General features: G+C 64.6%; 102 protein-coding genes, 2 tRNA genes, 2 rRNA genes and 6 pseudogenes (2 of these 112 cut by a window edge). 41 read left to right on the top strand and 71 right to left on the bottom strand.

Features of this window, described 5'->3' with window-relative positions; all coding sequences use genetic code 11:
• Positions 1-131, top strand: the 3' end of a protein-coding gene (locus GDI_RS00890) for a winged helix-turn-helix transcriptional regulator (RefSeq protein ID WP_012222424.1). 280 nt of this gene lie to the left of the window's left edge; 131 of the gene's 411 nt are visible here — the last part of the coding sequence; its start codon lies off the left edge, out of view; it ends in the stop codon at positions 129-131.
• A 134-nt stretch (positions 132-265) separates the two neighbouring features.
• Here the strand turns inward: GDI_RS00890 and GDI_RS00885 are convergent.
• Positions 266-340 (bottom strand) — tRNA-Gly (locus tag GDI_RS00885).
• A 198-nt stretch (positions 341-538) separates the two neighbouring features.
• On the opposite strand from GDI_RS00885, the gene GDI_RS00880 reads away from it, so the two are divergent.
• The 3 genes from GDI_RS00880 to GDI_RS00870 all read left to right on the top strand — a co-directional run bounded on the left by GDI_RS00880 (position 539) and on the right by GDI_RS00870 (position 2,512).
• Positions 539-1,555 carry a thioredoxin family protein gene (locus GDI_RS00880; RefSeq protein WP_012554220.1) on the top strand — a complete coding sequence of 339 codons (1,017 nt, stop codon included), beginning with the start codon at positions 539-541 and terminating at the stop codon, positions 1,553-1,555.
• Positions 1,556-1,619: 64 nt separating this feature from the next.
• Positions 1,620-2,294, top strand: a complete 675-nt coding sequence (locus tag GDI_RS00875; protein WP_012222422.1) for an LON peptidase substrate-binding domain-containing protein — start codon at positions 1,620-1,622, stop codon at positions 2,292-2,294.
• Positions 2,295-2,320: 26 nt separating this feature from the next.
• Positions 2,321-2,512, top strand: coding sequence for a Trm112 family protein (locus GDI_RS00870; protein ID WP_012222421.1), 192 nt, complete (start codon positions 2,321-2,323; stop codon positions 2,510-2,512).
• Positions 2,513-2,527: 15 nt separating this feature from the next.
• Here GDI_RS00870 and panC read toward each other — a convergent pair whose 3' ends face one another.
• On the bottom strand, positions 2,528-3,451 hold the full coding sequence (panC, locus tag GDI_RS00865; protein ID WP_012554218.1) for a pantoate--beta-alanine ligase: 924 nt from the start codon (positions 3,449-3,451) through the stop codon (positions 2,528-2,530).
• A gap of 84 nt (positions 3,452-3,535) precedes the next feature.
• Here panC and GDI_RS00860 point away from each other — a divergent pair, with 84 nt between their 5' ends.
• Positions 3,536-3,760, top strand: a complete 225-nt coding sequence (locus GDI_RS00860; protein WP_012222419.1) for a hypothetical protein — start codon at positions 3,536-3,538, stop codon at positions 3,758-3,760.
• A gap of 55 nt (positions 3,761-3,815) precedes the next feature.
• Here GDI_RS00860 and GDI_RS00855 read toward each other — a convergent pair whose 3' ends face one another.
• From GDI_RS00855 to GDI_RS00840, 4 genes are all read right to left on the bottom strand, one after another.
• Entirely contained in the window at positions 3,816-4,718 is a 903-nt protein-coding gene (locus GDI_RS00855; RefSeq protein ID WP_012222418.1) for a transglutaminase family protein, read from the bottom strand.
• Positions 4,715-7,282, bottom strand: coding sequence for a circularly permuted type 2 ATP-grasp protein (locus tag GDI_RS00850; protein WP_231854177.1), 2,568 nt, complete (start codon positions 7,280-7,282; stop codon positions 4,715-4,717). The genes GDI_RS00855 and GDI_RS00850 overlap by 4 nt, the downstream gene beginning before the upstream one ends.
• 90 nt (positions 7,283-7,372) lie before the next feature.
• On the bottom strand, positions 7,373-8,464 hold the full coding sequence (locus GDI_RS00845) for a zinc-binding metallopeptidase family protein (protein WP_012222416.1): 1,092 nt from the start codon (positions 8,462-8,464) through the stop codon (positions 7,373-7,375).
• 116 nt (positions 8,465-8,580) lie between these two features.
• Entirely contained in the window at positions 8,581-12,018 is a 3,438-nt protein-coding gene (locus GDI_RS00840; RefSeq protein ID WP_012222415.1) for a transglutaminase family protein, read from the bottom strand.
• A 246-nt stretch (positions 12,019-12,264) separates the two neighbouring features.
• Here GDI_RS00840 and GDI_RS00835 point away from each other — a divergent pair, with 246 nt between their 5' ends.
• Both GDI_RS00835 and GDI_RS00830 read left to right on the top strand, forming a co-directional pair.
• Entirely contained in the window at positions 12,265-13,737 is a 1,473-nt protein-coding gene (locus GDI_RS00835; protein ID WP_012222414.1) for a circularly permuted type 2 ATP-grasp protein, read from the top strand.
• Entirely contained in the window at positions 13,734-14,771 is a 1,038-nt protein-coding gene (locus tag GDI_RS00830; RefSeq protein ID WP_408735205.1) for an alpha-E domain-containing protein, read from the top strand. Before GDI_RS00835 ends, GDI_RS00830 begins: the two co-directional genes overlap by 4 nt.
• A 39-nt stretch (positions 14,772-14,810) precedes the next feature.
• Here GDI_RS00830 and GDI_RS00825 read toward each other — a convergent pair whose 3' ends face one another.
• A complete protein-coding gene (locus GDI_RS00825) occupies positions 14,811-15,701 on the bottom strand; it encodes a LysR family transcriptional regulator (RefSeq protein ID WP_041249233.1) in 891 nt (296 codons plus the stop codon).
• Between the two features lie 96 nt (positions 15,702-15,797).
• Between GDI_RS00825 and GDI_RS00820 the strand changes: the two genes are divergently transcribed.
• Positions 15,798-17,474, top strand: coding sequence for an alpha-keto acid decarboxylase family protein (locus GDI_RS00820; RefSeq protein ID WP_012222411.1), 1,677 nt, complete (start codon positions 15,798-15,800; stop codon positions 17,472-17,474).
• Positions 17,475-17,498: 24 nt separating this feature from the next.
• Here the strand turns inward: GDI_RS00820 and GDI_RS00815 are convergent, their stop codons facing one another.
• Positions 17,499-17,822 carry a hypothetical protein gene (locus tag GDI_RS00815; RefSeq protein ID WP_041249232.1) on the bottom strand — a complete coding sequence of 108 codons (324 nt, stop codon included), beginning with the start codon at positions 17,820-17,822 and terminating at the stop codon, positions 17,499-17,501.
• Between the two features lie 133 nt (positions 17,823-17,955).
• On the opposite strand from GDI_RS00815, the gene ku (GDI_RS00810) reads away from it, so the two are divergent.
• The gene (ku, locus tag GDI_RS00810; protein WP_012222409.1) at positions 17,956-18,762 is read left to right on the top strand and encodes a non-homologous end joining protein Ku; all 807 of its coding nucleotides are present in this window, start codon (positions 17,956-17,958) and stop codon (positions 18,760-18,762) included.
• A gap of 11 nt (positions 18,763-18,773) precedes the next feature.
• On the opposite strand, the gene ligD is transcribed toward ku (GDI_RS00810), so the two are convergent.
• From ligD to GDI_RS00795, 3 genes are all read right to left on the bottom strand, one after another.
• The gene (gene ligD, locus GDI_RS00805; protein WP_012222408.1) at positions 18,774-21,344 is read right to left on the bottom strand and encodes a DNA ligase D; all 2,571 of its coding nucleotides are present in this window, start codon (positions 21,342-21,344) and stop codon (positions 18,774-18,776) included.
• Between the two features lie 3 nt (positions 21,345-21,347).
• Entirely contained in the window at positions 21,348-22,211 is an 864-nt protein-coding gene (gene ku, locus GDI_RS00800; RefSeq protein ID WP_012222407.1) for a non-homologous end joining protein Ku, read from the bottom strand.
• Between the two features lie 68 nt (positions 22,212-22,279).
• Positions 22,280-22,912, bottom strand: coding sequence for an NTP transferase domain-containing protein (locus GDI_RS00795; RefSeq protein ID WP_012222406.1), 633 nt, complete (start codon positions 22,910-22,912; stop codon positions 22,280-22,282).
• 112 nt (positions 22,913-23,024) lie between these two features.
• Here GDI_RS00795 and mobB point away from each other — a divergent pair, with 112 nt between their 5' ends.
• A complete protein-coding gene (mobB, locus tag GDI_RS00790; protein ID WP_012222405.1) occupies positions 23,025-23,558 on the top strand; it encodes a molybdopterin-guanine dinucleotide biosynthesis protein B in 534 nt (177 codons plus the stop codon).
• On the top strand, positions 23,555-24,967 hold the full coding sequence (gene cysG, locus GDI_RS00785; protein ID WP_012222404.1) for a siroheme synthase CysG: 1,413 nt from the start codon (positions 23,555-23,557) through the stop codon (positions 24,965-24,967). The genes mobB and cysG overlap by 4 nt, the downstream gene beginning before the upstream one ends.
• A 20-nt stretch (positions 24,968-24,987) precedes the next feature.
• Here the strand turns inward: cysG and hpxZ are convergent, their stop codons facing one another.
• Positions 24,988-25,374 (bottom strand): oxalurate catabolism protein HpxZ, encoded by a 387-nt coding sequence (gene hpxZ / locus GDI_RS00780; RefSeq protein ID WP_012222403.1) that lies wholly within the window; start codon positions 25,372-25,374, stop codon positions 24,988-24,990.
• A 263-nt stretch (positions 25,375-25,637) separates the two neighbouring features.
• On the opposite strand from hpxZ, the gene GDI_RS00775 reads away from it, so the two are divergent.
• The gene (locus tag GDI_RS00775; RefSeq protein WP_012222402.1) at positions 25,638-26,810 is read left to right on the top strand and encodes a GGDEF domain-containing protein; all 1,173 of its coding nucleotides are present in this window, start codon (positions 25,638-25,640) and stop codon (positions 26,808-26,810) included.
• A 24-nt stretch (positions 26,811-26,834) separates the two neighbouring features.
• Here the strand turns inward: GDI_RS00775 and hflX are convergent, their stop codons facing one another.
• Positions 26,835-28,187, bottom strand: coding sequence for a GTPase HflX (gene hflX / locus GDI_RS00770; protein ID WP_197535943.1), 1,353 nt, complete (start codon positions 28,185-28,187; stop codon positions 26,835-26,837).
• 73 nt (positions 28,188-28,260) lie between these two features.
• Between hflX and GDI_RS00765 the strand changes: the two genes are divergently transcribed.
• The 6 genes from GDI_RS00765 to glgP all read left to right on the top strand — a co-directional run bounded on the left by GDI_RS00765 (position 28,261) and on the right by glgP (position 33,116).
• On the top strand, positions 28,261-28,476 hold the full coding sequence (locus GDI_RS00765) for a hypothetical protein (RefSeq protein WP_012222400.1): 216 nt from the start codon (positions 28,261-28,263) through the stop codon (positions 28,474-28,476).
• On the top strand, positions 28,473-29,126 hold the full coding sequence (locus GDI_RS00760) for a helix-turn-helix transcriptional regulator (protein ID WP_012222399.1): 654 nt from the start codon (positions 28,473-28,475) through the stop codon (positions 29,124-29,126). Before GDI_RS00765 ends, GDI_RS00760 begins: the two co-directional genes overlap by 4 nt.
• A gap of 54 nt (positions 29,127-29,180) precedes the next feature.
• Positions 29,181-30,164, top strand: coding sequence for an acrylyl-CoA reductase (NADPH) (gene acuI, locus GDI_RS00755; protein ID WP_012222398.1), 984 nt, complete (start codon positions 29,181-29,183; stop codon positions 30,162-30,164).
• Between the two features lie 99 nt (positions 30,165-30,263).
• A complete protein-coding gene (locus GDI_RS00750) occupies positions 30,264-31,340 on the top strand; it encodes a hypothetical protein (RefSeq protein ID WP_012222397.1) in 1,077 nt (358 codons plus the stop codon).
• A gap of 63 nt (positions 31,341-31,403) precedes the next feature.
• Positions 31,404-31,706 carry a hypothetical protein gene (locus GDI_RS20130; protein WP_197535942.1) on the top strand — a complete coding sequence of 101 codons (303 nt, stop codon included), beginning with the start codon at positions 31,404-31,406 and terminating at the stop codon, positions 31,704-31,706.
• A gap of 24 nt (positions 31,707-31,730) precedes the next feature.
• Positions 31,731-33,116, top strand: coding sequence for an alpha-glucan family phosphorylase (gene glgP, locus GDI_RS00745; protein WP_197535941.1), 1,386 nt, complete (start codon positions 31,731-31,733; stop codon positions 33,114-33,116).
• Positions 33,117-33,121: 5 nt separating this feature from the next.
• Here the strand turns inward: glgP and GDI_RS00740 are convergent, their stop codons facing one another.
• The 8 genes and pseudogenes from GDI_RS00740 to GDI_RS00720 form a co-directional block, all read right to left on the bottom strand.
• The gene (locus GDI_RS00740) at positions 33,122-33,793 is read right to left on the bottom strand and encodes a TetR/AcrR family transcriptional regulator (RefSeq protein ID WP_012222396.1); all 672 of its coding nucleotides are present in this window, start codon (positions 33,791-33,793) and stop codon (positions 33,122-33,124) included.
• Between the two features lie 57 nt (positions 33,794-33,850).
• A pseudogene (locus GDI_RS00735) lies at positions 33,851-35,047 on the bottom strand (IS256-like element ISGdi8 family transposase).
• A gap of 149 nt (positions 35,048-35,196) precedes the next feature.
• A protein-coding gene (locus GDI_RS00730; protein WP_157864127.1) for an IS3-like element ISGdi11 family transposase occupies positions 35,197-36,314 on the bottom strand; the annotation gives its coding sequence in 2 pieces (ribosomal slippage) (positions 35,197-36,062 and positions 36,062-36,314; 1,119 coding nt in all).
• 618 nt (positions 36,315-36,932) lie between these two features.
• The gene (locus tag GDI_RS19570; RefSeq protein WP_012222395.1) at positions 36,933-37,496 is read right to left on the bottom strand and encodes a hypothetical protein; all 564 of its coding nucleotides are present in this window, start codon (positions 37,494-37,496) and stop codon (positions 36,933-36,935) included.
• On the bottom strand, positions 37,496-37,837 hold the full coding sequence (locus tag GDI_RS18765) for an STAS-like domain-containing protein (RefSeq protein ID WP_012222394.1): 342 nt from the start codon (positions 37,835-37,837) through the stop codon (positions 37,496-37,498). Before GDI_RS18765 ends, GDI_RS19570 begins: the two co-directional genes overlap by 1 nt.
• Positions 37,837-39,039, bottom strand: coding sequence for a hypothetical protein (locus GDI_RS19565; RefSeq protein ID WP_012222393.1), 1,203 nt, complete (start codon positions 39,037-39,039; stop codon positions 37,837-37,839). Before GDI_RS19565 ends, GDI_RS18765 begins: the two co-directional genes overlap by 1 nt.
• A 64-nt stretch (positions 39,040-39,103) precedes the next feature.
• Positions 39,104-39,457: a hypothetical protein gene (locus GDI_RS19560; RefSeq protein WP_157870980.1), complete on the bottom strand. Its 354-nt coding sequence runs from the start codon at positions 39,455-39,457 to the stop codon at positions 39,104-39,106.
• A gap of 503 nt (positions 39,458-39,960) precedes the next feature.
• Positions 39,961-40,629, bottom strand: a complete 669-nt coding sequence (locus GDI_RS00720; RefSeq protein WP_012222390.1) for an alpha/beta hydrolase — start codon at positions 40,627-40,629, stop codon at positions 39,961-39,963.
• A 91-nt stretch (positions 40,630-40,720) separates the two neighbouring features.
• On the opposite strand from GDI_RS00720, the gene GDI_RS00715 reads away from it, so the two are divergent.
• Positions 40,721-41,443, top strand: a complete 723-nt coding sequence (locus GDI_RS00715; RefSeq protein ID WP_012222389.1) for a DsbA family oxidoreductase — start codon at positions 40,721-40,723, stop codon at positions 41,441-41,443.
• Between the two features lie 27 nt (positions 41,444-41,470).
• Here the strand turns inward: GDI_RS00715 and GDI_RS00710 are convergent, their stop codons facing one another.
• Positions 41,471-41,833, bottom strand: coding sequence for an ArsR/SmtB family transcription factor (locus GDI_RS00710; RefSeq protein ID WP_012222388.1), 363 nt, complete (start codon positions 41,831-41,833; stop codon positions 41,471-41,473).
• Between the two features lie 154 nt (positions 41,834-41,987).
• Here GDI_RS00710 and GDI_RS00705 point away from each other — a divergent pair, with 154 nt between their 5' ends.
• The 4 genes and pseudogenes from GDI_RS00705 to GDI_RS20160 all read left to right on the top strand — a co-directional run.
• Positions 41,988-43,508: an efflux transporter outer membrane subunit gene (locus GDI_RS00705; RefSeq protein WP_012222387.1), complete on the top strand. Its 1,521-nt coding sequence runs from the start codon at positions 41,988-41,990 to the stop codon at positions 43,506-43,508.
• A gap of 94 nt (positions 43,509-43,602) precedes the next feature.
• Entirely contained in the window at positions 43,603-44,673 is a 1,071-nt protein-coding gene (locus tag GDI_RS00700) for an efflux RND transporter periplasmic adaptor subunit (RefSeq protein ID WP_041249231.1), read from the top strand.
• Positions 44,670-47,735, top strand: a complete 3,066-nt coding sequence (locus GDI_RS00695) for an efflux RND transporter permease subunit (RefSeq protein WP_012222385.1) — start codon at positions 44,670-44,672, stop codon at positions 47,733-47,735. The genes GDI_RS00700 and GDI_RS00695 overlap by 4 nt, the downstream gene beginning before the upstream one ends.
• A 6-nt stretch (positions 47,736-47,741) precedes the next feature.
• Positions 47,742-47,840 (top strand): annotated as a pseudogene (locus tag GDI_RS20160) (LysR family transcriptional regulator); the annotation flags it as partial.
• 22 nt (positions 47,841-47,862) lie between these two features.
• On the opposite strand, the gene GDI_RS00690 reads toward GDI_RS20160, so the two are convergent.
• A protein-coding gene (locus GDI_RS00690) for an IS3-like element ISGdi11 family transposase (protein WP_157864127.1) occupies positions 47,863-48,980 on the bottom strand; the annotation gives its coding sequence in 2 pieces (ribosomal slippage) (positions 47,863-48,728 and positions 48,728-48,980; 1,119 coding nt in all).
• Positions 48,981-49,011: 31 nt separating this feature from the next.
• On the opposite strand from GDI_RS00690, the gene GDI_RS00680 reads away from it, so the two are divergent.
• Positions 49,012-49,860, top strand: coding sequence for a LysR family transcriptional regulator (locus GDI_RS00680; RefSeq protein ID WP_231854176.1), 849 nt, complete (start codon positions 49,012-49,014; stop codon positions 49,858-49,860).
• Positions 49,861-49,862: 2 nt separating this feature from the next.
• Here the strand turns inward: GDI_RS00680 and GDI_RS00675 are convergent, their stop codons facing one another.
• From GDI_RS00675 to GDI_RS00620, 12 genes are all read right to left on the bottom strand, one after another.
• On the bottom strand, positions 49,863-50,096 hold the full coding sequence (locus GDI_RS00675; protein ID WP_041249229.1) for a DUF2274 domain-containing protein: 234 nt from the start codon (positions 50,094-50,096) through the stop codon (positions 49,863-49,865).
• Complete coding sequence (locus GDI_RS00670) at positions 50,093-51,268, bottom strand: TrbI/VirB10 family protein (protein ID WP_012222381.1); 1,176 nt, start codon at positions 51,266-51,268, stop codon at positions 50,093-50,095. Before GDI_RS00670 ends, GDI_RS00675 begins: the two co-directional genes overlap by 4 nt.
• Entirely contained in the window at positions 51,265-52,266 is a 1,002-nt protein-coding gene (gene trbG, locus GDI_RS00665) for a P-type conjugative transfer protein TrbG (protein ID WP_012222380.1), read from the bottom strand. Before trbG ends, GDI_RS00670 begins: the two co-directional genes overlap by 4 nt.
• Positions 52,263-52,946 (bottom strand): conjugal transfer protein TrbF, encoded by a 684-nt coding sequence (gene trbF / locus GDI_RS00660; protein WP_012222379.1) that lies wholly within the window; start codon positions 52,944-52,946, stop codon positions 52,263-52,265. The genes trbG and trbF overlap by 4 nt, the downstream gene beginning before the upstream one ends.
• Positions 52,946-54,367 (bottom strand): P-type conjugative transfer protein TrbL, encoded by a 1,422-nt coding sequence (gene trbL, locus GDI_RS00655; RefSeq protein WP_012222378.1) that lies wholly within the window; start codon positions 54,365-54,367, stop codon positions 52,946-52,948. The genes trbF and trbL overlap by 1 nt, the downstream gene beginning before the upstream one ends.
• A gap of 5 nt (positions 54,368-54,372) precedes the next feature.
• Complete coding sequence (gene trbJ, locus GDI_RS00650; RefSeq protein ID WP_157870979.1) at positions 54,373-55,098, bottom strand: P-type conjugative transfer protein TrbJ; 726 nt, start codon at positions 55,096-55,098, stop codon at positions 54,373-54,375.
• Between the two features lie 8 nt (positions 55,099-55,106).
• Entirely contained in the window at positions 55,107-57,548 is a 2,442-nt protein-coding gene (gene trbE, locus GDI_RS00645; RefSeq protein ID WP_012222376.1) for a conjugal transfer protein TrbE, read from the bottom strand.
• A gap of 13 nt (positions 57,549-57,561) precedes the next feature.
• Complete coding sequence (locus GDI_RS00640; protein ID WP_012222375.1) at positions 57,562-57,837, bottom strand: VirB3 family type IV secretion system protein; 276 nt, start codon at positions 57,835-57,837, stop codon at positions 57,562-57,564.
• Positions 57,837-58,145 carry a TrbC/VirB2 family protein gene (locus tag GDI_RS00635; protein ID WP_041249227.1) on the bottom strand — a complete coding sequence of 103 codons (309 nt, stop codon included), beginning with the start codon at positions 58,143-58,145 and terminating at the stop codon, positions 57,837-57,839. Before GDI_RS00635 ends, GDI_RS00640 begins: the two co-directional genes overlap by 1 nt.
• A gap of 56 nt (positions 58,146-58,201) precedes the next feature.
• Positions 58,202-59,206, bottom strand: coding sequence for a P-type conjugative transfer ATPase TrbB (gene trbB, locus GDI_RS00630; RefSeq protein WP_012222373.1), 1,005 nt, complete (start codon positions 59,204-59,206; stop codon positions 58,202-58,204).
• Between the two features lie 147 nt (positions 59,207-59,353).
• A complete protein-coding gene (locus tag GDI_RS00625) occupies positions 59,354-59,785 on the bottom strand; it encodes a ribbon-helix-helix protein, CopG family (RefSeq protein ID WP_012222372.1) in 432 nt (143 codons plus the stop codon).
• Between the two features lie 7 nt (positions 59,786-59,792).
• A complete protein-coding gene (locus tag GDI_RS00620; RefSeq protein WP_041249226.1) occupies positions 59,793-61,793 on the bottom strand; it encodes a conjugal transfer protein TraG in 2,001 nt (666 codons plus the stop codon).
• A 172-nt stretch (positions 61,794-61,965) separates the two neighbouring features.
• On the opposite strand from GDI_RS00620, the gene GDI_RS00615 reads away from it, so the two are divergent.
• Together GDI_RS00615 and GDI_RS00610 are read left to right on the top strand one after the other, a co-directional pair.
• Positions 61,966-62,235, top strand: coding sequence for a type II toxin-antitoxin system CcdA family antitoxin (locus GDI_RS00615; RefSeq protein WP_041249225.1), 270 nt, complete (start codon positions 61,966-61,968; stop codon positions 62,233-62,235).
• Between the two features lie 4 nt (positions 62,236-62,239).
• Positions 62,240-62,551, top strand: a complete 312-nt coding sequence (locus tag GDI_RS00610) for a CcdB family protein (RefSeq protein WP_041249224.1) — start codon at positions 62,240-62,242, stop codon at positions 62,549-62,551.
• A 159-nt stretch (positions 62,552-62,710) separates the two neighbouring features.
• Here GDI_RS00610 and GDI_RS00605 read toward each other — a convergent pair whose 3' ends face one another.
• Complete coding sequence (locus tag GDI_RS00605) at positions 62,711-63,844, bottom strand: SAVED domain-containing protein (protein ID WP_012222369.1); 1,134 nt, start codon at positions 63,842-63,844, stop codon at positions 62,711-62,713.
• 107 nt (positions 63,845-63,951) lie between these two features.
• Here GDI_RS00605 and GDI_RS00600 point away from each other — a divergent pair, with 107 nt between their 5' ends.
• The 3 genes from GDI_RS00600 to GDI_RS00590 are packed head-to-tail and all read left to right on the top strand — an operon-like array spanning position 63,952 to position 67,326.
• Positions 63,952-65,172 carry a nucleotidyltransferase domain-containing protein gene (locus GDI_RS00600; RefSeq protein ID WP_041249223.1) on the top strand — a complete coding sequence of 407 codons (1,221 nt, stop codon included), beginning with the start codon at positions 63,952-63,954 and terminating at the stop codon, positions 65,170-65,172.
• Positions 65,169-66,893 carry a ThiF family adenylyltransferase gene (locus GDI_RS00595; protein WP_012222367.1) on the top strand — a complete coding sequence of 575 codons (1,725 nt, stop codon included), beginning with the start codon at positions 65,169-65,171 and terminating at the stop codon, positions 66,891-66,893. The genes GDI_RS00600 and GDI_RS00595 overlap by 4 nt, the downstream gene beginning before the upstream one ends.
• Positions 66,868-67,326, top strand: a complete 459-nt coding sequence (locus tag GDI_RS00590) for a Mov34/MPN/PAD-1 family protein (RefSeq protein ID WP_012222366.1) — start codon at positions 66,868-66,870, stop codon at positions 67,324-67,326. The genes GDI_RS00595 and GDI_RS00590 overlap by 26 nt, the downstream gene beginning before the upstream one ends.
• A gap of 265 nt (positions 67,327-67,591) precedes the next feature.
• Here GDI_RS00590 and GDI_RS00585 read toward each other — a convergent pair whose 3' ends face one another.
• The 6 genes and pseudogenes from GDI_RS00585 to GDI_RS00565 all read right to left on the bottom strand — a co-directional run.
• Positions 67,592-71,050, bottom strand: coding sequence for an ATP-binding protein (locus GDI_RS00585; RefSeq protein WP_012222365.1), 3,459 nt, complete (start codon positions 71,048-71,050; stop codon positions 67,592-67,594).
• The gene (locus GDI_RS00580; protein ID WP_012222364.1) at positions 71,051-72,298 is read right to left on the bottom strand and encodes a metallophosphoesterase family protein; all 1,248 of its coding nucleotides are present in this window, start codon (positions 72,296-72,298) and stop codon (positions 71,051-71,053) included.
• 230 nt (positions 72,299-72,528) lie between these two features.
• Positions 72,529-74,826, bottom strand: a complete 2,298-nt coding sequence (locus GDI_RS00575) for an ATP-binding protein (protein ID WP_012222363.1) — start codon at positions 74,824-74,826, stop codon at positions 72,529-72,531.
• A 474-nt stretch (positions 74,827-75,300) separates the two neighbouring features.
• Positions 75,301-76,482 carry a hypothetical protein gene (locus GDI_RS19555; RefSeq protein WP_157870978.1) on the bottom strand — a complete coding sequence of 394 codons (1,182 nt, stop codon included), beginning with the start codon at positions 76,480-76,482 and terminating at the stop codon, positions 75,301-75,303.
• A 289-nt stretch (positions 76,483-76,771) separates the two neighbouring features.
• Positions 76,772-78,269, bottom strand: a pseudogene (locus GDI_RS00570) (relaxase/mobilization nuclease domain-containing protein); the annotation flags it as partial.
• Positions 78,221-78,592 (bottom strand): annotated as a pseudogene (locus GDI_RS00565) (transposase); the annotation flags it as partial. The pseudogenes GDI_RS00565 and GDI_RS00570, both read right to left, overlap by 49 nt.
• 45 nt (positions 78,593-78,637) lie before the next feature.
• Here GDI_RS00565 and GDI_RS18760 point away from each other — a divergent pair.
• Positions 78,638-79,140, top strand: a pseudogene (locus GDI_RS18760) (IS701-like element ISGdi12 family transposase); the annotation flags it as partial.
• Here GDI_RS18760 and GDI_RS00560 read toward each other — a convergent pair.
• From GDI_RS00560 to GDI_RS00500, 13 genes and pseudogenes are all read right to left on the bottom strand, one after another.
• A pseudogene (locus GDI_RS00560) lies at positions 79,124-79,719 on the bottom strand (IS110 family transposase); the annotation flags it as partial. The pseudogenes GDI_RS18760 and GDI_RS00560 overlap by 17 nt on opposite strands.
• A 191-nt stretch (positions 79,720-79,910) precedes the next feature.
• A complete protein-coding gene (locus tag GDI_RS00555; RefSeq protein WP_012222357.1) occupies positions 79,911-80,612 on the bottom strand; it encodes a lytic transglycosylase domain-containing protein in 702 nt (233 codons plus the stop codon).
• Complete coding sequence (locus tag GDI_RS00550; protein ID WP_012222356.1) at positions 80,599-80,937, bottom strand: DUF736 domain-containing protein; 339 nt, start codon at positions 80,935-80,937, stop codon at positions 80,599-80,601. Before GDI_RS00550 ends, GDI_RS00555 begins: the two co-directional genes overlap by 14 nt.
• Position 80,938: 1 nt before the next feature.
• A complete protein-coding gene (locus GDI_RS00545; protein WP_012222355.1) occupies positions 80,939-81,481 on the bottom strand; it encodes a S26 family signal peptidase in 543 nt (180 codons plus the stop codon).
• Positions 81,478-81,942 (bottom strand): DUF2840 domain-containing protein, encoded by a 465-nt coding sequence (locus GDI_RS00540; protein WP_012222354.1) that lies wholly within the window; start codon positions 81,940-81,942, stop codon positions 81,478-81,480. The genes GDI_RS00545 and GDI_RS00540 overlap by 4 nt, the downstream gene beginning before the upstream one ends.
• Complete coding sequence (locus GDI_RS00535; RefSeq protein WP_041249222.1) at positions 81,939-82,181, bottom strand: ribbon-helix-helix protein; 243 nt, start codon at positions 82,179-82,181, stop codon at positions 81,939-81,941. Before GDI_RS00535 ends, GDI_RS00540 begins: the two co-directional genes overlap by 4 nt.
• Positions 82,178-82,921, bottom strand: coding sequence for a DNA-methyltransferase (locus tag GDI_RS00530; RefSeq protein ID WP_012222353.1), 744 nt, complete (start codon positions 82,919-82,921; stop codon positions 82,178-82,180). The genes GDI_RS00535 and GDI_RS00530 overlap by 4 nt, the downstream gene beginning before the upstream one ends.
• Positions 82,918-83,556: a ParA family partition ATPase gene (gene parA, locus GDI_RS00525; RefSeq protein ID WP_041249221.1), complete on the bottom strand. Its 639-nt coding sequence runs from the start codon at positions 83,554-83,556 to the stop codon at positions 82,918-82,920. Before parA ends, GDI_RS00530 begins: the two co-directional genes overlap by 4 nt.
• Positions 83,553-84,617: a replication initiator protein A gene (locus GDI_RS00520; RefSeq protein WP_012222351.1), complete on the bottom strand. Its 1,065-nt coding sequence runs from the start codon at positions 84,615-84,617 to the stop codon at positions 83,553-83,555. The genes parA and GDI_RS00520 overlap by 4 nt, the downstream gene beginning before the upstream one ends.
• Entirely contained in the window at positions 84,617-84,910 is a 294-nt protein-coding gene (locus GDI_RS00515; protein ID WP_012222350.1) for a helix-turn-helix transcriptional regulator, read from the bottom strand. The genes GDI_RS00520 and GDI_RS00515 overlap by 1 nt, the downstream gene beginning before the upstream one ends.
• Positions 84,911-85,079: 169 nt before the next feature.
• Positions 85,080-88,244, bottom strand: a complete 3,165-nt coding sequence (locus tag GDI_RS00510) for an error-prone DNA polymerase (RefSeq protein WP_012222349.1) — start codon at positions 88,242-88,244, stop codon at positions 85,080-85,082.
• Positions 88,241-89,764 carry a Y-family DNA polymerase gene (locus tag GDI_RS00505; protein ID WP_081482841.1) on the bottom strand — a complete coding sequence of 508 codons (1,524 nt, stop codon included), beginning with the start codon at positions 89,762-89,764 and terminating at the stop codon, positions 88,241-88,243. Before GDI_RS00505 ends, GDI_RS00510 begins: the two co-directional genes overlap by 4 nt.
• A complete protein-coding gene (locus GDI_RS00500) occupies positions 89,679-90,440 on the bottom strand; it encodes an ImuA family protein (RefSeq protein WP_012222347.1) in 762 nt (253 codons plus the stop codon). Before GDI_RS00500 ends, GDI_RS00505 begins: the two co-directional genes overlap by 86 nt.
• Positions 90,441-90,830: 390 nt before the next feature.
• Here GDI_RS00500 and GDI_RS00495 point away from each other — a divergent pair, with 390 nt between their 5' ends.
• Positions 90,831-91,241: a hypothetical protein gene (locus tag GDI_RS00495; protein WP_012222345.1), complete on the top strand. Its 411-nt coding sequence runs from the start codon at positions 90,831-90,833 to the stop codon at positions 91,239-91,241.
• A gap of 36 nt (positions 91,242-91,277) precedes the next feature.
• Complete coding sequence (locus tag GDI_RS00490; RefSeq protein ID WP_012222344.1) at positions 91,278-91,937, top strand: SOS response-associated peptidase; 660 nt, start codon at positions 91,278-91,280, stop codon at positions 91,935-91,937.
• 10 nt (positions 91,938-91,947) lie between these two features.
• Here the strand turns inward: GDI_RS00490 and GDI_RS00485 are convergent, their stop codons facing one another.
• From GDI_RS00485 to GDI_RS00465, 7 genes are all read right to left on the bottom strand, one after another.
• Positions 91,948-92,463 (bottom strand): DUF2285 domain-containing protein, encoded by a 516-nt coding sequence (locus GDI_RS00485; RefSeq protein WP_231854174.1) that lies wholly within the window; start codon positions 92,461-92,463, stop codon positions 91,948-91,950.
• Entirely contained in the window at positions 92,414-92,713 is a 300-nt protein-coding gene (locus tag GDI_RS20155; RefSeq protein WP_231854173.1) for a transcriptional regulator domain-containing protein, read from the bottom strand. The genes GDI_RS00485 and GDI_RS20155 overlap by 50 nt, the downstream gene beginning before the upstream one ends.
• Before the next feature lie 132 nt (positions 92,714-92,845).
• Positions 92,846-93,124 carry a DNA -binding domain-containing protein gene (locus GDI_RS00480; RefSeq protein ID WP_012222341.1) on the bottom strand — a complete coding sequence of 93 codons (279 nt, stop codon included), beginning with the start codon at positions 93,122-93,124 and terminating at the stop codon, positions 92,846-92,848.
• Between the two features lie 11 nt (positions 93,125-93,135).
• A complete protein-coding gene (locus GDI_RS00475) occupies positions 93,136-93,363 on the bottom strand; it encodes an XRE family transcriptional regulator (protein ID WP_456303739.1) in 228 nt (75 codons plus the stop codon).
• A gap of 214 nt (positions 93,364-93,577) precedes the next feature.
• On the bottom strand, positions 93,578-93,730 hold the full coding sequence (locus GDI_RS20020) for a hypothetical protein (RefSeq protein WP_173363360.1): 153 nt from the start codon (positions 93,728-93,730) through the stop codon (positions 93,578-93,580).
• Positions 93,731-94,071: 341 nt separating this feature from the next.
• Complete coding sequence (locus tag GDI_RS00470) at positions 94,072-94,398, bottom strand: DUF736 domain-containing protein (protein ID WP_041249219.1); 327 nt, start codon at positions 94,396-94,398, stop codon at positions 94,072-94,074.
• 602 nt (positions 94,399-95,000) lie between these two features.
• Positions 95,001-95,441, bottom strand: coding sequence for a hypothetical protein (locus tag GDI_RS00465; protein ID WP_041249218.1), 441 nt, complete (start codon positions 95,439-95,441; stop codon positions 95,001-95,003).
• A gap of 164 nt (positions 95,442-95,605) precedes the next feature.
• On the opposite strand from GDI_RS00465, the gene GDI_RS00460 reads away from it, so the two are divergent.
• Positions 95,606-95,815, top strand: coding sequence for a hypothetical protein (locus GDI_RS00460; RefSeq protein WP_012222335.1), 210 nt, complete (start codon positions 95,606-95,608; stop codon positions 95,813-95,815).
• Between the two features lie 9 nt (positions 95,816-95,824).
• On the opposite strand, the gene GDI_RS00455 is transcribed toward GDI_RS00460, so the two are convergent.
• The 4 genes from GDI_RS00455 to GDI_RS00440 all read right to left on the bottom strand — a co-directional run bounded on the left by GDI_RS00455 (position 95,825) and on the right by GDI_RS00440 (position 99,834).
• Positions 95,825-96,751 carry a DUF2493 domain-containing protein gene (locus tag GDI_RS00455; RefSeq protein ID WP_012222334.1) on the bottom strand — a complete coding sequence of 309 codons (927 nt, stop codon included), beginning with the start codon at positions 96,749-96,751 and terminating at the stop codon, positions 95,825-95,827.
• Positions 96,752-97,073: 322 nt separating this feature from the next.
• The gene (locus GDI_RS00450; RefSeq protein ID WP_012222333.1) at positions 97,074-98,120 is read right to left on the bottom strand and encodes a DUF7146 domain-containing protein; all 1,047 of its coding nucleotides are present in this window, start codon (positions 98,118-98,120) and stop codon (positions 97,074-97,076) included.
• Positions 98,120-98,548: a hypothetical protein gene (locus GDI_RS00445; protein ID WP_012222332.1), complete on the bottom strand. Its 429-nt coding sequence runs from the start codon at positions 98,546-98,548 to the stop codon at positions 98,120-98,122. The genes GDI_RS00450 and GDI_RS00445 overlap by 1 nt, the downstream gene beginning before the upstream one ends.
• Positions 98,549-98,631: 83 nt before the next feature.
• Positions 98,632-99,834 (bottom strand): hypothetical protein, encoded by a 1,203-nt coding sequence (locus tag GDI_RS00440; RefSeq protein WP_012222331.1) that lies wholly within the window; start codon positions 99,832-99,834, stop codon positions 98,632-98,634.
• A 292-nt stretch (positions 99,835-100,126) separates the two neighbouring features.
• Here GDI_RS00440 and GDI_RS00435 point away from each other — a divergent pair, with 292 nt between their 5' ends.
• A complete protein-coding gene (locus GDI_RS00435; RefSeq protein WP_012222330.1) occupies positions 100,127-100,810 on the top strand; it encodes a type 1 glutamine amidotransferase domain-containing protein in 684 nt (227 codons plus the stop codon).
• On the opposite strand, the gene GDI_RS00430 is transcribed toward GDI_RS00435, so the two are convergent.
• The gene (locus tag GDI_RS00430; RefSeq protein WP_012222329.1) at positions 100,796-101,329 is read right to left on the bottom strand and encodes a MerR family transcriptional regulator; all 534 of its coding nucleotides are present in this window, start codon (positions 101,327-101,329) and stop codon (positions 100,796-100,798) included. The two genes, GDI_RS00435 and GDI_RS00430, sit on opposite strands and share 15 nt — an antisense overlap.
• A gap of 100 nt (positions 101,330-101,429) precedes the next feature.
• Between GDI_RS00430 and GDI_RS00425 the strand changes: the two genes are divergently transcribed.
• From GDI_RS00425 to GDI_RS00405, 5 genes are all read left to right on the top strand, one after another.
• Positions 101,430-102,737, top strand: a complete 1,308-nt coding sequence (locus tag GDI_RS00425) for an NADH:flavin oxidoreductase/NADH oxidase family protein (RefSeq protein WP_012222328.1) — start codon at positions 101,430-101,432, stop codon at positions 102,735-102,737.
• A gap of 5 nt (positions 102,738-102,742) precedes the next feature.
• The gene (locus tag GDI_RS00420) at positions 102,743-103,648 is read left to right on the top strand and encodes an acetoacetate decarboxylase family protein (protein WP_012222327.1); all 906 of its coding nucleotides are present in this window, start codon (positions 102,743-102,745) and stop codon (positions 103,646-103,648) included.
• A 52-nt stretch (positions 103,649-103,700) separates the two neighbouring features.
• Positions 103,701-104,537 carry an alpha/beta fold hydrolase gene (locus tag GDI_RS00415; RefSeq protein ID WP_012222326.1) on the top strand — a complete coding sequence of 279 codons (837 nt, stop codon included), beginning with the start codon at positions 103,701-103,703 and terminating at the stop codon, positions 104,535-104,537.
• Between the two features lie 79 nt (positions 104,538-104,616).
• Positions 104,617-106,050 (top strand): coniferyl aldehyde dehydrogenase, encoded by a 1,434-nt coding sequence (locus GDI_RS00410; RefSeq protein ID WP_012222325.1) that lies wholly within the window; start codon positions 104,617-104,619, stop codon positions 106,048-106,050.
• 55 nt (positions 106,051-106,105) lie between these two features.
• A complete protein-coding gene (locus GDI_RS00405; RefSeq protein ID WP_012222324.1) occupies positions 106,106-107,575 on the top strand; it encodes a catalase in 1,470 nt (489 codons plus the stop codon).
• A 197-nt stretch (positions 107,576-107,772) separates the two neighbouring features.
• Here the strand turns inward: GDI_RS00405 and GDI_RS00400 are convergent, their stop codons facing one another.
• Positions 107,773-109,830: a ParB/RepB/Spo0J family partition protein gene (locus GDI_RS00400; protein WP_041249216.1), complete on the bottom strand. Its 2,058-nt coding sequence runs from the start codon at positions 109,828-109,830 to the stop codon at positions 107,773-107,775.
• 392 nt (positions 109,831-110,222) lie between these two features.
• Here GDI_RS00400 and GDI_RS00395 point away from each other — a divergent pair, with 392 nt between their 5' ends.
• The gene (locus tag GDI_RS00395) at positions 110,223-110,417 is read left to right on the top strand and encodes a hypothetical protein (RefSeq protein WP_041249215.1); all 195 of its coding nucleotides are present in this window, start codon (positions 110,223-110,225) and stop codon (positions 110,415-110,417) included.
• Between the two features lie 12 nt (positions 110,418-110,429).
• Positions 110,430-112,088, top strand: a complete 1,659-nt coding sequence (locus tag GDI_RS18740) for a recombinase family protein (protein ID WP_081482913.1) — start codon at positions 110,430-110,432, stop codon at positions 112,086-112,088.
• Here GDI_RS18740 and GDI_RS00375 read toward each other — a convergent pair.
• The 3 genes from GDI_RS00375 to GDI_RS00365 all read right to left on the bottom strand — a co-directional run.
• Positions 112,045-112,121 (bottom strand) — tRNA-Met (locus GDI_RS00375). The two genes, GDI_RS18740 and GDI_RS00375, sit on opposite strands and share 44 nt — an antisense overlap.
• Positions 112,122-112,159: 38 nt before the next feature.
• Positions 112,160-112,275 (bottom strand): 5S ribosomal RNA (rrf, locus tag GDI_RS00370).
• Positions 112,276-112,388: 113 nt separating this feature from the next.
• Positions 112,389-113,506 (bottom strand): 23S ribosomal RNA (locus GDI_RS00365); it runs 1,623 nt beyond the window's last position.

Here is a 113,506-nt window from a genome sequence, read left to right as displayed (position 1 = left end):
TTGAGCCCGTCATCATGGCGCTGAAAAGCTGGGGCGATGCGCATACCAGCTTCGATCCTGCTTCGGCAGATCGTGCCACTGGCGGGACAGGGGCAGGACCACCGGATAGCTGGCCCGCGTGCCGTTCCTGAGCAGATGATCCGCACGCAGAAAATGAGGGGCTGTGCGCGCGGGAGCGTGCCGGCCTGGTGTCGGCCAGGCCCCAATACGACGAAAGCCGCCTTGCGGCGGCTTCCCGTAACCGACTGACTTTCCATAGAAAATCTGGAGCGGGCGATGGGATTCGAACCCACGACCCCAACCTTGGCAAGGTTGTGCTCTACCCCTGAGCTACGCCCGCACCGTGTCGGTGGAGGGGGGTGTAAGGGAAAGCGAACTGCCTGACAAGGGGGGAAATTCATCTTTTGCGTTTTTTGCGCGTGGGGGGTGCTGCGGCTTGTGGGACAGGCGGGGGATGACAATGTTAGGTCTTGGTTTCATACGGCGCCGGGCCGCGGGTCGGCGGCTGGAACAAGACAAACAGGCAGGATCGGGTTCTATGGATTACATCATCGGTCAGTCCCGCGGCGGCCAGCGCGCTACCGGCGGCCTGGTGGACGAGGCAGGCGTTCCCGCCGCGCCGTCGGGGATGGCCGGAGCGCCGGCCGGGCCCGGCGGGAATGGTGCGATGATCGTCGACGGCACCCAGGACACCTTCATGCAGGATGTCCTGGAGGCCAGCCGTACCCTGCCGGTCCTGGTCGATTTCTGGGCCACCTGGTGCGGGCCGTGCCGCCAGTTGACCCCGGTGCTGGAAAAGATCGTCCGGTCGGCCGGCGGCCGCGTGAAGCTGGTCAAGATCGATGTCGACGCCAACCGGGCCCTGGCCCAGCAACTGACCCAGGTCGGGCTGCCGCTGCAGTCCATCCCGCTGGTGGCCGCCTTCTGGCAGGGGCAGATCCTGGACCTGTTCCAGGGCGCGCAGCCGGAAAGCGAGATCAAGCGCTTCGTCGAAGGACTGCTGAAGGCCGCGGGCGGCGGCAGCATGCCGGCGGCGGACCTGATCGTCGCGGCCCGCGCGGCGCTGGAGGCCGGCAGCGCCGAGGAAGCGGCCGGCCTGTATGCCCAGACCCTGGAGATCGAACCCGAAAACGCCGCCGCCTGGGGCGGCCTGGTGCGGGCGCTGATCGTGATGGGGGACGAGGACGCCGCCGAGGCCGCACTGGCCGACGTGCCGGCCAGGATTGCCGACCATGCCGAGATCACCGGCGCCCGCGCCGCGCTGGACCTGAAGCGCGAGGGCCGCAAGGCCGCCGAGGCATCCGAAGGGCTGCGCCGGCGGCTGGCCGCGAATCCGGCGGACCACGAGGCCCGCTACGAACTGGCCGCCGCCCTGAACGCGGCCGGCCACCGGCAGGAAGCCGCCGACGAACTGCTGACCATCATGCGCCAGGACCGTGCCTGGAACGACGATGCGGCGCGGCTGCAATTGATCCGGCTGTTCGAGTCCTGGGGCCATGACGACCCGGCGACCCTGCAGGCCCGGCGGCGTATGTCCGCGCTGCTGTTTTCATGATGCGGGGGGCGGCACGGCATTGAGCGGCGACGATATTCCGCGCGCCGTGCCGCGCCCGCACGACATGACGCTGGCGGACCTGCCGCCCGAACTGGGATTGTTCCCGCTGCGCGATACGGTGCTGCTGCCCCGGGCCAAGCTGCCGCTGAATATCTTCGAACCGCGCTATATCGCCCTGGTCGAGGACGCGATGGCCGGGTCGCGCCTGATCGGCATGATCCAGCCCCGCCGCGATGCGATGGACGAGGATGACGGCGACGAGATGCAGCCGGCGCCGCTGCCCGCCCTGTACGATATCGGGTGCGCCGGGCGCATCACGTCGATGACCGAGCGGTCGGACGGCACCTATGCCGTGACGCTGCTGGGAATGGTGCGATTCCGGCTGTTGCGCGAAACCGGGCTGCATCGGGGATACCGCCGGGCGCGGATCGACGCGTCATCCTTCGCCAGCGACCTGACCGATGGCGAGGACCCGTTCTATGACCGGCCCCGCATGATCACGGCGCTGCGCCGCTATTGCCGCCGGCGGGGCTTCGGCGCCCGCTGGAGCGTGATCGAGCAGATGGACGACGAAGCCCTGCTGATCACCCTGCCGATGATCTGCCCCTTCCCGGCGGCCGAAAAGCAGGCGCTGCTGGAATCCGGGTCGCTGAACGACAGGGCCCGAACGTTGCAGACCCTGCTGGACCTGGCTGGACATGAGCCCGAGGAGGGTGCATCTGACCACCCGCCGTCGTAAGGATGGCAGGAGAGAGGACCGATCCGATGACCGAAACCGCCCAAGCCCCCCTGGACCCCCGCCTGCTGTCCGTCCTGGTCTGCCCCGTCACCAAGGGGCCGCTGATCTATGACCGCGAGGCCGGCGAGCTGATCAGCCGCCAGGCCGGCCTGGCCTTCCCGATCCGCGACGGGATTCCCATCATGCTGCCGGACGAAGCCCGCCCGCTGGACGTGTAGGAAGACGAATTGGGGTCAAGGGGTCCCCAACCCCTTGCCGGCCCGGGCCGGGCCCGGCTCTTCTTCCCCAGCTACCGGCACGTTGTCGATCAGGCGGACCGTGCCCAGCCGGCCGGCCACCAGCAGGCGCGCCGGCTGGTCGTCGCGCTGCGCCATGGGGGCCAGGTCGGAATCGCGCCGCAATTCCAGATACTCGATTTCGGCGAAGCCGGCATCCAGCAGGCGCGTCCGCGTCGCCGCCAGCACCGGTCCCACGGGACGGCCGGCGGCGATGTCCCGCGCGGCGTCGCCCAGGGCCCGCGGCAGGGCGCGGGCGCGATCGCGTTCGCCGGGGGCGGTCAGGCGGCGATTGCGCGACGACATGGCCAGCCCGTCATCCTCGCGCCGGGTCGGGCAGGCCACCAGGCGGATCGGGATGTCGAGGTCGGCGGCCATGCGGCGCACGACATGGACCTGCTGGAAATCCTTCTCGCCGAAAAAGGCGGCGTCGGCCTGGCTTTGCAGGAACAGCTTGCACACCACCGTGGCCACCCCGTCGAAATGGCCGGGACGGTGGGCGCCGCACAGCCCTTCGGATACGCCGGCCACCGAGATCGTGGTCGAAAAGCCGGGCGGATACATCTCGGCCACCGTGGGGGCGTAGAGGATATGCGTGCCGGCGTCGGCCAGCAGGCGCGAATCCTCGTCCAGGGTCTGGGGGTAGCTGTCCAGGTCGGCCGGATTGTCGAATTGCGTGGGGTTGACGAAGATCGAGACGATCACCCGGTCCATTTCCTGCTGGGCCGCCCGCACCAGGCTGAGGTGCCCGTCATGCAGCGCGCCCATCGTGGGCACCAGCCCGACCGTCAGCCCGTCCTGCTTCCAGGCGCGCACGACGTGCCGCAGGTCGGCGACGGTATGGAGGATGCGCATCGGTTCCGGCGTAAGGGTCTTCAGCATTCTGTCCTGCCGCTTCCTGTGACCTGACGGGTTACGACCGGTTATATCGGCCCGTTTCCCCGGCAAGGAAAGCCCCTGCCCCGTATGGGACGCCGGATCTTCCGCGCGGGGCGGATTTCCTGCTATGAACGCCGCCTGTCCAGGCGGGAGGCATCGTTGTTCCAGACTATTCGGCTTTTAGGCTTGGCTGCCCTGCTTCTGTCGGTCGCTGCCTGCGGCGGCGGGGGCAGGAAGAAACACCCGATGACCCAGAAGGAAGTCTGGCAGAGCATGGGCTTCGAGTCCGGCCTGCAGAAATCCAGCCCCTGACCGAATCGGTTTCCCAAGGCCCCCGGCCTGTGGCGGGACGTGGGGCGAAGCCCCGTCAGCCGCCGGCCAGGTCATCCGGCCATTCGTCGGCCGGAACCAGGTCCACGCCCACCGTCAGCACGTCGTTGCCGCCCCCCAGGATCAGCCCGTGCACCGGGCTGATGTCGGCATAGTCGCGCCCCCAGCCCAGGACGACATGTTCGTCCCGCACCACGATTCCGTTCGTCGGGTCCAGCCCGACCCAGCCATGGTCCGGCCCCAGCCAGGCCGCGACCCAGGCATGGGACTGGTCGGCGCCCAGCCGCCGCTTCTGGCCCGGCGGGGGGCGCGTGCGGATATAGCCGGACATGTAGCGGGCCGGCACGCCGATCCAGCGCAGGGCGCTGACCATCAGGTGGGTGAAGTCCTGGCAGACACCCTCGCGCCGGGTGAGGGTCTGTTCGATCGGGGTCGAGAGGGTGGTGACACCGGCGCGAAAGCGGAATTCGGTATAGATCCGCCGGTTGAGCTCCAGCAGCGCCGCCAGGACCGGCCGGCCGGGCGTGAACGACAGGGCCGCGTAATCCCCCGCCGCGCGGTTGGCCGCGCACATCGGGCTGTCGAACAGGAATTCGGCCACGTCCCAAACCGGATCGCCGCCGCCACGGGCGATGGCGACCAGGTCCTCCCATGCCGGGGTCGCGCCGTCCGGCGGCGGCGGGGCGAAGGAGACGTCGACTTCGGAATCCGCCAGGACGTCGAACGTGCGGTGCGGGGCCTCGTGATACAGCCAGGCGATGCGGTTGCCGAAGTAATCCAGGCCGTCCACCCGCCGGGCCGGGGCCGGCGTGACGTCCAGCCGGGTCCAGCACACCACCTGCCCCGGCAGGTCGCGCGGCGTGACATGCACGATGTGGGCGGCGAGGTCGACCGGGCTGCCATAGGCGTAGCGGGTCAGGTGGCGGACGCGGTAGATCATGATTCGTCCATCGTCCCGTCCATCGCGCCGGAACGGTCCGCGCCGCGCAGGCCGCCCACCGCGCGCGGGGGGGGCAGCACGACGAAATAGCGCCGGGCGATCTGCCGGCCCAGGCTGCGCAGCGTATCATGGATATCCTGAATCCGGTCGGGCAGCGCCGCCGCCGCGACGTCCTGCTGCGGGGATGCCAGCATGTCCGCGACCAGGGCGCGCAGCCGGTCCATGACCGCCCGCGCCGTTCCGGCCAGGCCCCCGTCCGCGCCGCCAGCGTCCCCGCCGCCCCCTTCCAGGTCGGCCAGGGACTCGGTGATCATCGCCATCTGGCAGGCGACGCCGCGGGGATTGCCCTCGTCCAGCAGCAGCAGGTCCAGCACCGGGGCGGGCTGCAGCACCGCGAAATAGCGCGAGCGATAGGTGATGGCGCAATCGCTGAGTTCCAGCATCAGCCGCAGCGCGCCCTCCATCCGGCCCCGCTGGTCGACGTCCTTCTGCCGCAGGACCAGCGCGACCGAGGTCAGGATCGCGCCAGCCCGTTCCACCCGGCGCCCCAGGTCGAGGAACTGGCGCCCGCCGCTGCGGACCATGTTTTCCGCCGTCAGCCCGGATATCGTCGCGCCATAGCGCAGCAGGCTGTCGGTGACGCGGCCGATCCGTTCCAGCGTGCGGCCCGGGTCGCCGGGCACGCGCGCGTCCTGCATCTGGATGCGCAGGGTGTCGGTCCCCTCGATGATGGTGTCGAAGGTTTCGGCCGTCAGGCGGTCGCGCAGGCCGCCGGCGACCCGCGCGATTTCGGACAGCAGGCGCTGCAGCAGGCCGGAATCGAACGTGACCGCCGACAGCGCGCGCACCAGGGTCGCGAACCCGGCCCCCACCGTGACGTCGCCCTGCAGCAGGCCGACGCGGCGGGCGAGGTGCAGCACGGTTTCCAGTTCCGCGCGGTCGCGGGGCGACCCGTCGACCCGGCCGACGCGGCGGGTCACCACACGCAGTACGCGGCCGGCGTCCTCCAGTTGCTCCAGGTAGCGGCCCAGCCAGAAGAAATCGTCGGCGGCGCGGCTGGGCAGGTCGCCCTGCCCCCGCCGGATGGCCAGGATGGGGGTGCGGATGGCGGCGGTACCGACCAGGTCGGCCGTGTCCTCGACCATGACCCAGACATCCTTGGTGACGACGTGGCCGTCGCGGGGGCGGTGCATCGGACTGCCCGGCGGGGTCTCGGCGTCGGGCAGCAGGCGGGCCAGCCCGCCCGGCACGACCTGCCAGTCCGTCCCGTCAAACAGGGCGAACAGCCGCAGGACGATCGACGCGGGTTCGATCCCGCCCGGCTGGACCGAGGGCGCGAGCGACGGCGCCACGGCCTTGACCGCCACGAAGCGGTCCGGCCGGTCGCGCAGGGCGGCGATCATGTCGCCTCCCGCGCGGTCCAGGCGGCGGATCGGCGCCATCGGGTCGGTCGCGTCGCGCAGCCACCAGGCCGACCGGTCGCCGGACAGCAGGCTGTCGACGCCGCCGGGCGCCGCCGGCCAGACCGTCCGTACATCCGCCAGCTTCAGGTCCTGGCCCAGCAGGGTCCGGGCCAGGGACGGCAGGAACGCGGCCAGGCCCGGGGCCTCGACCACGCCTGCGGCGGGGTGGTTGACCAGATGGACCGCCCCGCCGCGCGCCGCGTCCAGCAGGCCCGCGATTCCAGGCGTGGAGCCGCCTTCCAGTTCCAGCGGATCGACCGTCCAGCCATCCTGGCGCAGCAGCAGCACGTCCACCCGCCGCAGGCCGCGCACGGTCTTCAGCCACAGGGCGCCGTCGCGCACCGCCAGGTCGCCGGCTTCGGCCAGTGCGCAGCCCAGTTCGCGCGCCAGGATGACGTGTTCCGCCCACAGCATGCCGCGCGGGCGGGGGGTCAGCAGCACCAGGCCGGGATTACGGTCCGGCAGGTCCGCCAGCCGTTGCAGGCTGTCCTGCCATGCGTCGAAGAACGGGGACAGGGACCGGACCTGACGCCCCGAAAACAGTTCGGGCAGCATGCGGATCATCTGCCGCCGGTTTTCCAGCGCCTGGCCGACCCCGTTGGCGCGCGCCACCCGGTCGGCCACCACGCGCCAGGCCCCGTCCGGCCCGCGGATCAGGTCCGCCGAATAGAAGGTCATGAAGGGTGCGGCACGCCCCCCGGGATGCGTGCCGGGGTGCGCGCCGGGACCATGCCCCTGCCCCATGCGCAGGAAGCCCGGCGCGGGATAGACCAGAGACGGCGGCAGCACCCCGTCGGCCAGCAGGGTGCGCGGGCCGTACAGGTCGCGCAGCACCGCCTCCAGCAGGCCGGCGCGCTGGACCAGGCCATCGGCCAGGCCGGCGAATTCCTGCGCCGTCAGCAGCAGCGGGATCGGGTCGCAGCCGCCGGGGTGGCCGGCGGTGGCGGCCCCCGTCTGGTCGTGCAGGGCGCGCGCCATCAGCCTGCCCCGTTCGAGCAGTTCGCGATGGCCGAGGTCGCTGATCATGCTGAGCAGGCCGCGCCAATGGGGCCGGACGCCGCCACGGCCGTCCACCATCTCGTCCACAGGGATCTGCGCCATGTCCATGATGCAGGATGTATGGGCGAAGGACGGTCAACAGTAAACGGCTTTGCGCCGGCCGGGCGCGGCCGCCCCGGTGGGACGCGCGATTCAGGCGGTGCGGGCGCCGTGGACCAGGGCGTGGATGAAGGCCAGTTTTTCCAGCACCGCGGGCGGCAGGACGAAGGGATAGAAATCCCCCTGGCCCATCGAGCGGTTCAGGCTGTTGACGGCATAGGTCAGGGGCAGCCACGCCCGCGCGATCGGCGCGAAGGAATCGACTTCATAGGGGTCGAAGCCGATGTCGGTCTGCAGCGAGGGATCGTGGGACACCCGCACGTCGACCGACAGGCCGTAGGCCCGCGCCGTTTCCAGCGTGGCGACGATGTGCAGGTAGTGCGCCCAGGTCTCGGCGAAATCCTCCCACGGGTGGGTGGTGGCGTATTCGCTGACGTAAAGATCCTGCCAGCCCGGGGGCGGCCCGGAGTCGTAATGGTGCCGCAGCGCCGCCTGGTAATCGGCGGTGTCGTCGCCGAACACCGCCCGGCATTCTTCCAGCCGTCCGCCGTCGCGCACCAGGACGTTCCAGTAATAATGCCCGACCTCGTGCCGGAAATGGCCCAGCAGGGTGCGGTAATGCTCGCCCATTTCCACGCGCATCGTCTCGCGCGCGGCATCGTCGGCCTCGCGCACCGCGATGGTGACGACGCCGTCCTGATGGCCCGTCATCGCGTGGGTCCCGTCCGGCGCGTCCTCCAGGAAATCGAAGGCCAGGCCGCCCTGCGGGTCCTCCTGGCGGGTCTTCACCGGCAGGTTCAGGCGCAGCAGCGTGTAGATCAGCCGGTGCTTGGCCGTTTCCAGGCGGCGCCAGCGTTCGCCGTTGCCCTCGATCGACAGGTCGGGGATCACCCGGTTATGGCGGCAGGCGATGCAGAAGGCGTCGCCGCCATCGGGCACCAGCCAGTTGCACACGCCGTGTTCGGCATTGACGCAGAACCGGTAGAGCCCGCCGGCCGCGCCGGCCGCCAGGGGGCGCCACAGGCGCGTGGCCGTATCCTGGTCCGCGTCCGCATCCTCGGCCGGTTCCAGGGCGCTGAGGTCGTCGCAATCCGCCAGATAGCCGAGGACATGATGGCAGCGTTCGCACATCGTGTTCTCGAAGAAGAGGGTCTGGTCGCAGGACTGGCAGGCGAACAGCTTCACGGCGGGGGCCTCCGGGACGTTGTTTCACAGTCCGGACTAACGCCTGCGGCACGGCCGCCGTTCCCCCTGCGGCCCCGGTCGAGCCGCGCCGCAGAGAGAACGGTCAGCGGGAACGGTCAGGGAAAGCGGCGCAGGTCCAGCGTGCGCGGCTGTTCCAGCGAGCGCCGGAGCGCCGGCGCCGCCATCGCCCCCACCGTGTGGCCGAAGGGGAAGAAGCGCGTGCGGCGCCGGGCCTCGGCCTCGTTCGCGTTCACCGGGCGGGTTTCGTAATTGCGGCCGCCCGGATGGGCGACATGATAGGTCAGGCCGCCCAGGCTGCGCCCCGTCCAGCTATCGTAGACGTCGAAGACCAGCGGCGACTGCACGCCCACGGTGGGATGCAGGGCGCTGGGGGGATTCCACGCCTTGAAGCGCACGCCGCCGACATATTCGCCCTGCCGTTCCGTCCGGGTCAGGGGAACGCCCACGCCGTTGCAGGCCAGGACGTAGCGTTCGTCCACCCAGCCCGTAACCTGGACCTGCACCCGTTCGGCGGAGCTGTCGACATAGCGGACGGTGCCGCCCGAGCCCGGTTCCTCGGCCAGGGTGTGCCAGGGTTCCAGCGCATGGCGCAGTTCGACCGTCATGCCCAGCAGCGAGATCGCGCCGATTTCGGGGAAGCGGAAGGCCAGGTGGGGGGCGAACCACGCGGGATCGAGCGGCGCGCCCAGGGTGCGCAGTTCGGCGATCGCGTCCTCGAAATCCTGGCGGACGTAGTACGGCAGCATGAAATCGTCATGCAGGCGCGTGCCCCAGCGCACCAGGCGGCGGTCATAGGGCCGGTTCCAGAACGCGGCGACCGCGGCGCGCATCAGCAGCATCTGCGCCGCCGCCATCTGGGGGTGCGGCGGCATTTCGAAGGCGCGGTATTCCACCAGCCCCAGCCGGCCGGACGCGCTTTCGGGGGCGTAGAGCTTGTCGATGCAGAATTCGGTGCGGTGGGTGTTGCCGGTGATGTCCGCCAGCAGGTTGCGGAACAGCCGGTCCGTCAGCCAGGGGGGCGTGTGCTGGCCGGGCCGCACCTGGGCGAAGGCGATTTCCAGTTCCGCAATGCTGTCGTCCCGGGCCTCGTCCACCCGCGGGTGCTGCGAGGACGGGCCGATGAACAGGCCGCTGAACAGATAGGACAGCGACGGGTGGTTGTGCCAGAAGCCCAGCAGCGATTTCAGCAGGTCCGGCCGGCGCAGGAACGGGCTGTCGGCCGCGCGGGCCGCGCCCATCACCACGTGGTTGCCGCCGCCGGTGCCGACATGGCGCCCGTCGACCATGAATTTCTCGGCGATCAGCCCGACCTGCCGCGCCTGGTCGTACAGTTGATCGCTGCGGGTGACGTGTTCGTCCCAGCTTGCGGCGGGGTGGATGTTGACCTCGATCACCCCCGGGTCGGGCGTGATCGAGAAATTCAGCAGCCCGGAGTCGCGTGGCGGCTGGTAGCCTTCCAGCACCACCTTGCGGCCGAAGGCGCGGGCCGTATCCTCGACCGCCGCGCACAGGTCCAGCCAGTCCTCGGCCGCGTAGAGCGGCGGGAAGAACACATGCAGGATGCCGCCCCTTGCCTCGACCGCCAGGGCGGTGCGGACCAGTTCCGGTTCCTCCTGCCCCACGGCGACCAGGTGATCGGCCATCGCCCGGTCCAGCGACATGCGGCCCAGCCCCCCGCCGGGATAGGGCGGCAGGGCCGGCAGGTCGGACAGGGCCGGCCCCTCGCCGGCCGCGCCGCCCGGAATGCTGCCGTGGTCGCGGCCGGGAACGCCCTGGCGGGTCCATTCGGGGGCGATGCCGTCCAGGGCGGGGCCCGTCCGCCGCGCCAGCGCCGGATGGGGCGGCAGCGGGGCCACGGGCGCGAACGGGTCGCGTTCCACGTCGTGGTCGATGCTGGCGTCGCTGGCCCACAGCAGGCTCTGCAACGGCAGGCGGAAGCCCAGCGGGGCATCGCCCGGGACCAGGAACATCAGGTCGCCACGGAAGAACCAGCGGCCGGACTGCCAGCGGCGCACCCCGTCGCGCACCACCACCCGCAGCGGCAGCACGCTGCCCACCGGCACGTTCAGCCCGTGGCCATAGACCCGCGCCAGGCGTTCGCGCTCCAGCGGATCGCGCAGCTTCGCGTCCTCGACCACCACGTTGGCCGGCAGGCGGTGCTCGCGCCACAGATAGTAATGGATATCCTCGTAGGCCGGGCTGACCAGGTCGGGATCGACCTGCAGCCGTTCGGCCAGCGCGGCGCAGAAGGCGGCGGCGTCACGCTCGGTCGCGGTGTCGGTGTCGTCGTCCGAGGCCAGCAGTTCCGGGTCGGTCCACACCGGCTCGCCATCCCGCCGCCAGTGGCACAGCAGCGCCCAGCGCGGCAGTTGCTCGCCGGGATAATGCTTGCCCAGCACGTGCTGGATCGCCGCCCCCTTCGACCACAGCGGCAGCAGGCGCCGCAGCAGGCGGCCGGCATAGGCGCGCTTGGTCGGGCCCAGCGCGTCGATGTTCCATTCCGGCGCGTCCATGTCGGCGGCGGCGATGAAGGTGGGCTCGCCCCCCATGGTCAGGCCGACATGGCCCGCCGCCAGCATGGCGTCCACCGCGCGTCCGGCCTCCAGGATCGCCTGCCATTGCGTATCGTCGTACGGGCGGGTGGTGCGCGGGGTTTCCAGCACCCGCGTCACCGCCATGGAAAAATCGAATTCGGTCTCGCACGGTTCGACCAGTCCGGAAATCGCGGCGGCCGAGGCCGGTTCGGGCGTCGCGGCCAGGGGAATGTGCCCCTCGCCCGTCAGCAGGCCCGATGTCGCGTCCAGCCCGACCCAGCCCGCGCCGGGCAGGTAGATTTCGGCCCAGGCGTGCAGGTCGGTGAAATCCTCGGTCGGGCCCTCGGGCCCGGTCACGGGCTTCTGGTCCGCGACGAGCTGGATCAGGTAGCCGGACACGAAACGCGCGGCGAAGCCCAGGTGCCGCAGGATCTGCACCAGCAGCCATGCGCTGTCGCGGCACGAGCCCTGCCCGCGTGCCAGTGTTTCCTCGGGCGTCCAGACGCCCGGTTCCATGCGCACCACATAGGCGATGCGGTGCTGGATCTGCTGGTTCAGCGCGACCAGCATGTCCACCGTGCGCTGTTCGGTCCGGTCCAGCCCGTCCAGCAGGGCCTGCAGCAGCGGGCCCGGGGTTTCGCGGACGCGGTACGGCGCCAGTTCGCCCGCCAGGACGGGGTCGTAGGCGAAGGGCCAGTGCTCGGCCTCGGGCTCCAGAAAGAAGTCGAACGGATTGATTGTGGCCATGTCGGCCACCAGATCTACCGCGACATCGAAATGCGTGACGCGTTCGGGAAAGACGATCCGGGCCTGGTAATTGCCCGACGGGTCCTGCATCCAGTTGATGAAATGGGGTTTGGGTTCGATCCGCAGGGCGTACGACACGATGGGCGTGCGGGCATGCGGGGCGGGACGAAGCCGGATCGTCTGCGGACCGAGCGAGACCGGGCGGTCGTAGCGGTACCGTGTGCGATGTGTCAGCGCGACATGCAGGGTCATGCATCGACCTTGAGGTAAATGGAAATTCCGCCCGGGAACGCTAGCCAGCTTTCCCGTCCGCGACCAGAGGGAAACACCGTAATTCGGCCGGGCCCGCCATGAAATCATCGTGGCTGGAAGAGTATACGGATTGTGTCTTGGCGGCGGGGCGATTTCTTGCTTGGCTGTAACGGAAACGGACCAGCAGGTGGTGAAAATGATTCCTTCGCGCCTGATCTCCTGCCGCGCAGGGGGGAAAACGGGACAATGACCGACCTGACGGAGCACAATGCCCCGCAGGGGCCGGGCCTGTTCGTGTCCTATGACAAGCCGGATTTCTTCTGCGAACTGATGAACCGCAGGGACGCCCCGCCCGACAGCCTGGCCCTGGTGCGCGAGCGGCTGTCGCAGTTCGGCCTGACGGAACTGCGGCAGAGGGCCCGCGCGGCCGAGGCCGGACTGTACAACCTGGGCATCACCTTCACCGTCTATACCGACCGCGACGCGATCGACCGCATCCTGCCCTTCGACCTGATCCCGCGCGTGCTGACCGCCGCCGAGTGGGACCATGTCAATCGCGGCGTGCAGCAGCGGGTCACGGCGCTGAACCATTTCCTGTGGGACATCTATCACGAACGCCGCATCCTCAGGGACGGGATCATCCCGGCCGACCTGGTGCTGGGCAACGCCAACTACCGGCCCGAGATGGAAGGGCTGGACGTGCCGGGCGGGGTCTATGTCCATATCAACGGCACCGACCTGGTCCGCGACGGCAACGGCACCTTCCTGGTGCTGGAGGACAATGCGCGCACGCCGTCCGGCGTGTCCTACGTCATCGAGAGCCGGCACATGATGCTGCGCGTCATGCCCGACCTGGCCGCCGGGCTGGACCTGATGCCGGTGGACGAGTACGGGCCGCGCCTGCGCCACGCGCTGGCCGAGGTCGCCCCCCAGGGCGTGGCGGACCCCGAGGTCGTGCTGCTGTCGCCCGGGATCTACAATTCCGCCTATTTCGAGCATGTGTTCCTGGCGCGCGAGATGGGCGTGCCGCTGGTCGAGGGCCGCGACCTGGTGGTCGAGGGCGGGCGCGTGTTCATGCGCACGGTCGCCGGCCTGCGTCCGGTGCATTCGATCTACCGGCGCCTGAACGACGATTTCCTGGACCCGCGGGTCTTCAACCCCGACAGCATGCTGGGCGTGCCCGGCCTGGTGGACGCCTATCGCCGGGGCAACGTGACCATCGCCAACGCGATCGGCACCGGGGTGGCGGACGACAAGGCGGTGTACGCCTACATGCCGCGCATCATCCGCTATTACCTGTCGGAAGAGCCGATCCTGTCGAATGTCGAGACGCATATCTGCGCCGAGGCCGAGGGCCTGGCCTACACGCTGGCCAACCTGGAGCGGCTGGTGGTCAAGCCGGTGGGGGAATCCGGCGGGTACGGCCTGATCATCGGCCCGCACGCGACGAAGACCGAGCTGGAGGAATTCCGCGCCAAGCTGCTGGCCGATCCGGCCAACTACATCAGCCAGCCGGTCATCGACCTGTCGGTCTGCCCCACCCTGTGCGAGGCCGGGATCGAGGCGCGGCATGTCGACCTGCGGCCCTTCGCCGTGACGGGGCGATCGACCTGGGTGCTGCCGGGGGGGCTGTCGCGCGTGGCGCTGCGCAAGGGATCGCTGGTCGTCAACTCCTCGCAGGGCGGGGGGTCGAAGGATACATGGGTGCTGGCATCATGAGCCATATCGTCGTCGATCTTCCGCCCGGGGGCGTTGCGATGCCCAACCTGCTGTCGCGCTATGCCGAATGCACGATCTGGCTGGCGCGGTACATGGAGCGGATCGAGAACCTGGCCCGGCTGATCGACGTGACCGAGACGTTCGTGCGCACGCGCAGCACCGCCACCGGCTGGCTGTCGATCGTGCAGATCAACGCGGACGAGGAGCGGTTCTTCGCACGGCACGACACGGCGTCCGAGCAGAATGTCGTCGATTTCTACGTCACGGACCGCGAGAATCCGAACTCCATCGCCTCGATCGCCCATGCGGCGCGCGAGAACGCCCGCGCGCTGCGGCCGCTGATTTCGACCGAGATGTGGACGCAGCTCAACATCTTCACCAATTCGATCCGCGCGCTGGGGCCCAGCGATATCCGGTCGTCGAACCTGTCCGGCCTGTGCGCCCGGCTGAAGCAGGATTGCCAGACCCATCACGGCATTACCGAGGGCACGTTCTATCGCGACCAGGCGTGGCTGTTCTACCTGATGGGCCGCACGCTGGAACGCAGCGACCAGATCACCCGGCTGATCGACATCAAGTACCACACGCTGCTGCCCAGCGGGACCGGCGTGGGGTCGGAGGTCGATATCGGCCAGTGGTCCGCCGTGCTGCGTGCCGCCGCCGCCTATCACGCCTTCCGCCGCACCGCGTCGGGCGAGATCACGCCCGGCCGCGTCGTGGGCTTCCTGCTGAAGAATGACGGCTTCCCGCGCGCGCTGTCGACCAGCCTGCGCCAGTTGCACTGGGCGGTGGGGCACCTGCGCACCGATTACGGGCTGAAGAACGGCTACGCCGCCGCCGAGCGGATCGAGGAACTGCGCGCGACCCTGGCCGAACAGACGGTGCAGGACATCATCCTGCGCGGCCTGCACGAATTCCTGGACTGGGTGCAGCGCGAACTGCGCCTGGTGCAGGGCGAGATCGCCCAGGCCTTCTGGCCGCCCACGATGCCCGAAGCCCCGCCCGAGCAGGATCAGAGCCAGGGTCAGTCCTGAAAAGACCTGAACAAATCAGAAGTTTTTTGGCTCTTTTTTTCAAAAAAGAACCACCCGCTCCCGCAGCGTCTCGACAAAGCGCGGCACCAGCGGCCCCGATGCGCCCGCCAGCGTCGCGATGGCCAGCGAGGCCAGCGGCGCGGTGCCGCGAATGGCGTGGTAGGTGACGCCGCCGGCGTGGATCTGGCGCAGGCAGTCCGGCACGATCGACACCCCCAGCCCGGCGGCCACCAGCGGCACGGTGGAGGCGATCTGCGGCGCCCCCTGGCCGAACGCGGGCGTGAAGCCCGCCGCCTGGCAGGCCGACAGGATCGCGTCGTAGAAGCCCGGGCCCAGGGCGCGGTCGAAGATGATCAGCGGTTCGCCCGCGATGCGTGCCAGGTCGATCTCCTCCTCCTCTCCCGCCGGGTGGCCGCTGGGCAGGGCGATCACCGTCGGTTCGTCCAGCAGGGGCGTCGTTGCGATGTCGGGCTCGACGACCGGGGGGCGGATGATCGCGATGTCCAGCCGGCGCTGGCGCAGGGCGTCGATCAGCGCGGGGGTGTTGCTGTCCTCCATCGTCAGGACGATGCCGGGCCAGCGGTCGCGAAACAGCCGGATCGCCTGCGGGATCAGTGGCAGCAGGGACACCGCCCCCGCCAGGCCGATGCGCAGCCGCCCCTGCTCGCCCCGCGCGATGCCGCCGGCATCGGTGCGGAACTGCGCGTCCATCGCCAGGATGGTCCGCGCCTGGTCGATCAGGCAGGCCCCGGCCTCGGTCAGGCGGACGCCGCGGCTCAGACGCTCGAACAGCGTCACGCCCAGTTCCTGTTCAAGCTGGCGGATCTGCTGGCTGAGCGGCGGCTGCTCCATGTGCAGGCTTTCGGCCGCGCGGGTGAAGCCGCCCCGTTCGGCGACCGCCACGAAATAGCGCAGATGACGCAGGTCCATATCCATATATCCTGTATATGGAATCGACACATACCATATATTTGACGTTGGCATAAGGCAGGATCACCATGGCCGGACGATGCAAGGAGCCATGTGATGACCTATACCGTTGGACGCTATCTCGCGGATCGGCTGGCCCAGATCGGGCTGAAGCACCATTTCGCGGTGGCCGGCGACTACAACCTGGTGCTGCTGGACCAGCTTCTGCTCAACACCGACATGCAGCAGATCTATTGCAGCAACGAGCTGAATTGCGGGTTCAGCGCCGAGGGCTATGCCCGCGCCAACGGGGCCGCCGCCGCGATCGTGACCTTCAGCGTCGGCGCCCTGTCGGCCTTCAACGCGCTGGGCGGCGCCTATGCCGAAAACCTGCCCGTGATCCTGATTTCCGGCGCACCGAACGCGAACGACCACGGGACCGGTCACATCCTGCATCACACGCTGGGCACCACCGATTACGGCTATCAGCTTGAGATGGCGCGGCATATCACCTGCGCCGCCGAATCCATCGTGGCGGCCGAGGACGCGCCCGCCAAGATCGACCACGTGATCCGCACCGCCCTGCGCGAGAAGAAGCCCGCCTATCTGGAAATCGCCTGCAACGTCGCGGGGGCGCCCTGCGTGCGTCCGGGCGGGATCGACGCGCTGCTGAGCCCGCCGGCCCCGGACGAGGCCAGCCTGAAGGCGGCGGTGGATGCGGCGCTTGCCTTCATCGAACAGCGCGGCAGCGTGACGATGCTGGTCGGCAGCCGCATCCGCGCGGCGGGCGCGCAGGCCCAGGCCGTGGCCCTGGCCGACGCGCTGGGCTGCGCCGTCACCACCATGGCCGCCGCCAAGAGCTTCTTCCCCGAAGACCATCCCGGCTATCGCGGCCATTACTGGGGCGAGGTCAGCAGCCCGGGCGCGCAGCAGGCGGTCGAAGGCGCGGACGGCGTGATCTGCCTGGCGCCGGTCTTCAACGACTACGCGACCGTCGGCTGGTCGGCCTGGCCCAAGGGCGACAATGTGATGCTGGTGGAACGCCACGCGGTCACGGTGGGCGGCGTTGCCTATGCGGGCATCGACATGCGCGACTTCCTGACCCGGCTGGCCGCGCATACCGTGCGGCGCGACGCCACCGCCCGGGGCGGCGCCTACGTGACGCCGCAGACGCCAGCCGCAGCCCCGACCGCGCCGCTGAACAATGCCGAAATGGCCCGCCAGATCGGCGCCCTGCTGACGCCACGGACCACCCTGACCGCCGAAACCGGCGATTCCTGGTTCAACGCCGTGCGCATGAAGCTGCCGCACGGCGCGCGGGTGGAACTGGAAATGCAGTGGGGGCATATCGGCTGGTCGGTTCCCGCCGCGTTCGGCAATGCCCTGGCCGCCCCCGAGCGGCAGCATGTACTGATGGTGGGCGACGGGTCGTTCCAGCTGACGGCGCAGGAAGTCGCGCAGATGATCCGCCACGACCTGCCGGTGATCATCTTCCTGATCAACAATCATGGCTACACGATCGAAGTCATGATTCATGACGGCCCGTACAACAACGTCAAGAACTGGGATTATGCGGGCCTGATGGAGGTCTTCAACGCCGGCGAGGGCAACGGGCTGGGCCTGCGCGCCCGCACCGGGGGGGAACTGGCCGCCGCCATCGAGCAGGCGCGCGCCAACCGCAACGGCCCGACGCTGATCGAATGCACGCTGGACCGCGACGACTGCACGCAGGAGCTGGTCACGTGGGGCAAGCGCGTGGCCGCCGCCAACGCCCGCCCGCCGCGCGCGGGCTGACCGGCGGGCCGCCCCGCCGGCCCGTCAGGGCGGCGCGGTGACCGGCGGGGGTGCCGAGGGCGGACGGCTCGGCTTTTTCGGCACCTCGCTGGATGGCGGGGTCGCGCCGGGCGGGGCCGCATGTTCGGGGGGCGGTCCGGGCTTTTCGGGATGGACGCATTGCGTCGGCGTCATTTCGCTGGCGCAGAGCATGGAATGCGTGCTGCCCATGCGTTCGGGCGGGACGGCGGCGTGGGGATTGGCCGCGGGCGGTATCCTGGGCGGCTGGGTGCCCTGGGCCAGCGAGAGGCCCGGGCCGGCCAGCGCCGCGCAGCAGACGATCGCGGCCAGTCGAACGGCGCTTTTCATGACGGTCCCCCCGGGCGCAGGCGTGCTTCGCCTGGAACGACCGGATGATACGGGAGTTGCACGGCCCGCGCGGGGGAACCGCCGGCGCGGGCGGGGCGTTCGGCCGGCATAAAGGCATAACGGGCGCGTCGCCATGGCGGACAGACCATCCTGGACGGGCTATCTGAAGGTCTCGCTGGTCACCTGTCCCGTGACCATGATGCCGGCGACGACCGGCAGCGAGACGGTTCGTTTCCACACCATCAACCGGCGGACTGGCCACCGCGTCGTCAGCCGCTATGTCGATGCGCAGAGCGGCGCGCCCGTGGCGGACGATGAGCAGGTGCTGGGCTATCCGCGCGACGACGACCATTATGTGCTGCTGGAGGACGAGGAGCTGGAATCCGTCGCCCTGGACAGCACTCGTACGATCGACATCGAAAGTTTCGTGCCGGCGGGCAGCATCGGCTGGGTCTGGTATGACGCGCCGCATTTCCTGATGCCGGACGATACCATCGGCGTGGAGGCCTTCGCCGTCATCCGGGCCGCGATGGAGGCGGCCGGGATGGTCGGCATCGCGCGCCTGGTGCTGTACCGGCGCGAACGCGCGGTGCTGCTGGAACCGCGCGGCAAGGGGATCGTGCTGTGGACCCTGCATGACGGAAACGCGGTCCGCAATGGCGGCCACCCCGCCGCACGGACCCGGCCGGCGTCCGAGGCCGAGTCCGCCGACAGCCCGGAAATGAAGCTGCTGACGGCATTGATCGACCGGCAGACGCAGCCCTGGGACCCGGAGATGGTCCGCGACCCGGTGCAGGAACGGCTGCTGGACATCATCGCGGCCAGGCAGAAGGGCCGGAAGCGGGCGCCGGCCCGCGAGGCCGCGAAACCGAAGACCGGCAATGTGGTCAGTATCCTGGATGCGTTGCGGGCCAGCCTGGCGCAGGATGGAACCTCCTGACGGAGCGGCCCTTAACGGAGCGGCCGGGCCGCGTCACGGATCTCCGCCCATGGGTCCGCGACCGCCAATCGGGCGCCGATCGTCCCGATGGTGAAGTGCGCGGGTCCGATATCCGGCCCCAGTTCGTTCCAGGCCAGCGGCATCGCGACCGGCGCGCCGGGACGGGCGCGGGGGGAATAGGGCGCGACGGCCGTCGCGCCGCGCTGGTTGCGCAGGTAATCGACCAGGATACGGCCCTGGCGCCTGGATTTGGTGATGGTGGCGACATAACGCTGCGGACTGTCCGACACCATCGCCTGGGCCATGGACCGGGTGAAGGCCTTGACCACCGCCCAGTCGGCCCCGGGTTTCAGCGGCGCCACGACATGCAGCCCCTTGCCGCCGGTCGTCTTGACGAAGGACGCGAGGCCGGACCGTTCCAGCCGCGCGCGGATTTCCCGCGCCGCCTCGATCACCATGGACCAGGGCACGCCGTCGCCGGGATCGAGGTCCATCACGATCATGTCGGGCTGGGACCACGCCTGGACGGACGCGCCCCAGGGATGGATTTCCAGCGCGGCGGCCTGCACCAGGTCGATCAGCCCGTCGCGGTCGTGCAGGCCGATCAGCGGCGTGCCGGCCTCGCCCTCCGGGTCCTGCAACGGCACCAGGTGGCCGCCGGCGCCCTTCCATAAATTCTTCTGGAAGAAGCGCGGCCCCGCGATGCCGTTGGGGCAGCGCAGCAGCGCCAGCGCGCGGTCGGTGATGAAGGGCGCCATTCGCGGCCAGATCGCGGCGTAATAATCGGCCAGGTCCTGCTTGGTCACGCCGGCATCCGGCCAGTAGGACCGGTCGGGATGGGTCAGGGTGCGGGCCGGGCGGGCAGGCGCGGGTTCCGGGGAAACCGGTTTGACCGGTTTGGATGAAGGGCCGGAGGATACGGGGTCGGGCGCTTCGACCTCGCGGACGATGTCGGCCGCCGGCTTGTCCTCGCGCTGGCCCAGGAACGCCGCGTGGCGCAGATGGCCGTCGGCGGTCCAGGCGCGGAATTCCACTTCCGCCACGCAATCGGGGCGGACATAGCGCACCCCCTTTCGCTCGCGGGCCGTCAGGGCAGCGGCGAAAGGACTGTCGGGGACATCAAGCGGTTGCAGGCGCCGGAACAGGTCCGCCGCCGTCGCGGCGGTGAAGCCGGTCCCGACCCGGCCGACATGGACCAGCCTGCCGTTTTCCTGGACCCCGAGGACCAGCGAGCCGACCGCCCCCCGGTTGGCGGTCGAGGGCACATAGCCGCCGATCACGAATTCCTGCCGCGCCACGCATTTCGATTTCACCCAGTCCCGGCCCCGTCCCGACCGGTAGGGCGCGTCCCGCTGCTTGGAGACGATTCCCTCCAGGCCCAGGCGGCAGGCATGGCGCAGCACCTGCCCCCCGGCCTCGTCGAAATGGCCGCTGAAGCGCAGCCGCGCCGCATCGTCCGGCACCAGGTCGTGCAGCGCGCCCTTGCGCGCCTCCAGCGTCGCGTCGCGCAGGTCGTAGCCGTCCAGATGCAACAGATCGAAGACGTAGAAGATGAAGCGGTCGGTGCGGCCGGCGCTGAGATCGGCCTGGAGAGCGGAAAAATCCGAGGTCCCGCCTGCGGTTTCCACCACCAGTTCGCCGTCGATCAGCGCTGCCCGCACCGGCAGGGACGCCAGCGCGGCACTGATCTGGTCGCCGAACCGGGCGGTCCAGTCCAGGCCCGTGCGGGTCAGCAGCACGACCCGTCCGGCTTCGATCCGCGCCAGCAGGCGGTAGCCGTCGAACTTGACCTCGTGCAGCCATTGCGGGCCGGTGGGGGCCGCGCGCACCAGCGTGGCCAGTTCGGGCTCGACGAAGGATGGCAACGGGCCGGGCTTCGCCCCCGCGCAGGGTGCGGCGCCTGTCGCGGCCGCGTCCGCCTGCGGCGCGTCCTTCGGTATCGCGGCTTTCTTCGTCACGGCTTTTTGGGCCGCCGCCTTCCCGACCTTGTCCTTCCCTGGCGCACCGGCCGCGATGTCGTCCATCGCACGGCCGGTCTTTACGGATTCCGGCCGCTCTTCGAGGATATCGGCATCGTTCTTCGACCGTGCATCGGAATCGGCGGCCTTGATCAGCAGCCAGTTCTCATGCGTTCCCTCGCGGTGTCCGTCCATCCGCACCAGGTTCCAGCGTCCGTGAAGCTTTTCGCCCCGCAGTTCGAAATCGAGATGCCCCTTGGCGAGGCCCCGGACCGGATCGTGCAGCGGCGTCCACGTGCCCTTGTCCCAGAGCATGACCGTGCCGCCGCCATACTGCCCCTTCGGGATCGTGCCCTCGAACGTGCCGTAATCCAGCGGGTGGTCCTCGACCTGCACGGCCAGGCGCTTGTCGCCCGGGTTCAGGCTGGGGCCGCGCGTCACCGCCCAGCTCTTCAGCACGCCATCCATTTCCAGCCGCAGGTCGTAATGCAGGCGGCGTGCCGCATGTTTCTGGATGACGAACAGATGGCCCGCGCCGGTATCCGGCTTTTCCGCCGCCTCGGCACCCTCGGGTTCGGGCGTCGCCTCGAAGTCGCGCTTGTTGCGATAGGTGTCCAGCGCCATGGCTCAACCCGCCTTGCGATGCGGTGCCGCCGCCCTGCCGCGCGCGGTGCCCCGGCGGTGGGCCGGGGTAGGGGGCATCTGGCCCGCGCTTTCGCGCAGGGCCTGCATCAGCGTGATCGCCGGGGCGGCGGGTTTCGCGGGTGGGGGCGGCAGGGCCCGGCCTTCGATCCTGGCCTGGACCAGGGCCGTCACGGCGGCCTCGTACCGGTCCTCGAACGCGGCCGGATCGAACCGCCCCTGGCGGGAGCGGATGATATGCCGGGCCAGGTCCAGCATGTCGGGCGTGGGCGTGAAGTCGGGAATGGACTCGAACGCCGCCTGCACCGGGCGCACCTCGTAGTTGAAATGCAGGGTGGAGGCGACCAGCCCCGCGCCGTCGGCCCGGATCACGAGGGTGCGCATGCGGCGGAACAGCACGGTGCGCGCCAGCGCCCCGACCTGCCGCGCCTGGATGGCGTCGCGGATCAGGGGATAGGCGCCCGCCGCCGGTCCGGTACCGGGGGCAAGGTAGTAGGTCCGGTCCAGATAAAGGTCGTCGATGTCGCGGCATCGCAGGAAGGCCGACACCGACAGGGTCTTGTCGCTGTCGGGGATCGCGGCGGCGATGTCCTCCGGCGTCAGGATCACCTCCTCGCCGCTGTCGGTCTCGTATCCCTTGACCTGGTCGTCGCGCTCGACCACGCGGCCGGTGTCCTCGTCGATATAATCCCGGCGCACCCGGTGGCCGGTAGCGCGGTTGATGATGTGGAAATGGATGCGCTCCGACGTCGAGACGGCGGTGTACAGCGCGACCGGGCACTGCAATGCGCCGATCCGCAGCATGCCCCGCCAGTTCGTCCGCGCGGTCATCCTTGCCGGTGCGGTCATCCTGTCTCTCCGCCGCTCTTTCCGCCTTTGTCCGGCCGTCAACGCGCCGGGCGGGCCGGCGTTGCCGTCTACGCCCGTGGGGCGTCCTGCGTCGCGGCGATGCGCCGGGCGGCGGCCAGGTCCTCGGGCGTGTTGACGTTGAAGAACGGGTCGAAGGGCTGGTCCGGGAAAGTGACCTCCCGCATGCCGATCGTCTCGGCAAAGGCCCGCACGCCGAAGGCCGCGCGCGGCGCGCCCGCCGGGGTGGCGGCCAGCCGGGCGCGCAGCGCCGCGCGCGCCGCCACCGGCCACAGCGCCACCAGGTGGTGGCGCCGCCCGCCCGACAGCGCGACCGCCGGCGCGGGCGCCAGCGCCGCCAGCAGGTCGCGCGGCACGAAGGGCGTGTCGCCGGGCACCGTCAGCACCGCGTCGCACCCCAGCCCGGCGGCCCAGTCCATCGCCGCCAGCACGCCGGCCAACGGCCCGGCCCCGCCGTCCGGCACGCCGTCCGCCGTATCGTCCGGCAGCACCGGCAGGCCGAAGGCGGCGAAGCGCGCGGTATCCCCGCGCGTGTTGATGGCCATCGGCACCCCGGCCCCGGCCAGCCGGTCCAGCAGGCGGCCCAGAAGGGTCCGCCCGCCGGCCAGCAGCAGCGGCTTGTCCCCACCGCCCATGCGCGTCGCGGCCCCCCCCGCCAGGATCACGCAAGCATACCGCATCATTTTCCCCTGCCCCGCCCATCTTGTCAGCACCGGGGATTATAGGCACCTGTACGCCCCGACGACACGACCACCAGGGCCATCAGGCACCACAGCAGGGAAGACGGGCGGACAGATGCGGACACCCGCCATCATGGGAATTACCGGGCGCAGCGGCGCGGGCAAGACGACGCTGGTCGTCCGGCTTCTGGCGGCGCTGGGCGCGCGGGGGCTGCGGGTCTCGACCGTCAAGCACGCGCATCATGGGTTCGACATGGACCAGCCGGGCAAGGATTCCCACCGTCATCGCGAGGCCGGAGCGCGGGAGGTCATGGTGGCGTCGGGCACGCGCTGGGCGCTGCTGCATGAATGCGCCGCCCCGGGCGAGCCGGCGCTGCCCGACCTGATCGCGCGCATGGCACCGGTGGACCTGATCCTGGTCGAGGGCTTCCGTGCCGCGCTGCCCGTGGCGATCGAGGTGTATCGGCCCGACGTGGGCAAGGACGCGCTGTGGCCCGCCACCCCGCACATCGCCGCCGTTGCCACCGACGCGGCGGCGCTGCCCCTGCCGCCGGGCCTGGCGCGGCTGGACCTGGCGGATACCGCCGCCATCACCGATTTCATCCTGGCGCGGGCCTGCCCCCTGCCCGCCCCGGCAGGTGCGGCATGAGCGATGCGACCGACCCCGGCTGGTTCCCGCTGGCGCTGCGGCTGCGCGGCGCGCGGGTGGTGGTGGTGGGCGGCGGCGGGATCGCGCTGAACAAGGTCCGGCTGCTGCTGGCCCACGCCGCGCGGATCGACATCCTGGCCCCCCGGCTGGAGGACACGCTGGCCGCCTGGCAGGCCGAAGGGCGGATCACCCACATCGCGGGCGAGGCGACGCCCGACCGGGTGCGTGCGCTGCTGCCCGGCAGCCGCCTGGTCTATGCCGCGACCGACGACCGGGCGGTGAACCGCGCCGTCGCGGCGCAGGCCGATGCGCTGAATATCCCGGTCTGCGCGGTGGACGACCCGGAGCCGTCTTCCTTCATCACGCCCGCGCAGATCCATCGCGGGCCGGTGCGGATCGCGATTTCCACCGGCGGCGCGGCCCCGGTGCTGGCCCGGCGCCTGCGCGAGCGGATCGAGGCCGTGATGCCGGCAGGGCTCGACGCGCTGGCGCGCTTCCTGCAGGCCGAGCGCGCTCATGTCGTGGCTGCCTGCCCCGATATCGGCCGCCGCCGCCGGGTATGGGAGGATTTCCTGGACGGCCCAGGCGGCGAGGCGGCGCAGCGCGGCGAACACGCGGCCGCGCGACAGGTACTGGACCACCTGCTGGCCGGCGCGCAGACCGGGGGCGAGGTCTGGCTGGTCGGCGCCGGGCCGGGGGACCCGGACCTGCTGACCCTGCGGGCGCTGCACCTGATGCAGAACGCGGATTCGGTGCTGTACGACCAGTTGCTGCCGCCCGCGTTGATGGACCGGGTGCGCCGCGATGCCGAGCGGGTGTTCGTGGGCAAGCAGCGCGACCGCCACACCATGCCGCAGGACGACATCAATGCCGAACTGATCCGCCGCGCGCGGGCGGGCGAGCGGGTGCTGCGCCTGAAGGGCGGGGACCCGTTCATCTTCGGTCGCGGCGGCGAGGAGATCGAGGCCCTGATGGCGGCGGGAATTCCGTTCCAGGTCGTGCCGGGCATCACGGCGGCCAGCGGCTGCGCCGCCTATGCCGGCATTCCGCTGACCCACCGGGACTGCGCCCAGTCCTGCCTGTTCGTCACCGGTCACGCCCGCCGCGACGGCACGCTGGACCTGCCGTGGGACAGCATGGCCCGGCCGGGGCAGACCATCGCGATCTATATGGGCGTCACCGCGCTGCCGGACCTGTGCACCATGCTGGTGCGCCACGGCCTGCCGCCCGACTGGCCCGCCGCCGTGGTGGAGCGCGGCACCCGGCCCGACCAGCGCGTGTTGACGGGAACCCTGGCCGACCTGCCGGCGCTGGCGCGCGCCCATGCCGTGGGCAGCCCGGCGCTGGTGCTGGTGGGCCAGGTGGTGCGCCACCGCGTCGTCACGCCGCCGCCCCTGTCCGGTACGTGAAAGGCTGCCTCGCAGGCATCCTACGAGATGTCGGCCATCAGCGAGACGTGGGCGCAGGTGATCTTCCAGCCGGCCTCGGTCCGCAGCCAGGTCTGGCTCTGCCGTCCGATGCGGGTCGCGCCCTCGCGCTGGAATTCCAGGTTCACGGTCGCCATGTCGGTGCCGAACGTGGTGACCACCCGCCGCAGCACCCGCCGCTGCGGCGACCCGCCGGCACGGCCCACGCGGAAGGCCGCGATCTCGGCAAAGCCATACAGGACCTCGCCCACGCCATAGCGGATCGTCTCCGGCGCATCGCGGAACAGCGCGTCCAGCACCGCCACGTCATTGGCCATCAGCGCGGCCTCGTACCGGTCCGACATGGCGGTCACTTCCGCCACGATGGCCGGATCGTCGATCTTGAGCATCGCGGACCTCCTGAACCCTGCCGGGCAGCCTACCGCGACGATCGGTTTTCGCAACCGGGACGCGCCGGCGGCACCCCGCCGGGACCGCGCAGTTTCACCGTGGCGGCGGACGTGCCGGCCCGCTAGATTGGTTCGGCGACCATCGCTGATGGAGGGGCGGGTCCCCGCAGACAGGCCGCTCCCTTACAGTGAAGGCCTTCGCATGAACCTGGTCATGCGAGGGTTGTACCGAAATTTCGCACCGTGATACCCGGAAAGCATCCATGCAGGCTGGCCTATTGACCCTCTATTGCCTGGCGATCGGCACGCTCGTCATCGGATGCGGCGCGACGCTGTGGGAGCTTCACGAACAGCCCGGCCGGCGCGTCCCGCTCCTCTGCTGGGCGGCGGCCTATGCATGTTATGCGATCGGGTGCGTCATCACCCTCCTGCGGCCGGACCTGCCCGGTGTTTCCGGATGGGCCGTCAGCAACGTGCTGTTCACGGCAGGCTATGCCCTGGTCCTGAACGGGGTCGGGCAACTCGATCATCGGCGATACGTCGCGACTTCGATCACCCTGCTCGTCGCCGTGTCCCTCGTGTGGATCATCGGCGGCCCCGCGATATGCCGGATCATGTGGGATTATGGCGCCGCGTTCCCCATCGCCCTGATGTGCGGCCTCACGGCCTGGCATATCCAGTATCGGTCCGGCATCCAGGCCCCGCGTTCGCGGCCGGTGGTCGCGGCGATCGCGTGGGGACACGGGGTGTTCTATCTGTTCCGCGGCGCCGTCATGCCCCTTATGGTCCTTTGGAAGGGACAGCATGCTTCCTCGGTTTTTGCCGAGGTCACGATGTACGAGGGCGTTCTGTATTCCGTTGCGATGCCGGTCGCGCTGCTGTCCGTGGTCAGGGAGGAGAGCCGCCTCGCCATGCTGAAAATCGCACAGACGGACTTCCTGACGAATATCGGAAACCGCCATTTTTTCTATCAGGCCGGCCAGAAATGCCTGTCCGGCCAGACGGTCGGCCAGCCGGTTTCCCTGCTGATCTTCGACATAGACCATTTCAAGTCCATCAATGACATCCACGGTCACGCAATGGGCGACGCCGTGCTGAAGCTCTTCGCCCGTGCCATGGGCGAGGAGGTGGGCCAGGAGGCGATCATGGGCCGCCTGGGCGGCGAGGAGTTCGCGATGCTGCTGCCGGGAAGCGACAGGGCCACGGCGCGTGCGGCAGGCCAGAATATCGCACGGCGCTTCACCGCCCTCGCGGCTCAGGACTTCCGGCCGCCCCTGCACGTGACGGTGAGCGTCGGCCTGACGGAGGTCCGGACCAGCCGGATGACGCTGGACGACCTTCTGGCCGCGGCAGACGGCGCCCTGTACCAGGCGAAGACCCTCGGTCGAAACCGCATCGAATTCGCCAGCGCGGCCGCCTTCCACCCAGCGGCGTAGCGCAACCCGGGCCGCATCGATGTTTCAGCGCGCGGCGAGGCTTCGCTTCAGGCGGGTGATGGCGGCGGGCAGGGCGCGGACCTTCAGCACGCGGCCGGTCTCGTCATGGTCTTCGGACAGGACGCGGGCGCTTTCATAGATTTCGCCGATCAGGCCCTGTTTCGCGTAGGGCAGCACCAGGGTGTCCTCCACCATCTCGGCCTCGAAGAACGCGATCAGGGTGTCGCGCAATGCGCTGACGTCCCCGGGCGCGTGGGCGGAAAGCATGATGGCGTCGGGGTGCTTGTCCCGCAGCGCGGCGCGGGCGGCGGGGTCCAGCCGGTCCATCTTGTTCAGGACCAGGCGGGACGGCACGGCGTCGGCCCCGATTTCCCGCAGCACGCCGCGCGTCACCTCCAGTTGGGACTCGTAGGTCGGGTCCGACGCATCGACCACGAACAGCAGCAGCGAGGCCTCCAGCGCCTCGGCCAGGGTGGAGCGGAACGAGGCCACCAAATCGTGCGGCAATTGCTTGATGAAGCCGACCGTGTCGGAAACCAGGATGCGGGGGCGGGTTTCGGGCTGCAGGATGCGGACGGTGGTGTCCAGGGTGGCGAACAGCTTGTCCTCGACCAGCACCTGGCTGCCGGTCAGCGCCCGCATCAGGGAGGATTTGCCCGCATTGGTGTAGCCGACCAGCGCCACCCTAAGCTGGTCGCGGCGGGCGGACCGGCGCTGGTCGCCGTCGCGCTGCACCGCGTCAAGCTGGGTCTTCAGTTCCGCCAGCCGGTCGCGGATCTTGCGGCGGTCGAGCGCCAGGGTGCTTTCGCCGGCACCCGGACCCTGCTGCCGGCCGCCGCCGCCCGAGGATTCGCGCAGGCGGGGGGCCACGTATTTCAGGCGCGCCATCTCCACCTGCAGCCGTGCCTCGCGGGTGTTGGCGTGGCGGTGGAAGATCTCGACGATGACGCCGGTGCGGTCCAGCACCTGGGCGCCGGTGGCGCGTTCCAGGTTGCGGATCTGGCTGGGCGAGAGCTCATGGTCGACAATGACGAATTCGGGCCTGCGGGCGGCGTCCGGGTCGGGCTCGGGCGGCGCGGCGCCCTCGGCCGCGCCTTCGAACCGCTGCCGGGCCTTGGATTTCGGGGGCGGGGCCATCGAGGTCACGACACCGGTGCCGCCGGTCAGCGCGGCCAGTTCCGCCAGCTTGCCGCTGCCCAGCAGCAATGCGGCGCCGGTGCCTTCGCGCTTCTGCGACACGGTGCCGACGACCGCATAGCCCAGCGTCTTCACCAGGCGCCCCAGTTCGGCTAGGCTGGCCTCGTGCGCGATATCATCGACGTCCGGCGTCTGGATGCCGACGAGGACGGCGAGCGGAATCGGGGGTTTGGTCTCCATGGATGGTGACATAGCACGGATACGGCCCGCTGTTCGGTTGCAAGCCGGCCGCGAAACGCCGATCCTCGGGCCCATGTGGACCGAACCGTACCTGGAAACCTGCTGCCGGTCGGCGCTGCACCGGCTGATCCTGAGCGGCACCGCCGGGCGGCCGGCGGGACTGAAGGACCAGCCCTGCCTGGAGCGGCTGGACCGGATGGGACTGGCGGCGCGGGACGCGGCCGGGCGCTACCACGCCACCGGCGAAGGCGTGGCCCGGCACGATGCCGAGATCCTGAACCCGCCATGATGCGGCACGACGACCTGTGGCAGGCGCTGGACAACCTGGCCGCCGAGCGCGGGCTGACACCGTCGGGCCTGGCGCGGGCGGCGGGGCTGGACAGCACCAGCTTCAACCCGTCCAAGCGCGTGACGCCGGCCGGCCGGCCGCGCTGGCCGGGGACCGAGAGCCTGGCCCGGGTGCTGGACGCGACCGGCCTGACCCTGGAATCGTTCGGCCGGCTGATGGCCGGCCAGGCGCTGCCGCGCGCGTCCCGCGCCGCCGGCCGGTCGCGCCTGCGCCTGTCGGCGCTGTCGCACCTGGAACAGGGCGGCATGTTCGACGCGGCGGGCCTGCCGGTCGGGCGGCATTGGGAGTCGTGGGACGTGCCCGGGCTGGGCGACGCCGAGCTGTATGCCGTCATGGTCGATACCGATGCGTTCGAGCCGGTCTTTCGCGCCGGGGCGTTCCTGGTCGTCTCGTCCGCCGCCGCGATCCGCCGGCAGGATCGGGTGATCCTGCACCGGGCGGACGCCACCCTGTGCGCCGTGGTGCTGGACCCCCGCCCGGGCGCGTACGATCCCGGGCCGCTGCTGGGCGGAATCGGCGCGCGGGACGGCATGGAGATCGAAACCGGGCCCACCGACCACCTGCACCGGATCATGATGGCGTTCCTGTGAAGGTCTTCCCCTTCCCCGAACGGATCGATCCCACCAACGAGGAAAGCCGAGACGATGTTCGACGCCCTGATGATCGAAAAAGCCGCCGACGGCACGCAATCGGTCCATGTCGGCCCGGTGGCCGATGACCGGCTGCCCGAAGGCGACGTGACGGTCCGCGTCGAATGGTCGACGCTGAACTACAAGGACGCGCTGGCCATTACCGGACGGGGCCCCATCGTGCGGCAGTTCCCGATGGTGCCCGGAATCGATTTCGCCGGCACGGTCGAAACGTCCGCCCATCCCGCTATCCGCCCCGGTGACCGTGTGGTGCTGAACGGCTGGGGCGTGGGCGAGAAACAGTGGGGCGGACTGGCCGGGCGCGCCCGCGTGAACGGCGACTGGCTGGTACCGCTGCCCGATGCCTTTACCACGCGGCAGGCGATGGCCATTGGTACCGCGGGCTATACCGCCATGCTGTGCGTGCTGGCGCTGGAACGCCAGGGTGTCGCGCCCGACCATGGCCCCGTGCTGGTAACCGGGGCGGCCGGGGGTGTGGGCAGCGTGGCCGTCCTGCTGCTGGCGCGCCTGGGCTATCGCGTCGCGGCGGTGACCGGCCGCCCGGGCGAACGAGAGTACCTGACCGGCCTGGGCGCCGCCGAGATCCTGCCGCGCGACGCGTTTTCCAGACCGGGACGCCCGCTGGAAAAGGCCCGCTGGGCCGGGGCGGTGGATGTCGCGGGCGGCGTGGTGCTGGCGAATGTCTGCGCCGCCATGCTGCCCGACGGCGTGGTCACCGCATGCGGGCTGGCGGCCGGGATGGATTTCCCCGCGACCGTCGCCCCCTTCATCCTGCGCGGGGTCACGCTGGTCGGCATCGACAGCGTGATGTGCCCCCGCGCGCGGCGCCTGGACGCATGGCGCCGGCTGGCCGACCTGATCGACCCGGCGATTCTGGAGAAGATGGTCACTGAAATTCCGCTGACGGACGCGCCCGCCAGGGCGGCGGCCCTGCTGGACGGCCACGTGCGCGGGCGGATCGTCGTGCGCCTGCCGTGACCCTTCGACCGCCGGGTCAATGATACAATTTGTTTCGATTATATAACTAACGCCGAAACCGCGTCTCTATACTCTCGTTTGCGATGAGCGAGAGAGAAGATGCAAGACCCGTACTGGCATGACGCCTGGGTCGCCGCCCAGCGACATGTCGGCCGGGACGACAGGCTTCTGTTGCCGCGGGGCGACTGGCCCGGCGGGGCCGCCGGCGATATCCGGTGTTACGACGATGCCATCGACCTGGGCGACGCCACGATCTTTTTCCTGCACAAGGCGCGCATGGGCTGCATCGACAGGTCGGCGCTTCGGCAGGTTTTCCGCACGTGGTACATCTTCCACGCCAATGAAGTCTTCATCTGTTTCCGGAAACGTCGTCCGCTCCTGCCCCTGTTCCGGGGCATGGCACATTCGCGCCATGTCGGGGTCCTGACGCGGTATCTCGATTCCGGACGCCGGAAGCGCACGGACCGGACCATGTTCTTCGTCCATCTGCCGAAGACCGCCGGGACGTCGGCCTGGAGGGCGATGGCCGCACACGTGCCGTCCAAGATCTATTACGAGATGTACTCGGCCTTTATCGCCAATCCCCCCGCGGCGGGGGAATACGACCTTGTCGGGGGCCATATCCCGTTGCGGGTGATGGAACCGCGCATCCGTCCCGACGACGTCGTCACGTGCCTGTTCCGCGAACCCGTCAGCCGGTTCAGGTCCGCGTTCCTGCACAGCCGGCGGCCGGACGAGGACCCCGCCACCTTTACCCCGGTCATGCGGGCCATGAGGGACATGCCGTTTCGCGAATTCCTCAAACGCCCCGACGCGCGCATGGAGGTCTCGCAACAATCCCTGATGCTTGGCTTTTCGTTTCGCGAACACTACCAGGAGAGCCTGGACGGCGACATCTTCGATTCCATCAGACAGTATCTGCGCCATCCGCTTCATGTCTTCATGACGTCGGACGCGATCGAACCCTTCGTCAACCGGACCGTGGGACTGCTTCGGTCCCGGCCCGGCATGGTCAAACGCCACAACAGCTCCGACATCGTCCGGCAGCAGGCCGACGTGGCGGAATTCGAGGACTGCCTGGAAGAGGTCAAGGCGCTGGGCGCGCTGGACGCGGCCGTGTACCGGCTGATCCGGGCGCAGCAGGCGCGCGTCCTGCACCCGGCACGCGCGTCCTGAACGGATCGAAGAACGCGGACGGATCTTCCGCGTTACACGCCGGCTTGCAGTCGCGAGGTCGGCATGGATCGGGTCCGTCGTTTCACAGGCAGGGTGTCGGTCGCCTATTTCACGATGGAGATCGCTTTCGATCCGGCGGTTCCGAGTTACAGCGGCGGCCTGGGCATCCTGGCCGGCGATGCCGCCCGGTCGGCCGCCGACCTGGGTCTGCCCATGGTGTTCGTGACACTGGCCTCGCGCGCCGGATATCTGCACCAGGTGGTCGACGCGAAGGGCGTGCAGCACGATCACCCGCAGCCCTGGGACCCGGCCGGAATGGCCGAGCCGCTGTCGGCGATGATCGCCGTCACCATCGACGGGCGCTAGGTCTGGATTCGTCCCTGGCTGTATGTGCTGGAACGGCCTGGCGGCGCGATTCCCATCCTGCTGCTCGACACCCGGCTGGCGGAAAACGACCGCGCGGACCGCCCCATCACGGACCGGCTGTACGGTGGCGACGATGCCTGGCGCCTGTGCCAGGAGATCGTCCTGGGAATCGGCGGCGAGAAGATGCTGACCGCGCTGGGGTTTTCCATCCGGACCTATCATATGAACGAGGGGCACGGCGCCCTGCTGCCCCTCGCCCTGCTGCGCCGGCATTCCCGGCCCCCCAGCCATGTCGCGGGGGACATGTTCCCCTATGACCGGGAACGGGTTCTGGAACGTTGCGTCTTCACTACTCATACGCCGGTGGAAGCCGGGCACGACCAGTTTTCCTACGACCTGGTACGCCGGATGCTGGGCGATTTCGTCGAGATGCCGGTGCTGCAGCAGCTTGCCGGCACGGACAGGCTGAACATGACGCGGCTGGCGCTCAACCTGAGCGGGTATGTCAACGGGGTGGCGGAACGCCATGGCGAGACCACCCAGCGCATGTTCCCCGGCTATGCGATCCGGTCGATCACCAACGGCGTCCATCCCGAAACATGGGTCCATCCGGCGTTCGCCGACCTGTACGACCGGACATGCCCGCGCTGGCGGCACGAACCCGAATTCCTCTGCTCCGTCGATACACTGGACAGGCAGGACTGGTTCACCGCCCACGATGCCGCGAAGGCGGCGTTGCTGGACCGGGTCCGCGACCTGACGGGCCAGTCCCTCGACCCGTCGCTTCCGACCCTGGGCTTCGCCCGGCGCATGACGGCCTACAAGCGCGCGACCCTGATCCTGGACGATCCGCAGCGACTGGCGCGCATCGCGGCGCACCGGCCGTTCCAGATCGTCTTCGCCGGCAAGACCCATCCCCATGACCGGGACGGCAAGCGGCTGATCGCCCGGATCATAGACCGGGCGCGCCTTCTGAAAGGCAAGGTGCCGATCGTCTTTCTTCCGGACTATGATTTTTCGCTGGCCAGGAACCTGGTCGCCGGCGCCGACCTCTGGGTGAATACGCCCCTGCCCCCGATGGAGGCATCGGGAACCAGCGGCATGAAGGCGGCGCTGAACGGCGTTCCCAGCCTGAGCGTGCTGGATGGCTGGTGGGTCGAGGGATGCATGGAAGGCGTTACGGGATGGGCGATCGGCACGCCCGACATGCCCCCGTCAGAGCATGGACACGCCATGCTGGACAAGCTGGAGCACGTGATCCTGCCGCTGTTCCACGATGACCGGGCCGGCTGGGCGCGCGTGATGGCCGGGGCGGTCTCGAAATGCGGGTCGATCTTTACCAGTCACCGCATGATGCGACGCTATGCCAGCGAGGCGTATCTTGATTGCATGCCCGGGCAGGGACAATAGGCGGATCATGCCTGGACGATGCGCAAGATACTCTCGACATTGAAATCGACGCGCTTGTCCAGCATGTCCTTGGACATGAAATCGCGCTTGAAAATAATGATTCCGGTATATCGGTTGGTTATATAATAATATCCGACCGCGGCGATGGAAATATGCAACTGCATGGCATCGATTCCGGGACGGAAGACACCGTCCTTCTCGCCGCGTTTCAGGAGGTTTTCCAGCATGCGCAGGCGGTTCTGGCTGACGCTGCGCAGGACGGCCGAATCCTGCAGATGCACGCCGCAGTGCAGGTTCTCGCTGTTGACGAGGGTGATGAAATCGGGATTCTTCAGGTAATAGTTCCACGTGAACCTGACGAAATGATCCAGCGCCGACCTGGGATCGAGATGGTCGAGATCCAGTTTCTGCTCGGCCTGGTAGAGATCGATATAGGCATCTTCCAGGATCCGGGTGAACAGCGCCTCCTTGTTCCCGAAATAATGATAGATCATCCTTTTTTTGGCTTCGGCTTTCTCCGCGATGATATCGACGCGCGCGCCGGCCAGGCCGCTGGTTGCGAATTCACGCCTGGCCGATGACAGAATGCGCTTCTGGGTTGCTTCGGCGTCTCGCTTGCGGGGACCGGTCGGATCGGCCTGCCCGTCTGGATTGCCCCGCTTTTTCCTGCTTTCCATCAGGCTGTGTCCCGAGGTGTGGTGTAGGAGCACCGTTCCTCGAAGGGTTCGAGGTTATCAGGCGGCCACGGCGGGCAGGCTGATTGTGGGATTATGGCTGATGGCGGCCAGTCCTTCCAGCGTCATGTAACGTCGGCAGACCGCCCACTCGTCGTTCTGTTCGAGCATCAGCGCGCCGACGAGGCGGATAATGGCGGCATCGTTGGGGAAAATGCCGATGACGTCGCAGCGACGCTTGATCTCCCTGTTCACCCGCTCGATCGGGTTCGTCGACGAGATTTGCGTCCAATGCTCCCGAGGAAAGCCCATGTAGGCAAGCACGTCCACTTCCGTCCGCTTCATGAATTCGGCCAGCTTCGGAAAGCCTTCGCGCAGCTTGTCGGTGACGTGCCGCCATTGGCGTGACGCATCCTCGGCGGTTTCCTGCGTGAAGATCGTGCGCAACAGGGCCGAGATGGCAGGCCGCTGCTTTGCATGGGCATGGGCGAGCGCATTGCGGCATCCAGTGCACCCGGCAGCGTTGCAGGGTCGCATTGAACACGCGACCGGCCGCGGCCCGCAGTCCGGCATGCGCGTCGGCCACCACCAACTTCACGCCGCGCAGGCCGCGATCGGCCAGGGAGCGCAGGAAATCCGTCCAGAACGCTTCCGCTTCGGACGGTCCCGTCGCCACGCCGAGCACCTCACGACGGCCGTCCGTATTTACGCCCACGGCGATTATCACGGCAATCGAGACAATCCGGCCACCCTGGCGCAGTTTCAGATAGGTGGCGTCGATCCAGAGATACGGCCATTCGCCCTCGATCGGCCGAGACAGGAAGCTGTTGACCCGTTCGTCGATCTCGCCCACCAGACGACTGACCTGGCTTTGGAGATGCCCCCGGCGCCCATCGCGCGGACGAGATCATCGACCGATCGCGTGGAAATACCCTGGACGTAGGCTTCCTGGATGACCGCCAGCAGTGCCTTTTCCTCCGTTTTCCGCGGCTCCAGGAAGGTCGGGAAATAGCTGCCCTTGTGTAGCTTCGGGATCGCAAGCTCCACAGTGCCCGCCCGGGTGTCCCAGTTCCGAGCGCGGTAGCCGTTGCGTTGGGTCGAGCGGGAGGCCGAACGCGCGCCAAGCGGAGCACCGGTCCGGGCCTCAACCTCCATCTCCATCATCCGATCGGCAGCGAACGCCAGCATCTCACGAACAAAATCGCCATCCGACGCTTGCTCCACAAGCTCCAGCAGCGCCATCTTCTCGTCGGTCATCGTCAGGTCCTTCAGGTTCAGTTCGCACCCGAACCCTATCAAAGACCGGCGATGGCCGCCTCAGCAGCCAGACTCGCTCCTACACCACACCTCGGGACACAGCCCAATCCCAACAGCAAGCGGCCCCTGACCCTGCCCCGAACGTGCCCTCAGTTTTGAGTTAGGGTCTGTGTATTGTTGTATGCCTTGGTGGCGTGTTGAGCGAAAGCCTCTGGCGTCATGCCATTGAGGCTGGTGTGAGGCCTGACGGCGTTGTAGTCGGCCCGCCAGTCCTCGATGACCGTCCGAGCGTGGGCGATGTTACGGAACAGATGCTCATTGAGGCATTCGTCGCGGAACCGGCCGTTGAAGCTCTCGACGAACCCGTTCTGCTGCGGCTTGCCCGGTGCGATATAGTGCCACAGCACCGATCGCTTCTGCTGCCAGGCCAGGATCGCGTTCGATGTCATCTCGGTGCCATTGTCGCTAACGATCATCAGCGGCCAGCCGCGATGCTCGCCGATCCGGTCGAGTTCACGACCGAGGCGTTCGCCTGATAACGAGGTGTCCGCCACCAGCGCCAGACATTCGCGCGTGTAGTCGTCGACCACCGTCAGCACCCGGAAGCGCCGTCCGTTGTTCAATGCATCCGAGACGAAATCCAGGCTCCAGCGCTGGTTCGGCCCGTCGGGCAGCATCATCGGCGAGCGCGTGCCCAGCGCCCGTTTCCGGCCGCCACGCTTGCGGACCGACAGCCCCTCTTCGCGATACAGCCGGAACAGCTTCTTGTGGTTCATCGTCATTCCTTCCCGGCCGAGCAGGATATGCAGTCGCCGGTAGCCAAATCGCCGTCGCTCCCCAGCCAGTTCGCGCAGCCGCCCGCGCGCTGCGGCATCATCCGGGCGGCGTGACGCATAGCGCCAGGTCTTCGGGTCCATGCCGATCAGCCGGCAGGCCCGTCGCTGCGAATACTCTTTCTCCCGGATCGCCCAGGTCACGGCTTCCCGCCGCAAACCGGGCGTCACGAGTTTTTTGCCAGTAGTTCCTTCAGCGTCGAGACGTCCATCACGCTCTCCGCCAGAAGCCGCTTCAGCTTCGCGTTCTCTTCTTCAAGAGCCTTGAGGCGCCGCGCTTCCGACACCTCCATCCCGCCGTATTTCGACCGCCAGGTGTAGAAGGTCGCGTCACTGATCCCGTGCTTGCGGCACAGATCCGCAGCCGTAGCGCCCGCCTGATGCTCTTTCAGGACCCCGATAATCTGGTCCTGCGTAAATCGCGCTTTCTTCATCGTCTGTCTCCAGTGGACAGACCTTACTTCAATGCGAGGGCATTTCAGGGGGCAAGGTCACCGTAGAACTGGACATTTATCGCAATTGGTTGCGGGTTAAGCGGCCCCGCTTTGAACCTGCGAAATTAGGTCATTGATTTTGGTTGGTATTTATTTTCATCCCGCCATGCAGCCAAACAAAAACCCCGCCAACCGATTGGTTTAGCGGGGTTTTTGTATTTTGTATGGTTGCGGGGGCAGGATCGCTTCTCAAGTTGCGGCAATCGCAAGTTGAGAACAAATCGGGATTAATAGCCTGTTTTGATGCGCTTTTTTCTGCATGTGCCTGATCCAAAGATGGTCCCAGAACAACCAGCCTACGGCGGTCGTGCCGTTACCGCCACCCGTCATCCCGCCGCCGGCTCTGACATCCGGGCGACAGCCCCGAGCGTGGTCGCCGTAGTGGCGATTACCGCAGCCGCGCCCGCAATGTTAGATGATCAGCGGGAGAAGGTGACGAGACGCGACCAAGGATTGCATGACGAAGGGGTGACCTGCAAAGGCATCAATCGTTGCGTGACGATGCGAGCCTAACCTAATCGAATTCGGTGACGACGGGTAAATCAAAACAACTCGATTTCAAATGGTTTTCCTGCCTCGTGTCTTTCTCATAAGCGCCCTTAAATCATATAATATTGTTATAATATCGTTATAGGTCTGAGGCGACGATCTCATTTTTTTGGTTTGAAAATCTCCGCCTGTTGCTGCCATGAAAAGTTTTGTATCTAATTCTTTATAACGCTCCTGGTCTTCCTTTTTGAAGAAAAATAAATATCTATCCCTATAGATCATAGATGAATTCAATTTCGAACGCAGTTCATGACCAACAGAATCTAATTTTGACTTTTCCTTCTCATCTTTTGAAGCGTGATCACCCAGCCAATATTCTGTAATTAACGATTCTATATCTGATAAATCTGAATGTACGTCTTTTAATACATCATTTCTGGCCGTTCTTACGTTGAAATAAAACGTATAGCCAAAAGCGCATAGTGCAGCGATAGTGACCCCAGTCACATTGGGTAAACTTGCCCAAGCATAATTCCAGAAGTTATGGGCCGGTGCTTGCGCCGCTTGCAAAAAGACGTTTGCGTCAGGTAAGCAATTTTTAGCGCCAGACAACACGTTCAAACTATCAGGCATTATGCAACTTTGGCGTCATTTATATATTGAAAAATCACATCCTTATACCTTTCATAAGAAGGCTTTCCGGGGTCAATTATCAGATGGCTTTTTAGAAATTTCTTATCTGCAATTCCTTTTCTAACAAGCCCTCCGAAAGCCTCTTCTAAAAATGAAGACCCAAAACTTAACACGTTTTCGAGAGACACGCAGACCACCTGACCATTTTGCTTTGCAGCTTCGATGGCTGGCCGCAGAATCGTTTCCCGAAATCTAGTGCCGTTAAACGCTCCATCCTCATCTTCTCTACCTGACGGATAGGCGGAGAAATTTGCCATTTTAATCATGATCTCATTGCCCATCACTGTGCCTTCCTGCTAGGAAGCGAAAGATGCCATTCGACAAGAGTCCCTTCAAGTTCGATCGGTAACGCGCGTTTTGTGATGCCAGTTCCCTTTCCATACCTGTAAAACCCTGCTCGACTAATGACCATAATATATCCGTCCTCACAGAGATTAATCAGCCCTTGCATCTGAGGCAAGCCTAGACCTCTTTCGGGGTTCTGGGTTTGTGTTCGTCCTGGCTTCATGGAGTAGTTGATGTATTCATGGTCCATGCGCCGGAAATCATCAGAATATTTAAATTCTGGAAGCAAGGGCTTGATGTAGACTTCAACCATTTCTTGGAACCGCCCTTTGTAAGGAAGCGTTCCTGGGATTGAGGCCCCTTGATCATAAATAACAATATTTATTGTATGATTAATTTTATCGGCGCGGGCCGTAATCCACCATTGGTTCACTGTATCGTAAATTGATTTCACGGAGTACTCTTGTGGATATGCGTGCCTTGACACGTTAATCATCGCTTCGCTGACGGCGGTGTTAATATCAGGTATGTATTCTTCGACTATAGACTCATCTTCCGTTAGAAATTTAAGGAGTTCAGACATAGTGTCTGAGCATAAATTTAAATTATCAGCATTTTTTCCGGAAATGGCACGACATATTCTTATATTACTATCAAGTTTATCTTCATATTCTTTTGTTATCTTGTCGTGATGCTTTTGCCCTATAAGATCGAAAAAACCGATTTCATATAACGTTTGGAAAGCCGATTTGGTCCATTGCGTATAGTTGACTGCAGGAGGAACCGAGCCAGTCAAACGTTTTGCTCGATCATACGCCGCCGCTATAACTAAAGCTGGAGCTATGTCGAGCCTTTCGATCGCGCTGAAATCGTAATACGATTTGATTATTGGTTTTTTGTTCTTTCTCCTTTTTATCCAGGTCAATCTATGACGTGGGGTTGTTTTCTTTTTCCCTAATCGATCCCTGATAACTTTCAGAAAAGATAGTGTTTCTTCTATATTTTCTTCGAAATCTATATTCTTGGGGGGAGTTGTTGGCGGAGATTGACATAGAGCGCGTTCCTCAGAAATCCCATCCCAAAGCGTAACGTAAGATGACGATTTAGTGCGCTTGTGGCGGAATACCTGACGAGAATGCATTCCTTTTAACGCTCTATATATTAGAATTTTCCTATATCTTTTGCTGAGCTTTTTCATGTCATCTCGAAATAAATAAGGGATTCTTCTTTTGGCAGAGCCATGCAAGAGTAATATATATTTCTCAGAATTGATAACCTCTATTCTTCATACAACCTTTCCATGTAGCCCCTTTGCTCAATCCATCTGCGGGGATGGAAACGGCCGGGAGCGTGATCGTTTGCCATGTTCTGGCCGACAGTGCGCCAGCTTGCTCCATATGATCCTTGAGAATGTATGGGATGCCGAATAGGGTCGTTTCACCAACCTCAGTATGCCCGATTGCAAGAATCTGATCTGCACACTGTTTAGCTGCGCTCTGAATGGGGAACATTTGCGTATCATTAGTCTTGGGTTGGCTTCGCGAAGCACACGCCGCAAGCACCAGCATGATAAATGATGGCACCGCGAATGGGCGAAGACTTAAGACGAATGACATGCATTTCTCCAGATATTTCGCAATGAATAGGCGGAATGATCACCCACAGAATTACTCGATCTGTCTCTTGGTGACTACCCAGTATCGGGCCAAGAAAGGATTCTGAAACTGCATAGATCGACTTGAAATGAGCATTCGAATCGCGCAACAAAGGAAGGTCGGATTGAGGATGCGTATTCGACCGATAGTCGATAAGAACGGACCATGACGGACGGGGGAAATCTCCCGGCTGCTGTCCGTGGCCCTGCGGCACGAAGCGGAGCAGATCGGGTTGGCAGACGGCCATGGATGGGGCAAATGTGTCTGATCTGCTTCTGTAAACGCTGGAAAGCGACATACGATTTCGATGTCTTCTTTCCCATCCATTCCGAACAATCCAGACCAAATCATCAGAAACTGAAAACTGTCTATCGAAACTGCACTCTAATCCTGATACCACTTAGACCGAGATGGGCCATTAAAGTCTGGAGGTGAGTCACACGGCTGCTCCTTGCCCAAGGTCGTTAGGTTACGAGACGCTCCCCCAACCAGGCATTGAGATCGGCAATCTCCGCACCTATGATCTCATGCGTCATCGGGTAGGCATACCAAGCAACGTCATGCCCCTCGGCACGTAGCCAGTCCCGTGCGAGGCGAGCCGCCGCCAGCGGCACGACCGTGTCGCCCTCACCATGCGCCAGAAAAACCGGCGTTGCCCGGTTGGCCTCCGTTGCCTCCCTTCCCGTTTGCCCGGGCAGCGGCAGATAGCCGGACAGACCGGCGATCCCAGCCAGGGGCGACGAATAGCGCAGCCCGGTCATCAGCGACATCGCACACCCCTGAGAAAACCCGCCAATCACGATGCGCCGGGACGGAATACCGCGCGCGACTTCCTGGTCGATCAGGCTCGCCAGATAGGTCTGGGCATCACGTAGCCCTGGCTCATCTTCCCGCAGAAGCAAATCTGGCGCGAGAAGATCATACCATGCCGGCATGCGCTCACCACCACAGACCGAAACCGGCCGGACGGGCGCGTTGGGAAAAATGAACCGAACCGCGCCGATGGAGCGCAGGTCGAGCGCCTGAGCAATGGACACCAGATCCCGGCCACTCGCCCCCAGGCCGTGAATAAGGATGATCGACGCGACGGGATTTCGCCCGGTTTCGACTTCCAGCGCTTTCAGCGGCTTCATCCTCTGCTCCCCTTTCTCATCGACATTCATGACGCTTGATGAAACTATGGTACGGGTATAATCGTACATTATCAAGCATGCGGAGGCTGTCATGAAACTCGAAATCTGGTCCGACTATGCCTGCCCCTACTGCTATATCGGCAAGCGATTTCTCGAAGCCGCCCTGGCCCAATTCGAGCACGCCAGCGAAGTCGAGATCGTCTTCCGGGCCTTCGAACTCGACCCCACATCGGGTCCGGCAGTGACCACCACAACACTCGACCGCATCATGCGGAAATACGGCAAGAGCCGGAGCGACGCCCAAGCCATGATCGACCATATCACGTCCATGGGCGAGAGATGCGGTCTCGACATGCGCTATGCCTCGGTCCGCTACACCAACACCTTCGACGCACATCGGCTGACCAAATTCGCCGAACAGCACGGTCACGGCACGGACATGACGGAGCGGCTGTTCCGGGCCTATTTCACCGACAACTCCCCCCTCGCCGACCATGACGTACTTGTCGGCCTTGCGCAGGATGTCGGTCTTGATGGCGACGCCGTGCGCGCCACGCTGACGGGCAGCGACTTCGCCGAAGATGTCAGGCGTGATGAAGCCCGTGCGTCGCAGGCCAGCATTCATGGCGTGCCCTTCATTATCCTCGACGGCGCCTACACTCTTTCAGGCGCGCAGCCGAAAGCACAATTGCTGGCCGCCCTGCGCCAGTCATGGAAGGAGGCACGCAAAACGGCATCCGAAAACCCTACCACCGGCATGACCTGCGATAGCACGGGATGCGTCATCCCGCCTTCCGGTTCCGGCACTCCCTGAGCAAAGGCCGTCCCGCCTGTGCTTCCGTCAGGCAGGCGCACCTTGGCGGGACCGGTCGTATTCGGAAATCGTCTCCTGCGTCAGCGGATCGCTGACAAGCGGCCCGAGAATGGAATCCAACAGACCGGGAAACCGGCTGTCCAGATCCTCGCGCCGCAGCTCAAGACGGTATTCCCGACCGATATGGCGCTGCCAGACCACACCGCTGTCCCGTAACGCGCGCCAGTGATGGGTCATGGTAGATTTCGGAATTTGCGGCAGCACATCACAGCAGGGATGTTCGCCGCCCACGGCGATCGTCCGTACCGCAGCCAGGCGGATGGGATTACCCAATGCCGTCAGCACGGCGTCGAGCCGGATATCCTCGCGTTTCGGATGGCGTGCGATCATGCGTGGATTGGTACGCGTATCATGGGAGCGGGTCAAGAAAACGCTGCTTCTGAGCCCCCGTCATAAGCCTGTGTCTCGATAAGGCTGGCCTTTACTTCGTATGTACGTCTATGTTCGTATCATTGAGACTCGTTCATGACGACCGGAGGCCGCCTTGCCACCCAATTTCCTGCCCCCTAGCCAGAGGCCAAAGCGGGTCGCCGCCGCATCACGCGCGGCCCGGCTGATTCTCGTTGTCCTGGTGCCGGGCCTCACAGGCTGCACAGTCGGCCCGACCTACAAGGCTCCCCAGCCACCGGATGCCGCAACATTCGGCGAAACCCGGTCGGAAACAGCGACCATAGCTTCGTCCAGCTCCCCGTATCAGGCCGCTGGAAAGCCAGGCTCCGACTGGTGGCGTCTCTTTCACTCCCCTCGGCTGGACACCCTCGTCACAGAGGCACTCCAGAGCAACTGGTCGATCCAGGCGGCGCAGGCCAACCTGCGCAAGGCCGCTGAGGGACTTCATGCCGCCCAGGGCAGCCTGATGCCCCAGATCGATGCCACCGGCACCGAAGGACGACAGGAATACGGCGCCGCCTTGTTCGGTCCCTGGGCGTGGACCTTCCCGGCCTTCTCCGCCTATTCGGCCGGTCTCGACGTTTCCTATGACCCCGATATTTTCGGTAGCAATCACCGGCTGATCCAGATGGTCGGCGCACAAAAGGATGCCGAACGGGAGCGCCGTGATGTCACGATGCTCCTGGTGGTCGGCGACACGGTCCTAACCGCCTTCGAAGCGGCCTCGACAGCAGACCAGATCGCCGTGATCCGGGGTGTGATCGACACCGACCGGGAAACGCTCCGGCTGGCAACGCTCGCCTGGCAGGCGGGCAGGAGACCCCGACTGGATGTCGTGACGGCCGAAGCGCAGTTGGCGCACGACCAGTCTCTCCTGCCGCCGCTGATCAATGCCCATGAAGCCGCGCGAACGACACTGGCCGTCCTGACCGGGCATTCGCCCGCCAACTGGACCGCACCGATCCTGACGCTCGCCGATTTCAGCCTTCTGCCAGACATCCCTGTGGTCGTGCCCTCCGACCTTGTCCATGCCCGTCCGGATATCATCGGCGCCGAAGCCATGATGCGCGCGACGAATGCCGAAATCGGTGCCCGGACGGCTGACCTGTATCCCCGCCTGACCCTCAGTGCGGCCGCCGCTGCCGAAGGTCTGATGGGTGGCCCCGCCGGTGCGGCATGGCGTCTGATCGGCGGCGCTGCTCTGCCACTGTTCCATGGCGGCACCCTGAAGGCCCGGAAAAAACAGGCGGAAGAGGACTATCGGATCGCTTTCGATCACTACCAGTCAGTGGTCATCAATGGCTTTCGGGAGGTCGCCGATAGTCTGAACGGCCTGAAGAACGCCTCGACGGAACTGGACAACCAGCGGCAGGCCCTGACCTCGGCCGATGACGCGCTGACCTTGAGCCAGGCCGGTTATCAGGCGGGCCGGGGAACCATCCTTCAGCCGATCAACGCCCGACGGCTCTTTCTGCTCGCGCGCCAGAACACAGTGCGGGCACAGACCGAGATGTTCCGTCAGACGGTGCGGATCATGGTGGCGACCGGCGGTGGACTCGCCGACTCCCACGTCACACCCGATCAGTGGCGATCCGTCCGGCTCGCGGCGCGATGACCGGCATCTGATGCACGTTCGGCCTCCAATGTCCGGACTTTCCAGCCCTCTAGGTACGTATATCCGCGTATAACAATAACTTCGGGAGATATCTGTGCGACGCTTCTTCGTCCCCTGGCACCATGCCACCGCTCTCGCGGTGCTGATGTCCCTGCCCGCCGCCGGCAGGGCTGCGGACACTCCGGCAACGGCGGTATCCGTCTGGCCGGTCAGACCCATCCCTTTCGCCGCCCATATCGAGACGATCGGTCAGGTCGAGCCGTTCCAGGGGGTAACGCTCTCCCCTGAAATCGCCGGCCGGATCACTGAACTGGATTTCGATTCCGGGGCGATCGTCCGGAAAGGCCAGTTGCTCCTGGTCCTCAATGACGCACCGGAACAGGGCGAACTGATCCGCCACAGCGGCGAATTGCGCGCGGCCGAGGCCGATCTGGCCCGTGCCCGTTCTCTCATCCGCACCGGGGTGGAGAGCCACGAGGATCTGGAGACAGCCACGGCGCGCTTCGAAGCCGCGAAAGGCAATGTCGCCAGAGTGCAGGCGGTGATCGACCAGAAGCATATCCGCGCGCCCTTCGACGGCGCCATTGGGATCAGACGGGTCAATCTCGGCCAGTATCTGAATCCGGGTGATGCCATCGCCACGCTGACGTCCTACGCCCGGATGCGGGTGAACTTCATCCTCGCCGAGGAGAACGCAGCCAGCGTGCAGCTCGGACAGACCGTCCACCTGACATTCGACACAACGCCGGGGCAGGATTTCACCGCCTCGGTCACTACCATCGACCCGCGCATCGACGGATCGCATACGCTCTCCATTCAGGCCCTGCTCGACGCGCCGCCGACCGACCTGCATCCGGGCACCTATGCGCATGTCTCCATTGCCGCGAAGGTGTTGCCACGCCTCGTGGTCCCGGAAACCGCCGTCACCTATACCGCCTACGGAGAGACGCTCTTCGTCGAGCAGCCGTCCACCGATGGCCCCACCGTGACCGCGACGGCTGTACGCGCGGGCGACCGCCGCAACGGATGGGTGGTCATCGACGACGGGGTGAAACCGGATGACCGCGTCGTCACCAGCGGCCAGAACCGCCTCGTCACCGGCATGAAGGTACGCGAAATCCCGGAAGTCCTGCCTCTGGCCGGCCTGCGGGAGTTGGCACAATGACCTTCACCGACCGCTTTCTTCGGCGGCCTGTCCTGGCGATTGTCGTGACGATCCTGATTGTTCTCTTCGGGATCAAGGGCTTCAATTCCATCGCAACACGTCAATATCCGACCCTCGAAACCTCCACGATCCTGATCTCGACCCGCTATCCGGGGGCATCATCGGATCTCATGCAGGGCTTCGTGACCCAGCCGATCAGCGAGGCCGTCGCGTCCGTCGAGGGCATCGATTATCTTTCCTCCACCACCACGCAGGGCCTCAGCGTGGTGACGGTGCGCATGATGCTGAATTATGATTCCATGCGCGCCCTGACCGACGTGATGTCCAAGGTGAACGCGGTCAAATACCGCCTGCCGGAAGGCGCGTATGACCCGGTCATCAAACGCACCTCGGGCGGCTTCACCGCCGTCGCCTATATCGGTTTTGCCAGCACAACGCGGCCTCTCTACGAAATCTCGGATTATATCCACCGCGTCGCGGCACCGATGCTCTCGGGCATAGAGGGCGTATCCGAAATCAGTTATTTCGGAGAGCAGCGCCTTTCGATGCGCCTCTGGCTCGATCCCGAGAAACTGGCCGCCAACGACATGACGGGCGAGGACGTGGCACGGGCTATCCGGGAAAACAATTTCCAGGCCGCACCCGGCCGGATACGTGGCGTTTATACGATCAGCAATATCAACCTCAACACGGATCTGAAAACGGTCGAGGAATTCCGTGATATGGTGCTGCGCTCGACCGGTGGCCGGGTTATCCGGGTGCGGGACATCGGGCGCGCGGAACTGGGGCCGGACAATACGGACACCAGTTCGCAGACCAGCACGCTTCGACCGCCGAATGGCAAACCGACGCCCCGCCCTTCGATCTTCGTGGGGCTGGAACCGTCGCCGACAGGCAACCCGCTGACGATCATCTCGCGTCTCAACGAGATCATGCCCAAACTCAAGGCGACTCTTCCGCCGGGCATTGATGTCCGCGTCCCTTACGAGACCGCGCATTTCATTCAGGCGTCGATCGATGAAGTGACCGAGACCTTCATCGAGGCGCTGCTCATCGTCATTCTTGTGATTTACCTCTCACTCGGCACCGTGCGGGCGGTGATCGTGCCGATCGCCACCATACCCCTCTCGATGCTTGGCGCGGTCGGGCTGATGTACACCTTCGGGTTCAGCCTGAATTTGCTCACCTTGCTGGCGATGGTGCTGTCGATTGGGCTCGTGGTCGATGACGCCATCGTCGTGATCGAGAACGTCCATCGCCATATTGAAGAAGGCAAATCCCCTTTCGACGCCGCGTTACTCGGGGCGCGTGAGGTGGCCGGCCCTGTTGTCGCGATGACCCTTACACTCACAGCAGTTTACGCCCCGATCGCTTTCATGGGTGGACTGACGGGCACGCTGTTCCGGGAATTCGCGCTCACGCTGGCCGGGTCCGTCATCGTCTCCGGGGTCGTCGCACTCACCCTGTCACCGCTCATGAGCGCAAAATTGCTCAAAGCGAAAGAGAAGGAAGGCTTCATGGAGCGAATGGCCGAGCGTGTCTTTGGCTTCATGACTGCGCGCTATGAAACCGTGCTCGACTTTTCGCTGCGGCATCGCTGGGTTCCGCTCGGCACGGCGGCGGTAATCTTCCTCCTTATTCCGGCCATGCTGCATGTCTCGCAGAGCGAACTGGCACCCAATGAGGACCAGGACATTGTCTATACGGCGGTCAAGGCTCCGCAATATGCCAATCTTCATTATGTCGAGACCTACGCCCAGACACTTTACGAGAAGATGTCTGAAATCCCGGAAGGCCATAGCCATTGGCAGATGAACGGAATTGACGGGATCGCCAACAGCGTCGGCGGGGTCAATCTCGACGACTGGGGCAAGCGGAAGCGTAACGCCGATCAGATCCAGATGGACCTTCAACAGCGTGTCGCTTCCATCCAGGGGACCAGCGTCTTCGTGTTCCAGATGGGGGCACTACCGGGTTCAACCGGCGGCCTGCCAGTTCAGATGGTCGTCCGCAGTGATGACAGCTATCGCAACGTCTTCGGCGTCATGTCACACCTGCGGGACGAAGCCTCTAAAAGCGGTCTGTTTGCCGTGGTCGATAGCGACCTCGCCTTCGATAACCCGGTTGTTCGGGTCACGGTCGATCGGACCAAAGCCAATGCGCTCGGGATCCGTATGGAGCGGATCGGCAACGCGCTGAATACGCTCATCGGGGAAAATTACGTCAATCGCTTTGGCTATTATGGCCGGTCCTATGACGTGATCCCGCAAGCCGTTCCGCTGTCCCGCCTGACCCCTGACGCCCTGAAGACCTATTATATGCGCGACCAGAACGGCCATCAGGTACCGCTGTCGGCCCTGGCCAGCGTGCGGGTCGATGTCGAACCCAACCGTCTACCCCAGTTCGGCCAGCAGAACTCGGCCACGTTTCAGGCCATTCTCGCCAAAGGTGTTACGATGGGTGACGCCGTGAGCTTCCTGAAGGCAAAGGCAGCGGAGTTCCCGCCCGGCTACAGCTATGACTGGCAGTCTGATTCACGTCAGTATGTACAGGAAGGAAACGCACTGATTTTTGCATTCCTTTTCGCACTGATTGCCATCTATCTCGTCCTGTCGGTTCAGTACAACAGCTTCACAGATCCGGTAATCATCCTCGTGAGTGTGCCGTTATCCGTGTTCGGTGCCCTTATTCCACTCGCCCTCGGTGTGACGACCTTAAATATCTATACCGAAATCGGACTCATTACGTTGATCGGACTGGTCAGTAAGCATGGCATCCTGATGGTCGAGTTCGCAAACGAGATCCTTCATCGTGACAATGTAGACCGCAGGACAGCAATCGAGACGGCCGCCGCCATCCGTTTCCGACCGATCATCATGACCACAGCAGCAATGGTCGTAGGTCTTGCGCCCCTGGTCATCGCTACCGGTGCGGGCGCGAACAGCCGCTTCGGACTGGGAACGGTAATCGTTGTCGGCATGATCGTCGGCACGACCATGACGCTGTTCGTTCTGCCCTCGGTCTACACGGTCATCAGGCCGCGCCGCAGCAAGACGGTGTGACAGGCCATGCGCCGTCCGCCATTCGATTTGTGGCAACTGCTGTGCGTGCGGGCAATCGCCGAGCACGGCAGTATCCACGGCGCGGCGCGTTTCCTGAACATCCGATGACCCTGCCCCGAACGTGCCCTCAGTTTTGAGTTAGGGTCTGTGTATTGTTGTATGCCTTGGTGGCGTGTTGAGCGAAAGCCTCTGGCGTCATGCCATTGAGGCTGGTGTGAGGCCTGACGGCGTTGTAGTCGGCCCGCCAGTCCTCGATGACCGTCCGAGCGTGGGCGATGTTACGGAACAGATGCTCATTGAGGCATTCGTCGCGGAACCGGCCGTTGAAGCTCTCGACGAACCCGTTCTGCTGCGGCTTGCCCGGTGCGATATAGTGCCACAGCACCGATCGCTTCTGCTGCCAGGCCAGGATCGCGTTCGATGTCATCTCGGTGCCATTGTCGCTAACGATCATCAGCGGCCAGCCGCGATGCTCGCCGATCCGGTCGAGTTCACGACCGAGGCGTTCGCCTGATAACGAGGTGTCCGCCACCAGCGCCAGACATTCGCGCGTGTAGTCGTCGACCACCGTCAGCACCCGGAAGCGCCGTCCGTTGTTCAATGCATCCGAGACGAAATCCAGGCTCCAGCGCTGGTTCGGCCCGTCGGGCAGCATCATCGGCGAGCGCGTGCCCAGCGCCCGTTTCCGGCCGCCACGCTTGCGGACCGACAGCCCCTCTTCGCGATACAGCCGGAACAGCTTCTTGTGGTTCATCGTCATTCCTTCCCGGCCGAGCAGGATATGCAGTCGCCGGTAGCCAAATCGCCGTCGCTCCCCAGCCAGTTCGCGCAGCCGCCCGCGCGCTGCGGCATCATCCGGGCGGCGTGACGCATAGCGCCAGGTCTTCGGGTCCATGCCGATCAGCCGGCAGGCCCGTCGCTGCGAATACTCTTTCTCCCGGATCGCCCAGGTCACGGCTTCCCGCCGCAAACCGGGCGTCACGAGTTTTTTGCCAGTAGTTCCTTCAGCGTCGAGACGTCCATCACGCTCTCCGCCAGAAGCCGCTTCAGCTTCGCGTTCTCTTCTTCAAGAGCCTTGAGGCGCCGCGCTTCCGACACCTCCATCCCGCCGTATTTCGACCGCCAGGTGTAGAAGGTCGCGTCACTGATCCCGTGCTTGCGGCACAGATCCGCAGCCGTAGCGCCCGCCTGATGCTCTTTCAGGACCCCGATAATCTGGTCCTGCGTAAATCGCGCTTTCTTCATCGTCTGTCTCCAGTGGACAGACCTTACTTCAATGCGAGGGCATTTCAGGGGGCAAGGTCACCGACAATCGGCCGTCAGCCGATCCCTGCATAACCTGGAGGAGCGGCTTGATGTCAGGCTGTTCATCCGTTCGCCGGCGGGCGCTGCTCCAACCATGTTCGGTCAGGAATTCATCCGCTGGAGCCAGACGATCCTGGACAATGTGGCAGGCATGAACACCCGCGCTCGGCGGACGGGCAAGGGCGAGAATGGCCAGATCTCTATCGGTATCCAGACCTGCGTCCTGCCCGGAAGACTCTCGACCTTCACGGCAGACTTCCGCGCCGCTCACCCCGATATCGTCTTTCGCTATTCCGAGGGTACAGGCAAGAGGCTGCTGCGCCGGCTCCAGCGCGGGCAGATCGATTTCGCGGTCGTCACCCGCCGCAACCTGGCGCCTGCCTTGCGGGTCACGCCTCTGTGGAGCGACCGCATCGTGGCCTCACTCCCCCCTGATCATCCCCTGGCAACACGACCGGAAGTATCCTGGACAGACCTGCGTCACGAGACGTTTCTCACGGGACGCGACAACGCGGGTCAGGACTTCGAGGCACTCATCCAGCGCAAGCTCGGGGAAACCGGCATCCGCCCAAAGATCCAGCGTCATGATATCGGCAGCAACAGGATCGTCGCACTCGTCCAGAACAACGAAGGCGTTGCCCTGCTTCCCGCCTCGTGGCTACCGCTGATCCGCGATCGGCATGGCCATGACATCGCGATCACGGAAATCCGGGACGCGGGTGGCTCCTCCCATCTGGAATTCGGGATCGTCTGGCGACCCGACAATGAAAATCCCTGCGCCCTGAGTTTCGCCCGCTATATCGAAAGCCACAGACCATGAAGCTATTTTTCTGACGACGTTCCTTTCCTCTTTCTCCGCGCCCTGGCGAACCCCTTGTCCGATATCATGAACTGCCGGAGCATGGGCGCGACCAGTCGGGCCGGATCCATCGTCCCATCGCTACCGGAAAAAAGTGCTGCGTAGGCAAGCAGATCACGATGAAGATCGGCGGGTAACGCCACGGTCATTTTCACCGGTTTCTCGTCAGGGATTTCCGTGATCTTCAGCTCTGTCATCTTAAATTTCCTCCATTCTGATAGGGTTTGAGCAATAGGTCGCGGCTGAGAATGACGGTGAAGGGTAGTCCCGGCCGGTCGGTCAGGGTGGGCTGGACGTTGAGGCTGCGGTCGATCAGGCGGTTGCCGACCATGGAGAAGCCGTTGCTGGCGCCGGAGCGGATTGCCTGGGCCAGATTGTTTTCGCTCTGGCTGGTGCCCGCCTCGGAGCCGACGCTGAGGAGCGTGGTCACCAGGGCCGCTTTGAAAAGCTGGCCCCAATGATTGTCGACCTCGTCAGACAGGCCGGACTGGCCGATGGCGTCACCACCGGGCAGCTTCTCCAGCACGAGGCTCTCGCCGTCGGGGTATATAAGCCGCGTCCAGATGATCTGCGTGCGCTGCTGCCCGAAGGACACTCCGCTGTTATAAGCCCCGAACAGCAGGCTACCCTGGGGGATCAGAAGATAGCGCCCGGTCGGGCTGTCATAGACGTTCTGCGTGACGTGCCCCACGATCTGGCCCGGCAGGTCGGAACTGATCTTCGTGTTCAGTGCACCAGCGATCACCGTGCCCGCCTGGAGGACATAAGGTGAGGCAGGCGGCGCAATGCGGTCGGGGCTGGTTGTCGCACGATCCGGCTGCCCTTCCAGGAAGGCAATGTTTCCGGCCTGTGGCCCGGTCGTGGTGGATGCCCGCCCCTGAGAGGCAGGAGCGCCCGGCGCGGGCGGGGTCGCCTGTTCGCTGGCACGGTCGCGCTCCCCCGTCTGCACGAACAGCCGGCTCGCGATCGCGGCCTCGATCTCCTGCGCGGCGCGGTGGTCTTCGGTGCCGGAGACCGCCTTCCCCTGCCCTTGCGCATGCAGGATGGCGCGCCCGAGATCACCGGGCAGTGCTGGCCCGAGCTTCGGCACGGTATTGCCGATATAATCGGCGGGCAGCCCCGCCAGCCCGTCGGCCGAGGGACGGACATCGGTGTCCTGCGTGGCGGCCGTTGATGGCGACCGATGGCTGGCCTGAAGGGCGTAACCCAGCGCGAAGGCCACCGCCACCATGCCGACCCCACCCAGCGACCAGACCACGGTGCGCGACAGACGCACGACACGCGGCCGATCAGCCCGCAGACGCAGATCGGGCGGCGGGGATGACGCAGGTGCGGGATTTTCGCCCACTGTGGGTGCCTGCCCGGTCATGACGGCCGCCCGTCGGTGCGGACGATGCGCACCCGCTGTTCGCTGTGTTTATCCCCGAGCCGCAATTCGGCGGCGGCAAACAGCCGATCGACGATCATCCAGTTCTGCCGGACCCGGTAATTGACCAGTTCCGGGCCGCCATCTGCCCCCAGCACGAAAAGCGGGGGCAGTTCCCCCTGCCCGATCCCCGTCGGGAAGGCGATATAGACCTTGTGACCATCATCGAAGGCCCGGCCAGGTAGCCAGGGCGGTGTGGCGCCTTTCACCGGCTGGATGGCGTAACGGAAATTCAGCGCATTCAGGTTCAGCCCTATATCCACCGGCGCAGCATCATCGGCCGCACTGTCCTGCCGATGCAGGGCAATCAGGTCATCCTCGGGATAGTCCCACGAGACCGACGCCATATACGTCACCGGCGTGGAGCGCAGTTCGGCGAGATAGGTGCGCCGATCCGTATTGACGATCAGGTTGGTAGCCAGGTCCGGCCGTGTCGGCTTGACTAGAATATGGATGCGCTTGGTCGCCCCCGCCCCGCTCTCGGTATCGCCGATGATCCAGCGCACGGTATCGCCAGCGGCCACCGGCCCGGTGCCGACCAGCTTTTCGCCCTGCTGGAGCATGATGTCGGTGATCTCGCCGGGCGAGGCATAGACCTGATAGAGCGCCCCTGCGCTGTAGGGGTAGACCTGCACCGCGTTGATGAAGCCTGCGCGCGTGGGCTGGATGCGGGCCGCCAGATTGGCCTGTGTGATCCGTGCTGTCGGATCGACCGCCTCAGGCGCAGGGTGGACGCGCCGCGCTAACGGCAGCGGCTTGAGTTGCCCCGGCAGGGGAAGCGGTTTCACGACTTCCACCACTCGCACCGGCTTCGGCGGGTCCGGCAGACGCGTGGCCTGCACGGCATCATCGTAGCGAATGACAGGCAGATGATACTGCCCCGCGCAGGCGGACAGGGCGAGCAGCGCCACTGGAACGGCGCGCATAACCATGCGGATCATTGTCCGAGTTCCTTCGACCAGTTGATGGCGGAGACGTAGATGCCGAGGGGATTTTTCCGCAGGTGATCGGCGTCACGCGGCGTGCGCAGAACGACCGAGACGATCGCGGTCCAGCGCTCGGTGCCGGTGAACGCGCCGTCGCGGTAATGGCGCTCGGTCCAGGCCACGCGGAAGCTGCCGGGCGAGGCCCGGATGACCGAGGCGATGTCCACCTCGACCTGCTCATGCCCGATCCGTGAAAACGGATCATTCAGGCGGGCATAATCATTCAGCGCCACCGCGCCGGAGGGGGTGGTGAAATCATAGGCGCGTAGCCAGTTGTGCCGGACCACCACCGCGTCCGACGACAGGGAGCGCACGTCGTGGACGAACTGCGCCAGATACCAGGCAATCTGCGGATCGGCGGGAATATAGCCCGCTGTCGCGGAGGCTACGACCTGCGCCTGACCCAGCCGGTCCACCTGCACCACCCACGGCGTGATGGTGCCGCGCGCGGATTGCCAGACCAGCCCGACCCCGAGCCCCGCTGACAGGAACAGGGAGCCAAAGGCAATCAGCCTCCAGTTTCGGGCCTGTACGCGGGCGGAGCCGATGCGCTCGTCCCAGATCTGCGCTGCTTTCTGATAGGGTGTCACCGGCTCGGGCATGGTCCCGTAGCGTGTGGTGGAGCGACGGAACATTATTCTTTCTCCGAGAGGTCGATGGATGCCGACCCGCCTCCGCCATCGGCGGAGCGGATGACATGGGCGGCTTCAGCGGCATGGGCTGCGGCATTGCGGCGCTTCATGTTGCGCGCCCAGCGAGGTGGCTCACCGGGCCCACCACCACCGTCTCCACCACCCGTGGGGCCACCGCCCGGAGGAGCATCACCCCCTCCAGAAGGGCCACCACCGGATGGCGGCGATCCGCCGCCGTCAGAACCACCGGTTTCACCACCCTTCCCGCCCCTCATGCCCCGCGCGGCCCATTGGCTGCCGGCGGCATAGCTGTCCTTCAGGGATGACGCGGCGGAGGCTGCTTTGCCCTTGACGGCGTTGACTGCCGCGCCACCGGCGGCGCGACCAACATTCCCGGCGGCAGCAGCCATACCAGCAGCACCAGTTTGCCCGGCAGCACCGACGGAATAGGCGGACGTGGCAGCCCCAGCGATCGCGGCTCCACCGCGTGCAGCAGCAGCGGTCGCGCCCAGTGCAGCCGCACCACCCGAGGCAGCCGCTCCAACACCGGCAACCGCAGCCGCGCCCATCGCACCAACCGCCATGCCAGTGCCGACCGCAGCCCCTGCTCCAAGCTGGGGAGCGCCGGAGATCAGACCGTTGGCGATGCTGCCGCCAAAAATCGACAGACCGACAATTGCAAGCGAGGCCAGCACCACCGACACGGACTGCCCGATCGTGGGAACGTCGCTGCCGTAGGAGGTTGAGAACTGGGCGAACAGAACCGACGCGATGGCGGAAATGACCGCCAGCACCATGATCTTCACACCCGAGGAGACGACATTGCCCAGCACCTTCTCGGCGAGGAAGGCGGTGCGATTGAACAGGGCGAACGGGATCAGCACGAATCCTGCCAGCGTCGTCAGCTTGAATTCGATCAGGGCCACGAAAAGCTGCACGGCCAGAATGAAGAACGCCGCCAGCACGATCAGCCAGGACAGGCACAGCACGAAGATCTGGATGAAGTTCGTAAAGAGGGCGACAGGGCCAAGAAGATTATGGACAGAGTCCAGAAGCGGCTGGGCTGCGTCAAAACCGGTGGAAGCCAGACGGCCAGGACGCAGGAAATCGGAAAGCGCCAGCGTTCCACCACCGACTTTCAGACCGAGGGCCGCGAAGCTATCGAAGACGATCTTCGAGAGCGCATCGAAATCGTTGATGACCCAGGCAAAGAAGCCGATATACAGCGTCTTCTTCACCAGACGCTGGATGATGTCCTCATCCGCAGCCCACGCCCAGAACAGCCCGGCCAGGGCGATATCCAGCATGGATAACGTTCCGGCCAGCGAGATCACGTTCCCTTTCACCAGACCGAACCCGGTATCAATGGTGGTGGTGAAGGTATTGAGGAAGGTGTCGATCACCCCGACATCGTTGGTGGCCATGGCGGTCAGTTCCCGCGGCTGCCGAACATGGACACCGTGCCGGGCACGTAGGCGTCATGCTGGGAGAAATGCTGATATTGCGCCTCGCTCTCCGCTTCCGTCGCGGCATCCCGCGCCTGCTGCAGGGCGGTGGCGCGGCCATTGGCGGCAAGTTCGGCCTGAATGTCGGATAACTGACGGGATTGCAGGGCCAGAAGCTGGTTTCCGGCCTGCGCCGCCTGTAAGGCTCCCGAGGAGGTCTGGCTGGCCGAGACAAGCTGCGTCATGGCGCTGCTGTCGCTGGGGATATTGCCCACCACCCGCGCCTGCAACTTCAGGGCGTCCTCGAACCCGCCGACGGAATTCTGCCAGCGTGTCTGCGCCTGAGAAAACAGGGCGCTGTCGGACATGCCGGACGATACGGACGTGTACGCCTGCTGATACTGCTGCTCGACGGACTGGACGCTGTAGGCGATATTCTGCGCCTGCGCGAGCAGCGCCGTAGTCTGGGAAATCGTCGATTGCAGCGTCGACAATGTCGAAAGCGGCAGGCTCGCCAGATTACGCCCCTGATTGACCAGCATCTGGGCCTGATTGGCCAGTGACGTGATCTGGTTGTCGATCTGCTGGAGCGTGCGGGCCGCGATCAGCACGTTCTGGACGTGGTTCGCACCGTCATACACCGCCCATTGCGCACGGGCGGACGAAATGATGGTGATCGAAATTACCCCGATGGTGACATAAAGACGCATGCCGTATTTCATGGCACGCCTCCATCGCGCAGAAGATCCGCAGCCCATGACACGCCGCGTGCGTCGAACCAGGCCGGTAGAAAGCCGTCGCGCCCATGTTCCGCCAGAACCACATCGAGCAGTCGGTGATCGTCCTTGCCGGAGGCAGCGCAAAGGGCGAGTGCGATAGGACCGAGGCCGAGTTCAAACAGCCGGTTGCCACGCTGGGTCTGGCAGTAATACTCCCGCTTCGAGGCGGCCCGCGCGATGATGGCGATCTGCCGGTCATTCAGACCGAAGTCGCGATAGATGGCCATGATCTGCGGCTCGATGGCCCGCTCGTTGGGCAGGAATATCCGCGTGGGACAGCTTTCCACCACGGCTGGCGCGATAGGAGAGTTCGCGATATCCGACAGCGACTGGGTAGCAAAAATCACCGACGCATTCTTCTTACGCAGGGTTTTCAGCCATTCCCGCAACTGGCCGGCGAAATCGCCATCATCCAGCACCAGCCAGCCCTCGTCGATCATCAGTAGCGTTGGGCGACCGTCCAGCCTCCCTTCAATGCGGTGGAACAGGTAGGACAGAACGGAAGAGGCAGCGCCGGAACCGATCAGGCCCTCGGTCTCGAACACGACGACATCAGCCTCGCCTAGACGTTCGGCCTCCGCGTCGAGCAGGCGACCATAAGGACCACCCAGGCAGTAAGGCGCCAATGCCTGCTTGAGCGCGTTGGACTGGAGCAGCGCCACCAACCCGGACAGGGTGCGTTCGCGGGAGGGTGATGATGCCAGGGAGTTCAGGGCTGACCAGAGATACGCTTTGACGTCTGGCGTGAGCGATACGCCCTCGCCGACCAGGATCTGGCCCAGCCATTCGCTGGCCCATTTGCGCTCGTCGGCATCGTCGATCCCTGCCAGGGGCTGGAGTGAGACGCTGCTACCCTGTTCTTCCGATGGATGATCGTCCGCCAGTCCACCCCCGAGGTCATGCCAGTCGCCGCCCATACCCAGTGTGGTCGCGCGCATGGATCCGCCGAAATCGAAGGCAAAAATCTGTGCCCCCATATACCGGCGAAACTGCAAGGCCATCAGCGCCAGCAACACGGATTTGCCCGCCCCCGTTGGCCCCGCAATCAGGGTGTGACCGACATCGCCGACATGCAGGGAAAACCGGAACGGCGTGGCCCCAGCGGTCTTGCCGTAGAACAGCGGCGCGGCCTTGAAATGCACGTCCTGATCCGGTCCCGCCCAGACGGCCGACAACGGAATCATGTGCGCAAGGTTCAACGTGGAGACCGGAGGCTGGCGCACATTGGCGTAAACATGACCGGGCAGGCTCCCAAGCCAGGCTTCCACCGCGTTGAGGCCTTCCGTCATGCAGGTGAAATCGCGACCCTGGATGATTTTTTCGACCAGACGCAGCTTCTCGGCAGCAATCGAAGCAGAGCCGTCCCAGACCGTGATGGTTGCTGTGATGTATGCCTGCCCCACATCATCCGCTCCCAGCGATTGTAGCGCGAGATCGGCATCGGCCGCCTTGTTGGCGGCATCATTGTCCACCAGAACCGATGCTTCGTTGGTCATGACCTCCCGGACAATGGCCGCAATGCTCTTGCGTTTTGCAAACCACTGACGCCGGATTTTTGTCAGCACCTTGGTAGCGTCGCTCTTGTCGAGCAGGATCGCACGGGTGGACCAGCGATAGGGCATCGCCAGCCGGTTCAAGTCATCGAGAATGCCGGGGAAGGTCCGGCTGGGGAACCCGGTGATCGTCAGGGTTTTCAGATACGCGTCACCGAGTTTCGGCTCCAGACCGCCCGACAGCGGTTGATCCACCAGCAGCGCATCAAGGTGCATCGGAATTTCCGGCACGCCGACGCGCTGCTGGCGGGTGGAAATGGTCGAATGCAGGTAGGTCAGAGTCTCCCCGTCATCCAGCCAGGAGGCTTCAGGCATAAACCCGTCCAGCAGGGCCAGAAGCCGATCGCTGCGGTCCACAAACATGTGGAGCATGCCGTGCGGGTCCGGCCCCTCGCGCTCCCGACCCTCATAGAGAAAACGCTCGGCGCGGCCCGAAGATTCCGCTGGCGGCAGCCAGACCAATGTGAGCAAATACCGGCTCTCGAAATGCGCGCCCTCATCCTCGAACTGCTCCCTGCGTTCCAGATCCACCATCTGACTGGCCGCGTCGGGAAAATCGCTTTCTGGATAAATCGTGGCGGGCACGCGCTGTGCCTCCACAAACACGGCCCAGCCGGAACCAAGACGCCGCAGGGCATTGTTCAGACGCCCCGTGACACCCACCAGTTCGGCTGGCGTGGCGCTATCCAGATCAGGGCCTCGAATTTTGGCGGTGCGTTGAAAACTGCCATCCTTGTTCAGGACAACACCTTTCTCAACCAGTGCTGCCCAGGGCAGGAAGTCGGACAGCAGGGCAGCACGATTGCGATATTCTCCAAGGGACATCATCGCCCTGCCCTCCCTACGCCCGCAGCCAGGCGGGATAGCGGAGATGCCGCCGCCCCACCTCGATGAACAGCGGATCACGCCTGGCACCCCAGACCGCCAGCGTATGCCCCACGACCCAGAAGGCAGCGCCGATCAGCCACAGGCGCAGGCCGAGGGCGATAGCCGCTGCCAGTGTGCCGTTGGCAATGGCCACGGCGCGAGGTGCCCCACCCAGCAGGATTGGATCGGTCAGGGAGCGATGCACCGGGACATGAAATCCCGGCACCATATCATCGTCATATCCCGCCATCAGATCAGTGCTCCCCCGGAGAAGGAGAAGAACGACAGGAAGAAGCTGGACGCCGCAAAAGCTATGGACAGGCCGAAGACGATCTGGATCAGGCGACGGAACCCACCCGAACTCTCGCCAAAGGCGAGGGTCAGGCCAGTCACGGTGATGATGATCACCGAGACGATCTTGGCGACCGGCCCCTGCACGGATTCCAGGATCTCGTTGAGCGGGTTTTCCCACGGCATACCGGAGCCTGATGCCCAGGCCGATGACACGAAAACCAGCGACAGGAGCGTGGACGTTCCGAACACACGAAGATCCGTCATGCGATGATCGGGACGTGCAACAGCGCACACGATGGCGCGCAGACGTGACAGCGGACTCATAACGACTCTCCATTGTCAGAGAATGATGTTTTGGAAGATGAAAGGCTGACTGGCCTGATGCGATAGGCTCCCGTCACGGGATCGAGGCCATCGCCTTCAGCCAGTTCGGATAGGCGGCGCGCCGTGCCGCGTCCGGATAGGACTGCGATCACGTCGATGGTTTCGGCGATCAGGGCGCGCGGTACGGTGACGACGATTTCCTGAATCAGTTGCTCCATGCGATGCAGGGCACCGATGGCGGTGCCGGCGTGAAGCGTGCCAATCCCACCGGGATGACCCGTGCCCCAGGCTTTGAGCAGGTCTAGCGCCTCGGGGCCGCGCACCTCACCAATGGGAATACGGTCAGGGCGCAGCCGCAGGGCTGAACGGACCAGTTCGGATAACGTGACGACACCATCACGGGTGCGCAGCGACACAAGATTTGGCGCGCGGCATTGCAGTTCGCGCGTGTCCTCGATCAGCACGATGCGATCGTCAGTTTTCGCGACCTCGGCCAGCAATGCGTTGACCAATGTGGTCTTGCCAGTGGATGTGCCTCCCGCGACCAGAATATTTTTACGGTCCGCGACTGCCTGGCGAAGATATGCCGCCTGCCCCTCCGTCATGATCCCGGCAGCGACATAATCGTCGAGGGTGAACACCGCGACGGCAGGCTTGCGGATCGCAAAGCTGGGTGCCATCACAATCGGCGGCAGCAATCCCTCGAAACGCTCGCCCGTCGGCAATTCCGCCGACACACGGGGCACACTCTCATGCACCTCGGCCCCGACATGATGCGCGACCAGGCGGATGATACGCTCCGCGTCAGCGGGTGTGACCAGATCTCCCGTATCACCCAGTCCCTCGGACAGGCGGTCGATCCACAGCCTGCCATCGGGATTGAGCATCACCTCGACAATGGCAGGATCAGCGAGGTGCCGGGCAATAGCCGGTCCCATCGCCGTGCGCAGCATGGACATGCCACGCTGTCGGACACCACTTTCAATCGATGTGACCGCCATGGGAATCCCCGTCTTTACGGGTCATCCGGCCTCTCCGGACGACGACGGGGACAATTAGAGAGTGCTGCTTTCTCCCGATTTCAACAATATTTTCCAGCCATAGTACAGGATCGTAGGGAATGCGGCTTTTACTTGCGGATTGCGGGATCAGGTTTCTGGCGCTGGAGGCACATCGTCGGGAATTTCCTGCCGGAAGACCGGTCCCCGACTGAGTCGTCGGCCAAGGGCCGCCACAAACGCTTCATATCGTTCCGCCCCCTGTGCCCGCGCTGCCGCGGCTGCCGGTTCCGGCAAGGGTGGACTGACCGTCATCCAGTAGCGGATGAACAGAGCCAGCGTCTCAAGACTGATCCCGAGATCACGCTCCATGCGGGCGACCTGCCGGTCGAGACGATCCAGCCTGCGGCTCATCGCTGCTTCCCGCCGCTCATCGGCATCGGGGGACAGGAAGGATGCGATGGCGGCTTCCGCCACCAGAGAGAGGGACAGATCGCGCCGCGCTGCATGCGCGGTCAGGGCATCCAGCAGCTTCGGTTCCAGATAGACCGACAGCCGCGCCTTCTTCGGGAATGTTCTCATCACGCCCTCACAGCCCGAGATCGTTGCCACGGTCGAGCCCAGCCTGCCGAGCGATCCGTGTCAGGTCGGCGCGATCCCGCGCTTCTGGATCCGGTGGCGGTTCCTCACCAAAAAGGTCCGGTGCCGCACGCCGCTTGCGTTTTCCGGTCTCCGCCGGATCATGCTCGCGTGACCACTTCCGCCCCGTGCCGAGGGATTCCTCACTGTCCGCGTCGTCAGGATTTTCTGGCGATTGTGACAGTGATTTTTTGTCCGGCGGCGGAGTAGCGGGAAGCGGACGCCCGCTCCAGTCATCAGGCCGGACCGTTCGCGGCGGTTGCGTGGGATCAGGCGGCGGCAGAACACGCTCGACGAAGCGGCGGTCCCTGAAATACCGCGCCTTCCGCGCCCGGATCGGCGGGCAGCCCGCCACCATGACCACCTCATCCCGCGCCGGAAGCTGCATGACTTCGCCCACCGTCATCAGGGGCCGCGCGCTCTCCTGACGCGACACCATGAGATGCCCAAGCCAGGGCGATAACCGATGGCCGGCATAGTTCTTCTGCGACCGGATCTCGGTGGCCACACCCAGACCGTCGGATACGCGCTTTGCTGTACGTTCATCGTTCGTGGCGAAACTGACCCGGACATGGCAATTATCCAGGATGCTGTTGTTCTGGCCGTACGCCTTGTCGATCTGGTTCAGGCTCTGGGCGATCAGGAACGCCTTGATCCCGTAGCCCGCCATGAAGGCCAGCGCGCTCTCGAAGAAATCCAGACGGCCGAGGGCAGGAAACTCGTCGAGCATCAGCAGTAGGCGACGCCGCCCCTCGCGGCCGGACAGATCTTCGGTCAGCCGCCGCCCGATCTGGTTGAGGATCAGGCGGATCAGCGGCTTGGTGCGGCTGATATCCGAAGGTGGGATAACGAAATACAGGGAGACAGGCTGTTCACCCTCCAGCAGATCACTGATCCGCCATTCGCAGCGGCTGGTCACGGTGGCCACCACCGGATCACGGTAGAGGCCGAGAAACGACATGGCGGTGGACAGCACGCCCGAACGCTCGTTGTCAGATTTGTTCAGCAATTCCCGCGCGGCGGAGGCCACGACGGGGTGAGGCCCCTTCCCGTCCAGGTGGTTCGTCCGCATCATGGCGGACAGGGTCGCCTCGATCGACCGCTGCGGGTCGGAGAGGAACTTCGCCACCCCGGCGAGCGTCTTGTCGGCTTCGGCATAAAGGACATGCAGGATCGCCCCGACCAGCAGGGCATGGGAGGTTTTCTCCCAGTGGTTGCGCCGTTCCAGCGACCCCTCGGGATCCACCAGAATGTCGGCGATGTTCTGCACGTCACGAACCTCCGACGCCCCGCGTCGGACTTCCAGCAGTGGATTATAGGCCGACGAGGCAGGATTGGTCGGGTCGAACAGCAGCACCCGCCCAAAGGTTGACCGGAAACCGGCGGTGATCTGCCAGTTCTCACCCTTGATGTCGTGGATGATGGCCGAACCCGGCCAGGTCAGAAGCGTGGGGATGACCATACCCACCCCCTTGCCGGTACGCGTCGGCGCGAAGATCAGAGCATGCTCAGGGCCATCGTGCCGGAGATAGCTGCGGCGGTATTTGCCCAGCACAACGCCATCCTCGCCCAGCAGCCCCGCCGCGCGGATTTCCGCATCATCGGCCCATCGGGCGGAGCCGTAAGTTGCCGCGCGCTTTGCCTCGCGGGCGCGATGGACGGACAGCGCCACGGCTGCGGCAAAAGCCAGAACCCCGCCGGAGCCCGCGATCCAGGCCCCCCGCGCGAAAACCGTCGGCGCGTAGGCGTCGAACTCATACCACCACCAGAAGAACAGTGGTGGGGCGTAGACCGGCCAGCGATGCAGGATTGTGAACCACGGTCGGCCGAGTTCCGGCTGGAACGCCAGTTCCCAGGCCGTCCATTGTGTCGCCGTCCACCAGGACAGCACGATCATGGACAGGACCACCAGCGCCTGCCCCCACTGGATACGTGTTCCCGGCTGGTCCATCGATCCCTCCCTTGTCCTGCGAGACAGCGAAGAACCGGGATTTTCCAAGGTGCAAGCATGATCCGGCACCCATCGTACTGTGGCGGGCAGGAGCGAAAAAATACTTGCACGTTGCGGTCTGGCGTCGGCATCCTCATCTCATGCGCACGATATGCGCACAAGGAGTCGGATCATGCCCAGCCGCACCAGCCTCGGCGTTTCCTATGACCGGAGCGCGCCCCGCCGCCCGGTCAATCTGTCGCTCAACACCGATCTGCTGGCGCAGGTCCGGGAAGTGACGCCCAATCTTTCGGCGACGGTCGAGACCCTGCTGGGCGACTACCTGCAATCCGCACGCAAGCAACGCGAGGACGAACAGCGCAAGCTCGACGGCGTGATCGACGCAGTGAACGATCTGCACGCGCGGCACGGTTTCCTGAGCGACGAATTCTCGACGCTCTAATCCGATGCCGCAATTCGCGATCTACCGGAACCCCGGCCGAAACCAGGACATCCCGTTCGTGGTCCAGATCCAGAGCAGCCGCCTGGAGCGCAGCATGGGCCGCGTTGTCATGCCGCTCGTCAGACGATCGGGCAGCGCGCCGCCGGATCACCCGCTGACGCCGTATCTGCATGTCGAGGGAGAGGACGTCTTTGCCAACCCGTTCGACCTGGCGACCATCCCTGCCGCGCGGCTTGGAACCGCCGTCGGTGTCCTGGCCGAACGCGATCAGGATAAGATCATAAGAGCACTGGACGAACTGGTTAGCAGGGCGTGAGTGGCGCGGAACTTCCGTTTACGCCCTCCCTTCCGAACATGTAACGCACAGTGCACTTTCCGCATAACGGACATGACCAGTGCAAACTTCTATTGTCACTTAGAGTGGGTTGCATATCGGTAGCTTTAGCCGATCGACGAAGGGGGAGGCGGCCCTCTTCTAATTCGCGATACATAAGGTAGGAATGAACCCGCCGACGGCCCGATTCTGATCATAGATCTGCATGGGCAAATCGGCCTTAGGCATCCACACGCGCCCGACCTCAACCGCCGCTGAATTCGGCAAAGCGGGAAACACGTTGATAACCGCATTCTCGCCATGAACAGCCTTGATCCGATCAAGGAGACGCCGAAGCTGGTGCTTGAACTCGATCAGGTCGTCCGGACGACGCATGATGTCGTTGTGCGGATTTTCCGCGGTCAGCGACCAGATGGCGACATCCTCGCCCAGCACTGCGCTAATCCGTTCATCCGTAACGGTCGCGCTCAGCGCGAGCTTCAGCGCGACTGCGACGTTCGGTGCCCCGGAATAGTCGCCGACCTGAAAGGTGATTGCGGGCTGGTCAGCTTGCCACCGCCATGTCGGGGGCTCGCGATATCGCTGATGAACCGTGACCGGGACGATATCCCCCAGCAGATGCCCAAGTTCGATCAGCAGCGGCTGCGGCGCTAGCGCGAACACGCTGAGCTGCTTTATCTCCTTTTGTTCGATGCGCTCCTTCACCTTGCGAGCGAACACGCGGCGCAGATTGTCCTGCTGGACGGACCAGTAATTCGCTTCGTGATCGGCATAGTCACATCCGGCCAACTCGATATCGATCGTTCGTCCCTCGGCGGGGTGCCTGTCGGGCGGCATCGCCATGAAGATCGATCGCGTCGATACTAGGGCATCCCGCTGTCCGATATCCGCCGCGAACCGGAGGACGTGCGCGGCGCGCTCCTGCGCCATTCCCGTCACGATGGCGATCCGGTCCTCGTGCTCTGCTTTCATCTCAAGCAGGACGGGCTCGGGATGATCCGCGAGATAGTCGACATCTACGCCCTTATGGTGCTTCGCACAGAGCAGCATGAGATTGCTCAGGTCTTTGGCGAGTGCAGGCGAGCGAACCGGATCGCCGCGCGGTCCGTCAGCACTGTCGGCGACAATGTGCGCAATGAAGCCGAACTTACCGTCCACGCGGCCGGCGATCAGGTCGCCGACGAGTTCCTCGTTGCACCCGCGGTATTCGCAGCGCCCGGCTGCTTTGGTCCAGAGGGCGACCTGAATTTTCTGTGGGATTTGCGTTTTTGCCATGATGGTGTTTCGCTCCGATTCGCTATAATGTTCACGTTTTATCCTCAAAGCTCAACCGCGCAGTTCGACTATCCATACGCGGACCGTGGGCTTCACCTTGGAGGCATATGGTGGAAAAGCAGACGCGCACTCGCGAGAGCGAGGAATTCCTCGAGGATCTTGCCGAAGAACTGAGCGTGCCGCCAAGCCGGTATGAGCAGGCCGACCGGAGCTACATGTCACTGGGCGACTGGCTGCACCGCGACGCCTCGACCGTCCGACAGTACGGACCCAAGGTCTACGTCCAGGGGTCTTTTCGCCTCGGCACGACGATCCGGCCCTTGAACGACGCCGAGGAATATGACGTCGATTCCGTCTGCGAGTTGCAGAAGCTTGGCAAGACCTCGCTGACGCAACAGCAGCTCAAGACCCTGCTTGGCGCCGAGATCGAGGCCTATCGGCGTGCGCAGAATATGAACAAGCCGCTTCGCGAGGGTCGCCGTTGCTGGGTGCTCGACTATGCCGATGGCGCCCAATTCCATATGGATATCGTGCCCGCGCTTCCGAACGGGCAAGCCGCCCGCCTCCTCCTGGAATCCCGCGGCTATGACGCGCGTTGGACACTCACCGCCATTGCCATCACCGACAAGGAGGGGCCGACCTACACCACCGTTACCGACGATTGGCCGCGCTCGAACCCCAAGGGCTACTGCGAGTGGTTCAAGAGCCGGATGGCAACCGCGCTCGAACGGCGCAAGCGCGTGCTCGCCGACAGCATGAGGGCGAGCGTCGAGGATATCCCGGACTACAAGGTCCGAACGCCGCTTCAGGCCGCTATCATGATCCTGAAGCGTCACCGTGACCATACCTTCGAGCATGGCGGCGACGAACGGCCGATCTCGGTCATCATCACCACCCTTGCGGCCCACGCCTATAAGGGCGAAGAGACGATCGGCGAAGCGCTCGCGGTGATTCTCGCGGGCATGGACCAGCATATCCTGTGGCACAACAACCGCTACTGGATCCCGAATCCGACCGACCCGCTCGAAAACTTCGCCGACAAATGGGCCGAGCACCCCGAGCGGGCGACCGCGTTCTACGAGTGGCTCCAAAAGGCCAGGACGGAATTCGCCGCGGCAGCTCGGTCGAGCGATAGGAGAGTGATCACCGAGATAGTCGGACGCGGCGTTGGCGGATCGATGGCCGACCGCACGGCCCGCCGCCGTCCGCCGCCGCCGCGATCCCCGCTGCTCAAAACCGCTTCGGTGGCGCCCGTAGCCGAAGGTCTTTCCTTTCCGGACAGGAGCCGGGTGCCAACCAAGCCGCAGGGGTTCGGCGGCGCGGAATGATCTGGTGGCTCGAAAATCCGACTCGCGCACGAACCGAGCGTCAGGGCGTGGCTAACCTCGCGGAGCGCGTCGCCTGGCTCAAGGGCGTGCGCTGGCATCTCTCGAACGGCGCTGCGCTCGCGGTCGATTTCGAGATCGAGCATGACGGCGACAGCGTTCCGTTGACGATGACCTATGCCGAATTCCACCCCAATTCCCCACCCATCGTGCTTCCCAGAGACGGGAGTCGCCTGTCGAACCACCAATATGGGGCGGGCGGAAATCTCTGCCTGGAATATCGCGCCGACAACTGGGAGACGTCGATCACCGGGGCGATGATGATCGAGAGCGCGCATCGTCTGATCGCCGGTGAACGCGATGTCGAGGGTCCCGAACTGCCCTCGGCGCATGCCGTTTCGCTCGGCCAAAGCGTGCGCGGCTCCTATTTCCGGTTCCTGCTGACGCGGCAAATGGAAGAGCGCCTGAAGGCGATCGCACCCGGTCAGTCGTTCGAGATTGGTATTGCGGAGAAATATTACGCCGATACCTTCACGGTGACGATCATAGAGACCGACGGCGTCACCGATGGCCGAGCATGGCCGGCCGGGATTCGGGAGACGACGAAGCGCGGCCAGGCCATTCGGCTGCCCGAAGGGACAGCGATGCCCGCAGCCACGCAAGCCGGTATCGCCGACCTGCTCGGCGCGCTTGGCCTCGGAGCGCTTCGCGAGGCTGCACTCGCCGCCAGCGGAGAAATGGACTTGGTGCTGGCGTCCGCGACCGAGACCGCACATTTCTATGCCTATGACGCCGGCCAGAAGCGCGTCTTCGGTCGCTCGCGACTACTGAAGGTCGCCACCAGTGACCGGCTCCCGGACGACTACTCTCTCCTCGCCGGAAAAAGCGTCGGCATCGTCGGATGCGGCTCGCTTGGCTCCAAGCTCGCCGCGATGCTGGCGCGCGCCGGCGTGCGGATGTTCACGCTGGTCGACGATGACGTCTTTTTCGCCGAGAATCTGGTGCGCAACGAACTTGGCGCCGCCGCGGCCGGCGTCCATAAGGCCGACGCGGTCCGCAGCCGCCTCATTGAGATTGCCGGCACGATCGACGTCACGGTGCGGCGTGTCGCGCTGGGCGGTCAGGAAAGCGCCGATTCCACGGACTCGGTGATGTCGGCGTTGCGCGCCTGCGACCTCATCATCGACGCCACCGCCGACGCGCATTGCTTCAACTTCTGCGCCGCGGTCGCGAAGGAAAGCCTGAAGCCACTCGTCTGGGGCGAGGTGTTCGCCGGGGGCATCGGCGGCCTCGTGGCACGTGTTCGATCAGGCCATGAGCCGGAGCCTCAGGCCGCCCGCAACCAGATCAACGCTTGGTGCAATGCACATGGCGTCCCCGCCCCGCTTGCCGGCCTAGCTGCCCCCTATGAAGCGGCAACCGGAAGCGCCAGACCGCTTGTCGCTGACGACGCCGAAGTTTCCATCATCGCAGGTCACCTCGCGCGTCTGGCAACCGATGTGCTCACCCTGCCGGAGGACAGTGCGTTTACGGCCCCCGCCTATGCGATAGGCTTGCGCAAGGCCTGGATTTTCTCTCAGCCGTTTGAGACATGGCCTATCGAACTCGCTGGCTCGGCCCCCTGGAAAGCCGAACAGGACCCCGCTTCTGTCGCAGACAGCCTTGCGCTCTTGCGCGAACTCTTGCCCTCGGCGTTCGATGGTCACGATCAGCCTTCCGAATGATCAGCGGGCGCAGCTTCGCAATTGTCTGCGAGGGGCCGGTCGGCGTGAGATCGGCGGCATCCTCATGGGAGAGCAAGTCGCACCCGATCATTTCCGCATCGTCGACTTCTCGGTCGACGAAACGACCGGGACGGCTGCACATTTCGTCCGCAGTCCCGACCATCATGCGCAAGCGCTCGACATCTTCTTTCGAAAGACTGGCTCCGATTTCAAACGCTTCAACTATCTAGGCGAGTGGCACTCCCACCCCAGCTTTCCGGTCCGGCCTAGCCACGAGGACGTTATTTCGATGCAGAGCTTGGTCAACGGCGAGCGGGACATCGATTTCTCAGCGCTGCTCATCGTTAGATTGCGCTGTCTGTTCCTGCTCGAAGCCGCCGCATATATGTTCATCAGAAATCAGGCGTGCGTCCACGTCGAGCTTACAATGTGACAAGGGCAAACGGGAATATTGAGCACGCCGACTTACGGCGAAAATCGCCTCAAGTCAGACATCGAAGTGATGATGGTAGCTGCCCGAAAGCCGCCATTGTCAGGCGAGCCGAGATAGACCGGGTTTGGGACAAAACTGCAGATAGTCATCGCCTCTGAGAACGACCAATAACGCTGAAACCGGTCATTCTTTCTTGGTGTAGCGAAGAGCCCGCGCGGCGGCCCGGTTCGGCCTGAACGCCGGAAGAAGCCTAGCGGCTCGGGTCTCAACCCAGAGTACACTCCGAGTGGATGTCTGCCCCAACTACCGATCGCGCGATCGACGCTAGATGGGGATGGTGGGTGAAGAAGAGGACCTGCGTCGACCTAGCGAGCTCTGCCAGCACTCGAAAACCAGCTTCGGACCGGTCGTCGTCGAAGTTGACGAAGAGATCGTCGGCTAGGAACGGCAGGCGCACGCCCGCTGCGACAGACTGCTCGACGGCGGCTAAGCGCAAGGCGAGGAACAGCTGGTCGGTGGTTCCCTCGCTCATGGCGCCGACCTCGACGACGGTCCTGCCGTCGTTACGGACTCCGAGGAGTCGCGGCGAGGCGGCGTCGCTGTCGATCCGCAGCGCCGCGTAACGTCCGATCGTCAGGATCGAGAAGAGCTCCGAGGCGCGGAGCAGCATCGGATCCTGATGTTGCTCGCGATATCGTTCGATCGCCCAACGCAGCGTCACCGCCTGGGCCCGCTTCAGGATGTATTGCTCGGAAAGGACCGCCAGCTCTGCGCGGGCCTGACCCGCGTCCGTGGCAGCGTCGATGGCACTCTCTCCCTCCTGCTCGAGATTGGCGAACGCCCTCCGTGTATCGCCGAGCCGGCCCGCCGCGGCATCCACCTCGGCGTTTAAGTCCGCCAGTTGGGATGCGAGCGTCTGCGTCTTGGCCGCTAGGCCGTCCGGATCGACGCCGTCGAGGGTTCCGAGGAGTTCCGCAAGACCCTTGCCGTCGCCTGCCGATGTGATCGCCGTCTCGGCATCAGCGACCGCCCCCCGGAGCGCTCTGACCGCGCGAGATCGCGCGATGGCGGCCGCGAGCTCGTCGACGCCTTCCGAACCCGTCTCCTCCATCAGGCCCCTAAGGGAATCCATGGCCGCTGCTAACCTCGCCTCCTCGGCCGCCACCTCTTCATTGCGGGCCTCTATGGTGGCCTTCAGTGCGTCGATGACTTTGGCCGTGGCGCGCGCGGAGGTCAGGCGGCTCCGTAGCGCGGTCAGCCGCTCCTCCGGATTTTCGGACGCGGGGATGCCGAGGGTGTCGGCGGCCGCGTGGACCGTGGCGCCGTGGTCGGCCGCGTCCCTTTCCATCCCGTCGAGCCGTCCCTGCAGGTCCGATAGCGCCTCGATCTCGACGCGCAACTCCTCGAGTATGTCGAGCGCGGCGGTCGCGTTCCCGAGCTCGAGGTCGAGGCCGGTCTGTTCGAGCTGCTGGCGCCACTGGGCTTCACGGTCGGCCGCGGCGTCCTCGAGGCGCTTCCTACGTCGTCCGAGGGTGTCGGCGTCCTGCTCGATACGCGCCGCGGCGGCCTCGTCGAGCCGTCTCTGCTGCTCGGCCGCCTCAAGGTCGGCCCGCAGTCGCTCGGCGATCGCCAGGATGGGCGCGATCTCGGAGGCATCCGGCAGCGTGGCGCCTTCGGGGAGACATGATGCGAGTGCCTGTCGCACCTTGGCCCGGCGGACGTCGGCCGCCCCGGCTTCCGCCATCGCCGCGACGGATGCGGCGTACGCCAACTCGGAGACGTCCCTCGCGGCATTCCAGGCGACAAGGCATGTCGGCTCCATATCGACATGGCCCGCCGCCTCCAGCCTCTTCCGCCAGGCGCTTCGTTTGGTGTCGACGCGCTCCTCCGCGCCCTTTGCGCGGAGCTCCGCCTGCTCCGCATCAAGCATGAGCTTCGCGACCCGGTTCTGCATGTCGGCGAGGCGGCTCGACTCGTCGGCCGCCGCGAACCGCAGGTCACTGAGCTGGTCCGCCTCTGCCAGGGTGGCTTCGAAGACGGTGACAGCTTCGCCCGGCGCGGCGACTGGCGCCGCGGCCAGGATGTGGGCGCGGAGCGGACGCCAGTGTTCGTTGCGGGCGGTGCGCGCGCTCTGGATCTCCTCCGCGGAGACCGCGTTCCCGGAGGCGAGTTGCTCCATTTGGAGGGATAGGGCCGCGGCCTCATCCCGGGCGCGGCCGGCATCGGCGGTCTCCCGCTCGGCTTCGGCCGAGAGGTTCGCCATCGCCGTCCGCGCTTCATCGATCTCCGCCTGTCCGATTCGGGGGAGCTCCAGGAGCGTCGCGGCGCCGCCGCTCCACGGCGCCAGCCGCGAAAGCGACTGTGCCAAGGTCGTCGAGGCTGTGTCGGCCGTCCTCCGCAGGGACTGGCAGCGGGCGTCGATGTCGGCACCGAGCGCGCGCGCGGCGTCGACGGCGGCGATGACCGGCCCCAGGTCCCTATTCGGATGATCGTCGGCCTTGCGCGGGAGACCCGAGGCCACCCTCCGCCGCTCGTCGAGCTCCTCCTCGCTCTGCGCGATCTGAGCGATCGCCGACCTGTCCTCGACGTGCGAGAGCGCGAGTTCGCGCAGCCTCGCGCTGGCAATCCGTGACGGTGGATCGGCGGCCAGCGCGCCAGCCTCCTCCCGTAGCCGTTCGATCCGGCCGGTCCGCGCAGCGTGCTCGGTCCTGAGCCGGACCATGTCGCTGCTCGCCTTCGCGACCGCCCCCGAGGCGCTCACGAGCGCGTCGACGAGATCCGCCTGAGCCAGTATCGCCTCGTCCGCCACAAGCGCGTCCACACGTTCGGCCGCTTCCTCAGCCAGCTTCGCCGCGGCGGCCTTCGCGCGGCCCGCGGACGCGGCCTCGGCCATCGCCGCTTCCGCCACCTCCTCGCGCTGCGCAGCCAGCTCGATGGTCGCACCGTGTGCCTCGAAGGCGGCCAGATGTTCCGCCCGCAGGCGCGCCGACGGCGCGATCCGGCGGATCCGTTCCGCGCGGCTCATCTCGGCGAGCAACTCGTCGCGCCGACGTTGGGCCTCGTCCAACGCGGCCTGCGCGGTGGCCACCGCCGTCCTCGCGTCGGTCCAGATCCTCGGTCGGAGCGACCTGTCGCGGATGGAACGCAGGCCCGCCTCAAGTTCGCGCTGGGCGACGGTGAAGGAGCGTCTGTTGGACGCGCGTGGACCCCAGATGGCATCCGCCTCTTCCTCCAGCCGCGCCAGCTCGTCCGAGACTCCGGTCAGACCGGAGCCGGCCGCGAACAGCGCCCGGCCAAGGTCGTTGCGGGCCTCGACCATGGCCTTGCCGCCGGCCCGCAGGCCCTCCTGGTCCAGGCTGAACGAGAGGCCGAAGGTCTCCCTCGTCTGTCCCCTGAGCATCGCGAGGAGCGCGCCCTCGTCGATCGGCCGGTCGTCCGGACCCAGGAGCGAGGCGTTTGGGGCCTTCTTGCGGCGGCAGGCGAGCGTGGCCCCCTCGTCCTCAAGCACGGCACCGACCCGCAGGAGCGAGTAGTCGTACATGAAGTTGTAGGGCGATCGGGCTGGGAAGCCGAACAAGAGATCCGACACCGCGGCGAGCGACGTGGTCTTGCCGGCCTCGTTCGCGCCGTAGATGACGTGCAGGTCCGGTTGGCCGTTGCGGAACGAGAGCGTGCAGTCCTCAAAGTGGCCGTAGCGCTCGAGCGACAGGTTTACGAAGCGCACCTACGCCTCCCCAGTCAGGCGCGACCGCAGCGCGAGTGTCGCCGTCTGGAGCACCGCCGTCCAGTCCCCGTCGCCCGCGGATCGCCGCAGGCCCTCGTCGTCGGCGTCGTCCGGCGACTGGCCAATCGCGGTCTGCGTGGCGAGCATGAACGGGGAGAGGTCCTCGGCGAGGAGCGCGGCGAGCTCCGGGTCGGTAGCCGCTTGTCCGATGAGGGACGACAGGTCGTCCCCAATCCGGATTTGCTGCGGTTGCGCGGGCGGACCGACCAGCACCTTCACCCTTTCGATGAATAGGTCCGGCGATATCGACGCGGCGACCGCGCGCGCGGCGTCGCGGATCGATGACACGCCGTCGTGTAGTGCGCCGGCGTCCGCCGTCTCGCCGGTGAGCGACACTCGTGCGACGAGAGGCAGGCCTGCCGCATCGGCCTGCCAAGTGGAGAGGAGCGATGCGCGCATGAGCGAGGCCACCGCGTCCGCCGCCGCCCCGGTGCAGTCTACCTCGACGTGCGCCCAGCGCAGTACGTCCAGTTCGACATGCTCGATGGTGACGATCTGGGCGTCCTCCACCGTCACTATCACCGCGCCCTTAGGCCCGGTCTCGCGGATCGTGCGTCCCTGCGTGTTGCCCGGGAAGACGACGTATGGGTCTTCTGCGACGACCTCGTGCTCGTGGACGTGGCCGAGCGCCCAGTAGTCGTAGTGCTTGGACCTGAGGTCATCCAGACTGCACGGGGCGTACGCGGCATGGCCCTGGCGGCCGGCTAGCGCGGTGTGGAGCACGCCGATGTTGAAGTGGTGCTCGACCGCGCCGGGATAGGCGAGGACGAGGTTGTCGGTAACGGCCGGCGTTGCGAAGCTCTGGCCGTGCACGGCGACGGCGAACTCCGGCAGGACATGAGTCGCCGGGCGCCTCGTCCCGAACAGCTTGACGTTGTCGGGCCAAGGGATGCTGCGCGTTAGCACCGACTCCGCGTCGTGGTTGCCGGACAAAAGGAAGACCGGGACGTCAGCCTGGGCGAGCCGACCCATCGCCCGCGCGAAGTAGAGGCCGGTTCCCATGTCCTTCCAGTCGCCGTCGAACAGGTCGCCGGCGATCACCACGAAGTCGACCTCCTCGTCGAGGGCCCGCTGGACGAGGTTGTCGAATGCCGCCCGGGTCGCACCTCGGATGTCTTCCTCCGGAAGTCCCTCGTATCTCGACAGGCCGCGCAGCGGGCTATCGAGGTGAATGTCGGCGGCATGCAGGAAACGGAAGTCTGTAATGGCTCACCCCCATGCGTCGGCCGCTCATTCTTCATCATCACATCGCGCGCGCCAATATGTTGTAGCACAGTTTTGATGCCGACAACTTGGCGTCATTGCACGCGCTCCTATGAGCAAACGTTGTCGATAGCTCGCAGATCTTCGGTCTGAGGTGCCATCATTCCTTGGCGTCCTCCGGCGGAATGCCCCAGGCTTTCGACGGCCGGAAGGTATCAGGTGCAGAGGCCCTTCAGCCGTTTTAGGTGGTTCCCGTCGACGTGTTCCATCATGGCGAAGAGCGCAGCGGCCGCTCCCCGCGTCTCCTCAAGGGTCATCGTCGAGAAGGACAGCAGGTCGTCGAGGTTGTCGGAGTGAGACTCGACCTGGGTAAGCCGTTCGAGCGCCGCCAACCTCTCCCTGTCGAGATGCGGATAGTCGGCGCACAGTTTGTCGAGCTGGCCGGGCAGTCCTCCGCCACCCGGACTCTTGAAGGCGAGGAACACGTCGAGCACCCGGCGGATCACGTTGGGCATCATGTAGCCGTGGTCGTCGTAAGCGTCGGGCTGCTCGACGAAGCGCAGCACGTGGCTGAAGAGGAAGTGGTACTCCGAATCGTACTCGCGGAGCAGCTTCGACATCGCGATGATCCTGGAGGAGCGGCGGTGTTCTCCCTCGGGGATTGTGACGTCGATGTAGAGGAAAGTGGCAGTCGGATCCTTGCCGGCCGGAGGCCGGGCCTTGCCCTTCCAGGCCTTTCTAAACTCGTTCATGCACTGGAGATTGTGCGTGAGGACGAAGACCTGCGCAGCCTTCTCAAGCCTCGTCCTCACAAGGGAGCAGGCGAAGTTCAGCGCCTTGGTGTCGAGGCTCGAGACCGGGTCGTCCACCACCACGATGACGTCCTTCAGCTTCCGGTTGTCCGCCTCAATGGAGGAGAGGAAGTAGGCGATCGCGATGGCTGTCTTCTCGCCCTCGCTCGGTACGCCGGTGATCGGCGCGCCATGGCGGTGCAGTTCATAGCCTTCGTCGACGGGGTTGATGGTCAGCTCGGCGTGGCCGAGGTAGGCCGCGATGAGCTTGTTGATGACGGCGGCCGCGGGGCCGTGCGTCCGGATGCGCTGGCGCAGCTCGCGTGCCTTCTCCCGCAGGGCGGCCAGCGCGTCGGTCTCGACCTTCAGCCTGGCGGTGGCGTCGCCGACGTCCTTCGCCGTCTTGGCGTATTCCTCTCGGCAGTCGACGATGAAGTGGCGGCGGATGGACGTCTCCGCATCCTCCTTCCGCTTGGCGAAGTCGGCGACGCCCTGGTTGTGGGCCGCGATCGTCTCGTTGACGCTCGCGACGCTGACTGTCAAGCGCTCGGCGGTGGCGCACACATCCGCCTCGGCAGCGATGTCCTTCATGTCCGCGGGAGATGCGGGCCGCTCCAGCTTTGCGGATAACACGCCTTGCAGCGTGCGCAACTGCTCCGCGAGCTGGCGCGCGTTCTGCGACGCGTCCTGCCTCAGATCCCTGAAGCCGGGCCGCAACTCGCTGGCTAGGTCGTCCATCGCGGGCAGCTGGGCGGCCAATTGGCTGATAGACCCTAGGAGACCGTCGAGACGTTCGGCGGTTCTCTTCAGGCGGGCGACGAACTGGTCGACCCTGTCGTCGAACGCCGCCGCCAGCAAGGCGCGGCGTTCCGCCGGGATCTCGTTCCCGCACAGAAGGCAGTCGGTTAGCCCATGGGCGTCGTGGTATTCGTGGCCGCGCTTCAGCCAGAGGAGCATGTCCGGGTGCCGCTGCACCTCCTCGAGCGCGACGGTCGCTAGCGACTGGCCGCAGACCTCGGCGATGAAGCGGTAGGCGGTCTCAATCGTGGCCTGGTCGAACGAAAGCGGGTCGAGGCGGGGCATCGGCTCGTCTAGCCTGCGCGTGTCCTCTGCGGCCTTGAGCTCGCCATCCGTCAGCCTGGGTCCGTCATAGTCCTTCCACGTGTCGAAGTCCCTGGCGAGCGCCGGCGCCTCGTACTTGCGGCTGCCCAGATGGAGGCGCGACGCGACGGACTTGGCGCGTTCGCGCTTGTAGCTGGCGAAGGTCTTGTCCGCCGCCCTTTCGGTTGCGGTCGCCGCGTCGCTATTCGCCTCCGCCTTGGGGATGTCGCCTTCGATTCTCGTCAGCTCGGCGGCGGCTTCCGCCTGGTCTGCGCCGATGTAGAACACCGGCCGCGCGCGCCCGGCGGCCCATTGGAGGTTCTGCTCGATGTAGTCCGAGTTGAACACGAGCATCCGTTGCTCGAGCCCTTTGGGATTGGTCGGGCACCCGAACGCCGCCCCGTCGTCCAACGTCACCTCGAACGTGCCGCCCTGCGGGAGCTTCGGGTGCGGTTCGCCCGACTCGAGGCTCGCGAACAGCCGCGACAGCGTGCTCTTTCCCGAACCGTTGAACCCGTAGATCAGGTTATATCGCCGGAAGTTCAGAGATGGTGATCGCGCGCCGCGAGCGGCGTATATTCCCATTCCCTGCAGCGACTTGATGTTCGTGAGTATCCCCATTGCAGGAGTTCATTCCCCGCCGCGATTATTGTCAATCTCGAAGCGACCGTAAGACCGATCGCAGTTGAGTCCGCGTCGCCGCCCGCAAGCTTCCCGAGACGGGTTTCACTGACTGCCGCTTCGTTGGCAAACGATCGATTTGAGGCACCCTGCTGACAATCCGCTTCGGGGGAGCCAAACGGCAGCTTCTGTCAGGAAAAGACGTTCGCGGTGGCTAATCGGGCGACCGGGTCTGGTCGGTAGGCGTCGCGAACACAAGCGCAGGGAATGACTGCTTTCGGTTGTTGATTCCCGATAGCCGACATTCCGCTCTCCCCCCTGACCTGCCTGTCTGTTCTACATTGTGGGAGCAGACAGGCGGCTTCCGCTTCAATTCGGATATGCGTTCTACGCAGAAGCTTTCCGTATAGCGGACACGATTTCGATTTATGTATATATGAATTGAACCTATTGAGGGTGATCTACAGCCTCTAACTATGCCCGTCTCTTACCGATAGCATTTCTTACTGATAAGATGGAGTTATCAACTATCCAACGCGGGCTAATAAAATCTGTCCATATACGGCACATCATATGCTCTCCGATTGTAAATCTTGCAGTTGGATCTTCAATAACCAAATCTGGAAAATGCATGTGGCACTCGATTTTATATTCGCTGGCTTCAACATTTAGTGTGACATGCTCAGAAGCTAGTTTTTCTTCAAATTTTTCCAAGTAAAGAATAGTAAAAATATGAATCTCACCTCGGACGAAGGCTTCAAAAGACGCTGGATCTGAAAATGTCAAAGGGTATGGATAATAGCAGCCCCATAGCATATTGGTTTTTATTTCGTTCACAGAAGTAATGAGAGATTTCGATAATAAATTTTTCTCTCCAAAAAGCTTCGCATAATCTACATTATCTTCTGATATTATAACTACCCTTAGACACTCATCAACCTCAAAACTCACGGAGCCTCGTTTGATTGCCTCTTTAACGGCATCTTGCAGCTCTCTATTATACAATTTGGGAGAAGTAGAACATTCCACCCTAATAGTAGAGCCAGAAACACCACGAAAGTTCTCTGCATGATCCGATTTCAAAAAATCAGATAGCGTTTGCAGTTTAAGCTTTTGTCGTTTACTACGACGATCTTTCGTCTTGGATGATTTGACCTCGATAGGAACGGGGTCACTATCCCCCAGCAGGCAAATATCGCCGTAACGGAGAACATTTGTAATATCGCATAGAACTGCAGGAATGTTATGCGAGATTGCGTTTTCCAGGGCCATCATTTCGTTTTTATGACCATCTTTTCCTAAGATGAAGCCACCACTTTGTTTTATATTATAGGTATTCGTATCGAAGTAGGTTTGCTTCAAAGAAAATCTGTCTACGTAGAGAAATGCTAAGCAATCCCCGAGGCACAAAAAATTATATCGCACATATTGCCAGTCTTTCGGATTCTTTCCATAAATTTTCGCATCACGGATTTCATTTTCTGCTTCCTCAATAGAAGATATTATTCGTCTTTGAATTTTTAGGAGACGCGAAAAATTTTCTAAATCTTTGGAGAAATCATGAATCTCACGATGAAGCGCAAATAACTCCGGGTATAGGCGGTTCTCGCTAGGGGGGGAGAGGTTGTCAGACGCTGGAACAGGAGACGATGACATTGAATAACCTCGAGTTGAATCTCTGAATATCTTACCTGGATTTCTTCAGTCGCGTAAATATATGCACTTGGATAAAGGAAGAGAAAATTTGTAAATTCTGCTGCCTGTCCCCAGAAGCCAGCTTGGCTAGGCAAGGACAATATCAACTCTCTTTGCTTCCCACGCGGACAACTGCCGCGCATCTAATGCTCCATGCCACGTGGCCTCGTCATCAACGTAGACGCAACCAATGGCAGTCCTTTCATTCTCACGATCTAAAAGCAGACTTTCTGCTTCCCCCCCTTCCCGGTCATAGACCCAAACCCCGTTTCCGCGCGAACGACCAGTCAATCCCCCCATCGCCGCGCATGATTCCCGACACCTCCCGCCCGCGCTGTTTTTCCAGCGACGGCGACCACGGCACCAGTTCGAAGCCCTGCCCGTCGTCGATCATGGCGAACCGGCCCGACGCCAGGTTGAAACGCTGACGATAAGTGCCGGCAACGGGATCGCCCTCGTCACTCCGCCGGAAGGGGCTTCCCGACTTCCCGGCGAGGTTCCGGCCCAGCGCGCCCAATTCCCGCTGCCGCAGGGTGCCGATCAGGTTCCGCACATAACGGATGCTCCCGCCGTCGCGGCTGGCCAGCCCCTGCTCCACCAGATGATCCGTGCGTTTTTCCATCGCCTCTTTGACATCGGCACCGAACCCTGTGGACGAGAGAGCAAGAGGCTCCCGCGCGATGGCCTGCCGGTCGAGCCAGGTTGAGCCCTCCGCCGTCACCTGCCGCTCCAGCGTGACGTCCGAGCGCACGGCCAGCGCGACACGGTCACGTCCCTGCTTGTCGCTGAAACGCCGCAGTTCGACGATCGAACCGACCGGCCCATCGCCAGCGGCCTCGAGGTTCGGCAGGCGGACATGGTGCGTGCGTCCGTCAATCCCGTCGATCACCGCATAGGCCGTGCCACGCAGCTCATCGTCGAGACCACGATCGACCAGCCGGCCGATGACGGGATCGGTGGTATCCTCGGCGGCCATTACCCAGGAGGACGCGGCACGATCGATCTTCTGTTCCGCAAGGCCCCGGTGGATCCGTTTGATGATATCTTTGCGCTCGCTGATCTCCCGTAGGGTTGCCTCCGCACTCTCGTCCATGCGCCAGCGATCCGGCCCGACCTGGTGCGCCAGCCCCATAGTCTCCAGACGGCGCAACCGGCCCAGCTTCACGGTGGCGAAGGCGTCCGGCGTTTCGCCCGGTGTGCGTTCGAGAGCGATGACGCCATCCTGCCCCGCATCCCTCCGAAGCTGGCGGTCCAATTGAGTCCAGCGGTCGGCGTTCACCTGCCGCTCGACCGCCTGGTGGATGTCGTGATCCGTGCGTGGTCCGAGTTCCAGCGTCACCAGATCCTGTGCACGGGCGCGCATGCCCTCGCGGATGTAATCGCGTGCGATCACCAGATCGGACCCATCCTCCGCCACGCCCCGGACGATGACATGCAGATGGGGATGCGCTGTATTCCAGTGATCAACAGCAACCCAGTCGAGTTTCGTGCCGAGATCAGATTCCATCTGCCCCATCAGATCTCGCGCAAAGGCCCGCAGGTCCGACATCTCCGGCGCATCCTCCGGTGAGACGATGAAGCGGAAATGGTGGCGGTCGCCATCGCATCGTTCCGCGAAGTCCGAGGCGCGAATGTCGTCACTGTCTTTCCCAAACAGACGGGCATCGTTACCATCCCGCGTTATACCAACTCCTGTTTGTTAAAACCCATGTGCCCATTGTCGTAGCCCGAGGGACATGATGCGCCAGGGCTGGTCGACGAGCTGGTTCCAGGCGTGGCAGCAGATATCGACGATGTCGTCGTAGGTGCGGAAGATCCGGTTCGACAGCCAGGTATTGCGCATGAACTGCCAGACGTTTTCCACCGGATTGAGTTCGGGCGAGCGTGGCGGGAGCGGCAGGATGGTGATGTTGGCGGGGATATCGAGTTTCGGGCTGGTATGCCACGCTGCCTGATCGACGATGAGGATAGCGTGAGCGCCCGGCGCTACGGCCTGCGAGATCTCGTCGAGATGCCGGTTCATGGCGTGGAGGTTGCACCAGGGCAGGACGAGGGCCGCTCCCTTGCCTAGCACTACAGTTGCGTTTTTCTGAGAGTTCTGAATCTATGGGTAACCATGATTCTGAACGAGATGAATAGCGCAGCTTCGGTCGAGGATGTTCTGGCTCTGACGCTGGAGGCGCTGCGGGACGCCAAGGAGCGAATGCGCCCGGTATTCGGCCAGGAGCGGGTGGCGGCATCGGCAGGCCGGTTTCTGGAAACACTACTGGGCAACGAGCCGCGCAAGACCGGCTGGATGCGGGCTGAAGCTGCGGGCGATCCGGGGCCATGGCGACAGCAGGCCCTGCTTGGACGCGGGCATTGGGACGCCGATGCATTGCGGGACGTCGTGCGCGATCATGTTGTCGAGCATCTGGGGGATGCCGACGCGGTACTGGTGGTCGACGAGACTGGTTTCCTCAAGAAGGGCTCTGCATCATGCGGAGTGGGACGGCAATATACCGGGTCTGCCGGCAAGATCACGAATTGCCAGATTGGCGTGTTCCAGCCTATGTCTCTGACAAGGGGCATGCTTTTCTCGACCGGGCTTTGTATGTGCCGAAAGCCTGGACTGACAAAGCCAGAGCACGGCCTTCGCCCGCAGCATCGCCTCCATGAGATCGCGGGTCAGCGCGTCCTGCGCCACGTGCCTCGCGAACGTGCGGTGTCGAAGCGCGCCCGCGAGACCGTGCCCAGGCGGATACCGAACGCCTTGAGCGAATGGCGGATCGTATTCTCGAGATCCATGAATTTGCGCTTGAGCGTGCTGCGCTGGGTCAGGATCAGACGCAGCCGATAGCTTGCTTCGCTCTTGATATGGGCCGTCCGGAACCAGCCGGTGCGCACGATATGCGCGATCCCCAGCGCGTCCGCCTTGTCGGTCTTGTTGCGCTGCGCCGACATCGCCGCCCGCACGTGTTTCGTCTCCAGGCAGACCGCCGGCAGGCCCAGCGCCAGCATCTCCGGATGCAGCCAGGGCGACAGGGAACCTGCCTCGTGACCCATACGGCGCAGGCGCGGCAGGAACGGCTTCACGGCATCCCTGAGCGCAGCCGGGTCCGTGGCCACCGTCGTTTCCAGATGCACGGTGCCCTGCTCGTCCACCACACAGACCGCCGTTTCGTCGATCGACACATCGAGACCGCAAAAGAATTCCATCGCACGCCTCCCGCGCTGCTGTTTCACCGCGGCAACTCTACCTTCTTTCCGGCCCGGGAGACCGCCAATCGACGACGACCGCTCAGGCCCGATTACGGCTGGCAGTCCTTCCCTCCGTTGCCAGCCTCCCCCCGGCACCCCATCCCCAATCCACCCATAGCCCGCCAGCGCCCGATGGACCGGAACGGGGATCATCGGCGCGCCTCCCCATGCCCTGACGCGATGAACAGCCCGGCCGATTGCGGTGCGAGCGCCGTCCAGTCGGTCATTCGGGAACCAGATGAATGTGCCGGATCGTGTGCGCTATCGACAGGCCCGGACGCATCGCCCGTGCGCAGGAATGAGGCCGGAAAGAGGGAAGAATCCTGCCATGATGGTGCAGCCAGAGCGCCGACCGCGATGTCATCGGCAAGCGGAAGAGCCAGCCGCGCGCTGACCGACGCGACGTAGTTCCGCGTCTCGGCAGGCAGCGGCCGGCCGGTCGCGAGATGCTCGTCATAGCGCGCGGGACCGGCATTGTAAGCGGCGAGAAACCCGGCCTCGCCGTAGCGATCCCGCATCCAGCGCAGATAGGTCGCACCCGCCAGGATGTTGTCGTGCGGGTCGAACGGATCGTCGCCAAGGCCGAGCGACGTGCGCAGGCTGGCCCATGTTCCGGGCATCACCTGCATGAGCCCCATCGCACCCGCCGATGACACGGCCCGCGCATCGCCTCGGCTCTCCGCGTGCAGGACGGCAGCGATCCATGCGGCCGGAATCTGCGCGCGCGTGGCTGCTTCCGCGATCATGTCGGTGTAGGGATCGGCGACCGCGACATGCCCGGATATCGTCATGGAAACGACGACCGGAAGCGCGACACCGAACAGCCGTGGCCCCATTTTACCGCCGATCATCGCGCTTCACCGGACGGTTCCAGACCAGATGGAAGGCACGTCCCTGACGGTCGGACTGGAACAGGTTGGCCCGGATCGGCTGCGCCAGTATGGGGTCGTCGAGAACCAGCGAGAGATAGGTGCCCGCCTTCTCGCCGGTGCGTTTCCAGGCCGCGCCGACCTCCGGTCCGGCATCGGCGTCACCAAGATGGACGCGATAGTCGGGCGCATGCTCGGCGTCCGACGATGTCGCCAGCACGATCGTCAGTTCGACGTCGAGGGCGAGCGTGCGCAGGCGCCCGGCGAAGCCGTCAGACGTGCGCGTGAAAGTTCCAATCTGGGCCATGTCAGCCTCGTTTCTGCTTGGGGGTGGGAGACATCGATGACGGCACGAGCCACAGCGGCTGTGCACGGCCGAGCACTGCATCGACCGGCAGGACGCCGAAATAGCGGCCGTCGAGACTGGTCGGGACCGCCGGGTTCATGACGAAAATCTGCCCGGGCAGGACGTGCCGGCATCCCTGCCAGACCGGCAGCGGACGGCCGCGATGATCGCGGGCCAACGCATCGCCAAGCACCGTGCCATCGACCGAAACGACGGTGCCGATCCGGCAGACCAATTGCCCCGGCAGTGCCGCAACCGGCTTGAGCAGTGGCACACCGAGCGGCAGATAGCCGCCGTGCGCCAGCATCGTGGCAATGTCGGAGGGTGGCCGGATCGCGATCAGGTCGCCGACATGCAATGAGCGGGCCGATTGCAGGCGATACAGCCCGACCGGCGTGCTGGCGGTGGCATTCCAGATCAGGCGGGGCGCCGGATGGATCGCCAATGACGTGCCGGCACCGAGGACTGCGAAATACGTGGTGAAGAACCAGCCGAAGCGCGTCATGATACCGCCCTCCGGCGCAACCAGGCATCATGGCGGTCGCGCGTGTAGGGGCGTGGTGCCTGCCCGGCGAGCATCCGATTGTGCAGATGCCGCCAATGCTCGGGGGCCACGTCGACTGGGTCGATACCGGTCGCCTCGATGCGATCGATCACTTCGAGCACCAGCCGGACCTTCGGCCAGCCGCTCTGGCGCAGCAGGCTTTCACCACCAGGGCGCACGAACGGCACCGTCTGATACGGCTCGCCGGGACGGGTAACGCGCACGATGTCGATGCAGGACACCACCGTGCCGTAATCGTTCGCCGCCCAGCGCAGGAAGGCGAACACGGCGTCCGGAGGAAAGCTCAGTATCCGTCGGCGACGATCAAGAATCTGCTCATGGGCGACTGGACCAAAGCGGATCCAGTGCTCGATGCGCTTCTCGATCCAGGTCAGTTCGACATGAGCGAGGGTGTCGTTCATGGCACATCTCCAGAGGTATCGGGGAACTCGCGGGCCAGCAGCACGCGCAGCATGTCGGCGACCGTGATGCCGCGCTGGAACGCCGCGACCTTGAGGCGGGCGCGGAGCGCCGGCGTAACGTCGATGGTCAGCCGGGCGGTAAAACGGTTGGGGGTCGCAGGCTTCTCCGGCGCCCTGACCCAGCGCTCAGGATCGGCGGGACGCGCGGCGAAACCGGGCGGCGTGCGACGTTCCGTCATGGCGAAATTCCTTCACCGAGCGGCAGCACGGACGCGATACGGTCACGCGCCTTCTGCGCCATGACAGGATCGATCTCGCAGCCGACATAGCGCCGGCCAGCCAATCGGCAGGCGACACCGGCCGCACCCGATCCGGCGAACCAGTCACCCACCAGACCGCCCGGCGGGCAGCTCGTACGGATCAGGATCTCCAGCAGGGCCACCGGCTTCTCGGTGGGATGGATGGCGCGGCCATGCGCATTGCGGACCGGAATCACGGAACGCATCAGGCGCGGGCCGCCATCCTCGCTGACGTAATGGCCGGCATCGATCTGCCCCATATGCGGCGGCCGGTGTTTCCGCCGGACCGTGCGCGCCCGAGCGTCGGGCGTGGTCGGGACCGAGTTGTAAACGGCACGCCAGGGCGTATCGTCGCGATAGAACTGGACGAGCAATTCATGCACGCGGCGGAAACGGTCGGCATGGAAGCTGGAACCGTTCTGCTTCTCCCAGACCAGTTCCTGGGCATATTTCCAGCCCGCATTCCGGAATGCGGCGCTGGATGCAAGAAAGCTCCGCAGTGAACCGAACACCCAGAGCGAGCCACTCGGTTTCAGGGCGGCGAGCGCCTTGCCCGGCCAGTCCGGCACGCATCGGTCCCATGCGAGCGACGTATCGCCATAGGGGGGATCGACCAGGATCATGTCGTAGGGGCCGTGCCAGGGCATCAGGAGCGCGCTGTCGCCGGTCAGGAGGGTCATGGCACCAGTCCCCCGATCTCGGCCGTCAGGGCGGCGATTTCGCGGGCTGCGATCCCGTGCGGGCGCAGGTCGCAGACCAGGCGGCCGGTGCGCGCGGCGTCGGCGAAAGCAATCCGCTGGCCGATCCGCGCCGCTAGAGCGGCAGGCTCATGCCCCACCAGCGCGAGCCGCGTTTCGCGGGCAATGACCGTGCGTGCGGCGCAGCGGTTGAGCACGAAGCGGGCCAACAGGCCGGGACGGAAGAGTCGCGCCTCTTCCAGCAGCCGCAGCATTTCTGCTGAGGCCCAGCCGTCGAACGGGGAGGGTTGCGCCGGGATCAGCACGAGGTCGGCCGCCAGCAGGGCGGAGCGCAGCAGCGCCGCCACCCGAGGCGGGCCGTCGATGACGACGTGATCCACCCCCTGAGCCAATTCCGGCGCCTCGTGGTGCAGTGTGTCGCGCGCCAGCCCGATCACGCCGAACAGCCGTGGCAGTCCCTCCCGCGCCCGCTGCGCCGACCAATCCAGCGCCGAGCCCTGCGGGTCGGCGTCGATGACCGTCACGCGCCGGCCTTCCCGAGCCCATTGGCCCGCGAGATGCAGCGCCAGCGTCGTCTTGCCGACGCCGCCCTTCTGGTTGAGGAAGGCCACGATCACCGCCCCTCTCCGGGGGTTTTCCACAGATCATGTGGGGTGCCAACATCCTTAAAGTTAGATTCTTTTAAGTTAGATTCTAAGTTAAGGGCGTCATAACCCTCTGATTCAATGTCGCGATTCGGCGATTTCTGTTCACATAAGCACGGTTTCGCTGTTCCCGAAGTCACGGCTTTCGCCGGTTCGGGCGTTCCCGATAGCACGGACGGACTCACAGTTTGTCCACATGAGGATGTGGATAACCTGTCGCGAGAAAAGGTCAGGATTTCACACCCGTCAGCGGTCCGCTCGACCGCCAAGCGATAGCCGGGCAATGGCTGCCGCCGGACGATGCCGCGGAGTTCGAACGCGAAGCGACGGTATGGCGACAGGCTGGCCGATTTGAGATGCAGGACATGGAAATCGAATTTCCAGCCTGAGCGCTGGCGGCCGCCATGCTTGCGGACCAGCCGATAGAGCCAGCGCTCCATTCCGCCGGTCAGTCGGAAATAGGCCGGGTCGATGGTCAGCACCAACGCGTCATCGAGCACGGCCTGGTAAAACCAGTCCGGCAGGATCAGCTCGACCACGCGGGCGCGGCCCTCCTGCGTGGTATGCCGCTTCCATTCGTTGATCCAGGAAAACCGGTGCAATTGTCCCGCACCGGCGTGGCGCAGCGAGGTCTTGATCGTGGTGGATTGCAGCCGGTCGAAAGCCGCTTCCAGCCGTTGGTAATCCCGCGCGCTGTCGCCCCGGCCGATGAAGGCCAGGATTTCATGCGGCGTCGCCACCATCAGACGCGAGGTGCAACGACCCGCGTCCCGTGCTTCCACGATCTGGCTCGCCGCCCAGATCAGCACGTCGGCATCCCAGATCGTGGCCATGCCATGTTCGCCGGTCGCTTCCACGCGGATGGTGACGTCCGGGGTCCGGAAATCGATCGGCACGGTCCGCACTGTCTTGGACAGGCTGAAGAACGGAAATGCCATCAGATCCTGCGCGTCGCGCGGGGCGAGTGTGCCGGGGATGGCGCGGAACACCGCGAGCTTCGCGCGCTCGGACTGGTTCCGATCGGGCGTACGCATCAGCGTCTGTTCCCGCGTGAGGTCGCCGGTGTCGGCGGGATCAGCGGACTTTGCCGCGCGGCGGCCGACACGGTGCCGGCGGTGGTATCCGAGGTATGGGCGCGTGCCCCGCTCTCGACCCAAGCCTGCAACTCGTCGACCCGATAGACCACCCGGCCGCCGAGCTTCGAATAGCGCGGACCAGTGCCGTAAATCCGGTGTTTTTCCAGTGTGCGAATGGACAGTCCGACGAAGCGCGAGGCGTCGGGCGTGCGCAGATAGCGCGGCGGCAGATCGCTGTAATTGGCGGACATGAGAAGGCTCCGTGATCGCTGTCTGGGGCCGCGGGACAGATGCGGCCAGCGGGGATCAGCGTGGCGGAGAGGGGTATTTTGGAACTAGGACCGATCTCACCGGGGGACGAGATCGGTCCTGGACAAGCGGATAGAATGGCCGTGACGGCTCCCGCCGTCGGTCTCTGAATCAATGAAAATTTCTTGATTTTACGGAGAGTGTCTCGACTGAATGATCCACAGCAGCTCCATGGCCTCGGTCGAAATCGCGGTTGCCGACATCGGCGAGCAGCGCGGAGAGATCGGTGATCTCCAGCGCCACCAAATGCACGACTTCGCCCTCCTTCTGGAGCCGCCCCTTGATGCCGAGCATCTGCCCCGCAAGGATGACACGGCGATATTTTTCGAAAATATCCTTCCAGATAATGACATTGAGGACGCCGCTTTCATCCTCCAGGGTCAGGAACACGACGCCTTCGGCGGAGCCGGGGCGCTGGCGCACCAGGACCAGCCCCGCGGCATCCAGCCGCTTGCCATCGCGTGCCTCATGGGCTTCACGGCAGGAAAAAAATTTCCGCTGGCGCAGATCGTCGCGGAGAAAGGCGACGGGATGATCGCGCAGTGTCAGGCCGATCCGGTTATAATCGCGCGTGACCTCAGCCCCGGCGCGCATCGGCTGGAGCAGCACGTCCGGCTCCTCGGCCTCGCGCGCGACGGCCGCCGCCGCGAACAGCGGCAAAGGCTCGTCCCGCAGCGCCTTGATCGCCCACAGCGCCTCGCGCCGGGCGAGGCCGAGCGCCGGCCGGAAAGCATCGGCTTCCGCGAGATGGGTGAGTGCCGCGACCGGTACGCCGGCGCGGCGCCAGAGATCGTCCACCGATGCGAAGGGCCGCGCTCCGCGCGCAGCAACGATGCGGGCGGCGTCAGCATTGGCGAGGCCTTTGACCAGGCTCATGCCGAGCCGGACGGCGAACCGGCCGCACGCCGTTTCCGGCCCTTCGAGCGTGCTATCCCAGCGGGAGGCGTTGACGCAGATCGGCCGGATCCCGACGCCATGCTCGCGCGCGTCGCGCACCAGTTGCGCGGGCGCGTAGAAGCCCATCGGCTGGGAATTGAGCAAAGCCGCCAGAAACACGTCGGGATGATGGCATTTCAGCCAGGAGGAAGAATAGGCGAGGATCGCGAAACTCGCCGCATGGCTCTCGGGGAATCCATAGGATCCGAACCCTTCGAGCTGCTGGTAGATCCGCTCGGCGAATTCTTCTGTATAGCCGTTCGCCTTCATGCCCTCGACCAGCTTGGTCTGGAACCTGCCGATGGTACCGGTGTTCTTGAAGGTGGCCATCGCGCGGCGCAATTGATCGGCCTCGCTGGCGGTGAAATCAGCGCACACCATGGCCACCTGCATCGCCTGTTCCTGGAACAGCGGGATGCCCAATGTCTTTTTCAGAACCTTTTCCAGTTCGGGGGTGGGATACTCTTCCGGCTCGATGCCCTCACGCCGGCGCAGATAGGGATGGACCATATCACCCTGAATCGGACCGGGGCGGACGATGGCGACCTCGATCACCAGGTCATAGAACACGCGCGGTTTCAGCCGTGGCAGCATCGACATCTGCGCCCGGCTTTCGATCTGGAAGACGCCGATCGTGTCCGCCCGGCGGATCATGGCGTAGGTCAGCGGGTCCTCGGCCGGGATGGTGGCGAGCGCGAAGCGCTGCCCCTTATGCTCGGCCAGCAGATCCAGCCCCTTCTTCATGCAGGTGAGCATGCCCAGCGCCAGGATATCGACCTTCATGAATTTGAGGACGTCGATATCGTCCTTGTCCCATTCGATGATCTGACGATCATCCATCGCGGCGGGCTCGATCGGCACCAACTCGTCGAGCCGGTCATGGGTCAGCACGAAGCCCCCCGGATGCTGCGACAGATGCCGCGGCACGCCGATCAGGCAGCACGCCAGATCCAGCGTCAGCCGGATGCGCCGATCGGACAGGTCGATACCGGTATCCCTGAACTGCTCCGGATCGGCATTTTTCGACCAGCCCCAGATCTGACCGGACAAGGTGCCGATCAGATCCTCGGGTAGGCCCATCACTTTGCCCACATCCCTCAACGCGCCCTTGGCCCGGTATCGGATCACCACTGCGGTCAGGGCGGCGCGCTCACGGCCATAATGCCCATAGACCCACTGGATCACCTGCTCGCGCCGCGCATGCTCGAAATCGACATCGATATCCGGGGGCTCACCCCGTTCCTCCGATACGAACCGTTCGAATAGCAGCGAATTGCGCGCCGGATCGATGGCGGTGATGCCCAGCACGTAGCAGACCGCGCTATTGGCCGCCGAGCCACGGCCCTGACAGAGAATGTCCTGACTGCGGGCATAGCGGACAATGCTGTTCACGGTGAGAAAATACGGCGCGTAATTCATACGCCCGATCAGGGCGAGTTCGTGATTCAGGCTGGCCGTTACCTCGTCGGGAATCCCTTCGGGATAGAATCTCCGCGCCCCCTCCCAGGTCAGCACTTCGAGGGCCTGCTGCGGCGTCTGGCCCGGCACCGAAACTTCATCGGGATATTGATAGGCGAGATCGTCGAGGCTGAAGCGACAGCGCTCCATGATCGCGATCGTGCGGTCGACCGCCTCGGGATAGCGGCCGAACAGGCGCGCCATTTCCTGGGGTGGCTTGAGATAGCGATCGGCGTGGCGCTCACGCGCGAAACCCGCCTCATCGATGGTGGTGTTGTGCCGGATGCAGGTCACGACATCCTGCAGGATGCGCCGGTCATGGGTGTGGAACAGCACATCGTTGGTCACAACGGTGGGCACGCGTGCCCGATGGGCAAGATTCGCCAACGCGTAGAGCCGCATCTGGTCGTTGGGCCGACGCAGCAGGGTCAGCGCCATATAGGCGCGGTCATGGAACGCGTCCTTCAGCTTGCGCAGATGCAAGGCGCAGGCCTCGTCCGCGACGTCGGGGACCAGGATGGCGAGCAACCCGTCGCCCCAGGCCACCAGGTCTTCCCAGAGCAGATGGCATCTGGCCTTGCCGGCACGGCTCTTGCCCAGGCTGAGCAGCCGGCACAGGCGGCCGTAGGCCGCGCGGTCGGTCGGATAGACCAGCACCGGCGGGAAATCGGCGAGGTCGAGGCGACAGCCGACGACCAGCCGGACGCCGGTGGCCCTCGCCGCGACATGGGCCTGCACCATGCCGGCCAGGGAATTGCGGTCGGCGATGCCCAATGCCGCGATACCGAGCGCCCTCGCCTGCTCGAACAGTTCGAGCGGCGACGACGCCCCGCGCAGGAACGAGAAATAGCTCGTCACCTGCAATTCGGCATAGCGGCTCATCCGAAGATCCCATGCAGAAACCAGCCTTGCGAGCCGGTTTCCCCGTGCTCGCCGTCACCCGAGCGATAGACCCAGAACCGCTCGCCGGATGCGTCCTCCAGACGGAAATAATCGCGCACCGTGGTCAGTTCGGCATCGCCCTGCCACCATTCGCCGAACACCCGTTCCGGCCCATCAGCGCATTTCACCTTCCGCCGCACTCCACGCCAGATGAAGAACAGCGGCGGCTGATCCGGCAGTTCCGCCATGGCCTGCACCGGCTCCGGCCGCGCCAGCAGGCGTGTCGGACGTGGCCAGTGCTCCGGCCAATCCTTCTGGTCGTCCGGCGCCAGCGCCGGCACTCGACAGAAGGACCGCTCCGGCACATCGCTCTCCACCGGAGCGAAGCGATACAGGGAACGATGGCCCACGCGATTGGCCAGGGTATCGATCAGATCCGAAACATCCGGTTCTTCCTCCGCGATCAGCGAGGAGATTTTCTGGCGCGGCGCGATCGGCTCGGCCAGTGTGGCGGTCAGGACCATACGCTCGATGCCAAAACCCGGATCGATGGTTTCGATCTTCTCGCACAGCAGCCTGACCAGGCGCTTGGCGTCGCGCACCGGCGTCGCGGTGGCGATGCGGATCGCCTCGGTGCGGCTGTCGACGCGGTGCAGCACCAGGTCGAGACGCCGGGCTCCCTGCCCGCGTTCTTCCAGTCCCTGACAGAGCGGCGGGACCAGCCTGCCGATATAGCGGGCAATCGTCTCGGCGGCCCCGATCGGTTCGGCAAAATTCCGGCTGACCATGACCGGGTCAACCGGCCGGACCGGCAGGATGGCCTCACTGATGCGACCATAGGCCTGGTCCAGCCGGCGGGCGACGTCCGGCCCGAAGCGGAGCGCAAGCGGCGCGCGCGGCATCGCGGCGAGCGGAGCGATGGTCGCGACGCCCAGCGCCCGCAGGTCCTCGATCATATTGTCCGGCAGGCGCAGGGCCTCGATCGGCAGGTCCGCGATCGCGGCGGCCGTCTCCCCGGCCGGCACCACCAGAGTGCGCGCGCGGCCATAGCGCGCCAGCGCATGGGCTGCGCCCAGCGTGTCGGCGACCACAGCCTTGGCTGTGATGCCGGCGTCTCGCAGCCGCCGCACCATTTCCGCCAGCATGGCCGGCTCGCCGCCATGCAGATGATCGGCGCCGGTCGTATCCAGCACCAGACCGTCAGGCACGTCCACCGCCACCAGGGGGGCGATCCGCTGCTGGAACCACAACGCCAGTTTCTCCAGCCCGGTCCGGTCGCCCTCCTGGTCGGCATCCATGGTGATCAGATCAGGGTAAAGCGCCTGCGCCTTGGCGACCGGCGTGCCGGGACGCACGCCCGCCTTGCGGGCGGCGAGATCGACCGAAAGCACGACGCGGCGTCGTCCCTCGCGCCCGACCAGCGCCAGCGGCGCCTCAGGCGCGGGTGCGTCGGCGCCCAGCCTTTTCCTGATCCGGTCCGTCGGCCACAGCGGCAGGAAGAGAGAGACGACCCTTGCCATCGCAAGCCTCCACTTCGAAATCGGCGGATTCTCCCGCCCGCGCCCGGATCAGTTCCAGCAGCCAGCGCGCCCGTCCGACGCCGGGCACCGGCAGGGATTCAGACGGCAGGACCGAAATCCGCCAGCGCGTGACACTGGCGGTCGGCTGGCCGAAATCAGCCGCCTCGGTCTGCCGGCGCCAGCGGCGGACGGCGATCCCCAGCGCGCCGGACGTCTCGGCCGCCAGTTGCAGCCGGCGGGAGGCGGTCATCGACAGACGCGCGACCTCGGCCACGACGGCACCCAGACCGCCATGCCGCAGTCCCTCCTCGAAACAGGCCAGGACATCCTGGTCCGCCCCGGCCTCGACATAGATCACCCGGCTTCCACCCAGTCCGACCTGTTTCAGGGCGGGGGCGAACAGATCCTGGCGGGTGACAATCCACAGCACCTTGCCCTTGGTGCGCGCGGCGATGCCGGCGGCGAACTGCCCGGCGGCCGCGCTGTTGAGGGCGTCGTTCCCGCCGCCTGCCACCTCGTGCAAGGCGCCGAGCGCCAGGCCGCCACCCGGCAGGCGGCGATCGATGTCACGGATGCCAAAGGGCAGCACGGCCCGTCGGCGGGTGGCCGATCCTTCGAGACGGCGGATCTGGTCCCGCAGCGCCTCCAGCGGGGGACGGGATAGGGGCGTGGACATGGTCGATCGGTTTCCGGGATGGGTTCCCAACCGGCGGTCGGGGTCTTTTGTTCCCTATTTGTTCCTTACTCTATCCAAGAGTCAACGCCGCATCGCACGTGCAGGGGTCGCCCCAGGCGGAAAAGCCGGAATCGACATCGTGGCAGCGACACCGTGATTCCATTGCAGGACAGGGGGTTACGTCCGCAGCGCTGAGAGCGCCCCCCTCTCGACGGCTTGAACGCGGCGCAAGGCCAGGCCGTCATGCACGGCGCCAGAGCCGGGATCCGCCGTCCGCCCGAGTCCCCGACCACCAGGGGCAGGTCAGGATGGCGCAACTTCGCGAAAAATAATGTGTTCCTTGCCTTCGCTCCATGCGTTCCTCCCATTGCCGCATGTATGGAGATACCGATGCCCGACGATCTTCCCGCGGTTCGGACGCAAACCCTGGCCCGTATCATCGGGCCCTATCTCGTGGTGCTCGCTGTCGCGTTGTTCGCCCGCCTGGGCACATTGCCCATGCTGCTGCCGGTCTTCATGCAGAACGGCCCACTGGTGCTGGCCACCGGCGCGTTCACCCTGATGGCGGGCCTCGCCATCGTCGCACTCCATCTTCGGTGGGAGAGCCCGAGTGCGATTGCAATTTCTCTGATCGGCATTGTCATCACGCTCAAGGGCGCGGCGCTCATGGTTGTGCCGAGCCTCGGCGCCGCCATGACGGCCGCGATCGTGGAAACGCCCCCGCTGTTGCTGATCGCCGCCGCTATCGTACTGCTGTTAGGCCTTTGGCTGAGCTTCGTCGGCTGGACTTCGCGGGCATAGCCATCGCGTGCGAGACGAGGGAAGAGAAAGCGATCCGTGTGCAATCTGTTTTCGATGACCACCAACCAGCAGGCGATCCGCGACCTCGCAAAGGTCATGGTCGACCGCACCGGCAATCTCCCGCCGTTACCTGGCATCTATCCCAACATGATGGCGCCGATCGTTCGCAATTCGGTGGACGGGCGCGAACTGATGATGGCGCGCTGGGGGATGCCGACGCCGCCCCGCTATCTCGCCGGCAAGACGGTCGATCGGGGCGTGACCAACATCCGCAATCCGCAGTCGCCGCATTGGCGGCCGTGGCTCGATGTCGCGCATCGCTGCGTCGTGCCCTTTACCAGCTTCGCCGAGCCCGAACCGCAGCCGGACGGTTCCCGGCCGCCGGCCTGGTTCGCGTTCGGTGAGACGCGTCCGCTCGCTTTCTTTGCCGGCATCTGGTGCCGGTGGACGTCCGTGCGCAAGGCGAAGGACGGAGAGACGACGGACGACCTGTTCGGCTTTCTTACGACAAAGCCGAACCACGAAGTCGGAGCCATTCATCCCGAGGCCATGCCGGTGGTCCTGGCCACCGGGGAGGAGATCGACCGCTGGATGACGGCGCCGATCGACGATGCGCTGCTCTTGCAGAACCCGTTGCCTGACGGCACGCTGACCATTGTTGCCAGGGCGACCCCGGAAGACCCATCACGGCAATAGCCCCCTCTCGCTATCGTCCCCGGAACGGATGGAGCAGCAGGCGCCGGTATCCTCCTTCTGTCAGCACGCGCGCGAAACGCACCAGCCGTTTCATGCGGAAATGCAGATCGTGCGAGAGCCAGTCCCGTGAGGAAACCTTCTGACCGAAAAGGACGAACGCGATCTCATGCTGCGTCGCCCCGGCGTCCAACCCATCGAGCGTACGGAGCGCCAGGATCAGCCGAGTGACCCGATCTGGCGACAAGGTCGCGGGATCGGGTCCGGAGCGCCGGCCCATCAACGCGCGCCAGAGCCGCAACGCGGCCTGGACGCGCACCTCGAACAGGGCGTCGAGCGGCAGGACGACAGAGAGGGCTTCGATCTCCGACGTCACCAGATGCAGGCGCAGAACGACGCCGGGGCGCTCAAGCAGGAGTTCACCAACCTGGCCCGCCGGCAATCCGATAAAAACGGAGGTGAACGGCGGGTGATCCGGGTCAGCGAGACCGGTCGGTGCTTCCATCAGCGCGATCACGCCCGGCAGCACCGCAGCACTCCACAACGCAGTACGCGGGTTCAGCGCAGTGCGGACACTTTCGAAATCGCAACCCCCAGCGCCGGGCGAACGCCTCGGCATCTGGCTGCATCAAGGCACCCCGGCGCAGGGCGCGCTGAAGGGTGGCACGCTCACGGATAAAGTCCCGATTGCGACTGACAAACTGCAAGGCAAAGGCAGGGGCGTCGAGCGACCGCAGGCCCTCGTACGCGCCCGCCGACCGCCAGGTGGCGCGGCTCATGGCGTCGTCTCCGATGCGTAACGGGTGGGAACTGGGCAAGCACTTGCTCGCGAGAGTATGCCAGACCATCCCGCTGCCCGCTACGCCCCGGCAATGCAACAGGTCTTGCGGATTACGCAACGATTCAGGGTATCAGTGGGGGGCGCCGCCACGCAGCAGATGCTGGTAGCCATGCTTGGTCATCCAGTGCGCCCGAGCCAGATGGCTGTGCCAGCAGCGGTGGACACCATCGGGATCGGCCGCCGGGTCGCGGTGGAGCACGATCCGGGCGACCTCGCGCCAGTCCGCACCGTCGGCCTCGGCGTCCAGCAGACGCAGATAGGTGATGAGGTGCTGTTCGTCGTAGCCGGTGAGACAGGACGCTTCCGGGGCGCTGTCGGCGACGGGCGGGTCGAGCGGGGGCTTCTGCATGGTGGGGCCAATCAGGTCGGAGAACGAACGCGACGCACCCTAGCCTGCCGCGCTTCATTACCGGAAGTCTCGTGAAGAAACATGACGCCGCGTCCTTGTCCGGACTCGATGAACAGGATGGCCGCCGCCTCCAGCGCACGGCGGACCTGGTCGGTCGTGCCCTCATGGACGCCGAGACCGCGTTCGGATTCAAGGCGCTTCAGCGCGGTCAGTGCTACGAGGGCTTTTTCAGCGAGCATCTCCTGTGTCCAGTTCAGAAGTGCCCGTGCCGCCCTAACCTGTCGGCCAGTGATCATCCATGATCACATCCGACACGCGGAGCATGCACACCAGAAATACGACTATAATAGTCGCGTTAGAGAGATTCAACATCGTTCTTTCAGGATGATGGCCAAGTGGAACCGGCGTCTGGATGTCCGAAGGTACGGGCGACCATACGAAAAGCCCCCCGTTCTATGCGGGGGGTGTCTCATCGTAGCGGTCCGCCGCGAATTGCGCGCATGCCTGCTTCAGTTCGCGCTCGATCTGTGCCCGCTCGCGGCGGCTGAGTGCGTAGCTGGTGAGTTCGGCGCGCAGCATCTGGATCTGGTCGTGTAGCGTGGTCATCGTCCTGCTCCTTTCGTTTCTCGAAGACAGGCCGTTGCCTCATGCACGCGTGAACCGGGTCAGGGATCGCCGCCGGCGACCGCGCCAGCGGCGCGCGGGGGAGCCGATTTTGTCTGGTGTGCCCGCAGGGGCGCCGGGCAAAATTGGGGGGACCGCGCGTCCTTGAGGCGGTTCACGCCGGGCATGGTACAATGGGAAGACTGAGGGAAGCCCTATTCCCGTTTCTTGCCCGCACACCGGCGGATCGGGCACGGCGCAACCGTTGCGGGCCCGCCCGCCAGTTCCCGATCGGTCATGCGAAGGCCCCGCCCGGACCGGCCGGGCGGGGGATCGCTGGCACTTCAGTCGCCGTTGCGGCGACCGTTGGGGCGGGACCAGATCAGGCTGTAGGTCTCGCCGTCCTCGTCGTTGAAGAGATTGGCGAAGATCGGGGCGTTGAAGCTCGGATCATCCAGCTTGAGGCCCAGATAGCTGCGTCCCTCGTTGGACTGCTTGGACCAGGCCGCCCCGATCTCGGCCCTGTTGACGAACACCCTGTGGCTGGGGGCGTTCTCGCTCTGGCGTCCGGTGTCGGGAACGATACGGACATTGCGGACCTGAACCGAGAGGGTGACGATTTCGCCGACATATTCGTTGCCGGTCTTCCTGAAGGTGCCGATGGTGGCCATGATACTGCTCCGTGATCTCTGTTATCGAGCCCGCACCATTGCGGCCTCGATGGCGATCGGACAGACGGAGGCGAGCGGCGGTGCATCCCGCAGGGACCGAAGCGCAGCGGAGGACGGCGGGACGGAATTTTCTTGGTGCGCGCGGAATGACGGCGCAGCCGGCAGGGGAAGAAAATTATGGCCCGCTGTTGCGCCATAGCCGATCGAGGCGAAGCCGCCCTCCGGCTAGATCAGCCATTTTCAGAGGCCGTATGCGTGCGCGACCCGACAGAGCGCACATCACGGAGGACATGATGCCCCCTCGGCGTGCAGGATCCGGCAGAGAAGAAGCCAGGCATCGTCACCAGGCCGTTCCGGCCGTGACCATGACCCGTTCTCGTGGGCGGGTGCCCCGCGGGCACACCGCGTCGGCCACTGTTTCTGTCAACGCGCGCAGAACAGGAAGACGGTCCGGAGCCGACAGCCCCGCGAGAGGGACCATCAGGGGCGGATGCACGTTGCGCCAGGCTTTATCGCCACACCCCGCCTTTCTCATGACGACAGGATGCGCGTCTCCACGAAATGCCTGATCCAGGCCTGCCCACCGGCTACCGTGCAGGCCGTCAGACCCGCGCGATGCTTCCGCCGGTCGGTTCGGGCGGGGGCATGCCGGTAAAGCGGACGACCGCGGTGATGCCGACCGCGATGGCGCCAATGACCGAAAAGAAGGACTGCCAGATGGCGGAGGGCATCATCATCTGGGCGAGGCCATGGGTGGCGCTATAGCCGGCAATGACGGCGGGCACCGTATAGAGCAGGACGATCAGTCCTCTCAGCCAGATCCACGGCGCGCAGGCAAGTGCGATCTGGCCGAGCGTGAAAGTCGCAATACCCGCCATGACGCCGACGATCAGGGCGCCGATCACTCCGGCGCCGGTATGGAACGCCCAGAGCCCGGCATACAGCCCACCGGCAAACGGCAAGGCGAAGACCGCGAGCGTGAAGATGAGCCAGCAGAAAAATCCGATGCCGGTGACGATCAGGAACGGTGCGAAGATTACCATGGTGGCGGCTCCCGTAGAGATGACATGATCTGACGGTCGCGCCTGCCACCACCACCACGGCGCGACCCTCATCATAGCGAAAATGGTCTGTCGACGGAACGAGAATCATACTGGCGTCCGGCACGCGGAGGTGCATCGTTATCGTCTCTCAGGGAGAAGACGTCATGGCGGAAATCACGGGGCGCGAACTGCATCTGGCTAAAAAGGCGCTCGCCATTGCAGTGCTGGCGATCGAGCGGCAACCACGGCCGTTTCAGTCCTATTCGGACATGCAGGACATGAAGGGCCTGCTCGATCTTCTGGTGCCCGGCGATATCGAACTGGCCTTTTATGCCCGTTCCGCGCGGATCGCGGTCACGGGCGATCCGGACTGAAAACGGCGCTTACGCGCCGCCGCCGAACCGCAGGACCGGGATACCGAGGCGCTTCGCCTTATCGGCCAGGTTCTCCTGGATGCCCGTGCCGGGAAAGACGATGACGCCGATCGGCATGGTGTCGAGCAGCGCATCGTTGCGGCGGAAAGGCGCTGCCTTGGCATGCTTCGTCCAGTCCGGCTTGAAGGCGATCTGCACGATCTCGCGGTGATCGGCCCAGCGAGAGGCGATGAATTCGGCGCCTTTGGGCGAGCCACCGTGCAGCAGCACCATGTCGGGATGCTTGGCGCGCACCTTGTCCAGCCGGTCCCAGATCAGGATATGGTCGTCGAAGTCGAGACCGCCAGTGACGACGACCTTGGGGCCGGGCGGGACCAGCAATTCGCCCTCGGCGCGACGTCGGGCATTGAGGAAGTCACGGCTATCGATCATGGAAGCCGTCATGGTCCGGCGTGAGAGCAGCGAGCCGGTCTTCGGTCGCCATGCGCTCAGGGTCAGACGTTCGAACTGCTCCTGCGCCTCGTCGCGGAAGATCTCGTAGGCGTTGCGGCGCTCGATCAGGGTCAGCCCTTCGGCGATCAGCCGCTCCAGTTCCACCGAGCGGATCTCGCTGCCATCCTGTTCCTGCTGGCTGCGTTTCTGCGCCGCCTCGTTGCGGTCAAGCTCACGCTCGACCTGGCCGACCATGCGATGGAAGACATTGACGGTGGACCAGAGCAGCGCTTCAAGGTCGGGTTCCAGCCGGGTGTCGGTCAGGGTCGCGGCGATGGCGTCGAAGATGTCGGCGACCGCACCCCCGATGCGCGGAGCTTCAGGCAGCGGCCTCGGGTCCGGCTCGTCCTCGAAGGGACGGTAGCCATACATCTGGAGTTCAGCCAGCACATGGGCGGTGGAGGAAGCGGCGTGCGGCGGTTCGAAATCGTCGGTGCGGGTCATGTTTTTGCCCTCCCAGGTCTCCGGCCGCGCCCTTCGCGGCCTTTCCGGGGGCGGATAGCGGCAGACCAGGGACGGGCCGGAACCGCGCGCTCGCGCGCGGCCGCAGCGCAGCGGAGGATGGCAGGGGGTCGGCTATTTTGCTTCGCGATGTAAAGCGCCCCCCAAGGGGCGCGACGGAAAATAGCCGGCCCCGCCATTGAAGGCCCGGCCCGGCTGACGCCCGCTCCCCTCCAGAAAGGCCGAGGCGCGGACCTGCCGGACGGGAGGCCGAACAGACCCACCGAAAGAAGAAGGAAACCGCCCGCCCCTCTTTCCGGCCCGCTCAGGTGCCGGCGGCCTCCAGAAAGCGGGCTACGTCCGCTGGCGCGAGTTGGGGATGCAGGATCGCCCGCAGCGCCCCGCGTCCGAGGGCACGGAGATCATCGTTGAAATCGCCCAGCCGGGGCGACAGGCCGATCAGCTCGATCCCGGCATCATCCGCGCGGGCCTGCAGCGTCGCCAGCGCCTGGTCCCCGGCCGGGTCGTCATCGCGCAGGACGTAGAGCCGGCGTAGCAGCGGCGGAAAGATCATGGCGGCGAGATGTGCCGAGGACAGGCAGGCGGCCAGCGGCAGATCGGGCAGAATTTGGCGCAGCGACAACACCGTCTCGATCCCCTCGCCGGCGGCCAGCACGTCGGCTGCCACCCCGAAGCGCACGGCGTGACCGAGCAGCCCACCCAACGCGCGGCGTGGGTGATCGACCGGCGCCTTGCCACGCCCGTCCGCCGCCAGCCAGGTGCGATGCACGCCGGTCAGAGTGCCATCGAGGTCGGTGACGGCGGCGATCATCGCGGGCCAGGTCTCGGTCGGACTGTCCTCGTCCGGGCGGTAAAAGCAGTGCGGATGGAAGCGCAGCGCTCCGGCTCCGTGCAAAAGCGTCATGTCGCGTCTGCGAAGATACGTTTCTACGGGCGTGCCCGTGATCGGCCCGGACATGGCCCAGAGCCGACGCGCGGCCTCGGAAGAACTGGCGGAGCCACGTTCACGGACCGGACGATCCTGTGACGACGATGCCGGGTCGGGACGTGGCAGGCTGAGGAACGCTCGCGCCTCATCGGCCACGTCGCGGAAATCCACCAGGCCGAGGCTTTCACGGATCACGTCGAGCAGGTCGCCATGCTCGCCCGACTGTGCGTCGGTCCATTTTCCGGCCCTGCCGTTGGCGGTGTCGTGCAGCCGGACAAACAGCGACCGCCCCGGCGTATTCCGCACGTCGCCGACCAGCCAGTAATTGCCGTGACGGCGACCGGCGGACAGATACCGCTGGCACACCGCCTCTGCGTTCTCCGCCAGACGACGGGCGAGATCGCCTGCATCATGCCCGACCATCACCCCTTCCCTCCACTCTCGGGATCGCCGCCATCGAGGGCAATCGCCAGCCAGCGATCGGTGGTCATCCATGAAATCGTCTTGCGCCTGCCAAGGTCAAGCAGATGCGCGCCACCGCTGAAGGCACCGATCCTGGGACGTGAGGCCGTATTGGCCCACTGGAACCCCCATCGACCCCGCAGCCGGAATGTCCGTGTGCAGCGTAGCACGAATTCCACGACCTGCTGCGGATCACCGGTCACGTCATCGCGCATCCAGAGCTTGGTGCCACCATATTCCGGTTCTACGGAAAGCCGGAACCCGTCAGAGGGCGGATCTTCCGCCGCCAGTTCATCCATGAACGCGTTGTAGAGATCGAGCGCCTTTGCGGCATTGTCCACCGTACCCACGTCGAGAACGCAGGAAAAATGCGTGACGAAATCAGCCATCGGACAAACTCCCGAAACGAAAAAGCCCGGCGCAGCGGCCGGGCTCGTAAAGGCGTATTGACGGAAAGACGGAGAAGCGGCTTTCAGGAAGCCCGTTCCATCAACCTGCGGGCCTTCTCTTCCAGATCCAGCCGTGTGTCCTGATTGGTCTTCGTCCGCGCCAGCGCCGTTATCCCCTGCACGAAATCGAACACGCTCTCGGGCTTGCGCCCTTCCTCATGCAAAACCGTTTCGATGATCTTCGCGGTTTCCGGTTTGGAGAACCCGCGACGACGCAGGAAACTTTCCCGATCTTCATCGGTTTTTGCGACCAGCGCCTTGCGCGAGGCCTGAATGCCGGAGACGAATGACGCCGGGCTGGCCGTGGCGAAATTCCGCAGCGCGGGCGTCGCCTGATGCACGAAACGCGAGGCTGCGAACTTGCTATGCCGGATCGTGATCTGTTCGAAATTTTCTACGCCCCAGAGCATTCTATTTTGGCACACTCCGCGTAGATAGAATGACGCAATGCCGAGGCTCTTGCTGCCGACTTCTGAATTCCAGGCATAGAAACCCCGGAAATAAAGATCGGGGTCGCCATTGGGCAGGCGTCCCGCCTCGATCGGATGCGTATCGTCCACGAGGAACAGGAACACATCGCGATCCGATGCGTAGAGCGTCGTGGTTTCCCTGGTGATGTCGACATACGGATTATGGGTCATGGTCGCCCAGTCGATGACGCCGGGCACCTTCCAGTTTGTATCGCCTGTGCCATCCCCCGCGATCTTGCGCACCGCGCCCACCAGTTCATGGTCCCAGATGCGGCCATAATCGGGACCGGTCACGGCGCGCAGTTCCACGCGCCCATCCTCGGTTTCCAGTGTTTTGATCAGTTCGGCGCGGTGCGACAGCAGGCCATGCTGCAGGTTGATCGCTGCCAGTGGCGCTGGAAGGTTGCGCAGGTACGACGATGGCGCGCCGACAAGGCTGCACATCTGGCCGAACGACCAGTGTGTGGGGGCGATCGGCTCATTCTGTCCCGGCACAGTCAGGGTCAGACGCTCGGCGTTGTCGCGAGATGCTTCAACGCGGATACCACGACTCTCGACGGTGCGGGCGGTGGCGCGCTCGGCACGGGCAAGCGTGGCCGTATGCAGATCGGACAGCGACAGATAGCGTTCGTCATCAGGACGCGAGAACCATTCGGACGAGACGCGGGCGCTGCTGCCGCCACGCGAAGGATCGATCTTAAAGCCGCCGGACGCAGCACCACGGGACGCAGGGGGCAGGATGGTGGTCGTGGTCATGGAAAACTCTCCTCTAATGCCGATTATTCGGCACCAAAGGCGAAGCCGCCCTCTTCCTCTGATCACCACTTCCCACGCGGGATCCCATCCAACCCCAGAAATACCCAGCCCCTCATCTCGGAACACGGTGTTCCCTTCACTTACCCGAAATCACGACAGCAATGGGAGGGGAAAGCAGAATGTCGTCTTTCGGATTGAATGACTGCAAAAACCGCATGTCATCAAAGTGATCTCTTGACCCTCAAGCATGGTTGAACGTTACAGATGGCGCGGCGCATCACGAGGTACTGTCATGTCGAAGCACATTCTTCACGTTGTCACCAATGTCGCCCACTACGATGACCCCTCCCACGCGACCGGTCTGTGGCTCTCGGAGCTTTCCCATGCCTGGGATGTATTCGCGGCCCGAAGATTCGAGCAGAGCCTCGTCAGCCCAAGGGGTGGCCGCGCACCGCTGGAACCCCGTGCCCTGAAATGGCCATTGCTGGATGCCTCAGCCAGGGGGTGGCTGAACGACCCGGCGAGGATGGCACTGCTGTCCACGACCGCGCGGCCGGACGACATCGACCCGGAGACATTCGATGCCATCTATTTCACGGGTGGCCACGGCGTCATGTGGGACTTTCCCCATAGCGCGGGGATTCAGGCCATCACGCGTAATCTTTGGGAGCGGGGCGGCATCGTCTCCGCCGTCTGCCACGGCTATTGTGGGCTGCTGAACACGCGGCTTTCCAATGGCAGCCTGCTGGTCGCCGGCAGGAAGATCACCGGTTTCTCATGGACAGAGGAAATCCTGGCCGGGGTGGCAAAAGAGATGCCCTATAATGCTGAAGCGCAGATGAAAGCCCGCGGCGCGCACTACGATAAAGCATTCCTGCCCTTCGTGCCCCACGTCGTCGCGGATGGTCGCCTGATCACCGGGCAGAATCCCGCCTCGGCCAAGGCCACGGCACGCAGGATTTCAGACCTGCTCTGAAACCGGCGACGTGTCAGCACCGGCGCGTCTGGCCCGCGCCGCACCAGAGGGCTCGCGGGAAGCCATTGGCCTGGACCGGGGAGCGCTCCCTGTGCGGGCGTCCGCCGTCTCCTCATCGCCATTCAGGATATGCGTCAGCACGCGACGTGCGTTGTCGGCACAGTCCAGATCCGCTGGTCGCGTCTCGATGCTTTCGATGACGTGACGCAACTGCGCCTTGTTCTGGGCGAGGCGGCCTTCCAGCGCCTCGATATCGGCGACCTTGCGCGTCAGCGCACCGATCAGCGCGTCATGATCCCAATCCTTCAGGTCGCTTGGCAGCAGGACGCGAATCTCGTCCAGCGTGAACCCCGCTTTCTGGGCGGTGGCGATCAGGCCGAGAATAACGGCCGCATCCGGCGGATAGGTCCGGTAGCCATTGGCCTTGCGCTCCACGGCCGTCAGCAGGCCGATGCTTTCGTAAAAGCGAATGCGTGAGGGCGCGAGGCCGGTCTGTTTCGCGAGGTCACCGATCTTCATGCTCCGTCTCCCGAAGATGATCCTTGACCTTAAAGTTACCTTTAATGTCACGCTCTGACCAGAGTGTTCCTCACGGAGTCGGCCTCATGGAGCTGGATTGATGTCCCTGTTTTCCCCTCTGACCCTGCCCAATGGCACCGTCATCACCAATCGTATCGCCAAGGCCGCCATGGAAGAGAACATGGCAGACGCCGACCACGCGCCATCCGAAGGGCTGATCCGTCTCTACCGGGCCTGGGCGGAGGGCGGCGCGGGCCTGATCATCACCGGCAACGTGATGGTGGATGCACGGGCCATGACCGGTCCGGCTGGGGTGGTGCTTCAGGACGCGCAGCATCTCGACCGTTTTCAGGACTGGGCCACGACAGCCCGGTCTGGTGGCGGCCAGATCTGGATGCAGATCAATCATCCGGGGCGGCAGATGCCTGCCAGCATGGCGCAGGAAACGCTTGCACCGTCTGCTATCCCTCTCGATCTGGGCCGGCAGTCGAAGATGTTCCCTGTTCCACGTGCCATGAGGGCGGACGATATCGCCGATGTCACCCGCCGCTTCATCCACACGGCCGGCCTGGCCGAGCGTGCGGGCTTCGATGGGGTCGAGATTCATGCGGCGCATGGCTACCTGCTCAGCCAGTTTCTCTCCCCGCTGAGCAACCGGCGCACGGACCAGTGGGGCGGCAGCCTCGAAAACCGCGCTCGCCTGCTGCTCGATATCGTGCGGGGCGTGCGGTCGTCCCTGCGACCGGATTTCGCGGTATCGGTGAAACTCAACTCGGCCGATTTCCAGCGCGGCGGCTTCTCGCCCGACGACGCCCGAGCCGTCGTCCGGATGCTCGACGGTCTCGGCGTCGATCTCGTGGAACTGTCCGGCGGCAGTTACGAAGCGCCCGCGATGATGGGGTCCTCTCGCGACGAACGCACCCTGGCGCGGGAAGCCTATTTCCTCGATTTCGCCAAAGACATCGCCACCGTCGCCACGATGCCGCTCATGGTGACCGGCGGCATCCGGCGGCAGGACGTGGCAGAGCGCGTCGTGGCCGACGGCATCGCGATGGCAGGTATGGCGACGGCGCTGGCGATCGAACCCGCCCTGCCGCGCCGGTGGCAGAACGGGCATGGTGACGCCCCCGCGCTGAAGCCGATCACCTGGAAGAACAAGCCGCTCGCCTCGGCAGCCCTGATGGCGGCGGTGCGTTATCAGCTCGTCCGGCTGGCCACGGGGCGTGCCACCAGGCCGGGCATATCGCCACTCGTCGCTTTCCTGCTGGCCCAGTTGGCAGCGCGCCGGCAGGCGCGGGCGTATCGCGCCTGGATGGCGTCCTCCCGGCCTGTTTCGCGCGTGGGCGCCAGAAAGCCTGAATGCCCTGCACCTGAGCGCACCGCGGCGGTTTTTGCCGGAAAGGAGTGAGCGGAATGAACGATCCCGTCACAGAGGTGGAATTCGGTCCCTACACGGTGCCCGTCATCAAAGGCGGCTATTATGACCGGTTTCGTTCGAACCCGGATCTGGACGTGGTCGCGCGCGATCCGGCAGCCGGTAATATCGACTTCTTCCGGCGTATTCCGAAAGGACAGGTCCAATCGCGGATCGGACCGGTCTGGGCACCGAATTTCTACTATCGCGCCAGCAGCGTGCAACTGCTGATGGCCGCTCCTCTGAGCCGGCTGAGGGCAATCCTTCCCGAACCGCTCGAACCGCTGCGCGCCTGGCCGGGGCATGGGCTGGTCGCCGTCACGGTCTTCAATTATGCCGTATGCGACAACGACCCCTATAACGAGGCCTCCGTTGCGATCGTCGTACGCAGGCCCTGCGCGTGCGGCCCACAGGCGATGGAGCTTGGTGCCTCCATCCGGCGCCGGAGCTTTTTCGCCCATGTCCTGGCGCTTCCCGTCACCACCGAGATCGCACGCGTGCGCGGGATTGCCGGCTATCAGCTTCCCAAATGGCTGGCCGGTATTTCGCTGACGATCGGCGGGGATATCGTGGCGTCCGTTCTGGCGCCTGACGGCACGCCGGACCTGCTGCTCCGCGCGCCACGTCCCCGTTTTGAGAACATCCCGTCGCAGTCGCATATGGGCGCGAACACGATGATCCATAAAATCGACGGCGTCTGGCATCGGACCGTCGTGCGCTCGAACACACTCTCTTTCGCGCAGCGTCTGCTTCCCAATGACGTCACCCTGTCGCGCCAGGGCGGCCCGCTGAGCGATCTTCTGACGGGACTGGGCGTTTCGAAAATGCTTCGGTTGGATGTCGTCCGCGATGCCCAGTTCGTGCTGAACATGCCCGAAAGGCTGAGTGCACCCGGATTTACATGACAAGCTGAGTCCGGCGTACCCTTCATCAACCCACCATACTGGAGTTACCGACATGCCATTCGTCACCACACAAGACGGCGTAGAAATCTTCTACAAGGACTGGGGCGCAAAGGACGCGCAGCCGATCATGTTCCATCATGGCTGGCCGCTCAGCGCCGACGACTGGGACGCGCAGATGCTGTTCTTCCTGTCCAAGGGGTTTCGGGTCATCGCCCATGACCGGCGCGGCCACGGACGGTCGACGCAGGTCAGCGAGGGGCACGACATGGACCATTACGCGGCCGATGCCTCGGCCGTGGTCGAACATCTCGACCTGAAGAACGTCGTCCATGTCGGTCATTCCACCGGCGGCGGTCAGGTCGCACGCTATGTCGCGCGCTTCGGGCAGCCGCAGGGGCGCGTCGCGAAGGCGGTGCTGGTCAGTTCCGTACCGCCCCTGATGGTCAAGACCGATCGCAGTCCCGAAGGCGCGCCGATCGAGGTGCTGGACGGCCTGCGGGCCGGGCTTGCCGCCAACCGCGCGCAGTTCTTCCTCGATGTCCCGACCGGACCGTTCTACGGCTTCAACCGGCCGGGTGCTGCGATCTCGGAAGGCACGATCCGCAACTGGTGGCGGCAGGGTATGATGGGCAGCGCCAAGGCGCATTATGAAGGTATCAAGGCCTTCTCGGAAACAGACCAGACCGAAGATTTGAAGGCGATCACGGTGCCGACCCTCGTCCTGCAGGGCGACGACGACCAGGTGGTTCCCTACAGGAACGCGGCTCTGCTCCAGCATCAGTTGATCGCCGGCAGTGTGCTGAAGATTTACCCCGGCTATCCGCACGGCATGCACACGACCCATGCCGACACGATCAACGCCGATATCCTGGCCTTCATCACGGGGTGAGGGTCGCCTCATCATTGTCTGACCATCGCGGGTGGCACCGATGCGCCGCCTGCCCCTCGTTTCGGGTGACGTGACAGCCATGTTGAAAGACACCGATCCTTTGGCCGCGATGACGGAGACACTTCATCGGCAACGGGCTGCCTTCCTGCGTGACGGACCACCCACACGCACGGAGCGTCGGCGCGACCTCCGACGGTTGCGCGCCATCGTGCTGGAGCACCGCTGCGCGATCGAACAGGCGATCGACGCCGATTTCGGGCACAGGTCGCGCCATGAGACCGACCTGATGGAACTGGTCGGCGTCGTGCAGGCCATCGACTACCTGACCCGCAACCTCCATCGCTTCATGCGGACGGAGAAGCGGCATGTGAGCCTGATCTATCAGGGCGGCCGCGCGCATGTCACGTATCAGCCGAAGGGTGTGATCGGCGTGATGGCCCCGTGGAACTATCCGTTTTCACTGGTCATGATCCCGCTGGCAACGGCCATCGCCGCCGGGAACCGCGTCATGATCAAGCCATCGGAGACGACGCCGCGGACCAGCGCGTTGATCCGGATGATGCTGGCCGAGGCATTTGGCGACGAGAAAGTTGCTGTCGTGCTGGGCGGTCCGGATGTGGGCGCAGCCTTCAGCCGACTGCCCTTCGACCATCTCCTGTTCACCGGCAGCACCTCGGTCGGCCGGCACATCATGGCGGCCGCGAGCGAAAATCTTGTTCCCGTGACGCTCGAACTGGGTGGCAAAAGCCCGGTCGTCGTTGCGCGCGGTCATGTCAGCGACAATGCGATGAACAGCATCGTGTTCGGCAAACTGTCCAATGCCGGGCAGACCTGCGTGGCTCCCGATTATGCGCTGGTGCATGAAAACGATCTGGAGGCGTTCATCACCTCCTGGGATCGCGCGGTGACCCGGTCCTATCCCGATGGTCCGACCAGTGCCGATTATTCGTCCATCGTCAACGACCACCATTACACGCGCCTGACGGGGCTGATCGACGAGGCGCGGCAACGGGGGGGCCGGGTGATCGAGGTGGGTGCCCGGCCTGACGCTGCCCGGAAACGGACCCTCACGCCCACGCTTGTTATCGGCGCTGAGGACGATCTGGCGGTGATGAAGGAGGAGATTTTCGGTCCTATCCTGCCGGTCCGGACGTACCGCACGATGGACGACGCGATCGATTTCATCAACGCGCGCCCACGCCCGCTGGCGCTGTATTATTTCGGTGCGCGCGATGCCGACTGCGCCAGGCTGCTGGCCCGGACGACGTCGGGGAATGTCGGCATCAACAACACGATGATACACGTCGCTCAGGACGATCTGCCGTTCGGTGGCATCGGCGCCAGCGGCATAGGCGCCTATCATGGCATCGAGGGGTTTCGTACCATGAGCCATGCCAGGGGCGTGTTCATCCAGAGCCGCTGGAACCTACCCGCCCTGCTGCGTGCACCGTTCGGACGTCTGGCCGATATTGCCCTGCGCGCGACGCTTGGAAAATCGCGCCGACACGTTTAGAAACAGAATGTCAGCGCGGATTCACATTCAGAATAACCGTTCGAAGGAAACTGTCATGACGACTGAGCAGACAACAGCATATCATACGACGGAGTCCGGCATTCCCGTCTCCAGCGACGAGCATTCGCTGACTGTCGGTGCCGATGGCCCGATCCTGCTGCACGATCACTACCTGATCGAGCAGATAGCGGCATTCAATCGTGAGATGATCCCCGACCGTCAGCCCCATGCCAAAGGCAGCGGCGCGTTCGGTCGGTTCGAAGTCACCCACGATGTCAGCCGGTATACCTGCGCCAAATTCCTGCAACCGGGCGCGAGGACGGAGGTCGTCGCGCGCTTCTCGACCGTGGCGGGAGAGGCCGGAAGCCCGGATACGTGGCGCGATCCGCGTGGATTTGCCCTGAAATTCTATACGGAGGACGGCAATTTCGACATGGTCGGCAATAACACGCCGGTCTTCTTCGTGCGCGATCCGCTGAAATTCCAGCATTTCATCCATTCGCAGAAGCGCCGTGTGGATAACGGCCTGCGCGACAACGACATGCAGTGGGATTTCTGGACATTGAGCCCGGAGACCGCGCATCAGGTGACATGGCTGATGGGCGACCGTGGCATCCCGGCAAGCTGGCGCCACATGGATGGGTTTTCCAGCCACACCTATCTATGGGTGAATGCGGCTGGCGAGCGGTTCTGGGTGAAGTATCACTTCAAGACCGATCAGGGCATCAAGTGCCTGACGCAGGAGCAGGCAGGTCAGCTTGCGGGCGCGGATGCCGATTATCACCGGCGCGATCTCTATACGGCGATCAAACGTGGCGAGCATCCGAGCTGGACGCTCAAGATGCAGATCATGCCGTATGAGGACGCGAAGACCTATCGCATCAACCCGTTCGACCTGACCAAGGTCTGGCCGCAGGGCGAATATCCGCTGATTGAGGTCGGCAAGCTGACGCTCGACCGGAACCCGACGGATTTCCACTCCCAGATCGAGCAGGTCGCATTCGAGCCGAACAATTTCGTGCCGGGAACCGGACTGTCACCCGACAAGATGCTGCTGGGGCGTTCGTTCGCCTATGCGGATGCACATCGGGCGCGGTTGGGCGTGAACTATAAGCAGATTCCGGTCAACGCGCCGAAATGTCCGGTCCATGGCTACACCAAGGGGGGCGCCATGCGGATGCGTGACGCGCATGACCCGGCCTATGTGCCAAACTCCAAAGGTGGTCCCGCGGCTGACAGGCAGCGTTTCCCCGAGAATGCGGTCTGGGCAGCGGACGGCGAATTCGTACGTGCGGCGTATACGCTTCGGCCGGACGATGACGATTTCAGCCAGGCCCATGCGCTGGTCAACCGCGTGATGGACGATGCGGCGCGTGACCGTCTGGTGAGCAATATCGTCGGGCATGTGTTGCAGGGCGTTGAGGAACCTGTTTTGTCGAGGGTGTTCGAATACTGGTCGAAGATCGACGAGACGATCGGAGCACGGGTAAAGGAAGGTGTGCTCGCCGAACGAGCAGGAGATTAAGATTGTTTGGCGTTCATCCCTACGTCATAAATTCGGCCTGAGGAAACAACCCCGCAGATATCCGCGCTACGGTCATCTGCTTGGGAGACTCCACGTCGGGAATGAGGGCGGAAGCAGAAGCACTGCCGAGTAGCATGACAGCATGAAAAAAAGCGGCTCCCGGAGACCGGAAGCCGCCATTTTCATTCAGGGAAATGCTATTCCGCAGCGACCGCGGCATGCCCGTCTGCTGAGTAATCAGGGACTTCATCAGTTTTCATCTGCGCAGACAGTCCTTTCGTCCGCAGAGCCTCAGGCAGCCAGCCGGCGCCCTCAAGCAGCCTTTCGGCCGCCTGCGCCATGTCGTTCTTTTTCAGATGTGCGATACGCTCGGCTGCCTCAATTCCCCGCGCCTCGCGTACGGCTTCGAGAATACGGGCCTTGGTGACGCGGCCCAGATAGTTCTCCACCGTCGGTTGCCAGCCCGCTTCGACCAGATCAAGCGTAAGCGCAGTGGCGAGGCGGTCGGCTCGCGCCAGCCGTTCCCTGACGCTGCGTGCCAGGGACGGGCCATGGGACGATTCATGCAGCGCGTTGATCCCGAAAGACAGGCAATGCGCCAGCAGGGCCAGACGGCTGGTGTCGTCCAGTCCGTCGATCCAGCGCCACAGGGCGTCTTCATCCTCCGGCAGATCGTGCTTCCAGCCCTCGTTGCGCTGGCGCAGCGCATGAGCCGGCAGGCTGCCCGGCATGTCGGGGGAATGGACCGGCAGGGAGATTTCCCGAACATAAGCCTCAAGGCAGTCGGCCCCCGGCGTCTGCCAGTAGATGTCTCGCACCAGTGTATGCAGGAATTCGGTCAGCGCGACATGGGGATTTCCGGCAAACGCATCCCGCAGCGCCAGCGTGCGCCAGGCTGTCAGTTCGGTCAGCAGGCGGTCGGAAAGCGGCTTCAGTCCGTCTTCCTCCTCGGGCTCGGCGTCGGGTGCGTCTTCCCTCCCTTCCCCTTCGCCGTCGTCACCCGCGCTGTGATAGACGACCGCGTCATCATATCCGTCGGACTCATCGTGCCCCTCCTCGGGCTCCGCCGGCATATCCTCGGGCAGAACAAAGCCCCGATCGACCAGCAACGTGCCGTCGGTATCGAGACTGACAAAGGCGCCGGCTCGCTGCATGTCCACCGGATCGAAGGACACGGGGCGTTCTTCCAGCGCCTCGATGGCCTGCTCGATCTCGCCCAGCCGGGTATCGATGTCTTCGGGAAATTCATCGGCCTGCGCGTATTCCGCCTCGATCGTTTCCTGCTCGCTGTGCAGCGCGGTTAGGCGTGCGGCGTCTTCTTCCGAGAGCACAGCCGGCACACCATCGATCTCCACGAATTGCCGTGTGTGCCCCCAAGGGAAGGACAGCGCCGTTTCGACCCATTTCCAGCCTTCGGCGCGGACCTGTTCGGCCGCCTCCTGCAATTTTTCCATCACCAACTGGTCGAGCAGGGTCGGATCCTGCAGCCAGCCGCCATCGTCTGCCTCGAACAGGTCACGCATGACGGGACCACCGGCGGCAAGATAGGCGTCCAACCCGACGAAGCGCACCCGGCGATCCGACGCCCGCACGGTCTTCTCCGTCAGCATACGGCGGATGACGTACGGTTCGCGATTGTGGCTCTGGGCAATAATCTCCCAGACCTGTTCCTGACGGGTGTGGTCATCGCTGATGGAAAACGCCATCAACTGGTCGAGCTTCATGCCATCCTGCTCATAGATCTCAAGCAGTCTGTCGGACACAGTCATCAGGCGCAGACGCTGCTTGACCACGGTGGGCACGACGAAGAACGCGGCGGCGATTTCTTCCTCGGACATGCCTTTTTCCAGCATGTCACGAAAGGCACGAAACTGGTCCAGCGGGTGCAGGGCCACGCGCTGGACGTTTTCGGCCAGGGAATCATCCTCGGCGAGAATGGACGATCCGGCCTCGCGCACGATGCAGGGCACAGAGGCGGTCTTCGCCAGTTTCTTCTGCTTCACCAGCAGTTCAAGGGCGCGGAAGCGGCGACCACCGGCCGGCACCTCATAGGTACCGGTCTCGACACCGGCATCGTCAAGAATGGGCCGGACGTTCAGGCTCTGGAGCAGCCCACGACGTTCGATATCGGCGGCCAGTTCCTCGATCGACAGACCGGACTTCACACGCCGCACATTGGACTGCGACAGCACCAGCTTGTTGAAGGGGATATCACGGGACGCATTGAGGGCGATTTTCTGGATGGCGCTCGCCATGGCAGGACACTCCGTGACGGACGGGCGGAAGCCTCTCTCCCACCCCTGAATCCGTCACGAAAACCCCACTTCCCTCTTCCTCTCTTCCGGCCCCACCAGACGCCGGATCGCTTCCACGGAATGGCACGGACACGGCGTTACGGAAGCTATATCTGCCTCAGTTCATCCGCGAGTCGATGCGTTCCACAGCAAACTACGACTATTATAGTCGCGACATCACCATTTTGTGATAGTGCCGACCACGATAGCCGCGAATGTTCGCGACCATCCCAAAGCCCTCTCCGCACGATCCATCTCCCTGTTTCCGCGTATTTTTCTGTTCACACATCCTCCATTCGACCTCCACAGTGCTGTCAGAACCACTCACAGATCCATGCAGAAAGGACGGGAAGATGGCACGCCAACGCGATACGATAGCGGACAGGGTGCGGCTCGTTCTCGACGCCCCGGACGCCAACGTGACACCATTACGCAGTGAAGCCGATCCTCGGCTGGTCAGTCTGGTCCGGCTTCTGGCCCGTCAGGCCGCACGGGATTTCGTCAACGCTGAAGTGGAGGCCGCGCGGCGACGCGATCTCCAGGACTAGGGAGATAGGATTGTGAAAGTCGCGCTCTACGCCCGCTACTCATCCGATAACCAGCGCGACGCCTCGATCGAGGATCAGTTGCGCCTCTGCCGACTTCATGCGGAGAAACAGGGCTGGACGATCGTCGAAAGCTACACCGACCGTGCCATCTCGGGTGCTTCCCTGCTCCGCCCCGGCATTCAGGAACTGATCCAGGACGCTACGCGCGGCCGCTTCACGATCATCGTGGCCGAAGCCATGGACCGGCTGTCGCGCGACCAGGAAGATATCGCCGGCCTGTTCAAACGGATGACGTTCGCCGGCGTGCGGATCATCACTCTCTCCGAGGGCGACGTCACCCATCTACATATCGGGCTCAAGGGCACGATGAACGCCCTCTTCCTCAAAGACCTCGCCGAGAAGGTACGCCGTGGCCTGCGCGGACGCGTCGAGGACGGCAAGTCCGGCGGCGGCAATTCCTACAGCTATGATGTCGTGCGCCAGTTCGATGCGAAAGGCGAGCGCATCCGGGGCGACCGGACCATCAACGAGGAAGAAGCCCGGACGGTCAGACGCATCTTCACCGATTACACGCGGGGCAAGTCGTCGCGCACGATCGCCATGGAGTTGAACCGGGACGGCGTTCCAGGTCCGCAGGGCCGCGAATGGGGACCATCCACCATCCACGGCAATCGGGAACGCGGCACCGGTATCCTCAACAACGAGATGTATGTCGGGCGTCTGGTCTGGAACCGGCTGCGCTACCTGAAAGATCCCGATACCGGCAAGCGCGTCTCGCGTCTCAATCCTGAATCCGAATGGGTCATCCAGGAGGTGCCGGAACTGCGGATCGTCGAGCAGGATCTATGGGATGCCGTAAAGGCCCGCCAGGCCGAAACAACCTTCAGCCAGCCGGAACGGGGCAACGAAGCCCTCAATGACCGGCGCCGTCCCCGTCATCTCTTTGCCGGGCTGATCCGCTGCAGCTGCTGTGGCGGTGGGTACAGCATGATCTCTAAGGATCTGCTCGGCTGCTCAACCGCGCGCAACAAGGGCACCTGTGACAACCGTCTGAACATTCGTCGTGATGCGCTGGAGGCCTCTGTCCTAAGCGGGCTGCGCACGCACCTGATGGAACCGGACCTATTCAAGGAGTTTTGCAATGAGTTCACCCGCGAGGTGAACCGGCTTCGGATGGAGCACGGTGCCGATCTCGCAGCAATGCGGAATGAACTGCCTCGCATTGATCGCGAACTGGACAAGGCGATTCAGGCCATCCTCGACGGCGTTCCGGGTGCGAAGCTCAAGGATAAGATCGGCGCGCTCGAAGCTCGCAAGATCGAACTCACAGAACGTCTGGCCAACGCGGAGGAGCCGCCTCCCCTTCTCCATCCGAACATGGCGGAGATCTACCAGCAGCGGATCGCGTCTCTCTATGAGAGTCTTCAGGCCGAAGACACGAAGACCGAGGCGGCCGAGCGCCTGCGCACACTCGTCTCGCAGATCACGCTCCAGCCGGCCGAAGGCGAACTGGCGATCATCCTGCGCGGCGATCTGGCGGCGATCCTGCAGTTCGCGGCACACAAGAAAAACGCCACGGTCCATCCGGACAGTGGCGTTCTTGATACGTTCGTATCGCAAGTATCGTTGGTTGCGGGGGCAGGATTTGAACCTGCGGCCTTCAGGTTATGAGCCTGACGAGCTACCGGGCTGCTCCACCCCGCGCTGGTGTGGTGTGTGTGTTGTGAGGGGTGGACTGGAAGACCTGGCGGCGACCGACTTTCCCGCGTCTTGAGACGCAGTATCATAGGCGCTGGGGCATTTCACGGCCGAGTTCGGGATGGGATCGGGTGGGTCTATCCCCGCCATGGCCACCAGGTCGTCCAGTCCACCCTGTGGGGTGTTATTGGGCGTGTGAGGTTGGTGCGGTGAGAGGTGAGTGTGTTGTGTGGATGATTGCTGTGCATGTGTGTTGCCTGCTGGGCAGGCGGTGTGAGTGAGCCTGTTGGGCGATTAGGACCAGTTAGCTGCACGCATTGCTGCGCTTTCACATCTGGCCTATCGACGTGATGGTCTATCACGGCCCTCGGGGAGACCTGGTTTTGAGGTGGGTTTCTCGCTTAGATGCTTTCAGCGATTATCCCGTCCAGACTTAGCTACCCGGCTGTGCCGCTGGCGCGACAACCGGTGCACCAGAGGTCTGTTCATCCCGGTCCTCTCGTACTAGGGACAAATCCTCTCAAGTCTCCAACACCCACGGCAGATAGGGACCGAACTGTCTCACGACGTTCTAAACCCAGCTCACGTACCACTTTAATCGGCGAACAGCCGAACCCTTGGGACCTGCTCCAGCCCCAGGATGTGATGAGCCGACATCGAGGTGCCAAACCTCCCCGTCGATGTGGACTCTTGGGGGAGATCAGCCTGTTATCCCTAGAGTACCTTTTATCCGTTGAGCGATGGCCCTTCCACGCGGGACCACCGGATCACTATGGCCGACTTTCGTCTCTGATCGAGCTGTCACTCTCACAGTCAGGCGGGCTTATGCCATTGCACTCAACAGTCGATGTCCGACCGACCTGAGCCCACCATCGCGCGCCTCCGTTACACTTTGGGAGGCGACCGCCCCAGTCAAACTGCCCACCATGCAGGGTCCCGGACCAGGCTTACTGGTCTCGGTTAGACATCAGAAACAGTCAGGGTGGTATTTCAAGGATGGCTCCACCGGAACTGGCGCCCCGGGTTCAAAGCCTCCCACCTATCCTACACAGAATGTCTCTGATGCCACTGCAAAGCTGCAGTAAAGGTTCATAGGGTCTTTCCGTCTGACCGCGGGTACCCCGCATCTTCACGGGGAATTCAATTTCGCTGAGCCGATGCTGGAGACAGCGGGGAAGTCGTTACGCCATTCGTGCAGGTCGGAACTTACCCGACAAGGAATTTCGCTACCTTAGGACCGTTATAGTTACGGCCGCCGTTTACCGGGGCTTCAATTCAGTGCTTGCACACCTCCTCTTAACCTTCCGGCACCGGGCAGGCGTCAGGCCGTATACGTCGTCTCTCGACTTCGCACAGCCCTGTGTTTTTACTAAACAGTCGCTACCCCCTGG

The sequence above is a fragment of the Gluconacetobacter diazotrophicus PA1 5 genome, from assembly GCF_000067045.1.
In the GTDB taxonomy this organism is placed as follows: domain Bacteria; phylum Pseudomonadota; class Alphaproteobacteria; order Acetobacterales; family Acetobacteraceae; genus Gluconacetobacter; species Gluconacetobacter diazotrophicus.
This window is presented reverse-complemented; position numbering and strand designations above follow the sequence as displayed.

Bases quoted from the DNA above. Each gene is read 5' to 3' on its own strand.
- GDI_RS00850 (WP_231854177.1), bottom strand. From the start codon at position 7,282: ATGGCGCAGATCCCTGTGGACGAGATGGTGGACGGCCGTGGCGGCGTC.
- GDI_RS00835 (WP_012222414.1), top strand. From the start codon at position 12,265: ATGACCGACCTGACGGAGCACAATGCCCCGCAGGGGCCGGGCCTGTTC.
- GDI_RS00435 (WP_012222330.1), top strand. From the start codon at position 100,127: ATGTCGAAGCACATTCTTCACGTTGTCACCAATGTCGCCCACTACGAT.
- GDI_RS00515 (WP_012222350.1), bottom strand. From the start codon at position 84,910: ATGTCCGCCAATTACAGCGATCTGCCGCCGCGCTATCTGCGCACGCCC.
- hpxZ (WP_012222403.1), bottom strand. From the start codon at position 25,374: ATGCTCAAGATCGACGATCCGGCCATCGTGGCGGAAGTGACCGCCATG.
- GDI_RS00760 (WP_012222399.1), top strand. From the start codon at position 28,473: ATGATGCGGCACGACGACCTGTGGCAGGCGCTGGACAACCTGGCCGCC.
- GDI_RS00440 (WP_012222331.1), bottom strand. From the start codon at position 99,834: ATGACCACGACCACCATCCTGCCCCCTGCGTCCCGTGGTGCTGCGTCC.
- GDI_RS00470 (WP_041249219.1), bottom strand. From the start codon at position 94,398: ATGGCCACCATCGGCACCTTCAGGAAGACCGGCAACGAATATGTCGGC.
- GDI_RS00775 (WP_012222402.1), top strand. From the start codon at position 25,638: ATGCAGGCTGGCCTATTGACCCTCTATTGCCTGGCGATCGGCACGCTC.
- GDI_RS00625 (WP_012222372.1), bottom strand. From the start codon at position 59,785: ATGAGAACATTCCCGAAGAAGGCGCGGCTGTCGGTCTATCTGGAACCG.
- cysG (WP_012222404.1), top strand. From the start codon at position 23,555: ATGAGCGATGCGACCGACCCCGGCTGGTTCCCGCTGGCGCTGCGGCTG.
- GDI_RS00795 (WP_012222406.1), bottom strand. From the start codon at position 22,912: ATGATGCGGTATGCTTGCGTGATCCTGGCGGGGGGGGCCGCGACGCGC.
- panC (WP_012554218.1), bottom strand. From the start codon at position 3,451: ATGCTGAAGACCCTTACGCCGGAACCGATGCGCATCCTCCATACCGTC.
- GDI_RS00615 (WP_041249225.1), top strand. From the start codon at position 61,966: ATGCCCAGCCGCACCAGCCTCGGCGTTTCCTATGACCGGAGCGCGCCC.
- acuI (WP_012222398.1), top strand. From the start codon at position 29,181: ATGTTCGACGCCCTGATGATCGAAAAAGCCGCCGACGGCACGCAATCG.
- GDI_RS00815 (WP_041249232.1), bottom strand. From the start codon at position 17,822: ATGAAAAGCGCCGTTCGACTGGCCGCGATCGTCTGCTGCGCGGCGCTG.
- GDI_RS00510 (WP_012222349.1), bottom strand. From the start codon at position 88,244: ATGAGCCGCTATGCCGAATTGCAGGTGACGAGCTATTTCTCGTTCCTG.
- hflX (WP_197535943.1), bottom strand. From the start codon at position 28,187: ATGGAGACCAAACCCCCGATTCCGCTCGCCGTCCTCGTCGGCATCCAG.
- GDI_RS00480 (WP_012222341.1), bottom strand. From the start codon at position 93,124: ATGCAGAAGCCCCCGCTCGACCCGCCCGTCGCCGACAGCGCCCCGGAA.
- GDI_RS00680 (WP_231854176.1), top strand. From the start codon at position 49,012: ATGCGAGGGCATTTCAGGGGGCAAGGTCACCGACAATCGGCCGTCAGC.
- trbL (WP_012222378.1), bottom strand. From the start codon at position 54,367: ATGGCCACCAACGATGTCGGGGTGATCGACACCTTCCTCAATACCTTC.
- GDI_RS19560 (WP_157870980.1), bottom strand. From the start codon at position 39,457: ATGTCATTCGTCTTAAGTCTTCGCCCATTCGCGGTGCCATCATTTATC.
- trbB (WP_012222373.1), bottom strand. From the start codon at position 59,206: ATGGCGGTCACATCGATTGAAAGTGGTGTCCGACAGCGTGGCATGTCC.
- GDI_RS00425 (WP_012222328.1), top strand. From the start codon at position 101,430: ATGTCCCTGTTTTCCCCTCTGACCCTGCCCAATGGCACCGTCATCACC.
- GDI_RS00875 (WP_012222422.1), top strand. From the start codon at position 1,620: ATGACGCTGGCGGACCTGCCGCCCGAACTGGGATTGTTCCCGCTGCGC.
- GDI_RS00635 (WP_041249227.1), bottom strand. From the start codon at position 58,145: ATGACGGATCTTCGTGTGTTCGGAACGTCCACGCTCCTGTCGCTGGTT.
- GDI_RS00750 (WP_012222397.1), top strand. From the start codon at position 30,264: ATGCAAGACCCGTACTGGCATGACGCCTGGGTCGCCGCCCAGCGACAT.
- GDI_RS00495 (WP_012222345.1), top strand. From the start codon at position 90,831: ATGCCCGACGATCTTCCCGCGGTTCGGACGCAAACCCTGGCCCGTATC.
- GDI_RS00860 (WP_012222419.1), top strand. From the start codon at position 3,536: ATGGGACGCCGGATCTTCCGCGCGGGGCGGATTTCCTGCTATGAACGC.
- GDI_RS00415 (WP_012222326.1), top strand. From the start codon at position 103,701: ATGCCATTCGTCACCACACAAGACGGCGTAGAAATCTTCTACAAGGAC.
- GDI_RS00575 (WP_012222363.1), bottom strand. From the start codon at position 74,826: ATGGGGATACTCACGAACATCAAGTCGCTGCAGGGAATGGGAATATAC.
- GDI_RS00460 (WP_012222335.1), top strand. From the start codon at position 95,606: ATGGCGGAAATCACGGGGCGCGAACTGCATCTGGCTAAAAAGGCGCTC.
- GDI_RS20155 (WP_231854173.1), bottom strand. From the start codon at position 92,713: ATGAGCCGCGCCACCTGGCGGTCGGCGGGCGCGTACGAGGGCCTGCGG.
- GDI_RS00545 (WP_012222355.1), bottom strand. From the start codon at position 81,481: ATGACGCGCTTCGGCTGGTTCTTCACCACGTATTTCGCAGTCCTCGGT.
- GDI_RS00720 (WP_012222390.1), bottom strand. From the start codon at position 40,629: ATGAAGCCGCTGAAAGCGCTGGAAGTCGAAACCGGGCGAAATCCCGTC.
- GDI_RS00620 (WP_041249226.1), bottom strand. From the start codon at position 61,793: ATGGACCAGCCGGGAACACGTATCCAGTGGGGGCAGGCGCTGGTGGTC.
- GDI_RS00695 (WP_012222385.1), top strand. From the start codon at position 44,670: ATGACCTTCACCGACCGCTTTCTTCGGCGGCCTGTCCTGGCGATTGTC.
- GDI_RS19570 (WP_012222395.1), bottom strand. From the start codon at position 37,496: ATGCCTGATAGTTTGAACGTGTTGTCTGGCGCTAAAAATTGCTTACCT.
- GDI_RS00520 (WP_012222351.1), bottom strand. From the start codon at position 84,617: ATGCGTACGCCCGATCGGAACCAGTCCGAGCGCGCGAAGCTCGCGGTG.
- GDI_RS00830 (WP_408735205.1), top strand. From the start codon at position 13,734: ATGAGCCATATCGTCGTCGATCTTCCGCCCGGGGGCGTTGCGATGCCC.
- GDI_RS00855 (WP_012222418.1), bottom strand. From the start codon at position 4,718: ATGATCTACCGCGTCCGCCACCTGACCCGCTACGCCTATGGCAGCCCG.
- GDI_RS18765 (WP_012222394.1), bottom strand. From the start codon at position 37,837: ATGGGCAATGAGATCATGATTAAAATGGCAAATTTCTCCGCCTATCCG.
- GDI_RS00430 (WP_012222329.1), bottom strand. From the start codon at position 101,329: ATGAAGATCGGTGACCTCGCGAAACAGACCGGCCTCGCGCCCTCACGC.
- GDI_RS00840 (WP_012222415.1), bottom strand. From the start codon at position 12,018: ATGACCCTGCATGTCGCGCTGACACATCGCACACGGTACCGCTACGAC.
- GDI_RS00710 (WP_012222388.1), bottom strand. From the start codon at position 41,833: ATGATCGCACGCCATCCGAAACGCGAGGATATCCGGCTCGACGCCGTG.
- trbE (WP_012222376.1), bottom strand. From the start codon at position 57,548: ATGATGTCCCTTGGAGAATATCGCAATCGTGCTGCCCTGCTGTCCGAC.
- GDI_RS00450 (WP_012222333.1), bottom strand. From the start codon at position 98,120: ATGGTCGGGCATGATGCAGGCGATCTCGCCCGTCGTCTGGCGGAGAAC.
- GDI_RS00475 (WP_456303739.1), bottom strand. From the start codon at position 93,363: ATGCTCGCTGAAAAAGCCCTCGTAGCACTGACCGCGCTGAAGCGCCTT.
- GDI_RS00595 (WP_012222367.1), top strand. From the start codon at position 65,169: ATGATCTGGTGGCTCGAAAATCCGACTCGCGCACGAACCGAGCGTCAG.
- GDI_RS00605 (WP_012222369.1), bottom strand. From the start codon at position 63,844: ATGGCAAAAACGCAAATCCCACAGAAAATTCAGGTCGCCCTCTGGACC.
- GDI_RS00820 (WP_012222411.1), top strand. From the start codon at position 15,798: ATGACCTATACCGTTGGACGCTATCTCGCGGATCGGCTGGCCCAGATC.
- GDI_RS19565 (WP_012222393.1), bottom strand. From the start codon at position 39,039: ATGAAAAAGCTCAGCAAAAGATATAGGAAAATTCTAATATATAGAGCG.
- GDI_RS00410 (WP_012222325.1), top strand. From the start codon at position 104,617: ATGTTGAAAGACACCGATCCTTTGGCCGCGATGACGGAGACACTTCAT.
- trbJ (WP_157870979.1), bottom strand. From the start codon at position 55,098: ATGCGTCTTTATGTCACCATCGGGGTAATTTCGATCACCATCATTTCG.
- GDI_RS00675 (WP_041249229.1), bottom strand. From the start codon at position 50,096: ATGACAGAGCTGAAGATCACGGAAATCCCTGACGAGAAACCGGTGAAA.
- GDI_RS00765 (WP_012222400.1), top strand. From the start codon at position 28,261: ATGTGGACCGAACCGTACCTGGAAACCTGCTGCCGGTCGGCGCTGCAC.
- GDI_RS00555 (WP_012222357.1), bottom strand. From the start codon at position 80,612: ATGATCGGCGGTAAAATGGGGCCACGGCTGTTCGGTGTCGCGCTTCCG.
- ku (WP_012222407.1), bottom strand. From the start codon at position 22,211: ATGACCGCACCGGCAAGGATGACCGCGCGGACGAACTGGCGGGGCATG.
- trbG (WP_012222380.1), bottom strand. From the start codon at position 52,266: ATGATCCGCATGGTTATGCGCGCCGTTCCAGTGGCGCTGCTCGCCCTG.
- GDI_RS00540 (WP_012222354.1), bottom strand. From the start codon at position 81,942: ATGAACGACACCCTCGCTCATGTCGAACTGACCTGGATCGAGAAGCGC.
- GDI_RS19555 (WP_157870978.1), bottom strand. From the start codon at position 76,482: ATGTCATCGTCTCCTGTTCCAGCGTCTGACAACCTCTCCCCCCCTAGC.
- trbF (WP_012222379.1), bottom strand. From the start codon at position 52,946: ATGTTCCGTCGCTCCACCACACGCTACGGGACCATGCCCGAGCCGGTG.
- GDI_RS00395 (WP_041249215.1), top strand. From the start codon at position 110,223: ATGGCACGCCAACGCGATACGATAGCGGACAGGGTGCGGCTCGTTCTC.
- GDI_RS00640 (WP_012222375.1), bottom strand. From the start codon at position 57,837: ATGGCGGGATATGACGATGATATGGTGCCGGGATTTCATGTCCCGGTG.
- GDI_RS00670 (WP_012222381.1), bottom strand. From the start codon at position 51,268: ATGACCGGGCAGGCACCCACAGTGGGCGAAAATCCCGCACCTGCGTCA.
- mobB (WP_012222405.1), top strand. From the start codon at position 23,025: ATGCGGACACCCGCCATCATGGGAATTACCGGGCGCAGCGGCGCGGGC.
- GDI_RS00530 (WP_012222353.1), bottom strand. From the start codon at position 82,921: ATGACCCTCCTGACCGGCGACAGCGCGCTCCTGATGCCCTGGCACGGC.
- GDI_RS00600 (WP_041249223.1), top strand. From the start codon at position 63,952: ATGGTGGAAAAGCAGACGCGCACTCGCGAGAGCGAGGAATTCCTCGAG.
- GDI_RS00880 (WP_012554220.1), top strand. From the start codon at position 539: ATGGATTACATCATCGGTCAGTCCCGCGGCGGCCAGCGCGCTACCGGC.
- GDI_RS00500 (WP_012222347.1), bottom strand. From the start codon at position 90,440: ATGTCCACGCCCCTATCCCGTCCCCCGCTGGAGGCGCTGCGGGACCAG.
- GDI_RS00535 (WP_041249222.1), bottom strand. From the start codon at position 82,181: ATGACGGAACGTCGCACGCCGCCCGGTTTCGCCGCGCGTCCCGCCGAT.
- GDI_RS00740 (WP_012222396.1), bottom strand. From the start codon at position 33,793: ATGGAAAGCAGGAAAAAGCGGGGCAATCCAGACGGGCAGGCCGATCCG.
- GDI_RS00465 (WP_041249218.1), bottom strand. From the start codon at position 95,441: ATGGTAATCTTCGCACCGTTCCTGATCGTCACCGGCATCGGATTTTTC.
- ku (WP_012222409.1), top strand. From the start codon at position 17,956: ATGGCGGACAGACCATCCTGGACGGGCTATCTGAAGGTCTCGCTGGTC.
- GDI_RS00590 (WP_012222366.1), top strand. From the start codon at position 66,868: ATGGTCACGATCAGCCTTCCGAATGATCAGCGGGCGCAGCTTCGCAAT.
- GDI_RS00870 (WP_012222421.1), top strand. From the start codon at position 2,321: ATGACCGAAACCGCCCAAGCCCCCCTGGACCCCCGCCTGCTGTCCGTC.
- GDI_RS00445 (WP_012222332.1), bottom strand. From the start codon at position 98,548: ATGGCTGATTTCGTCACGCATTTTTCCTGCGTTCTCGACGTGGGTACG.
- GDI_RS00400 (WP_041249216.1), bottom strand. From the start codon at position 109,830: ATGGCGAGCGCCATCCAGAAAATCGCCCTCAATGCGTCCCGTGATATC.
- GDI_RS00505 (WP_081482841.1), bottom strand. From the start codon at position 89,764: ATGGCAAGGGTCGTCTCTCTCTTCCTGCCGCTGTGGCCGACGGACCGG.
- GDI_RS00715 (WP_012222389.1), top strand. From the start codon at position 40,721: ATGAAACTCGAAATCTGGTCCGACTATGCCTGCCCCTACTGCTATATC.
- GDI_RS00825 (WP_041249233.1), bottom strand. From the start codon at position 15,701: ATGGACCTGCGTCATCTGCGCTATTTCGTGGCGGTCGCCGAACGGGGC.
- GDI_RS20130 (WP_197535942.1), top strand. From the start codon at position 31,404: ATGGATCGGGTCCGTCGTTTCACAGGCAGGGTGTCGGTCGCCTATTTC.
- GDI_RS00420 (WP_012222327.1), top strand. From the start codon at position 102,743: ATGAACGATCCCGTCACAGAGGTGGAATTCGGTCCCTACACGGTGCCC.
- GDI_RS00550 (WP_012222356.1), bottom strand. From the start codon at position 80,937: ATGGCCCAGATTGGAACTTTCACGCGCACGTCTGACGGCTTCGCCGGG.
- GDI_RS00610 (WP_041249224.1), top strand. From the start codon at position 62,240: ATGCCGCAATTCGCGATCTACCGGAACCCCGGCCGAAACCAGGACATC.
- GDI_RS00455 (WP_012222334.1), bottom strand. From the start codon at position 96,751: ATGACCCGCACCGACGATTTCGAACCGCCGCACGCCGCTTCCTCCACC.
- GDI_RS20020 (WP_173363360.1), bottom strand. From the start codon at position 93,730: ATGACCACGCTACACGACCAGATCCAGATGCTGCGCGCCGAACTCACC.
- GDI_RS00405 (WP_012222324.1), top strand. From the start codon at position 106,106: ATGACGACTGAGCAGACAACAGCATATCATACGACGGAGTCCGGCATT.
- ligD (WP_012222408.1), bottom strand. From the start codon at position 21,344: ATGGCGCTGGACACCTATCGCAACAAGCGCGACTTCGAGGCGACGCCC.